This is a genomic window from Sulfurihydrogenibium sp. YO3AOP1, assembly GCF_000020325.1.
Lineage (GTDB): Bacteria > Aquificota > Aquificia > Aquificales > Hydrogenothermaceae > Sulfurihydrogenibium.
This window is the reverse complement of sequence record NC_010730.1, coordinates 1,402,476-1,517,818: the sequence shown is the minus strand read 5'-3', so window position 1 is coordinate 1,517,818 and position 115,343 is coordinate 1,402,476. Positions and strand designations below refer to the sequence as shown.

The 115,343-nt window shown below is 30.9% G+C and carries 102 protein-coding genes and 1 pseudogene (1 of these 103 only partly in view); 62 read left to right on the top strand and 41 right to left on the bottom strand.

The genetic code is table 11. From position 1 onward, the window contains the following. Window positions 1-260: 260 nt before the first annotated feature. The 7 genes from SYO3AOP1_RS07530 to SYO3AOP1_RS07500 form a co-directional block, all read right to left on the bottom strand. Window positions 261-1,124, bottom strand: coding sequence for a YicC/YloC family endoribonuclease (locus SYO3AOP1_RS07530; protein WP_012460128.1), 864 nt, complete (start codon window positions 1,122-1,124; stop codon window positions 261-263). A 12-nt stretch (window positions 1,125-1,136) separates the two neighbouring features. Beyond that, a complete protein-coding gene (locus SYO3AOP1_RS07525; RefSeq protein WP_012460127.1) occupies window positions 1,137-2,222 on the bottom strand; it encodes a VIT1/CCC1 transporter family protein in 1,086 nt (361 codons plus the stop codon). After that, window positions 2,215-3,411, bottom strand: a complete 1,197-nt coding sequence (locus SYO3AOP1_RS07520) for a glycosyltransferase N-terminal domain-containing protein (RefSeq protein WP_012460126.1) — start codon at window positions 3,409-3,411, stop codon at window positions 2,215-2,217. The genes SYO3AOP1_RS07525 and SYO3AOP1_RS07520 overlap by 8 nt, the downstream gene beginning before the upstream one ends. Window positions 3,412-3,454: 43 nt before the next feature. Continuing rightward, window positions 3,455-4,186: an iron export ABC transporter permease subunit FetB gene (fetB, locus tag SYO3AOP1_RS07515; RefSeq protein ID WP_012460125.1), complete on the bottom strand. Its 732-nt coding sequence runs from the start codon at window positions 4,184-4,186 to the stop codon at window positions 3,455-3,457. Window positions 4,187-4,198: 12 nt separating this feature from the next. Next, the gene (locus SYO3AOP1_RS07510) at window positions 4,199-5,020 is read right to left on the bottom strand and encodes an ATP-binding protein (protein WP_012460124.1); all 822 of its coding nucleotides are present in this window, start codon (window positions 5,018-5,020) and stop codon (window positions 4,199-4,201) included. Next, the gene (hemN, locus tag SYO3AOP1_RS07505) at window positions 5,017-6,405 is read right to left on the bottom strand and encodes an oxygen-independent coproporphyrinogen III oxidase (protein WP_012460123.1); all 1,389 of its coding nucleotides are present in this window, start codon (window positions 6,403-6,405) and stop codon (window positions 5,017-5,019) included. The genes SYO3AOP1_RS07510 and hemN overlap by 4 nt, the downstream gene beginning before the upstream one ends. 378 nt (window positions 6,406-6,783) lie before the next feature. After that, the gene (locus tag SYO3AOP1_RS07500; RefSeq protein WP_012460122.1) at window positions 6,784-7,773 is read right to left on the bottom strand and encodes a tetratricopeptide repeat protein; all 990 of its coding nucleotides are present in this window, start codon (window positions 7,771-7,773) and stop codon (window positions 6,784-6,786) included. A gap of 58 nt (window positions 7,774-7,831) precedes the next feature. Between SYO3AOP1_RS07500 and SYO3AOP1_RS07495 the strand changes: the two genes are divergently transcribed. Beyond that, on the top strand, window positions 7,832-11,650 hold the full coding sequence (locus tag SYO3AOP1_RS07495) for a translocation/assembly module TamB domain-containing protein (RefSeq protein ID WP_198001831.1): 3,819 nt from the start codon (window positions 7,832-7,834) through the stop codon (window positions 11,648-11,650). A 277-nt stretch (window positions 11,651-11,927) separates the two neighbouring features. Here SYO3AOP1_RS07495 and SYO3AOP1_RS07490 read toward each other — a convergent pair whose 3' ends face one another. Genes SYO3AOP1_RS07490 through SYO3AOP1_RS07480 form a run of 3 tightly spaced genes read right to left on the bottom strand, consistent with a single transcriptional unit; the run spans window position 11,928 to window position 13,682 of the window. Continuing rightward, a complete protein-coding gene (locus tag SYO3AOP1_RS07490; RefSeq protein ID WP_012460120.1) occupies window positions 11,928-12,479 on the bottom strand; it encodes a thioredoxin family protein in 552 nt (183 codons plus the stop codon). Window positions 12,480-12,481: 2 nt separating this feature from the next. After that, window positions 12,482-13,168 (bottom strand): type I 3-dehydroquinate dehydratase, encoded by a 687-nt coding sequence (gene aroD / locus SYO3AOP1_RS07485; protein WP_012460119.1) that lies wholly within the window; start codon window positions 13,166-13,168, stop codon window positions 12,482-12,484. Beyond that, window positions 13,161-13,682, bottom strand: a complete 522-nt coding sequence (locus SYO3AOP1_RS07480) for a DUF29 domain-containing protein (protein WP_012460118.1) — start codon at window positions 13,680-13,682, stop codon at window positions 13,161-13,163. The genes aroD and SYO3AOP1_RS07480 overlap by 8 nt, the downstream gene beginning before the upstream one ends. A gap of 96 nt (window positions 13,683-13,778) precedes the next feature. Here SYO3AOP1_RS07480 and der point away from each other — a divergent pair, with 96 nt between their 5' ends. From der to pyrE, 3 genes are read left to right on the top strand one after another with little or no spacing between them, the layout of a single operon-like run. Beyond that, window positions 13,779-15,116 carry a ribosome biogenesis GTPase Der gene (gene der / locus SYO3AOP1_RS07475; protein ID WP_012460117.1) on the top strand — a complete coding sequence of 446 codons (1,338 nt, stop codon included), beginning with the start codon at window positions 13,779-13,781 and terminating at the stop codon, window positions 15,114-15,116. Next, window positions 15,113-15,865: a nitrilase-related carbon-nitrogen hydrolase gene (locus SYO3AOP1_RS07470; RefSeq protein WP_012460116.1), complete on the top strand. Its 753-nt coding sequence runs from the start codon at window positions 15,113-15,115 to the stop codon at window positions 15,863-15,865. Before der ends, SYO3AOP1_RS07470 begins: the two co-directional genes overlap by 4 nt. Window positions 15,866-15,867: 2 nt before the next feature. Continuing rightward, window positions 15,868-16,419, top strand: coding sequence for an orotate phosphoribosyltransferase (gene pyrE, locus SYO3AOP1_RS07465; protein WP_012460115.1), 552 nt, complete (start codon window positions 15,868-15,870; stop codon window positions 16,417-16,419). Between the two features lie 782 nt (window positions 16,420-17,201). Here pyrE and SYO3AOP1_RS07460 read toward each other — a convergent pair. The 3 genes from SYO3AOP1_RS07460 to SYO3AOP1_RS07450 are packed head-to-tail and all read right to left on the bottom strand — an operon-like array spanning window position 17,202 to window position 19,752. Further along, window positions 17,202-18,038, bottom strand: coding sequence for a c-type cytochrome (locus SYO3AOP1_RS07460; protein ID WP_012460114.1), 837 nt, complete (start codon window positions 18,036-18,038; stop codon window positions 17,202-17,204). 2 nt (window positions 18,039-18,040) lie between these two features. Continuing rightward, on the bottom strand, window positions 18,041-19,225 hold the full coding sequence (locus SYO3AOP1_RS07455; RefSeq protein WP_012460113.1) for a cytochrome bc complex cytochrome b subunit: 1,185 nt from the start codon (window positions 19,223-19,225) through the stop codon (window positions 18,041-18,043). Window positions 19,226-19,245: 20 nt separating this feature from the next. Beyond that, a complete protein-coding gene (locus tag SYO3AOP1_RS07450; RefSeq protein WP_012460112.1) occupies window positions 19,246-19,752 on the bottom strand; it encodes a Rieske 2Fe-2S domain-containing protein in 507 nt (168 codons plus the stop codon). A gap of 360 nt (window positions 19,753-20,112) precedes the next feature. On the opposite strand from SYO3AOP1_RS07450, the gene SYO3AOP1_RS07445 reads away from it, so the two are divergent. Genes SYO3AOP1_RS07445 through SYO3AOP1_RS07410 form a run of 8 tightly spaced genes read left to right on the top strand, consistent with a single transcriptional unit; the run spans window position 20,113 to window position 27,109 of the window. Next, the gene (locus SYO3AOP1_RS07445) at window positions 20,113-20,745 is read left to right on the top strand and encodes a polyphenol oxidase family protein (protein ID WP_012460111.1); all 633 of its coding nucleotides are present in this window, start codon (window positions 20,113-20,115) and stop codon (window positions 20,743-20,745) included. Between the two features lie 2 nt (window positions 20,746-20,747). Next, the gene (gene accD, locus SYO3AOP1_RS07440; protein ID WP_012460110.1) at window positions 20,748-21,590 is read left to right on the top strand and encodes an acetyl-CoA carboxylase, carboxyltransferase subunit beta; all 843 of its coding nucleotides are present in this window, start codon (window positions 20,748-20,750) and stop codon (window positions 21,588-21,590) included. Continuing rightward, window positions 21,583-22,080 carry a molybdopterin-guanine dinucleotide biosynthesis protein B gene (gene mobB / locus SYO3AOP1_RS07435; RefSeq protein ID WP_012460109.1) on the top strand — a complete coding sequence of 166 codons (498 nt, stop codon included), beginning with the start codon at window positions 21,583-21,585 and terminating at the stop codon, window positions 22,078-22,080. Before accD ends, mobB begins: the two co-directional genes overlap by 8 nt. Then, the gene (locus tag SYO3AOP1_RS07430; RefSeq protein WP_012460108.1) at window positions 22,080-22,349 is read left to right on the top strand and encodes an acylphosphatase; all 270 of its coding nucleotides are present in this window, start codon (window positions 22,080-22,082) and stop codon (window positions 22,347-22,349) included. Before mobB ends, SYO3AOP1_RS07430 begins: the two co-directional genes overlap by 1 nt. Next, window positions 22,327-23,856 (top strand): LysM peptidoglycan-binding domain-containing protein, encoded by a 1,530-nt coding sequence (locus SYO3AOP1_RS07425; RefSeq protein WP_012460107.1) that lies wholly within the window; start codon window positions 22,327-22,329, stop codon window positions 23,854-23,856. The genes SYO3AOP1_RS07430 and SYO3AOP1_RS07425 overlap by 23 nt, the downstream gene beginning before the upstream one ends. 12 nt (window positions 23,857-23,868) lie before the next feature. After that, window positions 23,869-25,065, top strand: a complete 1,197-nt coding sequence (locus SYO3AOP1_RS07420) for an aminotransferase class I/II-fold pyridoxal phosphate-dependent enzyme (protein WP_012460106.1) — start codon at window positions 23,869-23,871, stop codon at window positions 25,063-25,065. Next, a complete protein-coding gene (locus SYO3AOP1_RS07415) occupies window positions 25,065-26,051 on the top strand; it encodes an ABC transporter permease (protein WP_012460105.1) in 987 nt (328 codons plus the stop codon). The genes SYO3AOP1_RS07420 and SYO3AOP1_RS07415 overlap by 1 nt, the downstream gene beginning before the upstream one ends. Further along, window positions 26,051-27,109 carry an ABC transporter permease gene (locus SYO3AOP1_RS07410; RefSeq protein ID WP_012460104.1) on the top strand — a complete coding sequence of 353 codons (1,059 nt, stop codon included), beginning with the start codon at window positions 26,051-26,053 and terminating at the stop codon, window positions 27,107-27,109. The genes SYO3AOP1_RS07415 and SYO3AOP1_RS07410 overlap by 1 nt, the downstream gene beginning before the upstream one ends. Before the next feature lie 307 nt (window positions 27,110-27,416). On the opposite strand, the gene SYO3AOP1_RS07405 is transcribed toward SYO3AOP1_RS07410, so the two are convergent. Continuing rightward, window positions 27,417-27,770, bottom strand: coding sequence for a hypothetical protein (locus SYO3AOP1_RS07405; protein WP_012460103.1), 354 nt, complete (start codon window positions 27,768-27,770; stop codon window positions 27,417-27,419). A gap of 311 nt (window positions 27,771-28,081) precedes the next feature. Between SYO3AOP1_RS07405 and SYO3AOP1_RS07400 the strand changes: the two genes are divergently transcribed. The 4 genes from SYO3AOP1_RS07400 to SYO3AOP1_RS07385 are packed head-to-tail and all read left to right on the top strand — an operon-like array spanning window position 28,082 to window position 35,407. After that, complete coding sequence (locus SYO3AOP1_RS07400) at window positions 28,082-30,493, top strand: DEAD/DEAH box helicase (protein WP_012460102.1); 2,412 nt, start codon at window positions 28,082-28,084, stop codon at window positions 30,491-30,493. Beyond that, on the top strand, window positions 30,490-31,596 hold the full coding sequence (hemW, locus tag SYO3AOP1_RS07395; RefSeq protein WP_012460101.1) for a radical SAM family heme chaperone HemW: 1,107 nt from the start codon (window positions 30,490-30,492) through the stop codon (window positions 31,594-31,596). Before SYO3AOP1_RS07400 ends, hemW begins: the two co-directional genes overlap by 4 nt. A 44-nt stretch (window positions 31,597-31,640) precedes the next feature. After that, complete coding sequence (locus SYO3AOP1_RS07390) at window positions 31,641-32,165, top strand: hypothetical protein (protein ID WP_012460100.1); 525 nt, start codon at window positions 31,641-31,643, stop codon at window positions 32,163-32,165. Beyond that, window positions 32,162-35,407, top strand: coding sequence for an AAA domain-containing protein (locus tag SYO3AOP1_RS07385; RefSeq protein ID WP_012460099.1), 3,246 nt, complete (start codon window positions 32,162-32,164; stop codon window positions 35,405-35,407). Before SYO3AOP1_RS07390 ends, SYO3AOP1_RS07385 begins: the two co-directional genes overlap by 4 nt. Here SYO3AOP1_RS07385 and proC read toward each other — a convergent pair. Beyond that, window positions 35,404-36,192: a pyrroline-5-carboxylate reductase gene (proC, locus tag SYO3AOP1_RS07380; protein WP_012460098.1), complete on the bottom strand. Its 789-nt coding sequence runs from the start codon at window positions 36,190-36,192 to the stop codon at window positions 35,404-35,406. The two genes, SYO3AOP1_RS07385 and proC, sit on opposite strands and share 4 nt — an antisense overlap. Then, window positions 36,185-36,802, bottom strand: coding sequence for a 3'-5' exonuclease (locus SYO3AOP1_RS07375; protein WP_012460097.1), 618 nt, complete (start codon window positions 36,800-36,802; stop codon window positions 36,185-36,187). Before SYO3AOP1_RS07375 ends, proC begins: the two co-directional genes overlap by 8 nt. A 358-nt stretch (window positions 36,803-37,160) precedes the next feature. Between SYO3AOP1_RS07375 and dnaJ the strand changes: the two genes are divergently transcribed. From dnaJ to nrdR, 7 genes are all read left to right on the top strand, one after another. Beyond that, window positions 37,161-38,300, top strand: coding sequence for a molecular chaperone DnaJ (dnaJ, locus tag SYO3AOP1_RS07370; protein ID WP_012460096.1), 1,140 nt, complete (start codon window positions 37,161-37,163; stop codon window positions 38,298-38,300). Window positions 38,301-38,322: 22 nt separating this feature from the next. Continuing rightward, window positions 38,323-38,745, top strand: a complete 423-nt coding sequence (locus tag SYO3AOP1_RS07365) for a helix-turn-helix transcriptional regulator (RefSeq protein ID WP_012460095.1) — start codon at window positions 38,323-38,325, stop codon at window positions 38,743-38,745. Next, a complete protein-coding gene (locus tag SYO3AOP1_RS07360; RefSeq protein ID WP_012460094.1) occupies window positions 38,742-39,572 on the top strand; it encodes a 50S ribosomal protein L11 methyltransferase in 831 nt (276 codons plus the stop codon). The genes SYO3AOP1_RS07365 and SYO3AOP1_RS07360 overlap by 4 nt, the downstream gene beginning before the upstream one ends. Beyond that, window positions 39,547-40,236 (top strand): deoxyribose-phosphate aldolase, encoded by a 690-nt coding sequence (gene deoC, locus SYO3AOP1_RS07355; protein WP_012460093.1) that lies wholly within the window; start codon window positions 39,547-39,549, stop codon window positions 40,234-40,236. Before SYO3AOP1_RS07360 ends, deoC begins: the two co-directional genes overlap by 26 nt. Beyond that, window positions 40,206-42,320 carry an NAD-dependent DNA ligase LigA gene (gene ligA / locus SYO3AOP1_RS07350; RefSeq protein WP_012460092.1) on the top strand — a complete coding sequence of 705 codons (2,115 nt, stop codon included), beginning with the start codon at window positions 40,206-40,208 and terminating at the stop codon, window positions 42,318-42,320. The genes deoC and ligA overlap by 31 nt, the downstream gene beginning before the upstream one ends. Window positions 42,321-42,725: 405 nt before the next feature. Then, on the top strand, window positions 42,726-44,012 hold the full coding sequence (gene hemL, locus SYO3AOP1_RS07345) for a glutamate-1-semialdehyde 2,1-aminomutase (protein WP_012460091.1): 1,287 nt from the start codon (window positions 42,726-42,728) through the stop codon (window positions 44,010-44,012). Then, the gene (gene nrdR, locus SYO3AOP1_RS07340; RefSeq protein WP_012460090.1) at window positions 44,009-44,464 is read left to right on the top strand and encodes a transcriptional regulator NrdR; all 456 of its coding nucleotides are present in this window, start codon (window positions 44,009-44,011) and stop codon (window positions 44,462-44,464) included. Before hemL ends, nrdR begins: the two co-directional genes overlap by 4 nt. A gap of 690 nt (window positions 44,465-45,154) precedes the next feature. On the opposite strand, the gene SYO3AOP1_RS07335 is transcribed toward nrdR, so the two are convergent. From SYO3AOP1_RS07335 to SYO3AOP1_RS07305, 7 genes are all read right to left on the bottom strand, one after another. Then, window positions 45,155-46,222: a hypothetical protein gene (locus tag SYO3AOP1_RS07335; RefSeq protein WP_012460089.1), complete on the bottom strand. Its 1,068-nt coding sequence runs from the start codon at window positions 46,220-46,222 to the stop codon at window positions 45,155-45,157. Window position 46,223: 1 nt separating this feature from the next. Then, window positions 46,224-47,921: a tetratricopeptide repeat protein gene (locus tag SYO3AOP1_RS07330; protein ID WP_281340654.1), complete on the bottom strand. Its 1,698-nt coding sequence runs from the start codon at window positions 47,919-47,921 to the stop codon at window positions 46,224-46,226. A 345-nt stretch (window positions 47,922-48,266) separates the two neighbouring features. Next, a complete protein-coding gene (locus tag SYO3AOP1_RS07325; RefSeq protein WP_012460087.1) occupies window positions 48,267-49,508 on the bottom strand; it encodes a hypothetical protein in 1,242 nt (413 codons plus the stop codon). After that, on the bottom strand, window positions 49,501-50,625 hold the full coding sequence (locus SYO3AOP1_RS07320) for a hypothetical protein (RefSeq protein ID WP_012460086.1): 1,125 nt from the start codon (window positions 50,623-50,625) through the stop codon (window positions 49,501-49,503). The genes SYO3AOP1_RS07325 and SYO3AOP1_RS07320 overlap by 8 nt, the downstream gene beginning before the upstream one ends. A gap of 35 nt (window positions 50,626-50,660) precedes the next feature. After that, window positions 50,661-51,746, bottom strand: a complete 1,086-nt coding sequence (locus SYO3AOP1_RS07315) for a hypothetical protein (RefSeq protein WP_012460085.1) — start codon at window positions 51,744-51,746, stop codon at window positions 50,661-50,663. A 10-nt stretch (window positions 51,747-51,756) separates the two neighbouring features. Then, window positions 51,757-53,553 carry a hypothetical protein gene (locus SYO3AOP1_RS07310; RefSeq protein ID WP_012460084.1) on the bottom strand — a complete coding sequence of 599 codons (1,797 nt, stop codon included), beginning with the start codon at window positions 53,551-53,553 and terminating at the stop codon, window positions 51,757-51,759. A gap of 75 nt (window positions 53,554-53,628) precedes the next feature. Next, entirely contained in the window at window positions 53,629-54,786 is a 1,158-nt protein-coding gene (locus SYO3AOP1_RS07305; protein ID WP_012460083.1) for a hypothetical protein, read from the bottom strand. Window positions 54,787-55,127: 341 nt separating this feature from the next. Between SYO3AOP1_RS07305 and SYO3AOP1_RS07300 the strand changes: the two genes are divergently transcribed. Then, window positions 55,128-56,366, top strand: coding sequence for an IS256 family transposase (locus tag SYO3AOP1_RS07300; RefSeq protein ID WP_012458801.1), 1,239 nt, complete (start codon window positions 55,128-55,130; stop codon window positions 56,364-56,366). Here SYO3AOP1_RS07300 and SYO3AOP1_RS07295 read toward each other — a convergent pair. The 8 genes from SYO3AOP1_RS07295 to SYO3AOP1_RS07260 all read right to left on the bottom strand — a co-directional run bounded on the left by SYO3AOP1_RS07295 (window position 56,329) and on the right by SYO3AOP1_RS07260 (window position 62,319). Further along, a complete protein-coding gene (locus SYO3AOP1_RS07295) occupies window positions 56,329-58,005 on the bottom strand; it encodes a hypothetical protein (protein WP_012460081.1) in 1,677 nt (558 codons plus the stop codon). The two genes, SYO3AOP1_RS07300 and SYO3AOP1_RS07295, sit on opposite strands and share 38 nt — an antisense overlap. Window positions 58,006-58,007: 2 nt before the next feature. Next, entirely contained in the window at window positions 58,008-58,322 is a 315-nt protein-coding gene (locus SYO3AOP1_RS07290) for a hypothetical protein (protein WP_012460080.1), read from the bottom strand. 29 nt (window positions 58,323-58,351) lie between these two features. Continuing rightward, on the bottom strand, window positions 58,352-58,771 hold the full coding sequence (locus SYO3AOP1_RS07285) for a hypothetical protein (protein ID WP_012460079.1): 420 nt from the start codon (window positions 58,769-58,771) through the stop codon (window positions 58,352-58,354). 146 nt (window positions 58,772-58,917) lie between these two features. Next, entirely contained in the window at window positions 58,918-59,145 is a 228-nt protein-coding gene (locus tag SYO3AOP1_RS07280) for a hypothetical protein (protein WP_012460078.1), read from the bottom strand. A gap of 37 nt (window positions 59,146-59,182) precedes the next feature. Then, entirely contained in the window at window positions 59,183-60,388 is a 1,206-nt protein-coding gene (locus tag SYO3AOP1_RS07275) for a serpin family protein (RefSeq protein ID WP_012460077.1), read from the bottom strand. Between the two features lie 18 nt (window positions 60,389-60,406). Beyond that, on the bottom strand, window positions 60,407-60,895 hold the full coding sequence (locus tag SYO3AOP1_RS07270) for a hypothetical protein (protein WP_012460076.1): 489 nt from the start codon (window positions 60,893-60,895) through the stop codon (window positions 60,407-60,409). Next, the gene (locus SYO3AOP1_RS07265; RefSeq protein WP_012460075.1) at window positions 60,892-62,028 is read right to left on the bottom strand and encodes a DUF2330 domain-containing protein; all 1,137 of its coding nucleotides are present in this window, start codon (window positions 62,026-62,028) and stop codon (window positions 60,892-60,894) included. The genes SYO3AOP1_RS07270 and SYO3AOP1_RS07265 overlap by 4 nt, the downstream gene beginning before the upstream one ends. Before the next feature lie 57 nt (window positions 62,029-62,085). Next, the gene (locus SYO3AOP1_RS07260) at window positions 62,086-62,319 is read right to left on the bottom strand and encodes a hypothetical protein (protein ID WP_156769260.1); all 234 of its coding nucleotides are present in this window, start codon (window positions 62,317-62,319) and stop codon (window positions 62,086-62,088) included. A gap of 218 nt (window positions 62,320-62,537) precedes the next feature. Here SYO3AOP1_RS07260 and SYO3AOP1_RS09375 point away from each other — a divergent pair, with 218 nt between their 5' ends. The 3 genes from SYO3AOP1_RS09375 (at window position 62,538) to SYO3AOP1_RS07250 (ending at window position 63,932) form a co-directional block, all read left to right on the top strand. Then, the gene (locus SYO3AOP1_RS09375) at window positions 62,538-62,681 is read left to right on the top strand and encodes a hypothetical protein (protein WP_156769259.1); all 144 of its coding nucleotides are present in this window, start codon (window positions 62,538-62,540) and stop codon (window positions 62,679-62,681) included. A 193-nt stretch (window positions 62,682-62,874) separates the two neighbouring features. Continuing rightward, window positions 62,875-63,123, top strand: coding sequence for an IS3 family transposase (locus tag SYO3AOP1_RS07255; protein WP_012460073.1), 249 nt, complete (start codon window positions 62,875-62,877; stop codon window positions 63,121-63,123). Window positions 63,124-63,170: 47 nt separating this feature from the next. Continuing rightward, a complete protein-coding gene (locus tag SYO3AOP1_RS07250; RefSeq protein WP_012460072.1) occupies window positions 63,171-63,932 on the top strand; it encodes an IS3 family transposase in 762 nt (253 codons plus the stop codon). Window positions 63,933-63,943: 11 nt separating this feature from the next. Here the strand turns inward: SYO3AOP1_RS07250 and SYO3AOP1_RS09775 are convergent, their stop codons facing one another. Next, the gene (locus SYO3AOP1_RS09775; RefSeq protein ID WP_049751907.1) at window positions 63,944-64,138 is read right to left on the bottom strand and encodes a hypothetical protein; all 195 of its coding nucleotides are present in this window, start codon (window positions 64,136-64,138) and stop codon (window positions 63,944-63,946) included. Between the two features lie 13 nt (window positions 64,139-64,151). Beyond that, complete coding sequence (locus SYO3AOP1_RS09770) at window positions 64,152-64,517, bottom strand: transposase (RefSeq protein WP_281340839.1); 366 nt, start codon at window positions 64,515-64,517, stop codon at window positions 64,152-64,154. A 165-nt stretch (window positions 64,518-64,682) separates the two neighbouring features. Here SYO3AOP1_RS09770 and SYO3AOP1_RS09290 point away from each other — a divergent pair, with 165 nt between their 5' ends. The 13 genes and pseudogenes from SYO3AOP1_RS09290 to SYO3AOP1_RS07180 all read left to right on the top strand — a co-directional run bounded on the left by SYO3AOP1_RS09290 (window position 64,683) and on the right by SYO3AOP1_RS07180 (window position 79,393). Further along, on the top strand, window positions 64,683-64,904 hold the full coding sequence (locus SYO3AOP1_RS09290; protein WP_281340646.1) for a hypothetical protein: 222 nt from the start codon (window positions 64,683-64,685) through the stop codon (window positions 64,902-64,904). Further along, a complete protein-coding gene (locus SYO3AOP1_RS07240; protein WP_012460071.1) occupies window positions 64,898-66,985 on the top strand; it encodes an acyltransferase family protein in 2,088 nt (695 codons plus the stop codon). The genes SYO3AOP1_RS09290 and SYO3AOP1_RS07240 overlap by 7 nt, the downstream gene beginning before the upstream one ends. 49 nt (window positions 66,986-67,034) lie before the next feature. After that, a pseudogene (locus SYO3AOP1_RS07235) lies at window positions 67,035-67,652 on the top strand (sugar phosphate nucleotidyltransferase); the annotation flags it as partial. Between the two features lie 233 nt (window positions 67,653-67,885). Further along, on the top strand, window positions 67,886-69,040 hold the full coding sequence (gene gmd, locus SYO3AOP1_RS07230) for a GDP-mannose 4,6-dehydratase (RefSeq protein WP_012460070.1): 1,155 nt from the start codon (window positions 67,886-67,888) through the stop codon (window positions 69,038-69,040). Between the two features lie 30 nt (window positions 69,041-69,070). Next, window positions 69,071-70,201 (top strand): GDP-L-fucose synthase, encoded by a 1,131-nt coding sequence (locus SYO3AOP1_RS07225; protein ID WP_012460069.1) that lies wholly within the window; start codon window positions 69,071-69,073, stop codon window positions 70,199-70,201. Between the two features lie 21 nt (window positions 70,202-70,222). After that, window positions 70,223-71,479, top strand: a complete 1,257-nt coding sequence (locus SYO3AOP1_RS07220; RefSeq protein ID WP_012460068.1) for a flippase — start codon at window positions 70,223-70,225, stop codon at window positions 71,477-71,479. Between the two features lie 6 nt (window positions 71,480-71,485). After that, a complete protein-coding gene (locus tag SYO3AOP1_RS07215; protein WP_012460067.1) occupies window positions 71,486-72,328 on the top strand; it encodes a glycosyltransferase family 2 protein in 843 nt (280 codons plus the stop codon). 418 nt (window positions 72,329-72,746) lie between these two features. Next, the gene (locus SYO3AOP1_RS09165; protein WP_012460066.1) at window positions 72,747-73,865 is read left to right on the top strand and encodes a glycosyltransferase family 2 protein; all 1,119 of its coding nucleotides are present in this window, start codon (window positions 72,747-72,749) and stop codon (window positions 73,863-73,865) included. A 324-nt stretch (window positions 73,866-74,189) separates the two neighbouring features. After that, window positions 74,190-74,426, top strand: a complete 237-nt coding sequence (locus SYO3AOP1_RS07205) for a hypothetical protein (RefSeq protein WP_041674591.1) — start codon at window positions 74,190-74,192, stop codon at window positions 74,424-74,426. Window positions 74,427-74,799: 373 nt separating this feature from the next. Next, on the top strand, window positions 74,800-75,933 hold the full coding sequence (locus tag SYO3AOP1_RS07195; protein WP_012460064.1) for a glycosyltransferase: 1,134 nt from the start codon (window positions 74,800-74,802) through the stop codon (window positions 75,931-75,933). Continuing rightward, window positions 75,866-76,915 carry a nucleotide-diphospho-sugar transferase gene (locus SYO3AOP1_RS07190; protein ID WP_281340641.1) on the top strand — a complete coding sequence of 350 codons (1,050 nt, stop codon included), beginning with the start codon at window positions 75,866-75,868 and terminating at the stop codon, window positions 76,913-76,915. Before SYO3AOP1_RS07195 ends, SYO3AOP1_RS07190 begins: the two co-directional genes overlap by 68 nt. Window positions 76,916-77,056: 141 nt before the next feature. After that, window positions 77,057-78,163, top strand: a complete 1,107-nt coding sequence (locus SYO3AOP1_RS07185; protein WP_012460062.1) for a glycosyltransferase family 1 protein — start codon at window positions 77,057-77,059, stop codon at window positions 78,161-78,163. 9 nt (window positions 78,164-78,172) lie between these two features. Next, window positions 78,173-79,393, top strand: coding sequence for a WcaI family glycosyltransferase (locus SYO3AOP1_RS07180; protein ID WP_012460061.1), 1,221 nt, complete (start codon window positions 78,173-78,175; stop codon window positions 79,391-79,393). Between the two features lie 17 nt (window positions 79,394-79,410). Here the strand turns inward: SYO3AOP1_RS07180 and wbaP are convergent, their stop codons facing one another. Beyond that, window positions 79,411-80,823: an undecaprenyl-phosphate galactose phosphotransferase WbaP gene (gene wbaP, locus SYO3AOP1_RS07175; protein WP_012460060.1), complete on the bottom strand. Its 1,413-nt coding sequence runs from the start codon at window positions 80,821-80,823 to the stop codon at window positions 79,411-79,413. A gap of 579 nt (window positions 80,824-81,402) precedes the next feature. Here wbaP and SYO3AOP1_RS07170 point away from each other — a divergent pair. The 4 genes from SYO3AOP1_RS07170 (at window position 81,403) to SYO3AOP1_RS07155 (ending at window position 85,590) form a co-directional block, all read left to right on the top strand. After that, window positions 81,403-82,575, top strand: a complete 1,173-nt coding sequence (locus SYO3AOP1_RS07170; protein WP_012460059.1) for a hypothetical protein — start codon at window positions 81,403-81,405, stop codon at window positions 82,573-82,575. Between the two features lie 246 nt (window positions 82,576-82,821). After that, window positions 82,822-83,946, top strand: a complete 1,125-nt coding sequence (locus SYO3AOP1_RS07165) for a DDE-type integrase/transposase/recombinase (protein ID WP_012460058.1) — start codon at window positions 82,822-82,824, stop codon at window positions 83,944-83,946. A gap of 32 nt (window positions 83,947-83,978) precedes the next feature. Continuing rightward, window positions 83,979-84,395 carry an IS200/IS605 family transposase gene (gene tnpA, locus SYO3AOP1_RS07160; protein ID WP_012460057.1) on the top strand — a complete coding sequence of 139 codons (417 nt, stop codon included), beginning with the start codon at window positions 83,979-83,981 and terminating at the stop codon, window positions 84,393-84,395. Continuing rightward, window positions 84,379-85,590: an RNA-guided endonuclease TnpB family protein gene (locus tag SYO3AOP1_RS07155; protein ID WP_012460056.1), complete on the top strand. Its 1,212-nt coding sequence runs from the start codon at window positions 84,379-84,381 to the stop codon at window positions 85,588-85,590. Before tnpA ends, SYO3AOP1_RS07155 begins: the two co-directional genes overlap by 17 nt. Here the strand turns inward: SYO3AOP1_RS07155 and rfbB are convergent. From rfbB to rfbA, 3 genes are read right to left on the bottom strand one after another with little or no spacing between them, the layout of a single operon-like run. After that, window positions 85,575-86,543 (bottom strand): dTDP-glucose 4,6-dehydratase, encoded by a 969-nt coding sequence (gene rfbB, locus SYO3AOP1_RS07150; protein ID WP_012460055.1) that lies wholly within the window; start codon window positions 86,541-86,543, stop codon window positions 85,575-85,577. The genes SYO3AOP1_RS07155 and rfbB overlap by 16 nt on opposite strands. Next, window positions 86,540-87,106, bottom strand: coding sequence for a dTDP-4-dehydrorhamnose 3,5-epimerase (gene rfbC / locus SYO3AOP1_RS07145; RefSeq protein WP_012460054.1), 567 nt, complete (start codon window positions 87,104-87,106; stop codon window positions 86,540-86,542). The genes rfbB and rfbC overlap by 4 nt, the downstream gene beginning before the upstream one ends. 3 nt (window positions 87,107-87,109) lie before the next feature. After that, the gene (gene rfbA, locus SYO3AOP1_RS07140) at window positions 87,110-87,997 is read right to left on the bottom strand and encodes a glucose-1-phosphate thymidylyltransferase RfbA (protein WP_012460053.1); all 888 of its coding nucleotides are present in this window, start codon (window positions 87,995-87,997) and stop codon (window positions 87,110-87,112) included. Window positions 87,998-88,502: 505 nt separating this feature from the next. Here rfbA and galT point away from each other — a divergent pair. Genes galT through SYO3AOP1_RS07125 form a run of 3 tightly spaced genes read left to right on the top strand, consistent with a single transcriptional unit; the run spans window position 88,503 to window position 91,522 of the window. Then, window positions 88,503-89,534 (top strand): galactose-1-phosphate uridylyltransferase, encoded by a 1,032-nt coding sequence (gene galT / locus SYO3AOP1_RS07135; RefSeq protein ID WP_012460052.1) that lies wholly within the window; start codon window positions 88,503-88,505, stop codon window positions 89,532-89,534. Further along, window positions 89,535-90,968 carry a glycogen/starch synthase gene (locus tag SYO3AOP1_RS07130; protein ID WP_012460051.1) on the top strand — a complete coding sequence of 478 codons (1,434 nt, stop codon included), beginning with the start codon at window positions 89,535-89,537 and terminating at the stop codon, window positions 90,966-90,968. It begins immediately after the preceding gene. Continuing rightward, window positions 90,965-91,522, top strand: a complete 558-nt coding sequence (locus SYO3AOP1_RS07125) for a hypothetical protein (RefSeq protein ID WP_012460050.1) — start codon at window positions 90,965-90,967, stop codon at window positions 91,520-91,522. Before SYO3AOP1_RS07130 ends, SYO3AOP1_RS07125 begins: the two co-directional genes overlap by 4 nt. A gap of 83 nt (window positions 91,523-91,605) precedes the next feature. Here SYO3AOP1_RS07125 and SYO3AOP1_RS07120 read toward each other — a convergent pair whose 3' ends face one another. Beyond that, window positions 91,606-92,592 (bottom strand): IS110 family transposase, encoded by a 987-nt coding sequence (locus SYO3AOP1_RS07120; RefSeq protein WP_012460049.1) that lies wholly within the window; start codon window positions 92,590-92,592, stop codon window positions 91,606-91,608. Between the two features lie 400 nt (window positions 92,593-92,992). Between SYO3AOP1_RS07120 and SYO3AOP1_RS07115 the strand changes: the two genes are divergently transcribed. From SYO3AOP1_RS07115 to SYO3AOP1_RS07085, 7 genes are all read left to right on the top strand, one after another. Beyond that, on the top strand, window positions 92,993-96,037 hold the full coding sequence (locus tag SYO3AOP1_RS07115) for an efflux RND transporter permease subunit (protein ID WP_012460048.1): 3,045 nt from the start codon (window positions 92,993-92,995) through the stop codon (window positions 96,035-96,037). A gap of 189 nt (window positions 96,038-96,226) precedes the next feature. Further along, window positions 96,227-97,393 carry an iron-containing alcohol dehydrogenase gene (locus SYO3AOP1_RS07110; RefSeq protein WP_012460047.1) on the top strand — a complete coding sequence of 389 codons (1,167 nt, stop codon included), beginning with the start codon at window positions 96,227-96,229 and terminating at the stop codon, window positions 97,391-97,393. After that, complete coding sequence (locus tag SYO3AOP1_RS07105) at window positions 97,390-97,944, top strand: TetR/AcrR family transcriptional regulator (protein ID WP_012460046.1); 555 nt, start codon at window positions 97,390-97,392, stop codon at window positions 97,942-97,944. The genes SYO3AOP1_RS07110 and SYO3AOP1_RS07105 overlap by 4 nt, the downstream gene beginning before the upstream one ends. Before the next feature lie 12 nt (window positions 97,945-97,956). Next, window positions 97,957-99,234, top strand: a complete 1,278-nt coding sequence (locus SYO3AOP1_RS07100) for a TolC family protein (RefSeq protein ID WP_012460045.1) — start codon at window positions 97,957-97,959, stop codon at window positions 99,232-99,234. After that, window positions 99,231-100,355, top strand: a complete 1,125-nt coding sequence (locus SYO3AOP1_RS07095) for an HlyD family secretion protein (protein WP_012460044.1) — start codon at window positions 99,231-99,233, stop codon at window positions 100,353-100,355. Before SYO3AOP1_RS07100 ends, SYO3AOP1_RS07095 begins: the two co-directional genes overlap by 4 nt. Next, a complete protein-coding gene (locus tag SYO3AOP1_RS07090) occupies window positions 100,355-101,917 on the top strand; it encodes a DHA2 family efflux MFS transporter permease subunit (protein ID WP_012460043.1) in 1,563 nt (520 codons plus the stop codon). Before SYO3AOP1_RS07095 ends, SYO3AOP1_RS07090 begins: the two co-directional genes overlap by 1 nt. A gap of 267 nt (window positions 101,918-102,184) precedes the next feature. Next, window positions 102,185-102,391: a hypothetical protein gene (locus SYO3AOP1_RS07085; RefSeq protein ID WP_012460042.1), complete on the top strand. Its 207-nt coding sequence runs from the start codon at window positions 102,185-102,187 to the stop codon at window positions 102,389-102,391. Between the two features lie 29 nt (window positions 102,392-102,420). On the opposite strand, the gene SYO3AOP1_RS07080 is transcribed toward SYO3AOP1_RS07085, so the two are convergent. The 3 genes from SYO3AOP1_RS07080 to metE form a co-directional block, all read right to left on the bottom strand. Further along, entirely contained in the window at window positions 102,421-103,179 is a 759-nt protein-coding gene (locus SYO3AOP1_RS07080) for a type III pantothenate kinase (RefSeq protein WP_012460041.1), read from the bottom strand. Then, window positions 103,176-104,411: an N-acetylmuramoyl-L-alanine amidase gene (locus SYO3AOP1_RS07075; RefSeq protein WP_012460040.1), complete on the bottom strand. Its 1,236-nt coding sequence runs from the start codon at window positions 104,409-104,411 to the stop codon at window positions 103,176-103,178. Before SYO3AOP1_RS07075 ends, SYO3AOP1_RS07080 begins: the two co-directional genes overlap by 4 nt. Before the next feature lie 80 nt (window positions 104,412-104,491). After that, the gene (gene metE / locus SYO3AOP1_RS07070; protein WP_012460039.1) at window positions 104,492-106,780 is read right to left on the bottom strand and encodes a 5-methyltetrahydropteroyltriglutamate--homocysteine S-methyltransferase; all 2,289 of its coding nucleotides are present in this window, start codon (window positions 106,778-106,780) and stop codon (window positions 104,492-104,494) included. 401 nt (window positions 106,781-107,181) lie between these two features. On the opposite strand from metE, the gene SYO3AOP1_RS07065 reads away from it, so the two are divergent. From SYO3AOP1_RS07065 to SYO3AOP1_RS07030, 8 genes are all read left to right on the top strand, one after another. After that, window positions 107,182-107,589 (top strand): transcriptional repressor, encoded by a 408-nt coding sequence (locus SYO3AOP1_RS07065; RefSeq protein ID WP_012460038.1) that lies wholly within the window; start codon window positions 107,182-107,184, stop codon window positions 107,587-107,589. 478 nt (window positions 107,590-108,067) lie between these two features. Then, window positions 108,068-110,173, top strand: coding sequence for a TonB-dependent receptor (locus SYO3AOP1_RS07060; RefSeq protein WP_012460037.1), 2,106 nt, complete (start codon window positions 108,068-108,070; stop codon window positions 110,171-110,173). Window positions 110,174-110,196: 23 nt separating this feature from the next. Further along, a complete protein-coding gene (locus tag SYO3AOP1_RS07055) occupies window positions 110,197-111,621 on the top strand; it encodes a 4Fe-4S binding protein (protein WP_012460036.1) in 1,425 nt (474 codons plus the stop codon). A 39-nt stretch (window positions 111,622-111,660) separates the two neighbouring features. Next, a complete protein-coding gene (locus SYO3AOP1_RS07050; protein ID WP_012460035.1) occupies window positions 111,661-112,104 on the top strand; it encodes a MotA/TolQ/ExbB proton channel family protein in 444 nt (147 codons plus the stop codon). A 9-nt stretch (window positions 112,105-112,113) separates the two neighbouring features. Then, window positions 112,114-112,515 carry a biopolymer transporter ExbD gene (locus tag SYO3AOP1_RS07045; protein ID WP_012460034.1) on the top strand — a complete coding sequence of 134 codons (402 nt, stop codon included), beginning with the start codon at window positions 112,114-112,116 and terminating at the stop codon, window positions 112,513-112,515. Between the two features lies 1 nt (window position 112,516). Then, entirely contained in the window at window positions 112,517-113,350 is an 834-nt protein-coding gene (locus SYO3AOP1_RS07040) for an energy transducer TonB (protein ID WP_012460033.1), read from the top strand. A 234-nt stretch (window positions 113,351-113,584) separates the two neighbouring features. Then, window positions 113,585-115,090, top strand: a complete 1,506-nt coding sequence (dnaX, locus tag SYO3AOP1_RS07035; RefSeq protein ID WP_012460032.1) for a DNA polymerase III subunit gamma/tau — start codon at window positions 113,585-113,587, stop codon at window positions 115,088-115,090. Then, window positions 115,083-115,343, top strand: the 5' portion of a protein-coding gene (locus tag SYO3AOP1_RS07030; protein WP_012460031.1) for a YbaB/EbfC family nucleoid-associated protein. The gene runs 72 nt beyond the window's last position; the window shows 261 of its 333 coding nt (coding positions 1-261); it begins with the start codon at window positions 115,083-115,085; its stop codon lies beyond the right edge, outside the window. The genes dnaX and SYO3AOP1_RS07030 overlap by 8 nt, the downstream gene beginning before the upstream one ends.

Genomic DNA, 115,343 nt, shown 5'->3' with positions numbered 1-115,343 from the left:
CCTCTTTTGATTTTTTTTGACTTGAAAAGAAAAACAGGAGATTCTTCGCTTCGCTCAGAATGACAGCATTAGGTGGCTTTGCCATTCTGAAAACTTTAGTCCGAATGGTCTCCTTATTTTAAAAAGTTGAGAAAGTAAGTAATTGAGAGTTATAAAGACGGAGTTTCTTCACCGGCTTCGGAATGACAGGCAAACAATATCCTTATTAATTTTTTTTGAAATACCCTTCTATATAGACAGTTCATTAATTACACTATTGCTTACTCAATGTTTTGAACTTGCTGCCTTATTTTTTCAAGTTCTGTTTTCATTTCTACGGTAAACTTGCTAAAATCAGGCATTTTGTTTCCAAGAGTGTTTATCTCTCTAAGCATCTCTTGACACATAAAATCAAGTTTCCTACCTATCGGCTCGTTTAGATTCAGTAGCTCTCTAAATCTTTGTATATGAGTTTTTAGTCTTACAACCTCTTCTGTTATATCAAGCTTATCAGCTAACAAAGTGGCTTCAATAAAAGCTCTTTCAGAATAGTTTTCTCCAAGAAGTTGTTTAACTTTTTGATAAACCTTTTCTTTTACGCTTTCTAAAACTTTCTCTTTTTTCTCTTCAATCTCTCTCAACATCTCTTCAATCTTATTTAATCTACTTTCTATATCTAATATTAAAGATTTTCCTTCTCTTTCTCTTTCTTCTTTCAAAGCGTTTAAAGCTTCTTTTACAGTATTTAGAATGTTTTCTTTAAGGGTATCATCAAGCTCTTCCTCTAAGTTGTTATTATTCATTATCATTCCGATTGTAACTTCATAAAGTTTATCATCTGAAAGGTTGATGCTTGCTTGTTTAGTTATCTCTCTGACTACGTTAGCATACTGAGTAAGTTTTTCAGGCTCTACGATAAATTTTGGTGTTAAAGAGTTTATATTTATATAAAGCTGAAAGCTTCCCCTTTCAAAATACTGTTGAACTAACTTTCTTATCTCAAGGTCTAAATACATCAAAACGTTTTTATCGCCTTTAATAGAGATATCGATTGATTTGTTGTTTAGGCTTTTTACTTTTATGTTTAATTCATAATCATCAAACACTTTTTTTACAAATGCAAATCCTGTCATACTATACGGCATAAAAATTCTCCTTTATATTTCAATGTTAAAAAATTGCTGTAATATTTTACCAAAGGAAAAAGAAATAGCAGCTGCTGATAAACTTGCTATTATCATTTCTAAAACTTTTTTCTTTATAGAAATTCCTGAGAATAGTGCAACAAAAACTCCAACGATAGATAAAACTAATAAAGCTAAAAAGAATGATGCTGTTAAAGCATAATAAGAATTTGAAAAGATAAAAAAAGGAGTTATTGGAAAGACTGTTCCAAGTAGGTATGCAAAACCTGTAAGCAAGCCTGACTTTATTTCGTTTTCATGAGTTTCTTTTATAAAAATGCTTGATAAATTTACTTTCTTTTCTCTTAAAACATTTATAATTTCCTTTACTACTTCTTGTGGTATGTTGTCTTCCTTTAATTTTTCTTCAAAAAGTTCATAGCTTTTTTCTATGTTTGTATTTAAAAGGATTTCGTTTCTTTCGTTAATATGCATATTGATTTGTTTTTGAGACTTAACAGAAAGATAAGCACCAATTCCCATAGACAAAGCTCCGGCAAGACCAACAACTATACCACTTATTCCAATTATCTGTGGATTTGTTGTGTATACTGCTGTCAAACCTGCGACTGCTCCTAAGATTTCTACCAATCCATCATTCATTCCAAGAATCAAATCTCTAACATTACTAAGCCCGAAGTTTTCAGCTTGATTTAAAAAATATGTCTCATGTTCTATCTCGTCTGAGATGATATTTTTAAGAGAGTTTCTTTCATACTCTGTCAAATCTGCATTTTTGTAAAAATCATAGTACTTTTTAACTGCACTATCTTCTCCAAGTTCTGCTAAATATACAAAAATAATCGGATTTATAAACTTTGATAAAAACTTTAAGAGAAATAGCTTTTTTCTATCTATCTTTTCTTTTGGCAGCTGTCCACCTCTTGAAATAATAAACTTTTGCCAAAAATTTGCGTGCTTTTCTTCAGTTTTTGCTATTTTCAATATGTTTTCTTTTAATTCTTTATCAGAAATCAGATTTGCAAGTTCTGTGTATAAAATTTTATCGTTTATCTCACCGATATAAAACTCTTGTGCTATTTTGATTAAACTATCCATTTAAAACCTCTTTTATTGATTTGATATAACAGTTATAAATATCTTTTCTTAAAACCTCTAAGTCAATGTCAATGTTATTATTTTTTAGATGTTTTAAAATTGTATTTTTAAGCTCTATTTCGTTTTCTATAATATCAACCGCATCAATGCTTTTGGCAAGTTCTACCAAGTCTTTGATTTTAAAGTAGTTTTTACCTATTATAACTTTTTTTCTGCTTAGAATTGGCTCTAAAATGTTATGTCCGCCGATGCTTGCAATCGTTCCGCCTACAAATACAGCATCGGCATATTTAAAAAATGATGCAAGCTCTCCCATTGTATCAATTATATAAACTTGGGCATCTAAACTACTATTTTTACTTCTTAAACCATAGCTTAAACCGTGATTTTTAATAAGATTAATAATCTCATTGATTCTTTCTAAATGTCTTGGTGCAAGAATAAGCATTGTTTGGTCATCTTTTATCTCTTTATAAACTTTGATTAAAATCTCTTCTTCCGGACTATGAGTACTTGCTCCAAGAATGATTTTTTTTGCTTTTTCTAAGTTTACTTCTTTATGCCTTACTTCTGATAATAATTTTAAATTTCCGCAGACATTTATTTTAGAAGGATTTACAAACTGAGATAAAAATTCCTTATCTTCTTTTGTTCTGACAATAATTTTAGAGAAGCTATTTAAAATAGGCTTAAAGTAAAATCTAAATCTTGTGATATTTCTCTTTGATTTTTCTGAAATGCTTGTGTTTATTGAAATTACCGGAATGTATTTACAAGAAGTTGTAATTAAATTAAACCAAAATTCAGCCTCTTGGATGATTAAAATCTTTGGCTTGTAGTGTTTTATAAATTTTTTTATTAAGAAAGATAAATCAAATGGAAGATATGTAATTTTTATACCGTTTAGATTTTTGACCGCAAAATCGTAAGCTCTAACTGAAAGGATTGTTATTAATAATTCATAGTCTTGGTAAGTTTTTAGATAGTTTATTATTGGCAGAGCTGTTTTTATCTCTCCAACGCTTGCACAGTGTATCCAAATTGTAGGCTTTTGTGTATCTATTTTTTTTAGTAAAAATCTCTCTTTAAGATGAAAATCGTATCCTTTCTTTTTGTAGTATAAGTATAAAACAGGTAAGACAATTATTAAAGCTAATGCATACAAAAGGCTGTAAATCAATTTAAACATCTCAAACCTTCACGTGTATATTACTAACAAAATAATATATTAATCACAATGACCATAGTATCTTTTTATAAGATAAATTTGTTGCAAAATAAGAAGTAAAAACTGCAACGCTTAGCATACTATACATAATTACAAGCTGGAAAAATACAGCCTGCAATGGATCAGCTCCGGCTAATACCATACCTGCTGTGATGCCCGGTATCCATATGATGCCAAGAGTTTTAAGATTGTTTAAGATAGGTATCATTGCTGCTTTAATAGAGTTTCTAATCTGAATTTTTTCTGCTTCTTTTAAAGATGCACCAATAGCAAGAAAAGCTTCTATTAAATCTAAATTATTTTTAACATCACTTCTAAATCTTTCTATCGTTTGAGTATAAGCATTCAAAGCATTGCCTATAATCATTCCACCGATTGGAACAATCTCATTGGCCTTTAACTGTAAAACTCCAAGCAAAACTAAGATTCCTATAATTATAAATGAAGACAGAAATATTGATAAAAACGCAATTTTGTAACCATCGTAAATTTTAACTGTTCTTTGTGCTGTAAATGTTGCAAATAATATCATAAAAAATAATATTAAAGTTAGCTCAAATGGATTAGAAAGCTTTAGAATGTATATTAAAGCATAGCCAAGTATCAAAAGCTGAAAAAAGGCCCTAATGCTGCTAATTAATACATCTTTTTCTAACCCTATCTTCTCTTTGTAGATTATGTACATTGAAATCAGTACAAGAGCATAAGAGAGAAAAAATTTATACTCAATATTCAATCTACAAACTCCTTACAGACTCTTTATAAAGTTTAATGCTGTTCTTCCGTTGTAAGTCCCATATTCTATTGCATAGGCTAATGCTTTTTCTATCAGTAGTCTTTCGTCCATGTTAATGTTGTAAATGGTGGCATAATGTTTAACTAATTTGATAAAATTTTCTTTGTCAAATTTAAAAAATCCAAGTCTTAAACCAAACCTATCCACAAGAGATAGTTTTTCTTCCAATATATCTGATTGTCTTGTGTACTGACTATCCTCTCTATCTGAAAATTTGATAGGAATTAGATTTTTCTTATTTGAAGTGACATAAAATAGCATATTTTCAGGAATTTCAAAAAGTCCACCATCAAGAATTGTTTTAAACTCTTTAAAGTCTTTCTCATCACTTTCAAACGAAAGGTCATCTATAAATAGAATAAAGTAAGCATCTTGATTTTTTATGATAGGATAAAGTTTAAATATGTTTAAAATATCTTCTTTTAATACTTGGATGATTTTTAAGCCTTTATCGGCAAACATTGGAAGCATAGCCTTTACTAAGGAAGATTTTCCTGTGCCTCTTTCTCCCCAAAGTAATACGTTATTTGCCGGCAGTCCTTTTACAAACTTTTCTGTATTTTTAACTATCTCTTGTTTTTGATAATCTATGCCTATTAGATTATCTATATTTACTTTTGCATAATATTTAACTGGCTGTAGAGCTGAGTTATAAAATAAAAACGCTGAATATTCTTTTAATAAAGAGTCTTCAATAAACGGCTCTTTAATGTAAGCTGACAGTATAAGGTCAAGCTTTTTTAGTATATCGTTAAGTATCTGCTGTTTACTCATATAGCCTTTGAAAATCTTCTTTCTTTTTTGTTTCTTAAATATACATCAAAAGTAGATGCGATATTTCTGATTAGAAGTCTTCCAATAGGCGACACGTCTATTCTGCCTGGATATAATATCAACAGTCCATCTTCCTCCATTTCTTTTAAGCTTTCTAATTCTTGTTTAAAATACTCATCAAATTTTATGTTGAATTTTTCTTCTATTTCTGATTTTATTAGTCTAAAATGACACATGAGCTTCATTATAACTTCTCTTCTAATAATATCATCTTGTGCTAGATAGACTCCTCTTTCTATTGGTAGCTGACTGTTTTCTATTGGCTCATAATATTCTCTTAAAACTTTGTAGTTTTGAACGTAAGCGTCATAAAGCATGCTTATAGAGGTAGCTCCAAATCCAAAAAGCTCAGCTTCTGCCTTTGTTGTGTATCCTTGGAAGTTTCTATGAAGAGTTCTTTCTCTTTGTGCTATTGCCAACTCATCATTCGGCTTTGCAAAGTGGTCCATACCGATGAACACATAGCCTGATTTTGTAAGCTTTTCTATTGTCATTTGGAGAATTTTTAGTTTTTCCTCCGGTGGCGGAAGAGTTTTTTCATCTATATTTCTTTGTAATCTTTTAAGCCATGGAACATATGCAAAGTTAAAAACTGCGATCCTATCCGGGTTTAATTTAATTGTTTTATCTATTGTATCTGAAAAGGTTTCAAGTGTCTGATAAGGTAGTCCATAGATTAAATCTATGTTTACACTTTCAAAGCCTGCTTCTCTGAACCATTTCATAACGTTTAAAATCATCTCTTCTGGCTGGATTCTGTTTACCGCCTGTTGTACTTTTGGATTAAAGTCTTGAATTCCAAAGCTTGCTCTGTTAAAACCTATCTTTCTCAGTAGGAAAATTCTATCTCTATCAACATGTCTTGGGTCTATTTCTATTGATATTTCTGCTTTTTCATCTATTTGAAATCTTTTTTTAATCTCATCAAAAAGTTCTACTGTCTCTTCATCTGAAAGATAGTTTGGAGTACCACCACCCCAATGAAGCTGAACAACTTTTCTATTGTTAGCATCAATAAGGGTTTTATATAGGTCCATCTCTTTATAAATATGGTCTAAATAAGGCTTAACTACTTCTTTTCTTCTTGTAATGATTACATTACAGCCACAAAAATGACAAGCATTTTCACAAAAAGGTATATGGAAATATAGAGATAATGGCGTTTTTCTTTCATTAGATTGGATTATTTTCTTTACATACTCAGCTTTATCTATATCTGGTGTAAATTCTGTAGCCGGTGGATAACTGGTATATCTTGGTGCTGGCTTATCGTATTTCTTTATCATATCAATATCGAACTCTACTTTTTGAGATAAAAATTCCATATTTATCACTCCTTTTTGATGCTAATTATTTAACATATTATAATTTAAATTTATTCTTGTCAAATTTTTATGGTGGATGTAAAGGAGTGAAAAAGTTAAGAGTTAAATATCTATGCGTATATTTAGAAATACCCTGTGTGAGAAATTCAATAAAAATATGAGATTCTTCTTTCATATGCTTGATTATCAAGTTTTCCTTGCCATCCTGAGGACTTTAGTCCGAAGGATCTCCTCTTTAAATTTTATGAAAATCGCTAATTTCTCATCCAAGTCATTTAATGTCGCCTTTACTACAGAATGTCAAAAATGACAAACAATATGACGCATGACGTGTGAAGTGTATAAAACTTTAAAAAATCATCACATCTTACATCTCGCTTATTTAGTGTATATATCCATCACAAACTTTACAATTTTCTCCTTCAATGGTAAAGATTTCATTACTTCTTTTTTTAGTTTATCAAAATCTTCTTTAAATTCTGCATACTCTAACTCTTTTACAATAAGCTCTAATTGGTCTATCAATTCTAAGGCTTCTTTATAATTTTTATTTTCTAAAAGTTCTTTAACAGCTTTCATGATAACCGGAATGTATTCTTTTTCTATTTTGAGATTGTAATCAATCTGTAGACCTTTTATAAAATTCTCTGCTGCTTCAATATTATTACCTTCCTTAGCTTTTTGCTTTCCTATCTCAAAATAGTATTTTGCCATATCAATAAAATAACTAATCTCTTCTGGAACTAAAATTATTGCCTTTTTCAAATTTTCTATTGCTTCTTGATAATTTCCAATATTTGCCAAGGCATGAGCTTTATAAACATAAGCATCCACGAAATACTTATTTTTTTCTATAGTCCTATTAAATTGTTCAATAGCTGGCTGATATTTACCGGCGTTATAAAAGATTTTACCAAGAGAGTAATAGTATCTATCATCCCCTTCTTGATGAGAAACTTTTTCAAGATATTTCATTGCTTTCTCATCATTTCCAGATATAAGCTCTATCTGTGCAAGAAGAGAATACGCTTCTTTTAGTTTTGGATTTAACTGGATTGCTTTTTCTAAATCTTTTTTGGCCTCTTCAAACTCTCCTTTTTGTATATAGACTCTACCTCTTTCAAAATAGGCATCTGCATAATCTGGTTTTAATCTAATTGCTTCTGATAGTTCAACAATTGCAACTTCCAAACTTTCTTGGTTTAGGTCATGGGTTGCAACTTTACCTCTCCAATAATGAACCTCTGGAATTTCTGGGTCTAACAAAATAGCTTCGTCTAATAAAGTAATTGCCATCTCAAAATTTTCATTTTCGTAATGATAAATAGCTTTGTTTAATAGGTGGTAAGCTTCGCTTGCAACACTCATTTTAAATACCTCTAAAATTTATGATACTATTTATTATAATGCTTTTTTAAAAATAATGATGAAAAAAGTGATAAAAATCATAAAAGATAATAAATATGTAAAGTTTGCTATAAAAGTTTTTCTAAATCTTACTTCAGTATTTATTTTTTTATCAATCATAATCTTAATTTCTTTGTATGTGATTTCTAACTATAGGTTAATTCTTAATCAGTTTGGAATTTTCATAGAAGATGATTGTAATTTATCAAAAAATCAATTTTATTGTAATTATATAAAAATAACAGACAAAAAAGAATTTGACGTTAACTTAGAAAAAGTCAGCGGAACATTTAATCTAAAAAGTTTATTCAACACAGAACCTATTTTAGATTTAAACATTGAAAACCTAAAAGGCACATACATAAATGATTTAAAAGCTCCTCCATCTAAAAAGATTGATGGAATTTTTTACACTTACCTAATCACTAACTATGTATCAGCAAACATAAAGAATGGTGAATTTTTAGTCAAGAACATAGAAGAAAATGCAGATTTAAACATAAAGAATATAAGCTTGTACAATATTGATAATGGCATTTATGTTAAAAATGATGTTTCTATAGATTATTTAAAGTCAGGAAAAACTTATAATTTCATCATAAAAAATCAATCAAATAATCCGGCTTTGACTGTGTATCCAAATAAACTAATCACAAAAAATATATCCATTACAACATCTTACTTTAAACCAGAAAATCCAAATTTATTGATAAAACAACTTATTTTAAATGATGACAAAACTTTTAAAATAGATGCAAATCTTAAAGCATCAAATCTTGTTTATGAGAGTATCAACCTTATAAATCTTAATGCTGATTTAAACATAGAAAAAAAGAAAGATGTAAAAGTTTCTTTTAATGGAAATGTTGCAAAGATATTACGCGAAAATATAAGCGTTACTAATCAAAAGTTTGATGGAGAATTAGAGTTAATTGAAAAAGATAAAACTTTCTTAAAAGGTAAGTTAAAAAGCAGCATTAATAATCTGATTGCTGATAATATGTCATTTGGAGAGTTGAATTTAGATTTAAAATTCGATTATGATAAATCTCAAAAAATTACTGGGAAATTAAGCTCAAATTTTGCAAATGGAAGCTTTGACTTTAACGAAAAAAGACTAATTTTAGACTTAAATACTTCATCAATTAAAAATGTTTTATCTCTGTTAAAACATAAAGATGAAATTCTTAGCTCTATTGACGGCTCGGCGAATTTAAAGATTGATTATCCGTTAGACTCTAAAATCTTAAAATTTGAAATAAAATCAAACAATCCAACATTTTTAGGCTTTAAATATGAATCTTTAAGCGGTAGTGGTAATGTAGACTTAAAAAATTATAGTATGTCATTTTCTGGAAACTCCTTTTCAAAGACTTCAAAATTAGATTTTAACGGAAGTGTAAATCAGTTTAATTCAGAAAATCTAAACTTTAAGGTTAGTCTATCATTTGATAATACAATTCTTGAAAATTTAATGTTTTTAAAAAATATCCCAATCAAAGGAGTAGTTAATGGTAGCGGTGTAATTTTCGGAAATTTAAAATCTTTTGAAATAAATCTAAATGGATTGGCTAAATCTTTTAGTTATGAAGAAATTAATCTAAGCAATGTCAATTACTCATTAAATTTCAAAGATAAAAATCTAACTGTAAATGGAAATTATCAAAGCAGTCTTAATTATGTTGTTAATGCTGATTTGAATAAGAATAAAACAGATATAAATCTTGTGCTTAAAGATTTTGACCTATCTCCTGTATATCCATTCTTGAAAAAGCATGTTGAAATTTTAAATAGATTTAATGTGTATAAATCTTCTGGAAATGTCGATATATCTATTGAAAATAAGCAGTGGAATGTAAAGTTAGACTTGCAAGACATAAAAGCTCAAGAAAAGGAATTTAATATACCTTTAAACATTAAACTCTCTGGAATGATTACGGAAAAATTAAAAGATTTAAAAATAACAGCCCAAGCTAATAAGTTTAACTTCAAAGACTACTTTATAGACGATTTAAATTTAGATTTAAAGCTTTTAAATGATAGGTTGAATTATTCGCTGAAAATAAATTCAAGTAATCTAAATGATAAATTCAAAAACCTTAGCCTTTTAGCAGATGGATTATATTCAATTTCAGAAAATAAGATAAACGGAAATCTATCTTCAAGCCTAAATATACCAAATGGAAAGCTAAGTTTCAGCGGAAGAATTTCTGGCGGATTAGATAAATATGACGGTAGCTTAAAAATATCCATTTTAAAAGATGGTAAAGAAACAGTCATAAATCCAAAAATAAGTGGAGATAAAGACAAATTAGTTGCAAATATTGATGGATTAAATTATGAAATAAATAAAAGAATTAAACTAAATACTGGTGATGGAATATTAATCATCAACTTTAATAAAGATGATTTTTCAAAAAGTAGTGGAATAATAGAAATAAAAGATTTTGAAATAAAAGAAAATGAACTTTCTTTAATAAAGCTAAAGGAATTAAAAGGTATTATTAAAGATATAAGTATTCAGTTTTCAAACCTATACTTTGAAGGCATCGCAAAAGGCTATATAAATAAGCTAATTTATAATCTTGACAATGAAATCTTAGATGTTTTGGTAAAAGGTGAACTTGACAAAAGATATATCTCTCAGTTTTTAAAGTACGTTATTTTAGACGGTAAAGTTAGTTTTGTTTATGGGTACAATGGAAAAATTGACAAGATTTTAGAAGATAGTGAATTAAACCTAATTGGCAATAATATGAATCTAAAAACTCCTTACATATCAAATATCGTAAGTATAGATAAGTTTAATATTAAAATGAAAGATTTGTTATATGTTGATATAAAGGGAAATACAAGGTCGTCTTTCGGAGATAGTTATATCCAAATAATTGGAAATATAAATCCTGACGCTAAAATAGGAGCTATTAAGATAATTTCTCAGGTTCTACCGGTTAAATATCAAAACATGTTTAACAGTGTTTTAAATACAAATACAGATGTAAAAATTGAAAAAGATAAAATTCTTATAAACAGCTTAAATCAAACAACAGGAAAAATAAAAATTGAGCCTGAATTCTTTACAAAAGAATCAAAAGAAGAAAAGCCTGAATTTTTGAAAAATATAAATTTAAACGTAAAAATCAATACTTTCTCTCCTATCTTTGTTGAAGGAAGCTGGGGAAAAGTTTATGCAGAAGGTAAATTAGATATCACAGGAACAGCATATAATCCAATCGTAAATGGAAATATAAGAATCAATTATGGAAAGGTTGACTTTTTAAAAGTCAAATACAACGTTGATTACATTGATTTAAAAATAATAAATAATAAAGCATATGTAAGCGGAAGATTGTCAACGCAAGTATCCGGAACTTATATTTATGTAAATCTATCAGGACCGGCTGAAAATATAAAATATGATTTCTTCTCAACCCCACCAAAATCAAAAGATGAAATACTTACTTTGCTATTAATAAAACAAACACCTGAACAGTTAGCATCAAGCGGTCTATTTAATATTCTTGGTGGTGTTGCAAAAATTTTATCACCGTTTAAAGAAGAAAGTGAAGAATCAGGACTGTTTGGAACAGGGTTTAATGTAAATGTTATTCCATCTTACAACCCTACACAGGGTATTACGTTTAACGTCTACGTACAAAAATACCTTACAAGAAAAATCTATTTAGGCTTATCAAGACCTGTTGGAAACACTTTGAATACTTTTGGTTGGTATGAAGGTGGATATAGATTCACAGAAAGAAGTTCTTTTGTAATTAAATTCTTTGAAAACAATGCAAGGTCTGGAGAAATTACGTTTACATTACCGTTTGATTTTTAAAGTTGAAATTGAGTCTGCTTACAAAAATCCGCATCAAATCCATATCGTCATTTCTGAGCGAAGCTAAGAATCTCCACCTTTTACCTCTCACTTTCTCACTTACTTACTTTCTCACCTTATTTAAAAAAAAGAAGATCCTTCGGACTTACGTCCTCAGGATGACAGAGAAAGGTTAAATGTCAAGCATTAAAGAAGGGTAACCTTATTTGTCATTCTACAGATCGGCGAAAAAATCTCTACCTTTTACTGAATTTCTTACGCGACGTAATTTAAAACCTTATTCTCTCCATTTTATAGAACATCCCATTGATGGATACTGAACCGGGTTTATTGGTTTTCCTTCTGCTAAGTTTGTAATCGCTTCTTTTAATTCTTCTTTTGTAACTTTTGATTCATCTTGCCAATTATCATCAATTCTTCCATGATATACAAGCTTATGGTCTTTATCAAATAGATAAATATCTGGTGTACACTGTGCTTTAAAAGCTTTTGCTACTTCTTGAGTTTCGTCTATTAGATAAGGAAATGGAATTCCCCATTCTTTTATCTTTTCTATCATTTTCTCCGGTGCATCTTCTGGATAATTTGGATGGATATTTGGATTTATTGCAACTGTATTTATACCAAGTTCTTTTGCGTATTTAGACAATCTTATTAACCTTGGCCATACAGCAATAGCATAGGGGCAGTGATTGCAAATAAAGACTACCAATAACCCTTTTTCACCATACAGGTCATCACTTTTATAAACATTACCGAATGTGTCTTTTAGTTCAAAATCTGGCATTCTTGTTCCAAGTGGTATATCAACTGAATACATTAAAGCCATGTTTAACCTCCTTTGAAAAATTCTATTAATTCATTTAGTTTTTTAACTTCTATTTGACCTGGTGCGAAAGATTGTCCTATATACGTATATGTTATCAAACTTCCAAACATAAATCCAGTCACTCTTGTAATTTTGCCAATCTCACCCATTGATATAGCAACAATATTTTTATCCTTATTTTTATTAGTGATACACATAACCCTTGCCACATCTTCAAAGGTATTGGCTTTAAAGGCATATTTTACTATATCTGCTCCTTGGATTTTACAATCGTCAATTAATTTTTGGATTTCATCTTCTGTCGGTGTTTTTTCAAAATCATGATAAGACATTAAAAGCAATTTACCTTTGCTTTTGGCAATTTCTTTAACTTTTTCTTTTATGTTTGTTGATGTGTACTCTATATCTATGATATCAACAAAATCAATAACAGCATTGAAGATTTTCAATCTTTCAGAATCCGGTATATCTGACCCTCCTTCTAACTTACTTCTTACGGTTGCGATGGTATAAAAATCATAATACTTAACTTTATTAGCCACTTCTTTTATGTGATTTAATTCTTTGTTTTCAAATTGGTCTATACGTAGTTCAATAATATCGATACTATTTATAATTGCATTGTTTAATGTGATTTCTAAATCTTTGTCTGTTATGGGCAGTGCAATCATTGGTGTTTTTTTAAACATTCTTTTCCTCCCATGGTTCGTATTCTAAAATCTGGTTAAAAGTATATGAACATTTTTCCGGAAAATCTTTTTCTGTTGGCTTTCTTCCGAAATATTTGTTTGCTAAATGTTTATTTTCTGGATATTTAAACCAGTTAATCAATCTTCTAACTGCACTTTTCCAAGCTAATTCAATTTCTTCTTTTGCTTTATTCTTTAATGAGGGGCTTTCTTCAAATAAGTCATAAATCTGATTTCTTGATGAAAGAATACTTCTAACCCAGCTATTTCCCATGTTTTCATTTTCTCTAAAGTTCTCCCATTTATAAAGATGCTCTAAGATAATAGCCATAAAACTAATTACACTTCTAAGTTCGCTTCTTCCCATACTCTCAAGCTCCTCTATCACATTGTCCCAGTCTACCAAATCAAACTCTTTGTTTTTAAGAAGTTCTACGTTTTCTATTATCCACTTGTAGAAATCTTTATCGTATAATGATTTTAGCTCTTCTTTACTGACAGTTTTTGTAGCCATGGCAACACCTCTTTAAAAGTTTGCTATTGTGATAAAATATATACCTTCAAAATTTTAGCACAAAATAAATAACCGTTGAAAAACACAGGAGAAATAATGTTTAGAGTCGCAATAGTAGGAATACCAAACGTCGGTAAATCTTCATTGTTTAACAGAATTATAGGACAAAGGAAAGCCATTGTAGAGGATATACCCGGTGTAACGAGAGATAGAATTGTATCTACTGCAGAATGGAGGGGTGTAAAATTCGAAGTGGTGGATACTGGCGGGTATATTACCGGCGATGAAGATAAATTCGCTCCATACATAAGAAAACAGGTTGAAAAAGAACTTGAATTATCAGATCTGTTTATTTTTGTTGTTGATGGAAAGCAAGGATTAACCCCGCTTGATAAAGAGATTGCAAACATTCTTCACAGAACCGAAAAACCTGTCATTGTAGCAGTCAATAAAATTGACGACCCGGAGAAAGAAAAATTAGCATATGAATTTTATGAACTTGGATTTGAGAATATTATTCCCATATCTGCCATTCAAAAACTTGGTTTAGCAGAGTTGTTGGATAAAGTTGTTGAGTATATTCCGGAGTATGAAAAAGAAATTCAAGAAGAGGAAGAAAAAGAAGAAAAAAGAGATTACATAAAAGTTGCTATCGTTGGAAAGCCAAACGCCGGAAAGTCCTCTTTAATAAACGCACTTTTAAATGAAGAAAGAGTTTTAGTTTCCGAGATACCCGGAACTACAAGAGATACTGTTGATATTTTGTATGAAAAGGACGGGCAAAAATTTCTGTTTTTAGATACTGCTGGAATGAGAAAAAAATCAAAAGTAGATTTTGGATTAGAATTTTTTTCTGTAGGAAGAACGATAGAGGCTATAGAAAAGGCTGATGTGGTTGTCCTTGTGATAGATGCAAATCAAGGAGCAACAGAGCAAGATACAAAGATAGCAGGATTGATCCAAAGAAGATACAAGCCGGCAGTAATTGTTATAAACAAAATTGATACTGTTGATAAAAAAACTTTAGAAAAAGTAGAAAAACAAGTTAGAGAAAGGTTATATTTTATAAGCTATGCACCAATAGTGTTTACATCTGCAAAGACAAAAGAAGGTTTAGATGAACTATTGGAAAAGATTGTCTATGTTTACAATCAAGCATGGAAAAGAGTAGGCACAGGTCAGTTAAACAGAGCTATAAAACAAATACAAAATCTAAGACAACCGCCTACATATCAAGGTAAACCTTTAAAGATCTACTATGCTACGCAGCTTGAAGGTAAACCACCTGCATTTTTACTTTTTGTTAATAAAGCCGAAGGCTTCAAAGAAAATTATGTAAAATTTTTAGAAAACAATTTAAGAAAATTACTTGGATTGGAAAATGCACCGATAAAATTAATATTCAGAGGAAAAGAAGAGGAAAAAGATAAATGATAGCCTATTCATTGCAACTTAATTTAGAGCTTGGAAATGTTGAAAGTAACATTAAAAAAGTATTTGATATTTTAAAGTCAGATAAGATTAAATCAGAATCTTTAGTTTTGCTACCCGAGATGTTTAGCTGCGGCTTTGATAATGAAAGGCTTTTGGACCATTCAAGAAAAACACCAAAAATTTATAGAGAATTACAAAAAATTTCTCATGATAAAAAACTTGTTATAGCCGGGACATTGCCCGAAAGAAAAAGAAATGATATTTACAATATGGGATTTGTAATAGATAATGGAGAGATTACAGCAAAAAGACCAAAGATAAAACTGTTTACCCCAACAGATGAACATAAATATTATAAAGCTGGTAAAAATATACATTTAGATATAACAGAGAGTTCAGCCGGTAATCTTGGATTTATGATATGCTTTGAGCTTAGATTTCCTAATATATCTTACAATCTAAGAAAGAAAGATGTTGAAATTATCCTTGTGCCTGCACAATGGGGAAAGGAAAGGGCTGAACATTTAAAAATACTATCAAGAGCGCGAGCGATAGAAACTCAGTCTTATGTAATTATATCCAATACCGTTGGCAAAATAGGAGATTTAGAATATGCAGGAAATTCTGCCATATACTCACCATGGGGAGATATTCTTGATATTGAAAGAAATGAAGAAGGTATAATTTCTGCGGAAATAGATTTGGATGAGGTGTATAAAATAAGAAGTAAAATAAAGATGGAGTTTTGAGGATGGATTACAGAAAAAGATTAGAAGAGCTGATTAGAGAAAGAGCTTTAAAAGTAGCAGATGAGCCAATTTTTAAGCTTTCTTCCGGGAAAATGAGTAATTATTACTTGGATTTAAGAACAATCACATTAGACCCGGAAGGTGGATATTTAATCGGAAATCTAATTTATGAGATGGTTAAAGATAAAAAGCCTGATGCTGTAGGTGGTTTAACTCTTGGAGCTGACCCTATTGCATACGCTACATCTTTAATTTCTTTTATAAATAAAAATCCTATCAAGCCTTTTGTGGTAAGAAAAGAGCCGAAAGGTCATGGCACTGGAAAGCAGATTGAAGGAAATATAAAACCGGGTGAAAGTGTGTTTATTCTTGAAGATGTTGTAACTACAGCCGGGTCTTCTCTTAAAGCTTGCAAAGTGGCAAAAGATTTTGGATTAAATATTCTTGGTGTGATTGCGTTAGTCGATAGAGAGGAAGGCGGAGAAGAGAATCTGAGAAAAGAAGGCTTTGAGCTAATATCGGTGTTTAAGGTTTCAGAGTTTTTGAAAAAGTAAGATATAGAGTTCTCTTATTCAGTTTGAGAGTATTCTAGGCAATTTGTAGAATTATAATATAATCTTACCGTCGGCTTACATCTAACAAAAACTGATATTTCCTATCAGCTTGTTAGACTTCGACCCTCTATACCCATTAGGGTATAGACTTACCCGCCTTGCTATTCTACCTATTGGGTAGAAATCGCAGGAGCTTGATTTCTTGCCTTTTAACAAACTTGGCACGTTTCTATTGAAACATTAGCCAAGCTTATGTATATTATACGACAAATCTAATAATTTATCAAAAGAGTGTTCCGAAATTTTTGTAAATTTGCCTTTCCTTGTCATCCTGAGGACGAAGTCCGAAGGATCTCCTCTTTTAAAAAGGTGAGAAAGTGAGTAAGTGAATAAGTGAGAGGTAAGAAAAACAGGAGATTCTTCGCTCGGCTGTAGAATGACACGAATGATGGTTTTATTATATAGCAGCGAAGTGAAGGATCTCCTTTTTAAATGTCTTTTAAAAGGAAGAGAAACAAAAAGGGGGATTCTTTGCCTGACTGCAGAATGACGGACGAAAGGTTAATTAATTTTCAGACTTAGTTAAAATTTTGAACATTCCCAGTTTTTGCAATTCAATCCCACCTTGTAAAAGGTGAAGAGTTCTCGCTGGTTATGGTAAAAATAAGATAGTTTTTGTCTGTCAATTATCTAACTTTCTCATCTTTTCACTTTTTCACTTTCAAATAAAAAAGCCCGCGTGAAGCGGGCAAGGATTAGGGAGGTAAGCCTAAGGGATTATATTAGTGAATATTTTTCCAAATTTTCTTTTTCCATGCAAAAGTTAATCCAGCCATGACTAATAAGTAGCCTAATACCCAAACACCTAATCTATTTCTTTGGTCTCTGTGTGGGTCTGCTATCTGATCAAGATAAGCTACAGTTTTTTCTGTTGCTTCTTTTGTTAAACCAAGTCTTGGCATTGATGTACCAGGAAGACCATTTTGAGGATTGTTTATAAAACTTTCTAAGTATTCTAATTCCTTAGCTCTACCCATAACAGATAAATCTGGTGGGAATTTTCCAAGATATGCTTTTAAGTTATCTTTTGGAGTTTCTGCTTCAATTTTTTGATATTTTACAGAGTGACATCTTCCGCAAGCTTCAACTACTATTTCTTTACCTGTTAAATCTTTCTTAGCAACAGAAGACAAGTAAGCAATTATATTAGCCACATCTTCGTCAGAAAGCTGAGCCATAGGTGGCATTGCAAGCTTTGGATTTTTTGTTGATTCTTGAGGATTTTTAATAAACGCAGCAAGGAATTTATGGTCTACGATTGCAGCAATGTTTGATAAATCTGGAGGAACAACGTTAAAAGACGTTATAGCAGCATTTTTATCCATTCCTGGATTTATACCATCATTTTTTACACCGTGGCAAGATGCACAGTTCGCCATAAATAACTCTTTTCCTTTTGCAGCATCGCCACCAGTTGGAGCAGATACTTTTAAATCAGAGTATACATAATCTGGTTTTTTGACTTCTCCGTGCATAACAGAATGTGCATATGGTTCTATCCCCCAGTATCCTATCAGAACTATTACAACCAGTATTGCTAATATTTTAAGTTCTTTCATAATTATCTACCTCCTGCCACTTTTTTCTTTTCTATTTTTGAAACAATAGGAAGTGCCAAGAAGAATGCGAAGTAAATTAAGCTACCAACAAATCCAAGCCAAGCATACAATCCAGTAGGAGGTAATTTTCCAAGAATTGTTAAGAAAACAAAGTCAGCGATAAATATCCAGAAAAGAACTTTATAGATTGGTCTATGCTTTCCGCTTACGATTGGAGATGTGTCAAGCCATGGTAAAAATGCTGCAATAAACATACTAAGAACAAATGCGATAAGTCCAAGGTTTTGGCTAAAGAAGAATCCTCTTAAAACTTCATAAAACGCCAAGAAATACCATTCTGGATAAATATGCATTGGAGTTTGTAAGTAGTCCGCAGGTTGAAAGTTAATTGGGTCCATTGCAAATTCATATTGATAGAAAACTAAATAGAAGAAGAAAATTAAGAAAATTGACATAACAAAGAATTCCTTAGCCATAAATACTGGCCAGAATGGGATTCCTTTTCCATGTTTTTTCTCTTCTTTTGTGTAATGTTCACCATCTTCGTTGTTTGAACCAGGTATTCTAACTGCATAAAGGTGAATTGCTGTAAATACAATAAGTAATAATGGTAAAAATACTACGTGTAATGCAAAGAATCTTGTCAATGTTGCATCTTCAACTATGTAGTTACCTCTTATCCAAATAACTAAATCTGGACCAATAAATGGGATTTTTTCAAATAATGTAGTGATTGTTTGAGCTGCCCAGTAAGACATTTGACCCCAAGGAAGAAGATAACCAGTAAATGCTGTTGCAGACATTAAAACAAAAAGAATGTATCCTGTAATCCATACTATTTCTCTTGGTGCTTTAAAAGAACCATAGTAAATTCCTCTTGCCATATGGATAAATAAAACTAAAAACATAATAGATGCACCAACGGCATGCGTATGCCTAAATAACCATCCGTACTCAACATCCATCATTATTGTTTTATTGACACTGTCAAATGCAAGGTGTGCATCTGGTTTGTAGTACATCAATACAAAAATACCACTTACTACTAATATTGCAAAAACAAGCATTACAAGTACGCCAAAACTCCATAAAAAGTTAATATTTTTTGGCACATAATACTCTGTAAGCATTACTTTTACAAGTTCTCTAACGGCTAATCTCTCATCCAACCAATCTATAAATTTCATCTTCAACCTCCTCTATGTTTTTATGTAGTTAGACCTTTTTCTTTCATTTGTTTGTATTCAGGACCTTCTTCACCTAAAACAATAGTAGTTCCTTGAATTTTAAATGGTGGAACATCTAACGGTCTTGGTGGTGGTCCAAATATGTTTTTTCCGCAAGCATCATACTCACCGCCATGACATGGGCAGTGCCAAATTTTTTTGTCTGCTTCCCAGTTTGGAATACAACCAAGGTGCGTACAAATACCCATTACGACTGTGTACTCGTCTTTTACACTTCTGTCTTTGCATTGAACCATGTCCGGAGTTTTTCTCAAAACAAATACAGGTTTTCCTCTCCACGATACAACTTTAAGTTCTCCAGGTTGCACTGTTGAAATGTCAAAGCTTACTGTTGCTTGGGCTTTTACTTCTGGAAGTGGTTCCCAAGTTTTATACATTCCATACAAAACTCCACCAACGCCTACCGCAGCCCATCCACCCATAGCATACAGTAGGAAGTCTCTACGGGACATTTTTTCATCTGCCATAACTTTACCTCCTGCTAAATTTTTAATGATAATTATCATAACCCGTTTTAAACAGTTTGTAAATACTTACTAAATTAAATTCTGATTTTTTATATTTCATTGATATCTATCAATTTTTTATAGAAGAACATTTTACCGGTATATCAGATATGAAAATTATATGTCGGGGTGAGAAACTCAATAAAAGTAGGAAATTCTTTGGCGGCTGCAGAATGACAACTTTACTTCCACTTTTCCACTTTATTTTTCACCCTGAGGACGTAAGTCCTAAGGATCTCTTTTTTAATTCAATAAAAACGACTAATTTCTCATCCAAGGTATATTTTCCAATAAACAATGTCTATGTGTTATAATTTTAAAATGAAAAAGTTCAAATTTAATAAGACAAATATATACGTAAGCGAAAAATCTGATGGAAATTTCAGAGATAGAAAAAACTTGGAAAGAGTCAAAAAAGAATTAAATCTAAAAGAAATCTTTCTGCCAAATCAAAAACATACAAACATCGTTTTAAACTACAATGAAGATTTAACTCAGCCGTCAGATGCAGTTTATACAGATAAACCAGCTGCTGCCGTTGGAGTGCTAACTGCAGATTGTATACCATTAGTTTTATTCAATGATAATGAAATATCTTTAATTCATGCAGGTTGGAGAGGATTATTAGGCGGAATTGTGGAAAATGCATACAAAAAATTTAAAGATAAATCTAATATATTTGCTTTTATTGGTCCATCTATAAGAGGATGCTGTTATGAAGTTTGTTTTGATTTTATAAATCAGTTGAACATATCAAATGATTTCTTTACAATATCTAAGGATAAATATTTTGTTGATTTAAATAAAATTCTTAAAAATAAGCTTGAAAAATTGCATGTTAATGTAGTATACGAGATTGATGAGTGTACAAAATGTGGTAAAAACTTTTTTTCTTACAGAAATGGCAATTTAGAAGAGAGAATTTTAACCTTAGCATTTATTGAAGGAGAATAGGGATGGGATTAAAAGATTTTGTAGATAAGCTTAAAAATATAAAAAAAAGCAGGATAAAGATTGAAGAAGGAGCCTGGATAAAGTGTGATAAATGTAAGAACATTTTATATATAGAGGATTTATTAAAAAACTTAAAGATATGTCCTCATTGTGGATATACTTTTAGAATGAATGCAAAAGAGAGGGTAGATTCTCTTTTAGATAAAGTTTATTCTTATGACCTTTTTCCGAAGATAAAACCTGTTGATATTATAGGATTTAAAGACACAAAAAGATACAAAGACAGGCTTAAAGAAGCACAGGAAAAAACAGGCTTAAACGATGCAATCATCATAGCTCATGGAAATATTTATGATAGAGAAGTTGTTTTAGCATCTATGGACTTTAACTTTATGGGCGGTAGTATGGGAAGTGTCGTAGGTGCTAAATTTGTTAGAGGAGTTGAGTTTGCTATAGAAAAAAGTATACCTTTTATCTCTGTTGCAGCATCCGGTGGAGCAAGAATGCAGGAAAGTATAGTCTCTTTAATGCAAATGGCAAAGACTGCAATTGCGATAGACAGATTAAATAAAGCAGGGATTTTGTATATTTCTGTTTTAACAGACCCGACAATGGGTGGTGTTTCCGCAAGCTTTGCATTTCTTGGAGATATAATAATAGCGGAACCAGAAAGTTTAATAGGATTTGCCGGTCCAAGAGTTATAGAACAAACTATTAGACAACAGCTTCCAGAAGGCTTTCAACGAGCAGAGTTTTTATTAGAAAAAGGACAGATAGATATGGTAGTGGATAGAAAAAATCTAAAAAAGACAATATATACTTTAATAAGACATACTCATGGATAGAAACGTAATAGTTATAGTAGGTGCCCATAATAGCGGTAAAACAACCTTTATTGAAAAAGTGGTATCTATACTATCTGAGGAAGGTATAAAAGTAGCATATATTAAACATGATCCAAAAGGCAAAGCTAAAACAGATACAGAAGGAAAAGACAGTTATAGAATTTATAACGCAGGAGCGACAGAGGTTATAGTAGCATCTCCAAATAAAATATCGCATTTTAAAAAAGTTCAAGACTATATATTAGAAGATTTAATAAAATCTGTAGACCCAAAGATTGATATAATAATAGTAGAAGGATTTAAAACCGCTAAAAACTTTAAAAAATTTGAAGTAATCAGAAAACAAGAGAATAGAGATTTAATGCTGAAAGACGATTTGGATTTAGTTGGAGTGATAACCGATTATTACGATTTTCCATTAAGATTTGATATTAATAATCCGAAGGAATTTATTGACTATTTAAAATCAAGTATGTTGGGGGCGAAATGATGCTTCTTCATATAATTTTTGCCGGAAGAGTCCATGGTGTTGGCTTTAGAAAGTTTGTGAAAAGGAAGGCAGATGAGTTTGGAGTAAAAGGTTTTGTTAGAAATCTACCAGATGGGACTGTTGAAGTTTTAGCAGAAGGAGATGAAGAAACATTAAAATCTTTTTTTGACGCTATTGAAAACGGACCCCCTTTAGCTGAAGTAAACGGCATTAGATATGAATTTATTGAAAAAGACGGAGGCTTTGATGAGTTTAAAATTGAGTATTAAAATAGGTTTGTTTTCTTCTATTTTTCCTTTAATTGCCTTTGCTGAAACATACACAGTTCAGAAAGGAGATACACTTGAGAAAATAGCAAGAAAATTTAACGTTAGCGTAGAAGAAATAAAAAAGGTAAATAATATAAAAGATGAAAGAAAAATAAGAGATGGAATGAAATTAGAAATACCAACAAAAGAGACTAATTCTAAGAAAGAAACTAAGAAAGAAATTAAAAAGACATCAAAAAAAGAATCTGAAAGAAATAAAGAATTAACTTATGTAGTTCAAAAGGGAGATACATTAGAAACGATAGCTAAAAAATATGGATTTACTGTTAAAGAACTTATGGATTACAACGGTATGAAGGATGAAAAAATCTTTGCAGGGGATGAGCTTAAGATACCCCCAAAAGGCGCAAAAATAGCACAAAAACAAGAACAAAAAGAACAAGAAAAAAGAGACTTGTCAAGCTGTGAAGTTTATGTTTTAAAACGTGGTGGAACATTAAAGCACGTATCTAAAAAACTTGGCGTAAATGTTAAAACCTTAGAAAAATTAAACAATATTTCGGCTGATAAGTGGCTAAAAGCTGGAGAAAAAATTTGTATCGGAGAAAAGAAGGAGGAAAAAACAGCCGAGACAACCCAAAAGAAAGCTTCAGAATGTACTTTAGTTTATAGACCCAAAAGTACAGTTTCTTTAAATGAAATTTCAAGAAAATTCAACGTACCTGTAGAAAAACTCAAAAATTGGAATAATTTATCAAAATCAACAATTCCGGCCGGTCAAGAAGTCTGCGTAGCTAAAGAAGAGGTTGAGTCTGAACAAGCAACCCAAGAAGAGAAAAAAACAAAAATTATAGTTTATAAAGTAAAAAGAGGAGATACGCTTGAAAAGATTGCAGAAAAATTTGGTGTTTCTAAAGAAGATATTATCTCATTAAACAATCTTAAAAGAGAAAAAGTTTACTATGGTCAAAGACTGAAAATACCGGCAACTGTTGCTATTAAAACAGAACAACCTGAAAAACCGAGAGAAAAAGAAAAGTCAGAAGAAACTCAAGTTAAAGTAGAGACCAAGCAACCACCTTTACCAAAACCTGTTGAACCAAAAGAAACCGAAAAAGAGACTGTAAAGTTAGAAGGTGTTAAATTATCATGGCCTGTAAAAGGTAATGTTGTAGCTAAATTTCAAAATGACGAACAGGTTAGACATCTTGGTATAGATATAGAAACAGACTGCGGTCAAAGTGTAAAAGCTGCTGCAGATGGAAGAGTTATTTATGCCGGAGATGGAATAAAAGCATTTGGAAACTTGGTAGTTATAAGACACAATAACGGATTAACAACTGTATATGGATATTTGGATGATATATCCGTTAGAGAAGGAAAGGTTGTCAATAGAGGAGATGTAATAGGTAAAGCTGGAAAGCTTAAGAATTCTGACAAATGTGGAATTTATTTTGAAGTTAGAAAAAATGTAACACCTGTAGACCCATTGAATATTTTAGAATAAAGGAGTGACAGAATGGTTGAAGAATTTCCGCGAATAAAGAGATTACCACAATACGTTTTTGCTGTAGTTAATGATTTAAAGGCAAGGTTAAGAAAAGAAGGTGAAGATATAATAGACCTTGGTATGGGAAACCCTGACCTACCACCAGCACCGCATATAATAGAAAAACTTTGTGAATCAGCCAAAAAGAAAACAACCCATAGATATTCTATGTCTCAAGGAATTCCAAGATTAAGAAAAGCTATAACAGACTTTTATAAAAAAAGATATGACGTTGATTTAGACCCGGAAAAAGAAGTTATTATGACCATTGGTTCAAAGGAAGGTTTAGCGCATCTTATGCTTGCAATGCTTGAGCCGGGCGATATAGCAATGGTGCCAAGTCCAAGATATCCTATTCATTACTACGCACCGGTAATAGCAGGGGCAAGCGTTTTAACAGTTCCGCTACCTTTTGAAGGGGATGACTCTCAAAAACAAGAGCAGTTTTTAAAAAATATTTATGAAACATATGAAGACTCTTACCCTGAAGCAAAGGTATTGATTCTAAACTTTCCAAACAATCCAACGACAATGACAGTTGATATAGAATTTTTTAAAGAAATTGTTAAATTTGCTAAAAAGAAAAAATTATGGATTGTCCATGACCTTGCATATGGAGACTTATGTTACGATGGATATAAAGCTCCAAGCATTCTTCAAGTAGAAGGCGCAAAAGATGTTGCAGTAGAAACTTACTCTTTAACAAAAGGTTTTTCAATGGCTGGTTGGAGAGTAGGATTTGTTCTTGGAAATGAAACCTTAGTATACAATCTTAAAAGAATAAAAAGTTATTTAGATTATGGAATGTTTACACCTATACAGGTTGCAAGCATCATCGCCTTGGAAGGTGATTATTCAGTTGTGGAAAAAGCAAGAGATATTTACAGCAAAAGACTCGATATTCTTGTTGATGGATTAAATAAAGCCGGCTGGAATGTACAAAAGCCGAAAGCAACCATGTTTTTATGGGCTAAAATCCCGGAAAAATTCCAACATATGGGTTCTGTTGAATTTAGTAAGTTTTTATTAACAGAAGGAAAGGTAGCCGTTGCACCGGGTATTGGCTTTGGTGAACACGGGGAAGGTTATGTTAGATTTGCTGTTGTAGAAAACGAAAAACGAATAAGACAGGCGGTTTCTAACATCAAAAAATTAATGAGAAAGTAATGTTCTTGTACATTATTAAAAGACTTTATCAAATGATTCCCATTTTGCTGGGAATCACTTTTTTATCCTTTCTTATCATTCAAATGGCACCGGGTGATTACTTAGACCAGCTTAAAATGAACCCTCAAATCTCAGAAAAAACTTTAAAACAGCTTGAAGAAACTTACGGATTAAACCAACCAATTTTAGTTCAATACTTTAAATGGCTTATAAATGCCATCAAATTTGACCTTGGATACTCTTTTAGCTACAACATGTCGGTTTTAGACTTAATCAAAGATAGGATAGGAAACACCCTATTTCTATCCATCACTTCCGGCGTTTTAGCATGGCTTTTGGCAGTTCCACTTGGAGTTTTGGCAGCGGTTAAACAAAATAGCATCATTGATAAAGTAGTTCAAGTTTTTTCTTTTACGTTTATGTCTCTACCCGGCTTCTTTTTGGCTTTTATTTTATTATTCTTCTCAGTTAAAACAGGAGTTCTGCCAACCGGTGGAGCAGTTAGCCCAAATTACGACCAAATGAGCTTGTTTGAAAAAATCTTAGATAGGCTATGGCATGTGAGCCTACCGGCTTTTGTTTTAGCTATAACATCTTTAGCCGGTCTTGTTAGACTAGTAAGAAGTGCTATGGTAGAATCTCTTCAATCTGAGTATGTAATGTTTGCAAGGTCAAAGGGACTAAAAGAAAAGGATATAATTTTAAAACATGCTTTGAGAAATGCTTTAAATCCTTTTATAACTATACTTGGATTTGAAATTGCTTCATTGCTTTCCGGTGCTGCATTGATAGAAATAATCGTAAACTGGCCTGGAATGGGAATGTTAATGCTTGACGCTGTATTATCACAGGATTTATACCTTGTGATGGGTGGTTTATACATCGGCGCAATTATGCTTATTATTGGAAACTTAATAGCCGACATTCTCCTTGCAAAGCTTGACCCAAGAATTAGAATGAGAGAAGTTGAAGGAATCTTAAAGTAATGGAGCTGCTTAAGTATATAAAGAAAAATAAATTAGCTTATTTATCCCTTTATCTGATTGGGATTTTTTACTTTTTAGCAATCTTTGCCGACTTTATAGCCCCTTATCCTTACGACATTCAGCATAGAGATACACCTTATCACCCACCTACCCAGATACATTTTTTTGACGAAAAAGGAAACTTTCATCTTAGACCTTTTGTTTATAAATACGAATTGATAGACCCAATTTCAAAAAGCTATAAAATTAACTATGATGTTAAGCATCCTATATACTTTTTTACCCATGGACATACTCATTACCTTCTTGGGTTTATTAAAACAGACTTACATCTTTTTGGAGTAAAAGAAGGAAAGATTTTTTTGCTTGGTGCTGATAATCTTGGCAGAGACATATTTTCAAGAATGCTTTATGCATCAAGGATTTCATTATCTATTGGACTTATTGGAGTTTTTCTTTCATTTTTAATAGGTGCGATAGTGGGCGGGATTGCTGGATACTTTGGCGGAAGAGTTGACAATATTCTGATGAGAATCTCAGAAATTGTAATGTCATTTCCGGGCTTTTATCTTATGCTAACGCTAAGGGCTGTATTTCCAATCACATTGTCTTCTGTGGAGGTTTTTCTTCTGATAGTTGTTATACTTTCTTTTATTGGCTGGGCTGGACTTGCAAGGGTAATTAGAGGAATGGTTTTATCTATTAGAGAGCAGGATTTTGTCTTAGCGGCAAAAAGCTATGGTGCTTCATCTTTTAGAATTATAATAAAACATATTTTACCAAATACTTACTCATATCTTTTGATTGCCGCAACCTTAGCTATTCCGGGTTATATTCTTGGAGAGAGTGCGCTGAGCTTGCTTGGTCTTGGAATTCAGGAGCCTTACGCAAGCTGGGGGAATATGCTTGCATCAGCAAGAAGCATAACAGCCATATCTCAGTATCCATGGATACTTGCCCCTGGGGTTGCTATATTTCTAACAGTACTTGCTTTTAATCTTTTAGGTGATGCTTTAAGGGATGCTTTAGACCCAAAATTAAAAAGATTGATTAAGTAGATAAAGGAGATGATTAAAAGAAGTAATCCATCTGACTAAAGTCCTCAAATTTGACCGGCAAAAGTAAAATTATATCCACATATTCATTGAGACTGTTCTAAAAAGTTTTTAACAAAGAGATTATTGTTGTCAATCTAAGCATAAGCGAAGAATCTCATTTTTGTTCTTATCTTGCTTTCGAATAACAATAAAAGAGAGACCCGTAGGACTAAAGTCTTCAAAATGGCGAGGAAAGGTAAAATTATATTTACATACTCATTCCACATCTTAAAAAAATTTCAGCACCCTCAGTTAAAAAGAAGCTATATTATTTAACGATACCGAACAATTTAGCTAAAAGCTCTAAAGAGTTTTGATTCAAAATTACAATAATAGCAATCAAAATGATGACCGCAATTCTTAAATCTTTCTTGAATTCCAGTCTTGTTATTTCAATTTCTTTCCTAACAACATCAATCTCTTTCTTAAATTCTACTTCTAACGTTTTCATTTCTTGTCTTAGCAATTCAACATCATACTTAGAAGCAAGTTCTTTTTTAAGGTTATCTGAAATAGAGGTTTTCAATTTTTCTTCAGAAGACTCTAAGGATTCATTAATAGATTTTTGTGGTATTTCAACGGTTTTTTGAGCATCTTCTTTTCCAAGTACTTTTTCAAACATTTGATATACTTCAAGTGGTATTCCATTAATTTAAATCCATCAAAATAATTATACAATAAAATACATTGCATCAGGGTGAGAAATTGGGTAAAAGTGAGAGATTCTTTGCACAGCTTCAGAAATGACAAATTTTTATTTTCCTTGTCATTCAACAGCGAAGTAAATGATCTCATTTTTATCTTTCTTTAAATAGACATAAAAAAGAGCCTTAACTTCATTCAAGTATTAAAAACTTTCTAATTTTTCATCCAAACCATCTGTTATAATATTCTTTTTTAAACTAAACAAGAAAACCATGAGACAGTAGAAAAATGAAAAAAGTCTATGAGAGATTAATACCGGCTACAAAACCAGAATACAAAGAATTTGAATTTAATTCTCAAAAAATCAACAACCTTATAAAAGAAAACAGCATAAAACTTTACAGCCATCAAGCCGAAGCTTTAGAGCAGATACTAAAAGGAAATGACATAATCGTTACTACACCTACAGCTTCAGGAAAATCTTTAATCTATACTTTATCAATCTTAGAAAAAATAGACCAAAACCCGGACACAACGGCCATTTTAATTTTTCCCCTTGTTGCCCTTGCAAGAGACCAAAAAGAAAAAATAGAAAACCTTATAAAAATGACAAAAATCAAAGCAACTGTTGAAACATACTATGGAGACACTTCAAATACTGAAAGAGCAAGAATTAGGTCAAACCCGCCAAACTTTTTAATCACAACTCCGGATATGTTAAATCAGGGAATTTTGCCAAATCATTGGAGCTGGGATAAATTTTTTACAAATTTAGAGTTTGTCGTTGTTGACGAAATTCACGCCTACAGAGGAGTGCTTGGGTCTCATGTTGCAAACATTTTTAGAAGATTAAACAGATTAGCTAATTTTTACACAGGTAAAGAGCCTTTATACATCTGCAACTCTGCAACCATTAGAAACCCAAGCCTTTTTGCAGAAAAACTTACAGGAAAGAAAAATTTTATAGAAATATCAAAATCTGGAGCACCATCTCCAAAAAAATTAATATACATCGCAGAGCCAGCTTCTAACTATCAACTTATAGAGATTATAATAGAATTTCTAAAAACAGGAACATCAACGATAGTTTTTATAGACAGCAGAAAAGATATAGAAGTTATTTATCTAAACATAAGAAAAGAGCTTATAAAAAGAAAGCTTTTTCAACTTATAAATAAAGTAAAACCTTACAGGTCTGGATACAGACAGGAAGAAAGGAGAGAAATAGAAAAAGGCTTAGCTAATGGAGATATAACAGTTGTACTTTCTACAAGTGCGTTAGAAATGGGTATAGATATTGGAGAGATTCAGTGCGTTGTTTTAAAAGGTTTTCCTGGGACGCTGGCTGCTATGTGGCAACGCTTTGGAAGAGCCGGCAGAAGAGGCCAAACAGCATACAACTACCTAATCACAAAACAAGATGCCTTAGACCAATATTATCTTAAAAATCCTGAAGATATTTTCAACAGAAACGTAGAAGAGCCAATCATCAATCCTGAAAATAAATACATTCTTAAAAAACATCTAATATTATCAGCTAAAGAACTTCCTATTCATATTCGGGATATAGAGCCATCAGAAAAAGAAGCGGTAAAAGAGCTTTTAGAAGATAAAATTCTTTATATTGATAAAGATAAAATCAAATCAAGAAAAAAAATCTCTTTTAGCATCAGGTCTGCAGGAGATAGTTATGATATAGTAGACATAAAGACCAATCGTTCTATTGGAAATCTTAATCAAGAGTATGTATTTTATGAAGCTTTTCCAAACGCAGTTTATATTCATTCCGGAGAAACTTATAAAGTTGTTAGCGTAGATAATGATGATAAGGTGGTGTATGTTGAAGAAGCAGATTTAAATTACTTTACACAACCGGTGCTGTCTTCAGAGACAGAAATACAAAGCATCGAAAAATCAAGAAAATTTAAAGATATAGAGATCTTTTATGGAAGCGTTAATGTTAGGTCTATGATAATAGGATACTCAAAAATAGAGATAGAATCTAATAAAAGAATCAACAATGTTATGTTTGATGATGAAAAAATTTTAGAAAGAAATTTTGCTACAAAAGCAGTATGGTTTACCATTCCGGATTATTATGAAAGTTTGATAAAAAAGAATACATTAGAAAACAGTCAGAAAACAGTTTTATCTTTGCTTGAAAGAAAGCTTGAAAAACCAGTCTATGAGATGGTTTTAAACATAGTTTCAAATAGTAAAACTCCATACAAAAAACTTGGAGAAATTTTAAAAGAGAATGATTCTAATTTTATAAAAAATTATTTAAAAAACCTATCCAAAACAGAGATTGAGATTTTGACGACAGAAGCTGAAAGATTACTGAACGAGAAAAATATTTTCATAGGTGCTTTACATGGAGCTGAGCATGGAATGATTGGTATTTATTCCATCTTTGCCATGAATGACAGATGGGATATTGGCGGATTGTCTACAAACTACCATCCACAGACAGAAAAAGCAAGTATATTTATTTATGATGGCTACGAAGGCGGGATAGGCTACGCAGAAGCGGGTTTTGAAAGATTGGAAGATATTTTAAAAGCAACTTACAAAAACATTAAAAACTGTAAATGTTTAAATGGTTGTCCGTCTTGTATATTATCTCCAAAGTGTGGAAACGCAAACGAACATCTTGATAAACTGGCTACAGAAAAATTTTTAGAATTAATCTTAGCATGATAAAAGGAATTTATATACACATACCATTTTGCAATATAAAATGTCCATACTGTGATTTTACATCTTTTGTTTGGCAAGAAGATAAATTGAAAGATAGGTACGTAGAAGCTCTTAAAAAAGAGCTTTTGATGTACTTAGATAATGATTTTGATATTCAAACCATCTACTTTGGAGGCGGAACACCATCAACACTAAAACCTGAAAAGATCGCTGAAATAATAGAGTTTATAAAAAATAACGTAAAGCATCAAAAAAATCTTGAGATAACGGTTGAAATAAATCCAAAAACATATGAATATAATGAGTTTAAAATCATAAAAGATGCAGGAGTAAACAGAATAAGCATTGGCAATCAATCATTTGTAGAAAAAAATCTTACAATGCTTGGCAGAGACCACAAACCGGAAGATAGCTATAAAACCATAGAAAACTGCCTTAAAGCCGGAATATCTAACATAAATCTTGATTTGATTTATGGAATTCAAAACCAAACTTTGCAAGACCTTGAAAAAGATTTAGAAATATACACATCACTACCTATAACTCACATATCAGCTTATATGTTGACTGCCTACGAAGACACACCCCTTGGAACACTTGTAGAAAAAGGACTTTATCATCTACCTGACGAAGATTTAGCATATCAAATGTTTTTAATGATAGACCAAGCTTTACATAACAAAAGCTTTGAAAGATATGAACTTTCAAACTGGGCAAAAAAAGGCTATGAATGTAAACACAATCTATTTTATTGGACAGATGTAAACTTTCTCGGCATTGGCGTTTCTGCTTGGTCTTATGTAAATAATGAAAGGTTTGGAAATACTAAGAATATAAATGAGTATTTAGAGAATGTTGAAAAAGGTATAAAACCTGTTAAGTTTAGCGAGGTTTTAGATGAAAAGAAAAAGCATGAAGAAAAAATCTTCTTAGGCTTGAGGCTTAAAGAGGGTATAGATGTAGATTTGATTAAGAATAAAGATTTTCTAAAAGAGTTAGTAGATGAAGGCTATGGAGATATAAAAGATGGAAGGTTTTATCTACTTCCAAAGGGAATAATGGTTATTAATGAAATAGTTAGGAAGGTTTTAAGTGTGTTATAATTTTTTAAAATTTAGCAAATATTTTTAAATATGCGGGGGTAAATATGTCCTTAGAAATAATATTGATTGCTGTATTAATTTTACTGTTAATTTCGATTGTTTTGAATATCTTTACCTATTTTAAGATCGAGAAAGAGAAAAACTCAATTTTAAAAGAGTTGTCAAATTATACAAATATTATAAGTCAGATTGTTTTAAATATTCAGCAAATTCAAAAAGGCTTTCAACACTTTGAAACACTTATTAATGAGAACAAGAATGAATTTAAAACAGAACTTAGCAAACTTCATAAGGATATTTTAATTAATATAGAATCAAAGCATAAAAGCATAGACGAAAAAATGATAGAAAATAAAGATAGGATGGAATACACCATTAATCTTCTTATGAAAACCGGTTCAATTTTAAAAGAATTTGAAAAAGAAATTACAGATTTAACACAGTCAAAATACGAAGAATTATTTAAAGAAGTAGAAGAAAATTATAAAAAGATTCAAGAACTTGAGAAGAAAATTGAGCATATTATTAAACTTCTTAAAGAGCCATTAACAGAGGAAGATTTAAGATGAATGATAAACAATATATCTTAGATTACATTGGATATTTAAAAGAGTTAAGCAGAAAAATCGGTGTTAGAGTTGATTTCGGAAATCTTGCTAAATCTAAACCAAGAAATAAAAATAAAAATCTTGAAAATATTTTTTTCTACTTTGATGAAAACTTAAGTTTAGGAGAAACTTATAAAGTTAATCAAGAAGCAGATGAAAAACTGTATTGGTTTTTGAGGCAAAAGCTTAAAGAGATTGACGGTTTAAATCAAGCAATATTTTTAGGTATCGGATTATTTAAATATGTAATAAAAGATAACGGAAGTTATACAAATAAAGCTTTTGGACCTATTTTTATAACTAATTTGGAAATAGAAGTAGATGATGAGGATAGGAGTATATATATTCATATTGGAGATCCATTTATAAACTATGACCTTTTTAATAACTTATCTGAAAATTTAGAAGATAATGAAAACTCTATCCAATTAGAACAAGCAGTAACTTTTATAAAAAGCATAGAAGACAAACTTGAAGAATCGCATGATTTATTTGATTTAAAAACCCTTGCAAAGGATGTTATTTTAGAAATTCCTAAAAAATTTAACCTTATGATAGACCAAAGCATTAAAATAGAAAGAGAAAATATAGGAGAAATACTTGATAAAAAAGAAAGCTTTTATTTAGATAGAAATTATTTTTTTGTCAACACCTTTCCTTCTGAACTATCAACTTACAAATCTTTAGAATTGTTAATTCAAGAAATAAATGAAGAAGGAGATTTTAAAAACAGTACATTAAAGAAACTTTTTGTATCAGCCTTTGAAGAAAAGATAAATTTAGATAAAGTTAACAATTTTAAACTTGAAGACTATGAATATTTAATTCCTTTGCAACTTTCGGAAAGTCAGAAAAATGCTATTGAAAATGCAATAAATTATGAAATTTCTTACATACAAGGACCTCCGGGAACCGGTAAAAGCCATACAATAACTGCATTAGCTTTGTTGTCCATTTTGCTTGATAAAAAAATTCTAATCGTTTCTCAGAAACCACCTGCCATTAAGGTTCTATTTGAAAAGCTAACAGAAATTTTAGAAAAAAATAACATTATTCCATTTATTTATTACTATGATGAATACAAAAGAAGAATGAAAGAAAATGTAGAAGCTGTTGAGAGATTAAATATAAAAGATGATTTAAAAGAAAGATTAAGATACTTGGGAAAAAGAGCAATAGATTACATTAGTGAGTTAAAAGAATTAGAGAAAAATTATAAAGAATATCTTGCATTGGAACATAAATATTACTCTATAAGAAAAGATTTAAATGATGAAGTCAAATTTTTTGAGGAAGGATTTTTTAATATCAAAAATTATCTCAATCACTTAAAATGGATAGAAATTGAAGAGCTAAATCTTCATAAAAATACTTTTAAAGTATTAGAAAAATATGGAAATACAAGACTTTTGCAGTTAAGAAAAGTATTTCTTTATAGATTTTTAAAAAACTATCACAAAGAGCTTGAGCTTAGGAAATTCTTAAATATTAGCCAATCTTTATTCTTAGATTCTTTGATAAAAATAATTGACGATTATAATAAAATTCAATATGCAAAAAGTAAGATTATATCATTTGGAGATATACAAAATTTAGTCAATCGGATAAATCATATAAAAAGCCAGTTAATGCAAGTTTCAAAAGAGATGGTAAATTTAAAGCTATTACTTAAGATTTATGAAAATGCTCAAAAATATAAAAATGATTTAGCCAATTTTAAGAAGGTTTTTCATTGGGCAAAAGATCGTTTATTAAAGAATGCTCAAGAAAAAGTTAATTATGAAAATATATTGGAAATTTTTAATATTTGGATTGTAGATATTCCAAACGTAGACAGAATACTGCCTATGAAGCCAAATTTATTTGATATCGTTGTAGTTGATGAATCCTCTCAGGTAAATTTAGCTCAGATAATTCCTGTATTTTATAGAGGTAAGCATATTTGTGTAGTTGGAGACCATAAACAACTAAGCCTTGAGGCTACAGGGTTAGGATTTTCTATTAGTAAAAGATTAGATAGGTATATTTGGGAAAAATTTAGACCAAATAACATGAGCTACGACCAAGCAGAAAGCAGGAATTTAACATTAACGAAATCTTCTATTTTAGATTTTTTAGTTTCTGATGGTTCTGATAAAAAATCAAATAGAGAATCTTTTAGCTACATAAGTGCAGAAGCTCAGAGCATGTTAAATGAACATTTTAGGTCAGTTTTTTCTTTGGCAAGCTTTACATCAAAGAAATTTTACGAAAACAAGATCTACATAATGACAAAAAATCCGAATTTAGAAGACAAAGCATTTAAAAGTGTCAAAGTCAATGGTAAAAGGCATTTAAAATTTAATGTTGTTGAAGAAGAAATAAATGAAGTATTTAAAATTATTGAAAGTCTAAAAACACACAGGAGATATAAAGAAGTTGTTTTACCAGATTATGTTCCAGAAAATTTTTCAATAGGGGTATTATCATTTACAAGAGACCAAGTGGATAGTTTGAGAATTAGAAGCTATGAATATGGCTTTGAAGATATACTAATAGGAACGCCGGAAGAGTTTCAGGGTCATGAGAAAGATGTAATGATTATATCACTTGCTTTAGATGAGACATGTACAAGAAGTAAAAACCATTATGAAAATAAAAATAGATTTAATGTTGCTACAAGTAGAGCAAAATATTTTACGTTTTTAGTTTATGGTGGAATTCCTGAAAACTTCCATTTGACTAAGGAATACATCATACACTTTGAAAGCATAGAAAACATAGACAGAAAAGACATTGATACAGAAAATGCTTCCTTAGATAAATCTAAATTTGACTCGGAATTAGAAGAATTTGTTTACAACTACTTAAAAGATATAGTAAACGAAATAAATAAAAATTATGATGCAGATATAAGAATATATAACCAATATGAAACCTGTGGCTATAGGCTGGACTTTGTATTATACAACAGAAAAAATAAAAAGTTTATTGCATTAGAAGTTGACGGACCATATCATTATGAAATGGCAGGTTTACAAAATATTAATTATGCTGATTGGCATATAGAAAGAGCAGAAAGGTTAAAAAGAGCTGGATGGAAAATAATCCATACACCATATTACAAATGGTATATTAACGGATGGTTAGATTCAAGTAATCCTATTATGAAGGAAGAATTAGATAGAATTAAAAGGGAGTTAAAAGAAAACCTAATTCCCTAACTCAATTCCTTACTTCTCTTTGTTGCAGATTCTACCGCAGACATTACGGCATCTTTAAAATTTTTCTTTTCAAGCTCGTGTAAGCCATAAATAGTCGTTCCCGCCGGAGAAGTCACCATATCCCTTAAAACCGCCGGATGCTGACCGGATTCTTTTAGTAATTTAGCAGAGCCTAAGACTGTTTGGGTTGCAATTTTTAAAGCCATATCATAAGATAACCCCATTTTAACCCCACCTTGAGCCAAAGCATCAATAAAATTAAACACATAAGCAGGACCACTTCCGGACAAACCTGTGATTACATCTAACAACTCTTCTTTAACCTCATAAACTTCTCCCAAAGTTTTAAGCAAGCTTAGAATATAATCTTTTTTTTCTGTATTTTTTTCAAAGCTAACACCAATCACACCTTCACCAATCAAGGCAGGAGTGTTTGGCATGATTCTAACTATCAAGGGCTTTTCAGCAAGCTTTTTTATCTTTTCTATTTTTATACCGGCTAAAACCGATATCAATATCTGATTTTCTTTAAATAAATCCTTAACCGGCTCCAAAGTGCTTTCAATGTCTTTTGGCTTTACTGCAAGAAATATTATTTCAGACAGATTTACAACCTTTCTTATATCAGCACCGGCTACATTGTATTTTTCTATAATATCTTTTACTCTGACTTGATTAATATCTGTGATGACAATTTCCGGTCCATTTATACCTGCTTTTTCAATCAGACCTTTTAAAATGGCTTCTCCCATATTTCCAACGCCAATGATTCCTATCTTAAACATACCTTCTCCTTTTTGATGGCAGTTTTAAATCTTTACCATTAGAAAGTCTTATTAAATCAATAACTTTATCAACTTTATAGTTTTGAAGATAATCAACAAACTTTTTAAAAAGCTCATAAGTAACTTCTGCATCTGCCAAAGCTCTGTGCTTCCTATGGTAAGGAATGTTAAAATGATAAGCTAAGTTAGTAAGTGATTTACTTTTTAAATCCGGAAACAATCTATTTGCAAGAACCAAAGTGCATATTACAGGATTTTGAATAAGCTTTCCTGTCAATTGAAGTGATGCTTCATTTAAAAATGATATATCAAATTTAGCATTATGGGCTATGATAATTGAGTTTTTAGTAAATTCTAAAAAATGTGGAAAAACCTGTTCTATCTTTGGTTTATCTATTACTAAAGGGTTTGTGATTCCTGTAAGCTTTGTAATATGCTCCGGAATAAATCCAATTGATGGCTTTACTAATGTATGAAATTTTTCAGTGATGACACTGCCTTCAACCTTAATTGCGGCAATTTCTATTATCTCGCTTGTTTTAGGATTTAGTCCTGTTGTTTCTAAGTCTACTACTGTAAACGTTGCTTCTTCTATAGTTAAGTTAATCATTTTAGTATCCTTTAATGCAAGATGTAAATATTATACAAAAAATATACTTTGGGTGAGAAATTGGTGGTTTTTGTAAAATTTAAAAATGAGATCCTTCGGTCTTACGGCCTCAGGATGACAGAGAAAGATTGAATGATAAGCATTAGAGAAAGGATAACTTTTTTATTATTCTGCAGCCGGCAAAGAAACTCTGTCCTTTTATCTTTCAATTATTCAACGTACTGGCAATTCATGAATTGCTCCAACATCCATCAACCTCTCACTTTTCACTATTTAATATTTCAAATATTAATCAACTTGACAATAACACACTAAACATTATATTATTATTTATCAATAATTTAAAAAGAGGTTTCCAATGGAGCAAAAAAGAGATTATTATGAAGTCTTAGGTGTAAGTAGAAATGCAACTCAAGATGAAATAAAGAAAGCTTATAGAAAATTAGCAAGAAAATATCATCCGGATTTAAACCCAAACAATCCTGAAGCAGAAGAGAAATTTAAAGAAATAAACGAAGCATATCAAGTACTTTCAGACCCTGAGAAAAGAAAGATATACGACCAGTTTGGTCATGCAGGTTTAAGTGGAGGCGGGGTAAATTATGAAGATTTTGCAGGTTTTGGTGCAAGAAGTGGCGTTAATTTAGAAGATATTTTCAGAGATTTAGATGATATTTTTGGATTCTTTGGCGGTGGTGGAAGAAGAGCTTCTTCGCAAGGTAGAAGAAAAGCTTATCAGCAAAGAGAAGATGGAGCTGATATTTATCAGACTATAACAATATCCTTAGAAGATGCTTACAACGGTACAACTATAGAGCTTGAAGTGCCACGTTATGTAATTTGTGAAGCATGCGGTGGGACTGGCGTTAAAGCCGGTTCAGATGTAAAAACATGTCCAACCTGTGGTGGAATCGGAGAAATATATCAAAGTCTTGGTGGATTTATGAGAATATCTCAAACCTGTCCAACTTGTGGCGGAACAGGAGTATTGCAAGAGCCTTGTCCGGTATGTAATGGAAGAGGACTTGTTATCAAAAAAGAAAAAGTTAAGGTTAGAGTTCCACCGGGAGTAGATAATGGTAGTAAATTAAGAATACCGGGAAAAGGACACAGTGGAAGATTTGGCGGAATTCCTGGGGATTTATGGGTAGTAGTTAATGTTAAACCACATCCTCTTTTTGAAAGAAGAGGAGATAATCTTTATCTGAATGTTAATTTAGCCGTTGCTGAAGCAATAGCAGGTACAGAGTTAGAAATACCGCTAATCAATGGTAAAACAGAAAAGGTTAAAGTACCTTCCGGAACACAGCCTGGAGATACGTTAAGAATACAAGGAAAGGGTATGCCAAGGCTTAAACAATCAGGTTATGGTGACCTGATTTTACAGTTCAATGTTATTATTCCAAAGATAGAAGAATTATCAAAAGATAGTCAAAAATGTATAGATTTTTTGGGAAAAGACCAAAAAATAAATCAACGTTTTTATCAAAAATTATAACTTTTATTAAGAGGTGGAAGCCATGAAGACAAGAAAAGAAGAGCCGTTGTTTATGATAGGAACAGTAGCAAAGATGTATAATATACATCCGCAAACACTAAGATTGTACGAGAGGGAAGGTTTGCTTGTACCGTCAAGAACAAAAGGAAAAACAAGAATGTATTCAGAAAAAGATTTAGAAAGATTGGAGTTTATTCTATTTTTAACTAGAGAGCTTGGAGTTAACCTTGCCGGCGTAGATGCGATTTTACAGATGAAAAACCAAATAGAAGAACTTCAAAAACAGATAGATTTTTTACTTAATTACTTAAAAGAAGAGATAAAAACAAGATACAGCTCAGATGTAGAAAAACAAAATGAAGCATTGGTGCATATACCAAAAGTGGAAATTGTAAAAGTCGAAGAGTATATTTATAAAAAATACAAAAAAAAGGATGAAAAATGAAAAAATTCGTTTGTGAAATACCGTCGGATTTATTTGAGGTCTTTTTAGTAGAATTAAATGGCTATGGTGTAGAGATATTAAACAAAAATGAAAAAGAAGTTTATTTTGCGATATACTCCGAAGATTCAACCTATGAAGAGATAAAATCTATGATAAACAATATTTTTGAAGATTTAGGAGCCGGAAAAATAGTATTAGAAGAAGATATAAAAGAAGAAAACTGGGAAGAAGTCTGGAAAGAAAATTTTAAACCGATTGAAATACCACCTTTTATTATCTTGCCAGAATGGGAAATATACGAAGGAAAAGATTTAATTCCTATAAGATTAAAAATTGCCATGGCTTTTGGAACAGGACTTCACCCTTCAACTCAAATAATGCTTTCTTTAATTCCTAAGTATGTTTCACAAGGAGATAAAGTAATTGACGTGGGATGTGGAACCGGAATTTTATCCATAGCAGCAGCTAAATTTGGTGCAGAGGTTGACGCAATAGATATAGAAAGAGAAGCAGTTGAAGAGTGTAAAATAAATGCTTGGGAAAATGGAGTTTCTATAAATTGCTGGCAAGGAAGTATAGAAGACATTTCAAAGACCTACGATGTAGTTTTATCAAACCTGCAAATGGAAATTTTTGATAAATATTTCAAAGACTTAAAGGATAAATTTAAAAAATACTGGCTTATTTCAGGAATTTTTAAAGATGAGAAAGAAAAGATAATAAAGATGTGCCAAAATAACAATTTAGATATAATAGAAGTACAATCAAAACCAGAAATCGGAAAACCGGATGACTTATGGTATGGATTTGTTATCAAACATAAATAAATACATAGACCAATCTGCATTAAAGCCAAACCTAACATATCAAGATATAATCAATCAATGTGAAGAAGCTTTAAAATACAATTTTGCATCATTGTGCGTAAACCCTTCCCATGTAAAAGTTTGCCGAGAAATTCTCAAAGAATCTCAAGTTAAAGTTTGCAGTGTTATCTCTTTTCCTTTTGGGCTAAGCAGTCATGAAATCAAATTAAAAGAAGCCTTAAAAGCTTTTGAAGATGGAGCAGCAGAGCTTGATATAGTTTGGAATATCTCAGCATTTAAATCAAAAGATTTTGATTATGTTTTAAGCGAGCTTAAAAATATTGTAAAAGAAACAAAGCCGGCAATAACAAAAATTATTGTAGAAACTGCATATTTAACTAATGAAGAAAAGATAAAAGCCTTAGAATTAGTTATAGAGTCGGGAGCTGACTTTATTAAAACAAGCACAGGATTCGCTCCTACCGGTGCTAATGTTGAAGACATAATTCTATGGAAAAATCTAAGTAAAGATATAATAAAAATTAAAGCTTCCGGTGGTATTAGAGATTTAGAGACAGCTATAAAATTTTTGCAAGCGGGAGCCGATAGGATAGGAACAAGCAGCGGAGCAAAAATAGTAGAGGAGGCTCAAAAATGTATACTGACGAAAGACAAAAAGAGTTAATAAAACTTACCTATGAATTTTTAAAACTGGATGCAAAAAAGTTAACAAAAGAAGAAGCTAAAAAAATAGTAGAAGATCTAAGAGAAGTTATAAGATTTCATGATTGGAGATACTACGTTTTAGCTCAGCCTGTAATTTCAGACTATGAATACGATAAACTTTTTAAACTGCTTAAAGATATTGAAGGTAAATATCCAGAATTAATAACGCCAGACTCCCCTACTCAAAGAGTTCCATCAGAGATAACGAAAGTTTTTCCACAGGTAAAACATCTTACACCAATGCTTTCTCTTGATAACTCCTACAATGAGGCAGACCTGAGAGATTTTGACAGAAGAGTTAGGGAGCTTACCGGACTTGATAAAGTTGAATATTCAGTGGAGCCAAAATTTGACGGTGCAGGAATTTCTTTAATATACGAAAAAGATTTATTTGTTAGAGGTGCAACAAGAGGAGATGGTGAAGTTGGAGAAGAGATAACAAATAACCTTAAAGTAATCAAAACCATTCCATTATCTGCTAAATTTTCTCAATATGGAATTGATAAAGTTGAAATTAGAGGTGAAGTTTTAATAAGAAAAGACCTATTTAAAAAAATGAATGAAGAAAGATTAGAGGAAGGACTACCACTTTTTGCAAATCCAAGAAACGCTGCTGCAGGTTCCATTAGACTTCAAGACCCAAGCGAAGTTGCAAAAAGAAACTTAGAAGCCTTTGTTTACCAAATAACTTATGCAGAAAAAGATGGTAAAAATTTACTTGGAACAGTTTTAAAGAAACATTCAGATAATATAAAAATGCTTCATGAACTTGGCTTTAAAACCCCTTATCCGGTCATGAAAGTTTGCATTGGAATAGAAGAAGTTATCCAGTACTGTGAAGAGTGGCAAAGAAAGAGAGATGCCTATCCTTACGAAATAGACGGAATGGTTATAAAAGTAAACGATATATCACTTTACGATAAACTTGGTTTTACATCTCACCATCCAAGATGGGCTATAGCATTTAAATTTAAAGCAAGACAGGCAACGACAAAAATAATAAACGTTGTTTTCCAGGTTGGCAGAACAGGGGCAATTACTCCGGTAGCAAAATTAGAGCCGGTGGAAATAGGTGGTGTTATTGTTTCTTCTGTTTCTCTGATAAATGAAGATTTTATTAGAGAAAAAGATATTAGAATTGGGGACACGGTTTTAGTAGAAAGGGCTGGAGATGTTATCCCTTATGTTGTAATGGTTATTAAGGAAGCAAGAACAGGAAATGAAAAACCGATAGAATTTCCAAAAACATGTCCATCTTGCGGCTCTCCAATTGTTAAACCACCGGGTGAAGCTGTATACCGTTGTGTAAATATTAACTGTCCTGCTCAAGTAATTGAAAGATTAATACATTTTGCATCTAAGGATGCAATGGACATAAAAGGTTTATCGGAAGCCACAATCAGAAAATTTTATAATTTAAAGCTTGTAAGAACAATTCCGGATATTTACAGACTTGACTATAATTTGATTAAGAATATACCCGGATTTGGTCCAAAGTCAGTAGAGAACTTGAAAAATGCTATTGAAGAAAGCAAAAAAAGACCACTTTACAGGTTGATTTACGGTCTTGGTATAAGATACGTTGGAGAAGTAACAGCTAAAACCTTAGCATCGGCTGTGAGATGTATTGATGATTTAAAGAATTTTACAATCACAGATTTAATGAAACTCCCGGATATTGGCTATAAAGTTGCTTCGGAGATTTATAATTTTTTCCACAACCAGGAAAATCTAAAGATGATAGAAGAGTTAAGGGAGCTTAGAGTAAAAACCTGTCATGAAGAAGAAGAGAAAAAAGGTAAGCTTGCAGGTTTAAACTTTGTATTTACAGGAACTTTAAAATGTTGTAGCAGAGAAAAAGCTAAAGAGATAGTAGAAAGTCTTGGAGGAAATGTTTTAGATACAGTTTCTAAAAAAGTACATTACTTAGTAGTTGGAGAAGAACCAGGAAGTAAATTACAAAAAGCTCAAAAGCTTGGAACAGTGAAGATTATAAATGAAGAAGAGTTTTTAAAGCTAATTGGTGGTGAAAACACTGAGTAGATGAAGCTGAGAGTGTTGTAAAAATTTCATCATGTTTGTTTTGTCCATCATCCTAAGGCCGTAAGGTCAAACGATCTCCTCTTTAAAAGAGCGAGAAAATGAGTAGAGGCAATTCATGAATTGCCAATACAATGAGTAAGTGAGAGGTAAAAGGACTGAGATTCTTCGCTGACGCTCAGAATGACATTATTGTATTGTTTTTGTCATCCTGAGGGCTTTAGCCCGAAGGATCTCATTTTTTAAATTTTATAAAAACCGCTAATTTCTCACCCCCCAAGATGTATTTAAATTCTATAAAAATTAATTACTATTTTCTCATTCCAAGGTATAATTTTAAGTTTAGAATCAGCATAAAATCAATCTTAAGCTATAATATTTACTAACTTTTTCCAATTGGAGGATTTGATGAACAATCAAAAATCTAAAGAACTTTTTCAAGAAGCACAAAAATACTTGGTTGGTGGTGTAAATTCTCCAGTTAGAGCTTTTAAAGCTGTTGAAGCAGACCCGATTTTCATAAAAAAAGGAAAGGGATGCAGAATTTGGGATGTTGATGACAATGAATATATAGATTATGTTTTGTCTTGGGGGCCGTTGATTTTAGGGCATGCTCACGACCAGGTTATAAACGCAATAAAACAGATTTCTAACTATGGAACAAGCTTTGGAGCACCAACTGAACTTGAAGTAGAGATGGCTAAAGCTGTAATAGATGCTGTTAAATCTGTCGAGATGGTAAGATTTGTAAACTCAGGAACAGAAGCTACGATGAGTGCAATCAGACTTGCAAGAGGCTACACAAAAAGAAAGAAAATAATAAAATTTGATGGATGTTATCATGGACATGGAGATAGTTTATTAGTTTCTGCCGGCTCAGGGGTGGCAACTCTTGGAATACCAGGAACTCCCGGAATACCGGAAGAATTAGCAAGTTTAACAATAGTTTTACCATACAATAATATAGAAGCCGTTGAAGAAGCATTTGAAAAATATGGAGACGATATTGCTTGTGTAATCATTGAACCAGTAGCTGGAAATATGGGGGTTGTAGCTCCATCTAAAGAATACCATCAAAAACTGAGAGAAATTACAAGAAAATACGGGGCTTTACTTATTTTTGATGAAGTTATGACAGGATTTAGACTCTCATATGGGGGAGCTCAGGAACTTTACGATATAGAACCGGATTTAACAACTTTTGGAAAAGTAATAGGTGGTGGGTTGCCTGTTGGTGCTTACGGTGGAAAAGGAGAAATTATGGAGTACGTAGCACCGGTTGGACCTGTATATCAAGCTGGAACACTGTCTGGAAACCCATTAGCAATGGCTGCAGGTTTAACACAGCTTCAGCTTTTAAAACAACTAAATCCATACCAAGAGCTTAATGAAAAAGGAAGATTTTTGGAAGAAGGATTTAAAAAAATCTCCCAGGAAACAGGAGTCCCGGTTGTAGTTAACAGGGTTGGATCTATGATAACCGTATTCTTCACAGATAAAGAAGTTGTAGACTTTGCGACGGCTAAAACCTCCGACACGAAAAAGTTTGCAAAATTCTTCCGTTGTATGCTTGAAAAAGGAATATACTTACCTGCATCACAATTTGAAGCCTTTTTTTTAAGCACAGCACATAGTCAAAGAGATTTAGAAGATACATTAAATAAAGCTTATGAGTGCTTTAAGCAACTATCATGAAGTGTCCTAAATGCGGAAGTCTCAATGATAAGGTTTTAGAAACAAGACAATCAAAAGAAGGCGTTGTTATAAAAAGAAGAAGAGAATGTTTAAACTGTGGATACAGATTTACAACCTACGAAAGAATTGAAGAAGAGCATATAGAAGTTATCAAGAAAAATAATACAGTAGAACCATTTAATAAAGAAAAAATTATCAGAGGAATACTGCTTGCATCCAAAAACAGACCAATTACGCAAGAGCAGATCAAGCAGATAGCAGACGACATAGAAAAATATCTTCTTGATGAAGGAAAATTAAAAGTTAGTTCTGCAGAAATTGGAGACTTAGTTAAAAACAGACTCAAAGAGTTAGACCCTGTATCTTATCTTAGATTTGTATCTGTATTTGATGGATTTGAAGACATTAAAGATTTTGAAGAATTTATAAAAAGCTTTGAAAAAAAAATTTAGATACAAAAGGTTAATTTTTAAAATTGAAATGAAAGTGCTGCAAAAATTTTTGTAAGTTTACCTTTCTCTGTCATCCTGAGACCATAAGGCTGAAGGATCTCTTTTTTGAATTATATAAAAATCATTAATTTCTCACCCCAAGATATGGAAGTTGACTAAATTATCTGTAACTATAAATAGCTCTCTTTCTTATATTCTAAAGCAATCTTAATCTCTGGTTCTTAAATTTATCTTTAGGGATTATTTTTTTAACCTTTCTATTTTATCTTCTCTTTGATTTGTTTTTACCCCTTTAATATAACTTATATTATATTGAGAAGATATTAGATTAGAGAAATGATGTGTAATTTAGATATAATGGGAGTTTCTTTATAGAACTCCATTTCTCCACACGGTTCAGATGGAACGATTCATCTCCATCGAGGAAAAAATTATCACTGCTTTCTAACCCACACGATCCAGATGGAACCCTGTTAATTTTTTAGTCAATAATTAGTTCGCAAAACCTGTTCAATTACCATTGTGTGAAATATTGTACCAACGTGAATATAATGCTTTTTGTTAAACGGTTTACCATTCATGGAATAAAATTTTTCAATTTTTTGGCTACATTTTGGGAATGCATTATATTAGAAACCCAGGAACGGTAAAAGTATATCAAAAATAAAAATATGCAAGTCTTATGATTATTTATTTTTCCCACCACTTTTCAAGTTTTTCTATTTTTCTTTTAGTTAAAGTTTCTCCTGTAATTATGGCTTCATATCCTTCCGGTATTTCATAAGACTCGTTTTTACTATTGTTAACGTTATGAGTAACTTCTACAATTCCTTCTTTCACAGAAATTTTTACAGTATTTGCACCTTCCCTTTCAATAGTAAATTCTGTTCCACGGATACCAATGACCCATTCAGGACGAGAATGACAATGGCTATGACCCCAAAGTAAGATACACATTTCAATACCGAATTTTTTTAATTTCTCTTCCGTCCATCCTTTTATTGTTTTTAAATCTTCTTTGTATCTCTCTATATAGTCCTTAACCTTTTGTAAATATTCATCCGATTTATCAACTTTTGTATAGACCTTACCTTGGATAAACTCAACTCCCTCCTCATCCGCTGACTTCTTTTTCACTATGACCTCAGAATTTGGACCTACAATGAAGTTTCCTCGCCCATCTAAAATTTTTAATTCTATTCGTCCATCAGAAGAAGTTGTTATTTTATCTCCATCATTTATTGGCATAAAAGAATGGCAAGCATCCTCTAGTTTTTTGGTTCGCAAATTCATAATCCTTACTGTACCTGAACATTCCTTTACCAAACCAGCAACATTATTATTAGATTCCATTTTTGAATATGAATCCTTAAGTGATCTTTCCTCTTCATTTAATCTTGACATAAGCCATTCATATTCCATTTTCTGATCTTTTAGCTTCTTTTGAGTCTCTTTTGCCTGCATCAAGGCCTTTTCCGCTACAGGTTTTGCCTTTTGAGCATCTTCTTTTTGTTTTTCTGTGCCCATAATCAATGTTCCTTGTATCTTTGCAAGTAATTCATTTATTTGCCATATCTCTTGTTCGTTTTGAGCTATCTTTAAATCAATTTCCTTAATTCTTTCCTCTACTTTCATTTTTTCATTTTGAAGATCAAAATATGTACTGAGCCAGAGTTTATCTCCTGAAGTAAGACTCTGGGCTGATGATAAATTAGGTAAAATTAAGAATAAAGCTAATATTGATAGCATTATTTTCATATTATTCTCCTTTTTCCATCATAAATTCCCATTTATAAATCTGATCTTTGGCTGCCCTAATATCAGGAGCATCGGGGTAGAGTTCAAGGTAAATATTCATATTCTTAATTGCTTTTTTGTAGTCTTTAATCTGGCCATAACTTAATGCCAGCGCCTTATAAAGATTAGGATAAAAAGGTGATAATTCTAAAGCTTTTTGATATTCTTCAATCGCTTTTTCAAATTTCCCTTCTTCTGTAAATGCTTCTGCTTTTATTACAGATCTTCTTGCTTCTTCTGGTAAAGCAAAAAGATGTGGATATTTAATCATAAGTTCTGCAATATGAGTTCTTATTTCTTTTGCTTCTTTCTCATCAGATATCCTTAAAAGGTTTGCATACTCTTTAATTGCCTCTTTATATTGACCTTTTGCTTCAAGAGCCTTAATGCTTTGCATCAAATTATCTTTGTAAGGCTTTAATGCGTTATAAAGAGTGTTTATTGCATTATTTCTTAAAACTGATTTGGTTATTAAATAATCTTCAGGGATATTCTTATAAACACTTACAGCTTCATTAAATTTACCAGCCTTGGCATAGGCTGTTGCAAGCAATAACTTGGAAAAATTATTATCCTTATCTGTAGAAGAAAGGATATTTATGGCTTCATCATACTTTCCTTTATCAATATAAACAGCACCAAGAGCTTCTTTTATATTATCTAAATTTAAATTAAATGAGTATGCCTTTTCTGCGTCTTTCATAGCCTGATCAAGATTACCTTTCTCTCTATAGCAAAGACTCCTCTCGGCAAAAAATACAGATACTATTTTGTCAATCATTGTTTTTCTTGTAATTGTTTTTTCAAATTCTTTATCACCTCTTTTTATGATTAATGTAACCCGAGTTCCTTCTTCACCACGCAATAGATTAATTACATCTTCAAGTTTTAATTTCTCTGTTGATTGATTATTAACTCTGATGATTTTATCTCCTATCTCTATACCAGCCATCTTTGCTGGACTGTCTTCAGATACCATTTCAACAACAGGGTAATCTCCTTCTGCTTTTTTTATCCTTATGCCGGCTTCAGTTATCGTATTATGTTTAATTGCTTTGTTTGCACTTTCTATTGCCTTATCAAATTGTCCCATAGCCATATAGGTATATATTAGCGAATAATTAGCTTCCATGTTTGATGGATTAATTTCTAATACCTTTGTAAGGGTATTTACAGCTTCTTTATAAGATTCTTTTTCATAATAGAGGTCTGCCAGTTTTAGATAAGAAACAATGGACTTTGGATCTAATTCTATAGACTTTTTAAGATTCTCTTCAGCTTCTTTATATTTCTTCTGGTCTTTATATATAAGGCCTAAAACTGCATAATAAGTAGGGGCTTTAGGGTCAAGCTCGATTGCTCTTTTTGCAGCTTCAACCGCCTTACCATATTCTTTTAATTTTCCATAGGACATCGCAAGGAAGAAAAATGGATCGGAAAGATTGGGATCTAATTTTATTGATTCATTTAAAGCTTCAACTGCTTTTTGATATTCTCCTTTCAAATAATAAGCACTGCCAAGCAATGAAAGAGCCTCACTTTTTTTAGGAACAAATCTCGAATAGAAACCTTGCCAAAGAGGTTCACTTGGATTTTCTTTTGACTCTTTTGCTGCGATCTCTAGTAAATGTATTGCTTTATCATAATCTTTTATTGCCAAATGTGCTTTTCCAGACCAAAATCCTATCATATCAACAGTCAAAGGGCATGGTTTACCTTCCGAACATAAATCAATAACTTTGTTCATATAAGAAATGGATTCTTGATATCTATCTTGCATATAATATGCTACACCTATAAGAAAAAGCGCTGCAGTATTATCACCAAGTTTTTTATATTCGTTTATCGCTTCATTTAATTGACCAGAAGAAAAATATCGCTCAGCATTTTTTGATATTTCTAAGGTTTCTGTACAACTAAATAGAGATAATGCTAATACTACAATTACAATTTTAATAATAGATTTCATTGGATAACCTCCCTTAGCTTTTTTACTAATTTTATGTCATTTTTTTATTTCTATCAAATCTTTTTTTAACTCATTTAACTTGTTTTCAATTTCCTTCTTTTCCTTCAAAAATTTTTCTTCATTCTTCAATGCCTCTTGATATTCCTGCTCTGCTTTTTGTTTTAAGTTAAGAGCCTGGGCAAGAAGATTTTCAGTTTCTGAGGGAATTTCTTGGTCTGGTTTTGTTTCAGCCTGTTTCTTTGCTTCTAATTCTTTAATCTGTTTTTCTAATTCTTCAATTTTCTTTTTCGATTCTTCTTTTTTTGCTTTAATATCTTCAAGCTCTATGTAAATTTTTTGAAGTGCTTCAAAATTCGGCATAGCCAATTTGTAAAATTTAGCCATTTTAGTGAGTTTATCGTTTAACTCAATCACTTTTTTACTATCCATCGCATCAAGCAGTTCTTTAGGAGGATTATAATTGATGTGCCTTGGAGAACCAGCATCTCCTTCAAATGCAAGTTCTGCATAAAAGCGAGCTGCCTCAAGGTCTCCTGATTGCAAAAATGTCTCTGCCATCTTGGAAAAATAAGCAGTTCTTAATAATTGCTCCTTTGCTAACTCTTGAGTTTTTGTTTCAGAGGATGATTGGGGTCTTGGGTTATCCCAATCAATTCGTGATAAAGTCTCTCTTTCTGATACTCTTGGACCAATTATAGTATAACTTCCAAACTGTCCACTTCCAATTCTAACTTGAGAAAGGATATCTTGTCCTGCCCTTCTTCTTGCCTCTTCCTCTTTTCTCGCCTGCTCTTCTGCTTCTTTCATATATCTTTGCCATGCTTCATAGGCTTTCTTTTTGGCTTCTTCTTGCTGTTTTCTTAATACCTCTTGCTGCTGACGTTGTTGATAAGAAGTATCAGGTTCTGGCATCATAAGATTCATCATACTATCGTGTATCATTTGTCCTAAGGCTCCAAACAATGGAGCCATAATTCCTTGAAACATTTGAAGTTGCATCTGCTGGGAGGGACTAAGACTGGGAGAGGGTGCATAGCTAGATGTGCCTCCCGTAGAATTACTACTTATTGGAGTACATCCACCACAGCCAACGCATCTATATCTTACTCCATTTATAATAACTTCTCTTACTTCGCCCTTAGGTATATATGTTCCATCTGACAGTTGACTTCCCTCACATACTGGTCTAGGTTCTGGAATACTTTGTGAAAAGGATGGTGAAACTAAAATTGCTATTAAGAAAAGTAATATTCCGGAGTATGTTATTTTTTTATTCATTACTCTCCTCCTTTTCTGAGAGTTTTTTAGAATAATTTTCACACTCTTTGAGTTTTTTCATGTCTTTATCTAACTGGTCTTTTAATCTTTCATATGATTTAAGTAAATCATCCGTAAGTTTATAGTCTCTGTTAACCTCTTCATCTAAAAAATCTATTTTAATGATGTGATATGATACATCGCTTATTGACTTAAGAGTACTTATTATAGGACCAGCTTTTGCTAATCTATAACCTAATTTTTTATCAAGTTTATCCAAATTATCAATCGCTCTATCGATTTCATAATCTATTAAAAAGTCTACTGTTTCTTTTAATAACTGCTTCAATTTTTCTAATTCTTCTTCTGCAGATTCGCAATTTTCTTTAATTTCTATAAAATTCTCATAGAGCATCTCTACTTTAAAAAGCTTGGTTCCCTCGTCCAATAAACCAGCATGCTTTTGTGCCTCCTTATAATAATTACTTAATTTATCAAGACTATTTAAAATCTCCTTGTATTTTGCAGGATCTTTCTCTTTCAAACGTTTTAATTTCAAAATTTTTCCATAAACCTGATGAAGATTTACTGAAATTTCTCCAAATGTCGGAATAATATCTAAAGCAAAGTCTTTCTTTTCCTCTTTAATTTCTTCTAAACGTTCGTTTTGTCTTTTACTTAATGTTTCCGCCTCTTTTAAAAGCCTTTTCAAAGCTTCCTTATCACGTGCAATCTGTTCTCTAAACTTATTACATACATCTGACATACATTGAAAATTATTTTGTTGAGCAATATCAATATAACGTTTAATAATCTCAATTTCTTCTTCTGCTTTTTGTTTATTTTTTAGATGTATATTCTTTGCCTGTTCTGCCTTTCTTGCTGTATCTTCAGCTATTTGACCAGCTTTTACATCTCCATTGGCTCTTGCAAGCAGAATAATTTCCTGAGCTTTCATAAGAATCCTGTCGCTTTCTATTATTCCTCTTTCTGCTTCTTCTTGATCTTTTTGTAAATCAATAAGTTTTTTCTTCAGTTCAGTTATGCTTACGTCACAAACATTTTGTGCCAAAACTTTTGAGGAAAATATCAAGAGAGCAACAAATATAATTTGGAATGTAAAAAGTTTTTTAATCATTTTTTAAACTCCAATTTTTCAATCTAATAGTAAAATTATTTGTTTATTTCTTCTTTCTTTCCTATTAATCCCTTTTCTAAATCATTTAATTTATTTTCGATTTCCAGCTTTTCTTTTGATAATCTCTCTTCGTTTTTCAAGGCAATTTGATAATTTCGTTCTGCTCGTTGGAGTAAAATTTTAGCTTCTTCTTCAAGAAGTTCGTAATCTTCTTTTTTCTCTGGATTCTTGGTTGTTTTAATTTTCTTTTGCAAATCTTTTAATTCATTTTTCAGCTGTTCCATTTCCTTTTGAAGTCTTTGCTTCTTGTCTTGAATTATTTTTGATTCTTCATTATTTGCTTGTATTTCAAGAATTAAATTTGATACTGATTGAGTTATTTCTTGATAACTATTATAAATAGGATCTTGGTCAATAGACATTTTTGGCTCTGGAATATTAAATTCTATATTTCCAGGACAATCAATTGAAGTCTTATCATCAAATCCTGCTTTAGCTTTATCTGTCATTATCTCTAAGTTAGTTAGTATATTTTTAGATATTTCAAAATTTCCTTTTAATGCTAATTCTGCAGCTTGAATTGAGTTATAGGCTATGCAGTTTGCTTGCTTTAAAATCTTTCTGTATTCCTCTTTTTGAGAGTGTGACATTGGTGGGGATGATATTTTCATGTAGTTTGATAGTAATTCATATTTTAAAATTTCTTCTGCTTGTTTGTGTTTTAATTCTTTTATGAATCTTTCTTTTTCTTGTTGAGCTTTTTGTTGTTCTAACTTTAGACGTTCTCGTTGCTGTCTTAATTCTTCTTCTTGCTGTTGCTGGAAATCAGGCTGTTGAGATGGAGTATAAGAGCTTGATTGTTCATCGTAGCCTACACATCTTGTTTTATTCTGCCAGTGCACATCATTTGGTAATGCACTCCTTCGAGCAATTTCGCATTCTTGATAAGTTGCAAATCTGCCAGTTCTTGATGGAGCATTACAAGCTCTTGGCTCATATCTACATAAAAAGCTATTAAATTCAGATTGGTCAATTTCCCAATAAGCATAGGATGGAATAGGTGAGAAGTATAAGAAACCTAAAAACAACAAAAAAGTATGTAAATATTTACTTTTTAACATAGTTGTCCTCCTATTCAATTTTATAAACCTTTATCGGATTACGCCATATAAGATGCCTTTCTATAGGCTTTTCTGTGCCTATTAAAAACTCATACTTAGAATCTTCAATTTCATCAAACTTGAAAGTTGATATCATATTATTTGCTTGCCTAAATACTTCTTCAACATTGTCTCGACTATATCCATAAATATCGTGCCTAAACTTTGATATTTTGACCGTAGAAGTATCCATATTTATTTCGCCCTTTATTAAAAATAGAGAAATTTCCAGGTTGTTTGACATTATGTCTGGAAAAACACCAAAATATCTAACTTCAAAATATTTGCCATCAAATTTAACAGGGAAAAAAGGAAGTCGTTTTGAATTTATATCCCACCATACCCATGTTCTTTCAAAATTCTTTTTAAGAAATTCTTGTTCAATAAAAGCAGGATTTATCATTACTATTTGATTTGATTTGTCGTATTTAAATCTTATATTTCCATACTTATAATATATAACTTCATCATAATCTTGCTTTTCTCCCATTACTTCTACCATTCTTTTCTTTATATATTCCAATTTCTCATATTTCTTTCTATTCTCCTCAATTCTAAAAGTCATATTTTTAGCTTCTACAGAATTCTTGTCTTTTACAAAATCTACATATTTAGAAAAATTCTCTGCAGCTTTATCGTAGTAACTTAGTTCCTCATAAACTAATCCCAAGTTATAATAAATATCAGCCCATTCTGGAGATAATGCTTTGGCTATTTCAAGCAATTGTGCAACATTTTTCAAGTCTTCCCTTGATGACACATTTTTTAAAGCTTCTAAAAAATAAAATTGAGGATTGTTTTCAATAGTTAAAATAGTAATTCCTAACCTTGGTGTAGATGATATATTAGAAAGATTTATAGTTGTAGTAATTTTTCTTCCTTCTCTTATGAGAGTCATTTCATAAGAACCTGCTGGTAAGCTTTTTATATATTCACTAAATTCTTTTGCCAAATCTTTATTAGTTGATTCATAAAAAGTCTTACCATTTAAAGAATAAATAATATCCCAAATTTTGCCACCTGCTTTTTCGAAAGGAAAATTAGACAAAACTTCTGTTACAATCATGTTGTATTTTGTTTCATTCTTAATATCAGGCAACTTTATATTCGGGAACTTTAATTCTGATATAGATTTTCCTTCAAGAGCTGCTTCAACAATTTCTGGACGATAGAAAACTTTTTCAAAGTCATCCATTTTATAAACTTTATCACCAATTTTAACGTTCAGATATTTTCCTGCAAAATCGCTTGCATTGTAATAACCCGCTGGTGTAAGAATTATCCACTCTCTGTTTTTAAAAATAAAAAGTTTTGCAAGTTCTTTATTGTCCGATGTTCTTACTAAGCTTATAATTTGTTTTCCTTGGTATGGAATAATTTTTGCAGTTAATTTACCATCCTTAGAATGTTGAGGTTCATTACTTATATCTATGTTTAAATTATTATCAAATTTCTTTTTTGTATAGTTCAATCCCTTGAGATAAAATAAAAAATTTTCTAAAATCTTATTATCTTTTTTTAATGTCTCTGAAGGAATTGACTCTACATAAGTACTCGTAACATCCCATATAAAGTAAATTCCGTTGTTCTCAGGTGAATAAACTATCAAGTAATCTGTAAACTTTCCTGAAACAAAAGAAAATTCATCTAAAAGCAATTTGCTACTTTCTTCTGGTAGAAAAACTTCTGGCTTTTCTAATGCATTTACAGGGGAAAAATACAAAAATATTAGAAAAATTCCTATTAAAGCTTTATATACTTTAACCATAATAAACCTCCAAAAGCTTTCTATTCTATTACGTCTGCTAAGATACATAATTATCTATTAAAAATAGATGTTTACTTACATAGTCATTAATTGATAACTATCAATAACAGGTTTAACTATTAATTCTTTAACTACACTTCCATCAGAAATACTATGAATCTTTATGCTTCCATCAGTATATCCTACAATAATAAATCCACCGTTTGTAACTAATAATGAAGTTGCTTGGTCGAAGTGAAATTTCTTCTCTTTAGTTAAACAATTATCCGTGATATTGAATATCGAAACATAAAAATGTTTTGCAAATATGTTTTTTTTGTCTTGTTCAGAATGAATAATCTCTATATCCCCGTTTTTTAGAATCACTTTATTAGCCATATTATTATGAAAAATATCACAAACTTTTTTGCCAGTATTTATATCAAATAATCTCAAATTTTGCCCTTTATCTAAATAAAGATATTTTCTATTAATGTCTATCGCTGCCCAAATAATATCCCATGATTCTCTCTCGTCTATTTGGAATTCTGTTACGGGATTTAATGTTTCTTTGTCATATAACATTACCAAAAGTTTTTCTTTACCGTGATCTGATAAATCCTTACGACTAATTCCTTTAAAGTGACCAATATATAAACCAAGATCATATAAATGTAAATCAATTTTGTTGTATAGTTCATCATCTATTGAAGAAAAATCAGGGAGTTTAACCTCGGAGCCATTTTCTAAATTAATGATACGCACACGATTACTTATACCCCCAAAACGATTACTTATATCCCCAAAAACTCCTTCTAATAAGTATATTCTATTGTTTGAAATTTTTCTTATTCTTCCATCTACCTTTATTTTAGTTAAAGTTTCAAGAGTTTCTATCTTTTTACCAAAAATACTGTATATTTCTATGGGTTCATCATACGGTTTTATAACTAATAAAGAATTTTTTATAAAGAACATATCTTCTATAAAATGATTAGTTATAATAATCGATACTTGACGCCCACTTTGTATGTCCCATATTCTTATCTTGCTTCTAATAGCATCTACCGAAGCTAAAAATCTTTCACTGTCATCAATTGCAAGAAAGTGTGCAGCCTCACTAATTTTATACCAATTTACGGGGTCTGCATATCCTGATTGTGCAAAGTCATTTGGTTCTTCTAATGCATTTACAGGTGAGAAATAAAAAAATATTAGAAAAATTCCTATTAAAACTCTACATACTTTAGCCATATTTAACCTCCAAAATCTTTCTATTCTTCCACATCAGCTAAATATACATAATAATCAGGTATAAAACCAAAATACTCCCTTTTATAAACTAAACATAAACTTGCTTTGTATGTTTTCCCTACTTTCATTTTTTCCAATATATCTTTCCTTATACCTGCTACATGATAAAAAGGTCCTGATCTTGTCATACCTTTAACTTTTAAAATATCTCCTATTGAAATTATTTTATCTGCAATAATTTCAGTTTGTATAGCTTTGCAGGGATAAATAGGACCAAATGATAGGGTAAACGGGAGTTAAAATAATGTTGTGTCTAAATAAAATTATAAGGAGGAGTAGTAATGGATAAGAAAGAATACTTTGAAAAAATATTAGACAGATCTACCGAAGAATTAGTAAAAGAACTTTTCCCAAACGGTATAACAACTCAAGAAGAAAAGATAGGTATAAGAAAGCTTTTAGAATCTGTTGTGGAACTGATTATGAATCAGGAAAGAAATTTCTTCCTTGAAAATGATGAAGACAACAAAGCAAACGGATATTATGAAAGAAGCCTAAATACTGGTTCTTTCAAGCTTAACATAAATGTCCCAAGAGATAGAAAGGGTAGATTTAGACCACAAATATTACCTGACCCTTACAAAAGAGTTAATGAAGATTACATAAACCTTCTTATGAGTTTAGTATCCAATGGATACTCAGAAAGCAAGATAGATTCTACATTAAAAAGCTTGGGCTTAAACTACTCAAAACAACATATGGATAAAATCAAAAAAGAGCTTATAGAAAGACTTAATGATTTTAAAACAAGAGAGCTTCCATCGGATGCATTTGTACTGTATATAGACGCATATCACTGTGATATAAAAGAGAAAAACAAAATCAGAAAGGCTTCTGTCTATGTAGTTCTTGGAATAGATTTACAAGGAAATAAAGATATATTTGGATTTTATACATTTTTCAGTAGTGAAAATAAAGCAGACTGGATAAAAGTATTCAATGATTTAATAGATAGAGGACTAAAAAGGGTAATGCTTATAGTAAGTGATGATTTTCCTGGGATAACAAAAGCCATAGAAACACTATTTCCTTATACAGACCATCAGCTATGTTTAGTCCATTTACAAAGAAACGTTAGAAATCAGATGGATAAAGAAGATTCACAAGTATTTAACAAAGAACTGAAAAACATAAAAGAAAACAGCTTAGATTATGAAGATGGATTAGAAAAATTAGATGATTTATGCGGTAGATTTAAGTCTAAATATCCAAGCTTTATAAAACATATTCAATCTAACAAAGAGAGATACTTATGTTTTTTAAAATATCCAGAAAATCTAAGAAAACACATATACACAACAAATCCAGTTGAAAGTGTTAATAGCATGATAGAAAAGGTAAGAATAAATTTAGGTGGATATTTTCAATCTGTGGACATTCTTGAGATAAATCTGCTTATACAAAGAGACAATTTAAAGAATGGAAAATGGAAAAAGCCTATACCTGCTTTTAAAGGAGTCTCTTATGAAATTTTACAATTGTTTAATAAAAAGTTTTCAATCCAGACACAAAATTATTGACAAGTCTCGCATAAATAGTTGCATTTTTTACATCTCGTCTTATCTCTGTTATCATTTCTTGAATTGCACCAAGAATAAATTTTCCTTGTTCTCCTTCAATTGGTTCTTCTTGAATTGTTTTTTCAATTTCTCCTATTGTAAAATAAGGGTCGTCCTTAGTAAAAGGCATTACAGGGTTTTCAATTTTTAAAGTATAAGGCATTTGAATATTAAAATCTCTTTTTAAATCATACTCAATAACCGCTCCATCGGGAATAAAGGCTTTACAATTGTCTGGTTTTTCTCTTATAAAAGTTATTTTATAATCTGGAACTCTTGAATCTATTCTTGATGATTTTTTAACAACAGCCTTAATTGAGTTTTTATCAGTGCAACCGTTAGCATTTACTTTTATTTTGATTTTGTGATCTTCAATATTTAAAGAACGTAAAACTAATATGCCTTCTTCTGTTGGGGAAAAAGAGTATTTTAATGATTTTATATCAGACTTATCTGAAGTCTCTAAAATTCCTCCCCATTCTACTGCGGTAAATCCTTTTCTTATAGGTGTTTTAATTTGAGGTTCTATTAATTTTTCTTTACTATCGTAAGTACCCTCAAAATAAAAGATTACCCTAATAAAAGTATCTGGTTTTGGGTTTATTTTAACTGCTATATTTTCATCTAAAAATTCTTCACTTAGTAATCTAATTTTATAATAAGGATATCCTTTTAGTTCACCAAGCCAATATTCTTTAAAGTCTTTTATTTCTTTTTTATTAAGTCCTAATTTGGGAAGATTTACATCAAACCATTTTTCCAAATCTGTGGTTTTAACTATCCAACCTTCTTTTGGTAAATCAACTGAATTTTCTAATGCTACTTCGTAGAAAAGATACGGATATTTATTATCTATCAACCCATTTGGATTAGCTACAACTAACCATTTATCTTTGTATTCTGGAATGGTTTTTGTAATCTGTCCTTTTGGTTTCAAAATTACTTCTACTTTTTCAGTTTTATTTGGATAAAGATAAAGAGCCGGTTTTTTTAAAATGTGTGTAGGATGTTCTTCTAAAAGAAAACTTTCTAAGCAGGTTAATAATTTCATTTCTTTATTTTTATCTCTTACTAAAGTAAAGCAAAGTGTTTTTTGCTCAGTTGGGCAACAAGAAGGATCAGTTTCTTTATGGGTAAGAAGTGATAAATATATGGAGTCTCTCTTTATATCATTAAAATAAACAAATCCTGGCTCAAACCTTAAATCTTTTATTATAACTCTATCACCAAGTTTAATTGAATTAGTTTGAACGATTTTATCATCTTCTTTTACAAGAGCTGTTATTTCAAAAAACACGCCACTTCCACCAAAATTTTCGGAAAGTATAACTATGGCAAATGGTGGCAAGAATTCGGGTTTAAATATGCCGTAATTTTCTATCTTTACACTGAGATAATTTTTCATATCCCCTTCGTTACTAGGTCTTAATGGAGTTTTATATTCTCCATTCTTCAATGTGACTGTTTGCTTTGAATACTTTAAATGATATGTGAAATTCTTAACGGTTTCTTCATTTAGATTATTAGAATCTTCTAAAGCTATAGCTGATTGTATCATAAGTAAAAAAATCCACATAATTATATATTTAAAAGCTTTCATAATTAACCCTCCTTATAAATGGTTTTAATTTTTATTCTTCTAATGTAAACATATATAACTATTTCTATCAGAAGCACTGCAATAGTACTTAATAAGAACAGAATAACGCTCCCTTCTAAAGATGAAATAATATTTATTTGTATTAATAAGTTATTAACTAATTTAATTAGAAGTATTAAAGCTGGCAAAGATAAAATAGATAAAAGGAGATAAAAAATTTTCTTTCCCTTTATTTTTGCCGAATTTATAATTGCTAATAAATAGAATGCAAAAGAAGCAAGATAAATTATCGCTGCTAATTCAGATAATCCAAACATAAAACCTCCTTGTTAAGTTATTTTAAAATTTAACTATACTCCAAAACATATTCAGTCTTATCCTTCTTTTTAAATATCTTCAGTAGTTCAAAGCCCTTGTATTTGATTAAACCATCGGGTGTACTAATATTAAGTTCTTCAACATTAAGTTCATCAGCAAATCTTTTCTCTGGACCTGTATAGCTACAGCATATTTCAGCTACTTTTATTGATTCTCCCGGTGCTAAAGTAACCTCAAGCTCATATTTTTCTTTATCGTATTTGTATTCATCAGGTTGAAGGGTTCTGCACTCACCACCTTCTTTACATATATAGATTTCTTTCTTAAATCCAATATACCAACATGACTTCTTTTCTAATTCCTCCCATCTTTTTTCAACTTCTGGCGTTGGAGCAGGCTGTTTTGGTTTTTCAATTTTTCTGTATTTAACTGCTATCGTTATTGACATCTCGGACTTGCTTACAACATAAAAACTCGTTGTCCATGAACAGGATAAAAGGAAAAGAGCAATGATAAATGTTATGGAAGTTATTAACCTTTTCAATCTTACTTACTCTCTTACTCTAATACGTTACTATATTTTTCTCTTCTACCTTATCTATCGTCACTGCATTTTTCTTCATACTTTACACAAGTCTTATATACTCCACATATTTGTTTACCAGGAAAAACCGGATCTGGCTGACAGAATCTCCTTTCCTCCCATTGTACACACACTTTTTCACATTTTTTAGTAGATTCTGACTGTTTATTTTCGTCTTCTGCCAAAGCAATACCACTCAATAATTGGAAAAAGGTAAACATAACTACTAATTTTTTCATGACTATTTACCTCCTGTATTTATTTTTAAAGATTATCCTATTCCTTATTGGGATCCATAACTCTTCCCATAAACAAAATAGACCCCGTCTCTTTATCACGAATCAAAAAGATAAAAGGATGATCTGCTTTAAATACGGGTTCTTCAATTAATGCTTTTGTGTCTAATACTACAGCAGTAGCTGCTGCAGCTTCTGTTCCCTCTTCATTCACCTCTACAAATGCTTTGTGAATAACTTTACTTATATAAAGATCATTCTTTTCACCATTAATTCCTGAAAAGTCAGCTTCAACTTCGTCAAAAGCATCTTTCATGCCCATATCAGATAAATTTTTACTCAAGTCAAATCTTTGTGTAAATTTAAATCTTGGAATATATGCTTCAACTTTCGTTTCCGTAGCATTTTTCAACCACTCTTGTAATTTCTTTTCATCCATCATATTTTCAACTGTTTTAAACTTTCCTACTTTTGGTAAGATTATAACCATTGAAATTTTATTACCTTTATAAGATATCTCCAATAATTGAAGATCATCGTTTTCGTAATAATTGAATGTGTTTTTTTGGTACATCATTTTAACCTTAGTTTTTTGCCCGTTTATTAAATAAAAATCTTCATCTCTCGTAGCCATCTTATTAAATTCTGTTTGCCACTTTCCTTTAAAATAAATAGCATTTGTAAGCACTAATCTTGTAAGGCTTGTTATATCTTTTGGATTTAATATATCTTTAATCTTTTCTTTTGTTTCTCTTGAAACCCAATCATTAATTTTTATTCGTGCACCTTCAGGATTTGTTATATAATCTGCTTCGTTAAATCCACCTTTATAATATTTTTCCATTGTATTTAAAAATTCCTGAAGATACTTATAATCCTTTTGCAACCATAAAGCATTAGCAATATTGAGTTCATAATCCTTATTAGATTTTAAATTTTCAATTAGCTTAGAGTAAGCTGGATGAAGACGATCTTGTGGAAGAGTAAAGTTTAATACATTAGCCATCTGCTTTTCCGTATTCCCCCTTGCTCCAGCATAGGTCATTGCAAGAGCAATTGATATACTAGCAGGTGAATAAAAGAGGTTCTCTTCTTTATTTTTATCTTTTAGTTTTTTATACAAATCAAAACTAAACTTGTTTATGCCCTGTGATACAACTTTTAAATCCTTGTCTGTATCTGCCATAGCTACATTACAAAAGAATATTACTAAGACCATTAAAAGTATGTTAACTAACTTTTTCATAGTTACATCCCCTAATTTTTAATTGGGTATTAATAAATAATCAAGATCCGGTTGTAATTTTAATATTATTGTTATCCATACCATAAAAGCCAATATCTCTAAAGGTATTTCATAATTTAAAAAACATTCTCTTTTTCTATGAAATATCTTGCGTTTTATAAAACCTATTTCCAAGCCCTCTTTCTCTAAGATTGTATATCTTTCTATAAAAAGTCCGAATTCTTTTCTCAAAATTATCTCTCTTCCATCTAATAACCTAATTGTAAATTGATTCCTAAATATACTCGACTTATCAGCTCTAATAATTTTTATCCAGTCATTTTCCTTCCATCCCATTTCATACCATTCTCTATAACCTCTCAGCTTATAGACCTTATTTGTTTCAAGAATAGTTATAGAATCAAAATCTATATATTTGTGTTTTATATACACAATTGGTCTATTTCCGTCAAATATCTCATAGTCATGACTAAAAAAATCTATTGGAACAATTTCATATCTTTTCATTCGGCAGCGTTTCTCTCTATATGCTCTAAAATTTCTTTATGGGCTCTAATATAATCTTTTAATTCGTCTAAAGTAAAGTAATCAAGGATATCCTTTTTACCCTCTTCGAAATCATACCCAAATAGGCTCTCCGGAATATACACAAGCTTATGTGGTGGAAGTTTTTTTAAATCGAGCCATAAATCATTGTCAAACTTGTATTCCATATAACCTCTTAACATTTGTAAATAAATTACATTATTTAAAGCAAAAAAATTCTTAGCATCTCTATATATATTTATAAGATCTTCTGGATAAACTTTAACTGATGAGCTTAGTTCTAATCTATGGGGATATATTTCTCCAAAAACTGCTCTTAATTCGTCACGATAACTACTATATTTTGGAGAAAGTTTTTTTTGCAGTGCTTCAAATTCTATTGCAAAATCTGCTCCAAATGACCCAGGCATTATAAAAATAAGCTCAATTCTACCATGACCACCTATTGTGTTTGATGTCTTTAAAGGATAATATAGCTTTTCTGATTTAAATTTCATTATAAGAGGATTTATAAATCTTTTTTCTTCTTTAAGCTCAACTACATCAAAAACAAAATATATGAAACCCCTTTTAACATAATCATTAACAATCAAATCTATATTATCGAGTTGTTTATAGATAGATTTATTGACATTTTTTTGTTTAAAGAAATTTTCTACCCAGTTTTTAAAATCTTCAGCATTATTTACTTTTACTACTGTTACATCATGAGAACCAATTTTCTTAGACAGTCTGACTTCAACGGGAGACAAATCAGAACCCCCACCTTTTGAATATTGTTTGAAATATATACGCCTTTTCTGTAGTAATCCATTAAGCTCTTCAAATGGGTTATTTTCTGCAGTGGTTACTTCTGGTTCTGATGGCAAAGGAATAAACCTTAATATTTCTACAGATTTATCTGATTTGAATTCAGTTCCAAGGATGAGAACCTCCTCGTAACCATTATGCATTATTATAGCCTTCTGGGCATCCTCACTTATTTTAGCTAAGTCAAGACTTATAGCTCCCATATCAGAAAAAGCTGTGGAGGATAAAGTTAAATAAATAATAAAGAAAAATATACTTGCAGGGATTTTGTTATGTTGAGCCATTTTACACACTCCTTTTTAGCAAGAGCTCTCCCATGGAGAGCTCTCATTCTTTAAGCATTACTCGTTGTTTTCGGTCTTTTCAATTTTGGGTTTTGGAATTGGGGGGATATACTGCGATCCGCCACCGCTTAGGTTTGAAGACCTTTCAGTATCAAATCCCTGCCCTGCTTTTACTCTTACATCTTCATCGCTTCCCGGATCTTTCGTTGCATGCCAGCTATCGCCAGATACACCATTCATTTGATCATGAGCAGAATCTGAACCATAAGACATACCTGCTACCAACAACATAAATACCATACCAAACAAACATGCTTTTAACTCTTCATAAGACACCTCCTGTGGTTTTTTTTAGTCTTCTTTCTAAATTATTATTTCTATGTTTTCCAACAAGTGGCATTTATTAAGTCTTAGGTTTTGATATACATTATTATTAAAATCTCTCCTTGAAAGGTTTGATATTTATCTGTAAGCAAAACAGATAAAAACCTTCCAAAAGGAGTTAAAATGTGTATAATCTAATTTATATAGCAATTATTCAATATTTCAACAGAATGATAGGGAATGTTCCAAGATTATTTTTTGGTAAATTAAATATGCAAAATCAAGAAAGGATAGAATGTTTGCATGAGAAGAACAACAATACTCTTTAAAGAAATATAAAAAACTACAGAAATATTCCTTAAAGAAATTAATTACGAAGATAAAAAACAAAATAATAAAAAAGGTATACCAAGAAAGTACCAAGATTCATTTATCTTTATAATGTCCTCGCAAATTGTAACCAAAAAATTGAAAAATTTTATTCCATGAATGTAAACTATTTAACAAAAGGAGGACATTAAGATGAAAAGAACCAGGAAAAATTACAGTCCAGAGTTTAAAGCTAAAGTAGTTTTAGAGCTACTTCAAGAAAACAAAACCATGAACGAAATAACAAGCAAATATGACATTCTTCCTAAAAGCCTTATAGAATGGAAAAAACAATTCTTAGAAAATGCAGCCTTAGCATTTGACAAAAGTTTAGTTGCAAAAGAATACAAACAAGAAATAGAAAACCTAAAAGAAGAAAATGAAAAATTAGTAAAAAATTAGGAAAAGTAATCGTAGAGAGAGATTGGCTACAGGGAAAGCTAAAAAGCTTGGACTTATTGATTAGAAAAACTCTAATCGATAACAGTGAAAGTGTCCAAGCTAAAACCCAAAAAAATCCTTCACTATCACTAAACAGACAGCTTGAACTACTAAGCATATCAAAAATAGCTTATTATTACACTAAAAAAGAACCATTTTCAAGTGAAAAAGACAAAATTCTATTAGATGCGATAGATAAAATCTATACAGAACATCCATATTATGGTGCCAGAAGAATGCAGAAAGCATTAGAAAGCATAGGAATAAAAGTAGGAAAGAGAAAGTTAAGTAGAATTTATAAGCTTATGGGTATAAGGGCATTATATCCACCACCAAAAACAACCATTTTAAACGAAGAAAACAAGAAATATCCATATTTATTAAACCAGACAACTGCAACACAAAAACCAAACCAAATATGGAGCGGTGATATAACCTACATTAAATTAGAGAAAGGCTATGCATACATAGAAGGCTCAATAGACTGGCATAGCAAGAAAGTATTAAGCTGGAAGCTAAGCAATACGATGGGTAGCTATTTAACAACCAGCATTTTAGAAGAGGCAATAGAGAAATACGGAAAGCCAGAAATATTCAATTCAGATCAAGGAAGCCAGTACACATTAAAAGAACACATAGAAAAATTAAAGAAAAACGGTATAAAAATATCAATGAATGCAAAGGGTAAGAGTATAGACAATATAGTAATAGAGAGATTTTGGAGGACATTGAAATATGAGAATTTATATCTAAAGGCTATAGCACTGTAAAAGGAGACTTGTCAATAATTTTGTGTCTGGATTGAAAACTTTTTATTAAACAATTGTAAAATTTCATAAGAAGCTCCTTTAAAAGCAGGTATAGACTTATTCAATTTTCCATTCTTTAAATTATCTTTCTGGATAAGCAGATTTACCTCAAGAATGTCCACAGATTGAAAATATCCACCTAAATTTATTCTTACCTTCTCTATCATGCTATTAACACTTTCAACTGGATTTGTTGTGTATATGTGTTTTCTTAGATTTTCTGGATATTTTTAAAAAACATAAGTATCTCTCTTTGTTAGATTGAATATGTTTTATAAAGCTTGGATATTTAGATTTAAATCTACTACATAAATCATCTAATTTTTCTAATCCATCTTCATAATCTAAGCTGTTTTCTTTTATGTTTTTCAGCTCTTTGTTAAATGTTTGCGAATCTTCCTTACCCATTTGACTTTTGACATTTCTTTGTAAATGGACTAAACATAGCTGATGGTCTGTAAAAGGAAATAGTGTTTCTATGGCTTTTGATATTCCAGGAAAATCATCACTTACTATAAGCATTACCCTTTTTAGTCCTCTATCTATTAAATCATTGAATACTTTTATCCAGTCTGCTTTATTTTCACTACTGAAAAATGTACAGCGGGGAGTGAATTCTTAGGTGAGTTTAGCAAAGCAGCAGAGGAAAAAGAAATAAAACATTATTTTAACTATCCAAGATATTCAAAAGAACAGGCATATGTATAGAGAATGAATAGGATATTACAAGGAAAGTTCGTGATGAACTATAAGAATTACGAATTAGAAGATATTCATGAGTTTAACGAAAAGATGTTGCAATATATACTATGGTATAACATAGAAAGACCTTATCATAGTTTAAATAAAAAATCACATATACATTACTTTTGTGATATTATAAATTCGAATAAATCAGAATTTTCCCAAACTGGTATGACTTATACATGTTAGAATTTAAAATCGAGTTAATGCTTTGGCAAAAATTTATTCCAATATTAAAACATAGCTTAAATTATAATCCTTATTTAGATGGTTTGAGAGGAGTTGCTATACTCCTTGTGGTTTTATTTCATGTTTGGCCTGACTATTTTTCGTTTGGATACGTAGGGGTTGATATATTTTTTGTTATATCCGGATTTTTAATAACTCAAATCATTTTTACTAAATTAGAAAAAAATTCTTTTTCATTTAAGGAATTTTATCGCAATAGAATCAGAAGACTTTTTCCTGCTTTAATTATTCTGCTGATAACTGCTTTAATCTTGGGCTATTTATTTTTGTATCCAGAAGAGTATAAGCAACTTGCAAGGCATATTGAATTTTCAGCATTATATAGTGTAAATTTTAAATTAATAAAAGAAAAGTCTGATTATTGGGATACAGGAGCGATTTTTGAACCTCTTCTTCATTTATGGTCATTATCCATTGAAGAGCAATTTTATATCTTTTGGCCATTTCTTATTTATTTACTTTATAGATTTAAAAAGTTTATATCTATAAACTTCTTTATCATTTTCTCTATTCTACTTGGATTTTCTGTATTTTTAAATGTAGATAAGTTTTATCATACGTTATCGAGAGCTTGGGAACTTGCTTTTGGTGGTTTCATTTTCATTTTATCTTATCAATATAAAGAATTTGTGAATAAAATTTTAGATAAAAAATGGTTTACATTTGGAGTTATTATATTTTTTATCTTTTCTATAGCTTTATCATCAAATAATAACTCTTATAACATATTTAAAACTTTTCTTATTGTTCTATCCTCAGGATTACTGATCTTGGTTTTGACTTATTCTAAGGAAAAGTTTTTCTTAGGAAATACCTTTTTAGTATCCATAGGAATTATAAGTTATTCTTTATATTTGTGGCATTATATGATAATTAGTTTTGGAGCTATACTTGGATGTGATATAAGGTCTTTTTGGGCAGGACTAACCATTATAATAGCGTCAATAATCCTTGCTTTCTTAACATATAGATTTGTTGAGTTTTATACCCGTTCTATTGAAAGCTATAAATTTGCTATCGCCTTATTTTTCACTATGATTATAATAGCTTTAATAGGTCAGTATATTTATGTAAAGGATGGATTGCCTGACAGACCTCAATTTAAATCTTCAACTTATTCTTATTTTCAGAAACAGTTAACTGAAATAACGCAAGCGAATGAAAAAGAGCTGGTATCAATTTCTAAAGTATTAGGATATATACCTTTAATTGAAATAGTTAGATCAACCTCTAATGACATTTCAAAAAGATATGTTCTCATCATTGGAGATAGCCATGCACAAGTGGCATATCCTGGATTTGCTTATTATTTAAAAAAGTATGGTTATGAAACAATTTTATTTATGAATTCTGGATGTTGTCCACTTGTAAATAACCCAGTTGTAGCTGATGTTGGTGATACTAAAGAAAGATTAATGAAATGTAAAGAGACAATTAATGCTACAAGTAAACTTATAGAAAATAAAAACATTCATATATCGAAAGTTATATTCATAACACGAGGCCCGTATTATATGTACGGTAAAGGTTTTGGAGAGGCAGAGAAGACTGCAAAAACGGTTTTTGAAAGCTTTTATGAAAATCCGGCTAACTATGATCAAAAGAGAGAGTTTACTAAAGCTTTAAATTTTACATTTAAATACTTTGATGAAAGAAACATAAAACTTTATTATGTAATTGATAATCCCGAGTTAGGCTTTTTCCTAAAAGAAAAATGTATTCCACACCCTTTTAACATATGTCCACAAAACAATTATCCACAAAACAATTGTAGAATAACTTTAGAATCTTATTTAAAACGAGCTTCTGAATACAGAAATATAGTGTATAGCTTGGCAAAAAATTATAAAAATGTTGTTGTTATTGATCCTATTAATGTTTTTTGCGACGAAAAATACTGTTATGCTATAAGAAATGGTAAACTGCTTTATAGAGATGATGATCACCTTAGCCCAGACGGAAGTTTTGAGCTGGCAAAATTTCTTATAGATAAAATAGTTAGTGAACCTACATCTCGTTAATTTTTATGAAAACAATTTAAACCTTTTAATATAACATCCATTATCCAGAAAAAACCTGCCAAAGCAGTTTTTAAAAATTGCAGATGATCAATCACTTTTCCAAAAAACCATAGATAGAGCCTTAAAAATAGTGAAAAATCCAAAAGATATATTAATCATAACAAACAAAGAGTATTTTTTTCACTTAAAAAGCCAGCTAAGAGAAATAAATCATTCTGAAAAAGATTTTCACATTATCACTGAACCAGTAGGAAGAAATACAGCACCAGCCATAGCTTTAGCAGTTAAATATCTAACAGAAAAACAAGAATTATCATTTAATGAAACTATTTTTATATCACCATCAGACCATATTATACAGCCTGTCCAGGAGTTTGTAGAGTATGTTAAAAAAGCAGATGAGCTTGCAAAAGAAGGATATATTGTAACCTTTGGAGTAAAACCTACAAAGCCGGAAACTGGTTATGGTTATATAGAAGCTGGAGAAAAGATAAAAGATGGATATAAAGTCATAAAATTTCATGAAAAACCATCCATAGAAAAAGCTACAGAATATCTGATGAAAGGAAATTTTTATTGGAACAGCGGAATGTTTACATTCAGCATTCAAACAATCCTTTTGGTTAATAACCCTAATATTAGAGATAAAAATCATGCCAGGGACTAAAAAAATTAGAGGATATTATAAAAGAATTACTAGAAGATTTAAAAAAGAAGTTGAAGCAATTGGAACTAATAAAGCAAAAGTTTAATCTTGAATTTGATAAGATTATCAATATATAATAGCAGAAAAGTTTGATTTAATCACTGTAAGCTTTGATTCTTACTTTGATAAAATATGTCTCTGCAGAAAAACGCCAGATGATTTTATATTACAATTTTATGGAGGATATGTTTAGTATGAAAAAAATTGCTCTTATTACTGGTATAACTGGACAAGATGGGTCTTATTTGGCCGAATTTTTATTATCAAAAGATTATGAAATTCATGGTATCATTAGAAGAAGTTCAACCTTTAACACACAAAGAATAGACCATATCTATGTTGACCCTCACGACCCAAACGCAAGGTTATTTTTACATTATGGCGACCTTTCTGACCCTGGAGTCCTTACTGAAATAATTTGGAAAATAAAACCAGATGAAATTTACCATCTTGGAGCTCAATCTCACGTTAAAGTGTCATTTGATATGCCTGAATACACAGGAGATATCACAGGACTTGGAACAACAAGACTCCTTGAAGCCATTAGAAGAAGCGGAGTAAAGGCAAAATTTTATCAAGCTTCTTCCTCAGAGATGTTTGGAGCTGCCCCTTCTCCTCAGAACGAAAATACAATCTTTTATCCAAGAAGTCCTTATGCAGCTGCAAAAGTTTATGCTTACTGGATGACAGTGAATTATAGAGAAGCTTATAACCTTTTTGCTTGTAATGGTATTTTGTTTAACCATGAAAGCCCAAGAAGAGGAGAAACATTCGTTACCAGAAAGATAACAAGAGCTCTAGCTAACATTATAGCTGGTAAGCAAAAAATTCTATATCTTGGGAACCTTTATGCAAAAAGAGACTGGGGCTATGCTCCTGAATATGTAAAAATGATGTGGTTAATGCTTCAACAAGACGATCCAGATGATTATGTAGTTGGAACGGGGGAAAGCCATACGGTTAAAGAATTTGTAAATTTTGCATTTAGTTATGCAGGGATAGAGCTTGAATGGAGAGGCGAAGGTATAGAAGAAAAAGGTATTGTTAAATCTGTTGAATCAAATCTTACTAATCATGTTAAACCAGGGGATATTGTGATCGAAATAGACCCAAGGTATTTTAGACCAACAGAGGTTGAATTTTTACAAGCAGATATAGCAAAAGCTAAGCAAAAACTTGGCTGGGAGCCGGTAGTAAAATTTGAGCATTTAGTTAAAATTATGGTAGACTATGACCTTCTCCAAAATGGAATAAAGCCAAAAGGAGAAGGGATAAAAATTTCCAAAGAGCTTGGTTATGGTTGGACTAATCATGAATACTCTTTCTATGAAAAACTACGTGAAAGATAGTATTATTTTTAAAAATTGAGGATATTTTGTATGGAAAAAGAAGCAAAGATATTTGTAGCTGGACATAAGGGATTAGTTGGCTCTGCTATTGTTAGAAAATTAAAAGAAAAAGGCTATACAAATATAATAACTAAGGATAAATCAGAGGTTGATTTAAGAAGACAGGAAGAGGTTGAAAGATTTTTTGAAAAAGAAAAACCAGACTATGTATTTCTTGCTGCCGCAAAAGTTGGCGGAATATTAGCAAACAACACCTATCCAGCTGAATTTATTTATGATAATTTAGCAATAGCTCTAAATGTTATTCATTCAGCATATGAATACAGAGTAAAAAAGCTTTTAAATTTAGGCTCTTCGTGTATTTATCCAAAATATGCTCCACAGCCTATGAAAGAAGAGTATTTGCTAACAGGAAGTTTAGAACCAACCAACGAAGCTTATGCCATTGCCAAAATTTCTGCTATAAAGCTTGTTAGATATTACAATCAGCAGTATGGGACTAACTTTATTTCTGTTATGCCTACAAATTTATATGGTCCAAATGACAATTTTAACCTTGAAACATCTCATGTGCTACCAGCTTTAATAAGAAAATTTCATTTAGCTAAGTTATTAGAACAAGGAGATATTGAAGGAATAAAAAAAGATTTTAGAAAATATACAATAGGCTTTGGTTTAGACAAGGAGATTGATTTTAATGATAATGATAGTATTCTAAAAGTTTTATCCAAACTTGGTATAATATCTCTTGCCTCCAAGGTTTCGCTAACCATTTGGGGGTCTGGTGAAGTTTATCGTGAGTTTTTATATGTTGATGACCTTGCTGATGCTTGTGTGTACTTGATGGAAAATATAAATGCTCTAGATATGGCTAAGCTGTGTAATGACTACTTTGTAAACGTTGGAACTGGAAAGGATATTAAGATTAAAGACCTTGCTATCTTGATTAAGGATATTGTAGGATTTAAAGGTGAGATAATACATGACTTAACTAAGCCAGATGGAACTCCAAGAAAGCTTTTAGATGTTAGTAAAATAAATCAGCTTGGTTGGAAAGCAAAAACAAGCTTGGAAGAGGGAATTCTAAAGACTTATGAGGAATATATAAGAAAATTAGAAAATGAAAAGCAAGGAAGTGAGGAGTACAAAAGTGAAATGTGAGAAGTATATAAGATAAAATCCATGAATATAAAAGAATATAAAGAAAAGCTTTTTAAATCCGATACAAGAAAAAGATTGATTGAAAATTTTTTATCTTTATCAGTACTTCAGATTGCTAACTATATATTACCTTTAATTACTTTACCTTATCTTGTTAGAGTACTGGGACCTGAAAAATTTGGACTTATTGCTTTTTCGCAAGCTTTTATTGGGTATTTTATGATACTAACTGATTATGGCTTTAATCTTTCAGCTACAAGAGATATATCTATAAATAGAGAAAATAAAGAAAAGGTTTCTGAGATATTCAGCTCTGTTATGATAATTAAACTTGCTTTAATGATAATATCTTTAATTTTAATGTCTATTATAATATTTTATTTCGAAAAGTTTAGACAAAATTGGATAGTTTATTACTTAACGTTTGGAATGGTTGTGGGACAGGTTTTGTTTCCTACCTGGTTTTTTCAAGGTATGGAAAAAATGAAATATATAACATTTTTGAATATTCTTGCAAAAGTTATATTTACTGTTGCTATATTTGTGTTTGTTAAAGAAGCATCTGATTATTTGTATGTGCCATTATTAAATAGTTTGGGTTTTATAATTGCAGGCATACTGGGTTTATGGATTGTGTTTAGGAATTTTGAGGCTGGGTTTAAGTTTGTAAGTTTGAAAGAGTTAAAGAGGCAATTAAAAGAGGGATTGTATATATTTATATCCGAAATATCAGGCAATATATATGGTCGTGGAACAATTATAATAATTGGCTTGGTATCAAATAATACAATTGTAGGCTATTATTCTGTGGCTGAGAGAGTTATGAAAGCTGTTGCTGGTTTATCTCAACCTTTTGCTCAGGCTTTATATCCATATGTAATGAGAACAAAATTTAATTCGTTTAAGACAGTTTTTAAGTATTCTTTTATCGTGTCTCTTTTTATATCTATTTTTTTATACCTCTTTTCAGAAATAATAATAGAGTTTTTTAAAATCCATAATAAAGATGCTGTTTTAACATTAAAAATTCTTTCTATGACTCTATTTTTTACTTTTTTAAATGTAATTAAACAACCTTACATATATGCCTGCAAAATGGATAAATATAATCTGCAAATGTACGTTTTTACTGGTATTAGCTTTATGCCTATTTGTATATATCTATCGCTAAAGCTAAGCTTAATAGGCACTGCTTTATCTTTATTGTATGTTGAAATTATGATATTTATAATAGGATTAATTTTAATTTATATTTGTAAAAACGAGCTGAGGAGCTAAAACCAAATGGAGATTTCAGTTTTAATTAACACTTTTAACGAGGAAAAGAATATTCGTAATTGCTTAGAAACTGTAAAGTGGGCTGATGAAATTATTATTGTAGATATGTATAGCGATGATAAAACCGTAGAAATTGCAAAAGAGTATACAGATAAAATATATTTTTTTGAAAGAGTTGGGTATGTTGAACCTGCTAGACAGTTCGCTTTAGAAAAGGCTACACATGAATGGATACTCGTGGTAGATGCTGACGAGCTTGTACCATTAAAGCTAAAAAATAAATTAATTGAAATAATGGAAAAAAATTTAGCAGATGTTGTATTTATACCTCATAATAACTATTTTTTTGGTAGACTAATGCAAGGAACTGGTTGGGGGGCTTTACAGAATTATCATCCGAGGTTTTTTAAGAAAAATTTCGTTTCCTTTTCAGAAAGAATACATGATATTTTCAGAATAAATAAAGATGCAAGAATATATTATATTGATGATCCGGAAGCAGGTTTTATTCATTTTAATTACATTGATGTAGAACATTTTTTAGATAAACTTAATAGGTATACAACAATAGAAGCAAAAAATATGTTTAATGGTATAAAGCCAGCACCAAGCCTGAGAAAATTTTTATTAAAATTATTAATAGAAATACTTAATAGATTTATAAGAAGAAAAGGATATAAAGATGGTCTTTATGGATTTTCATTAATAATTCTAATGGTAGCTTATCATACAAGCTCTTATTTAAAATACAAAATAATGAAAAAATTTAATTCAGAAAATCCACGAGAAAAAATTTTAATAGAATATAATAAAATTGCTCAAAAATTTATAGAGGAATATAAAAAATGACCTATCCAAAAGTATATATAATCTTACATAACTACAACGACTGGCCGATACTATTGAATGTTTAGAAAGAGTTTTAAGGAATGATTATCTAAATTATCAAGTTATTGTTATTGATAATAGATTAGATCCAGAAAGTAAAGAAAAGTTAAAAGAATATGAGAAATAACGTGGCAGTTAAGAGATAAAAGGTTTATATCTTAATGATGATATGGATTTGCAGGTGGATTCAAAATAGGTTTAGAAGAAGGATATAACGATCAAGATTGCGATTTTAAATGATGACAATAAACTTGCAGAAGATTCGTTAAAAGTATTGTTATATTTTTTAGAATTCATTACATAAAAAAACAAGGAACAAAAAATTGTATTATTATCAGAAGTCTGATAAAAAATAGTTTATTAAAATTTTGGAGGAAACATGATTAATCAACAAAAATTCGAACCATTGATTTCAATAATTACCTTAACCTACAATCACGAAAACTATATAGCAGAGTGTATTGAATCTGTACTTTGTCAAACTTACCAAAATTGGGAGATGATAATAGTTGATGATGCTTCTACAGATAAGACTCCCTATATAGTCGAGCAGTATGCTAAAAAGGACAGCAGAATTAAGTTTATTAGAAATGAAAAGAATAATGGTCCATTATTCTTGGATGTAAATTACAATTTAGCTCTTAAGGAGGCTAAAGGTGATTGGATAGGGTACTTAGAGGGTGATGACGTATTTACTCCAAAGTCACTTAAAATAAGAGTAAATGCTTTAAATAAACTACCTGAAGAAAAGAGAAATAATATTTCGTTAATTCATGGTCGTTATGGAAGAATATGGATGAATAGTAAAACAGTAGAACTGCCTATACCATACTACGAAGACTTCAAATATTCAAACATTGTCAACAATACTCCATCAGGTATGGCTTTGATTTGGCTACTTTCTGGGTTTAACTTTATCTTTCCAGGCACGGTTTTAGTGAGCAAAGAAAAGCTACTTAAAATTGGAGGTTTTAAACAGATACCAAGAGAAATAAGAAGTGTAGATTATTGCACATGGACTTTTTTAGCTTTAGAAGGAGAATGGTTATATATTCCTAAATTTCTTCACTTTTGGAGAAGACATTCAAATTCTATAACTATGCAGTATAGCGAAGAAATAGTTCAATACAGTATCCAAATTTCTGAGTATTTTTGGAAGAATTTCCATGAAAAAATTTTAGATAAATTGAATGGTAAGTTTACAGAATTCGAAAGATGTCTTGGTGTTTTAGTTAAGATAGAATTAGCAAGATTTGCAATTTTAAATAGAGATTTTAAAACTTCTGGGCAACTGCTAAAAGAGATAGCAAACTGTCCCTATATTGAAGATATATTCCCGGATATATTTAAGAAAAAATTAAAAGTTGTAAAGCTTGCGTATTCATTAAGAATGCCTATAGTTCTCAAAATGGCTATATTATTTAAACGGACAATAATGAATAAAAAGTATTCAGAATATAAACCTTTCTTTTTTAAAGATTTAAAAGATATTGATTAGTTATTTGGTGAATCATGTCAAATATATCAATAGACTATGTATAATGAAGAAAAATAAACAAAGCCGCAGTAATTTCAATGAATATTATGTGGTCAGATGTAGGTTTATGGGATAGTATATATGAAATACTTTCGAAAGATGAAAGTCGAAACATAAAAGTATGCAAGGTTGTAGACATATTGTAGATTTGCATACCACAAGTTTACAGACCATGGGAGGAAGCTATACGGGCTTAAAAAAGGAGAAAGAACAAAATAAAAAGAACAACTGTAGCATACCCGGGATAGTCTTTAAGTCTTCGATACATTATCACAGGAGTGAACATTGGATAGTGGTAAAAGGCACTACAAAGTGGTTATGGAAAACAATGGAGAGATAAAAGAATACTTTGTTCGTAAAAATAAAAGTATATACATTCAAAAAACAACTAAACTTAGATTAGTTAATACCCGAAAAATTCCATTAGAGCTAATAAAAGTTCAAGTTGGTGAGTATGTGGAAGAAGATGATATTATAAGATATAATGATATGCATGGAAAGTATAAGGAAAGTGAGAGGTAAAAGTTGAGAGGGAGAGACAAGATCTGAGATGTTTATAAAATTAGAGGTAATTAATTATGCAAGAATCTAAAAGATCAGAGGATATTAAAAAGCCATTGCCAAATTTTAAATTAGCCGAGGATTACTAAATTTTGCTGAGAGCTTACAGAAATTTAAAAATAAAATATGTAAATTATCCAGTATCATTTATACATATGAATGGAATTGCTGCAAAGTTTATTGAACAGACTATAAATGAATTTACAAAATCAAAATTAAAAAATAAAGAGCAGATGAACTTGTCATTTTGGCATATTAAAATATATTACCCATATATGATAATTAAAAATAAGATAAAGAAATTAATCAAATTTATAAATAGTTTATTTTAATAATGAAAATCCTAATTAATATGATAAGTCTTTTTCAAGGTGGACCAAAGACAGTAGCCTTAGGCTATTTAGAAGGAATTAGTGAATTTATCAAAGAAAATAAAGAAGCTGAATTTATCATCATCATGCCAAAAGTTGATGAAATCATAAATAAAGCTAAAAAATTAGACTTATATAATAAATGCAATATAATAACAGTTGAGTATCCAAATGTAGAGCCAAGATTTATTTACAAATTATTTTATGATCATATATACACTCCATGGATTTCACACAAATATAAAATAGACTACATATTCATGACTGCCAACTTTGCATCTTTATTTACAAGAAAAAAGCAAATAGTACTTTTCCATAATCCTCATTATGTTGAAAACATTAATCCATTTAAATCATTAAAACAAAAATTAAAACTTATTTTGGAAAAAAAATTATTTTTTTTAACATTAAAAAGTAAAGATCCAATCTATTTAGTGCAGACTAAATTTATAAAAGACAAACTATCAAAACACACTAAAAAAATATTCCTACACAAAATGATTCCTCCAGAAAATGAGTTTAGATGTGATGAGAAAAATTATAAAAAAATTAGTGAAAAATTTTTAAAATATGCCGGCTATATAAAGATGTTTCTTCCTGCAAAGTTCCATCCAAATAAGAATTTTTGGATTATTTCAGAGTTGGCTAAGTACATTAACGAGAACAATCTACCAATAAAAATATTTTTAACTTTAAAAGAAAATGAATATAAACATTTACTAAATGACAATTCAGAAAGCCTTAAAGATATAGTAGTTAACTTAGGTGAAATTAGCTATTATGAAATTAGATGCTATTATGAAAACATAGATATTGTTATTTTCCCATCAAGCAGTGAAAGCTATGGTTTTCCAATAATTGAATCTATTTTAACCGGTAAAAAAATTATCGTTCCAGATATGCCAATTTATAAAGAACTATTAAAAGATAAAGGATATTACTTTAATTTAAGAAATATTACAAGTTTATTTGAGACAATTCAAAAAATCATTCTTGAGAGAGATAATAAAATCAATTATAACTTAGACTATGAAAATTGTAAATGGAAAAATAAAATTTATGAAATTGTTAATTTATTTAAGAGTGGGGAAAAATAAGATGAATCAATTTGGAAAACCTATATTATTTGTAGTTTTTAATAGATTAGATACTACTAAAAAAGTTTTTGAGCAAATAAAAAAGGTAAAACCGATAAAATTATATGTTGCTTCTGATGGTCCAAGAAATGAAGCTGAGAAAGAAAAGGTTATGCAAGTTAGGAATTTTATTATAAATAATGTGGATTGGAGATGTGATATAAAGACAAGATTTAGAGATAAAAACTTGGGAGTTGGTTTTGGTCCAAATGACGCTATTGATTGGTTTTTTTCGCATGAAGAAGAAGGAATAATACTTGAACATGATTGTTTGCCATCGATTAGTTTTTTCCACTTTTGTAGTGAACTATTAGATAAATATAGAAATAACAAAAAAATTGCTGTTATTCAAGGCTTTAATCCATTTCCCAAAAAAGATTATCCTTATAGTTATTTTTTCTCTAAATATGATTTAAAATGGGGATGGGCTACATGGAGAGATAGGTGGCAGTATCAAGATATGTATACAAAGGATTGGCCACATATTAAGAAAACTGATTTTTTAGATATGATAACAAAAGATAATGTAGTAAAATTATTTTGGATTACTATTTTTGATCAAATTCATAGAAATCCCAACCTTACTTGGGATACCCAATTTACTTATCAACTTTTCAAAAAAAATCTGTTAACGATAACCCCTAAACAAAATCTTATTCTAAATATTGGCTATGGTAAAGACGCGATATATACAACATGGGTTCCAGCACATTTAAAGGGACTTAAATTGGAAGAATTAGATTTTCCGTTAGTCCATCCTGAGGATATTAAAATAAATGAAGAATATGATAGATTAATTGAAAAAGTACAATTTAATATAAATCATTTATCAGTTTTAAGACGTAAGTTCAGGAATTTTCTTGAGTCAAATAAATTTTTGAGAGATAATTTTCTTCCTTTGTTTTTATTTTTATATAGATCTTATAAAAAGTTTAAAGGTTAGGTTGTCAAGAATGAGAGTATTAAATTGGGAAACTTCAGATGTGATGTATTACAATATATCTTATGTAACGCTTTGTTTTAAAATTAAGATATTAATTTCTGAAATATTTAATTTGTTTAAGAGTGTAGAATGAGGATTCTATTGAACTCGCTTATACTTACAGAAAAGCATACAGGTTATTCCACAGTTATATCAAATTATGTTTATGAATTATCTAAATATCTTTCTGATAATGATATAAATTTAGAGATTTTTATACTTATTCAAAAAAGGGCATATTTAGAATTTTTTTCTAACGTTAAACTTCATGACAAAATAAAATTCATTATAGTTAAAAATTTAAATCTCCCAACCAGATTAGTATATGACCAGATGATCATAAATTACTACTTAAAAAAATATAATTGTGATATTTTACATTCACCAGCTACCTTAGGGACTGTATTTAGCATTAAACCACAAATACTTTTTTTTCATGCTTCTACCACTTTTATGCTTCCAAGGAGTATGCATGGTAGAAGTTTCTTGGCTACTTGGCTTTCAAATTTGATTATAAAATACTCAGCGTTAAATTCTAAAAAAATTTTAACAACAACCATAGTTACAGGTAGAGAGTTAGAAAGATTCTTAAAAAGAAAAATTAATTTTATCCCAATATATAACGGTCTACCATACGTAAAGAAAGATTTTAAATTAGAAAATATAAAAGATATTATAAAAAATTTAAAAAATAAAAAATTTGTGTTTTATCTTTCAAGCTTCTATAAACTAAAAAACCATGAAGTTATGATTAAGGCTGCAAAAGAAAACAAGGATATTATCTTTGTCTTAGCAGGATCCTCAATCCAAGAAGATTATTTTAAATACTGTGTAGACCTATCAAAAAATTTAGACAATGTGATAATTTTAGAATCTATTAACGAAGATGAAAAAGCTTTTCTTTATAAAAATTGTTATGCGTATGTTTGCCCTTCACTCTTTGAAGGTTTTGCTCTAACTCCCTTAGAAGCTCTTAGTTTTAACAAACCAATTATTTTGTCAGATATTGAAGTTTTACACGAAGTCTATGGAGAAAAGTTTATTTATTTTAACCCTTATGATTATAAATCCTTAAATACTGCGATAAAAAAGATTGATGATGAATATAAAAATTATTGTACAGATAATGAACTCTTAAATAAATATAGTTGGAAAAATTTTTTGCTAAGAAATTTAAAAGTATATGAAGAGATTGAAAAAGGAATTTAAGGTAATTTTATGAAAACTATAACGATAATAGGAATCAATTTTTATCCAGAAGATAGCTCTACCGGTCTTTATACAACACAAATGGCTGAATATTTATCTAAATTTTATAACGTAAATGTTATTACAGGATTTCCATACTATCCACAATGGGAGATAAAACAAGAATATAAAGATTTACCAAAATACTATTTTGAAGAAATTAAAGGTATTAAAATTTATAGGTATAAACAATATGTTCCTAAAGATCCTTCTTTCAAAAAGAGAATATTACATATGATAGATTTTACCATTGGTAGTATCAAAAATTCTTTTAAAGTTCAAAAAAGTGATTTAACTATATGCATAGTACCGTTTACATCATCTATAATCCTTGGTCTTTTGGTTAAAAAATTTAAAGGAGGAAAACTGTGGGTTCATATACAAGACTTCGAGTTTGACGCAGCTATAGAATCTGGATTATTGAGTAAAAATAGTAAATTCAAAAAAGTTTTTGCTAATTTTCTATTTTATATAGAAACTAAGCTGTTTAATAAAGCAGATATTGTAAGCACTATAAGTTATAAAATGATTGAAAAGCTCAAAAAGAAAACTTCATCGGAAACATTTCTATTACCTAATTGGGTCGATGGAAATTTTATAAATCCCGAAACTTCTAGTAAACATAGATACTTAAATTCAAGTAAGTTTAAAATTTTATACAGCGGTAATATTGGTGCAAAACAAGACTGGGAATTTTTTAAAAAATTTGCAGGCTTTTTAGAAAAAGATGATTCAATAGAAATTATTGTAGTTGGGGATGGTGCTTTTAAAGAAAGATTAATAAAAGAAACTACAAATCTAAAAAACCTTAAGATATACGATCCAGTTCCACTGCAAGAGCTTTCAGACCTACTATGTAGTGCTGATTTACATATTCTTTTTCAAAAAAGTAACGTAATAGATTCTGTAATGCCTTCAAAAATTTTAGGTATGATGGCAAGTGGAAAGCCTTCGCTCGTAACTGGAAATATTAATTCAGAATTAAACGAAATCTTTAAAAAATCTCAAGGAGAAGGATATTTTGAACCATCACAACTTCAAGAGTGTGTAAACTTTGTTTATAAGTTAAAAGAAAATCCATCCTATGCTAAGGAAACAGGATTTAAAGCGAGAGAGTTTATATTAGAGAATTATTCATATGAGAAAGTGCTTGAAAGATTTAGGTCAAAAATAGAAGAATTATTGAAATAAAATAAAATTCTTAATATTCAATAAGCCCCCTCTCTCTTTAAAACAACTTTAATAGTTTTTATTAAGATAACTATATCAAGCCATAAATTCCAATTTTTCACATACCAAACATCTAATTCAACTCTTTCATCGTAAGAAGTGTCGCTTCTTCCACTAATCTGCCATAAGCCTGTAATACCGGGCAAAACTTCATAATAATAGATTGCGTAATCTTTATAATATTTATCAATTTCTTCTTTAGTCACCGGTCTTGGACCAACTAAGGACATTTCACCTTTTAAAACATTAAATATTTGAGGCAGTTCATCTAATGAAGTTTTTCTTAAGAATCTTCCAACTTTTGTCACTCTTGGATCATTTTTTAATTTTCTAAAAGTCTCGAACTCCTCTCTTAGTTCAGGATTTTTTTCTAAAAACTCCTTTAATAACTCATCTGCATTTGTATACATTGACCTAAATTTTATTACCTTAAATTTTTTACCATTTTTTCCTATTCTTTCTTGAGTATAAAAAATAGGACCTTTACTGTCCAGCTTTATTAATACTCCAATAATTAGTATGGTAGGCAATAAGATAGGTAGCATTAAGACCGATAAAGTTAAATCAAAAAATCTTTTTATGGCTTGATTTATGCCGGATTCTAAATGATTTTCAATTTTAAGTAAAAACATCTTTTCATTAAATAAATTATAAATTTCACTATTTAACAAACCTATATCATTTAAAGCCGGGATAATAAATACATTTTTTGTATGTCTATGAATTTTATTAATCAAGTCATTAAGATTGTTTGAATTTATAGATGGCATTGCAATGATTACTGTGTCTATTTCATTAAGAATTTCTATATTAGAAATTTTTCCAAGAATTGGATATTTCTTATTGTTTATTTCAATATATCCTTCTTTATTGTCATCTAAAAAACCTTTAATCTCAAAATCAAGATGCGGGTCTTCTATTATACTTTTTGCTACACTCTTTCCTGTTTCGCCAGCGCCAATAATTAAGATAGGATTTCTGTAGAAGCTAAACAAAATTTTTTTACCAAAATGCCTAAATAAAAGGAAAAATATTATCGAGTAGAAATATAAGAAGATTATCGTCAACCTTGAGACTAAATGAGCTTGTTTTGATAGGGACAATATAAAAAATATAAAAATAATAGAAAAACTAATAGCTCGTATAATTTGTTTGATCTCATCCCAAAATGGATAGTTTTTTGTATATAATTTTTCATACCACAGGAAAAATAGAAAAATAATTGGTATCCACCAAAAACTTAGAAGATAGCTAAAAGTATAATTGTAATCAATATCTTTTAGAATACTGACGGATAAAAACTTTCTTGTTAAAAATGCTAAATACAAAGACAGATAATATGCAGATAAATCAAACACAAGTAAAAGGATTATTTTTAAAATTTTTTTCATTCAAAAACTTCTCCAAACCGCAACGTTTATAAGTAATTATCATTATCCTTAAAGTATTATTTTATCATAATGATTTTTGTTATCATAAATGAATAAATTTTGTCAATTATTATTTACACTTTAAATTTTAATCTACATTTTTTAATATAATTGACATTATATTAAAGAGATAAAACCGTATTCATAAAATAAATCATACATCGGGTAAGAAATTCAATAAAGATATGAGAATCTTCTCTCGGCTGTAAGAAGAGAATAAGTTAGAGGTTTGTATGTTGAGGCAATTCATAAATTGCCCGTACGTAAAAGGTGAGACGTGAGACATCTATTTAACTACCCATTACTCTTTACTCATCCTCAGAACTTTTGTCCGAAACATCTCTTGATGAATTTTACAAGATTTACCAATTTCTCACTTAAAGTATAGGTTTGAATATAAATAAAAACAATTAAATTATCAAAATTTAAAAAATGTCGTCTTCTGTGTTTAGGTATAATGGATATAGTGAATCAAATAACAAAAAAAATTTTTATCAAGCTTATATTTTTTTAAAACTTTTAATATAAATCGGAGGAAAAATGAAAAATAAAGAAAACTGGCTGATAATTATGTTTGCATCAGCTTATTTATCAATCTCTGTATTTACAGGAGTCTTAATTTTATTTCTTCTATATGAAATATACTTAATTGCAAAAAGACAAATAAAATTAAATGGACGTTTAAAGATACCACTTTTTATGATAATTACGCCGTCTATTTTAAGCTCGGCAATCTATGGCAAACCACACGAAATAACAGGAGCACTAAATCAGACGTTTTTTAACATTACATACTTTGCAAAAGATTTATTCACGCCATCATATGAGCTGTTTAAAAAGGTAAATTACACAATAGTTTTATTTTGCACGGTAGAAGCGATTGTTACTACTTATTACTATTTTAATGGTGTATTAAAGCCGATTTGGGGCGGAGAGTTTGAAATAGGGATTATTTTTACCTTAGGAAGCCTATCAGCTTTTACGTTATTTTTATTGGAAAATAAAAAACGATGGAAATATCTATTTTTTGTTTTATTCTTAGTTTTTACATTCTTGGTGTTTTTTTCTGGCAAGAGAAATCCAATGATTGGATTAATATTTGCGTATATATTATATTTTGTCATTATTATTAGAATTACAAATGTTAGTAAAAAATGGGTTTATGGATTAATTTCAACCTTTATAATTATTACTATTGTAGGTGTATTTTACGCATTTGAAAAATTTCCAAGGCATAAAAATATGGTTATACATTTAATTCAAGGAAAAGAGCTAACTGATCAACAATTAAACGAATTTTCAAGTTTAAGATGGGAAATTGGAAAGAAAGGAATAGAAGTTATAAAAAAAGATATTGAAAATGGAAATATTCTTCCTCTGCTAATAGGTCATGGGTATGCAGCGGGAGAAAGATTAGAGCCACCATCACCGGTTGGAAGGTCTTATGAATCAATTTTTTTAATCTCTGAACTTATAAATATTGGCTTGATAGGTTTAATTGGAATAATATTTTTAATGTATAGATTTTTTAAGTTTGCCATTACTGTAAAACTTTCTGAATTTAATCAAATCATAGGGCTACCATTCATAGTTTTTCCTGCATATTTTCTTGTAGGTGGAATATTTAGCGGTATGTGGGATGCAATTTTACCTTTGTATTTTCTCATGTTTGGAATTGCTGAAAATTATTATAGTGCCATAAAACAAGGCTAACAGATTTTCAGATTTTCAAGTCCTTTAGACTAACAAGTAAGAAATAATTACCTTGTTCTATTATATAACCCACAATCATTTATAAACCTTTTCCCAAAAAGATTTTAGATAGTTTAACACAATTATAGCAAGAAGTTCCCACATTCTATAAGGTGGGGATGAATTGCTAAAACATCTGTATAAGCTAAAAGAAATATGGGAAAATATAATATAAGAATTTAAAATTATGAAAATCGGGGGATAAAGATGAGAAAGAGATTAGGAACATCTACCTACATTCAGAGAATTAATACACTTGAAAGAAAGCTTTTAAAACAAGTAAAAGAATTAGATGATGTTATGGAAAAACATCCAGAAATAATCTTTAGATTGCAAGTAGTAGAATTTGCTTTAAAACATTCAGTGAAGGTTGCAGTTGAAGCTTTTGGTGTATCAAAATCTACCATATACAGATGGATTAAAGAGTATGAAAGCAGTAATAACAATCCTGTATCTCTTAAAAATCGTTATATATCAAAAAAAGGAATGAAATTAGAAAAATTACAAAAAATAACAGAAAAACATAAACAATTAGTTTTAGAAATAAGAAAGAAACATCCTAAGCTTGGGAAAGAAAAAATAAAGGTTTTACTTGATAAACTCTGCAAGCAGCACAATATTCCTACGATATCTGCAAGTTCAATTGGAAATATAATAAAAATGCTTAAAGAGGAAAGGAAGTTAAATCATGAGTACGCCAGGCAAAGAATCACAATCAACGGAAGAACTGGAAAGCTAATAGTGAAAGAAGATAAAAAGAAAACAAAGAAAGATAGATATAAAGACAAAAAACCAACAAAACCAGGAGAATTGGTACAAATAGATACAAAGCATGAATATGTAAATGGTAGAAAAGTTTATATATTTGTAGCCAAGGATGTAAAAACAAGAATCTCTTTTACTTTTGCATATGACAGGCTAAACAGTAAAAACGCAAAGGACTTTTTAGAGAAATTAATAAAAGCAATACCATTTGAGATAAAAGGTATACAAACAGATAATGGGAGCGAATTCTTAGGCGAGTTTAGCAAAGCATTAAAGAAAAAAGATATAAAACATTATTTTAACTATCCAAGATATCCAAAAGGACAAGCATATGTAGAGAGAATGAATAGGACATTACAGGATGAATTTATCATGTACTACGAAGATTATGAATTAAAAGATGTTTATGAGTTTAATAAAAAAATGATGGAGTATATGCTATGGTATAACATAGAAAGACCTCATCATAGTTTAAACAAAAAATCACCTATTGCATACTTTTGTGATATTATAAATTCAAGAAAATCGGAATTTTCCCAAACTGGTATGACCTATACAACATCTTGACAATTATTCAGTTTCGTATTATAATAATCCGTATGAATGCTAATAAATTTGATACAAATAAACATTCAGTATTTCTGCTATACTATCATCTAATTTTAGTTGTTAAATATAGAAGAAAGGTGATAAACAAAGACATCTCAGAGAAGCTTAAAGAGATGTTCATAGAAATAGGCAAAAATTATGGAATAACACTAATGGAATGGGAAAGTGAAGAAGATCACGTTCATTGTTTATTCAAAGCAAAACCTACAACAGAGTTATCTAAATTTATAAATGCTTATAAAAGTGCATCTTCAAGAATAATAAAAAAGCAATTTCCTGAAATTAGAAAGCATCTGTGGAAAGAGCATTTTTGGTCTAAAAGCTACTGTCTGCTTACGAGTGGTGAAGCACCTATGGAAATGATACAGAAATACATAAAGAGTCAAGGCAATGCTAAAAGCGTATAGATACCGTATATATCCAAATAAAGAACAACGAATATTTTTTGCTAAAACCTTTGGATGTGTTAGATTTGTTTGGAATAAAATGTTGGCAGAAAAAATAGAAGCTCTAAAAAATAAACAACCACTACCTACAATTACTCCCGCCAAGTATAAAGAAGAGTTTCCTTTTCTAAAGGAAGTTGACAGCTTAGCACTTGCCAACGCACAACTAAATTTAGAAAAAGCTTTCAAGAATTTTTTCAAAAACCCACAGCACTATAAATTCCCTAAATTTAAAAAGAAAAAAGACAAACAGGCATACACAACTAACAAAGTAAAGAACAATATCAAAATAGATTTCGAAAAAGGACTACTATATCTTCCGAAAATCAAAGACGGAATAAAAATAAAATTGCATAGAAAGTTCGAAGGGAAAATAAAATCTGTAACCATTACAAAAACAAAAAGCGGTAATTATTATGTGTCTATATTGGTAGAAACTGAAGATGTTAAAAATAAAGTAAAACAATCTAAAAACAAAATTTGTGGTATAGATTTAGGCTTAAAAGAATTCGCAACAATAACAGATGATACAGGGACATACAAGATAGAGCATCCTAAATATCTGTTAAAAGCTGAGAAAAAACTAAAGAGATTACAAAGAGCATTATCAAGAAAACAAAAAGGGTCTAAAAACTTTGAGAAAGCAAGAAGAAAGTTAGCAAAACAACACGAATATGTAGCAAATTTAAGAAACGATTTTCTACATAAACTATCCAAAGCCATTATTGACGAAAACCAAGTCATAGTGGTGGAGGATTTGAGTGTTAAAGGTATGCAACAAAATCCATATCTCTCCAAATCAATATCAGACAGCGGATTTGGAACATTTGTTAGATATTTAGAGTATAAAGCAGATTGGTATGGAAGAACTCTCATTATAGCTGACAGGTTCTATCCAAGCTCTAAGCTCTGTAATGTATGTGGGTATAAACATAAACAGTTGAAGCTGTCTGATAGATATTGGCAATGTCCTATATGTGGGACACATCACGATAGAGGTGTAAATGCATCTATAAACTTATACAAAGTAGGGTTGGAGCGACCCGAATTCAAGCCTGTGGAGCATGCTCTGGCGGATGACCGTATCCAGCAATGGGTACCTAAAAAGCCATCATGCTGTGAAGCAGGAAGCCACACCTTCTATAAGGTGGAGTAGTTCACCTTTCTATTAACCCAGTCTAAATTGTCCAAATACCATTTAACTGTTTTTTCTATACCTTCCTCAAAGTTTACCTTTGCCTTCCAGCCTATTTCCTTATTTATTTTATCCGTATTTAATGAATATCTATAATCATGACCTGGTCTATCTTTAACAAAAGTTATTAAATCTTCAGGTTTATTTAATATTTTTAAAATAGATTTTACAACATCTATATTTCTTTTTTCTTGACCGCTTCCAACGTTATAAATTTCTCCAACTTTACCTTTTTCTATAATTTCAAAAACTGCATCTGCACAATCAGAGACAAACAACCATTCTCTAATGTTTAATCCTTGACCATAAACTGGGATAGGTTCATTACTTAAAGCTTTTAAAATAACAACCGGTATAAGTTTTTCTGGATACTGCCACCAACCATAATTATTAGATGGTCTTACAGTGATTAATGGTAATCCATAGGTTCTAAAATAAGCTCTTCCAAGCATATCAGCTGAAGCTTTGGATACAGAATAGGGAGAGTTAGGTACAAGTGGAGTAGTTTCATAAAACTGACCTTCTTCGCCAAGCTCACCATAAACTTCATCAGTTGCTATGTTTATAAACAATTTAACGTTATTATCTCTTGTAACATCAAGTAATACCTGTGTTCCTTTTACGTTTGTATCAATAAAAGGAGTCGGGTCTAAAATGCTTCTATCTACATGACTTTCTGCTGCCCAGTGTACTACAATATTGGGCTTTTCTTTATTAAAGATATATTCAATAAATTCTTTGTTTGTAATATCTGCTTTGTAAAATGTAATTTTTTCTTCAACTTCTTTGAGTCTCTCTAAATCTCCAGCATATGTTAATTTGTCTACAACTACAACATCCAAGCCTTTTTTTACAGCCTGTCTTGTAAATTCACTTCCAATAAAACCAGCTCCACCGGTGATTAAAATTTTCATCTTTTTATCTCCTTTATATATTCTTTTAAAGTTGGAAGTTTTTTATCTTTTTCTGATAAGATAAGATTATCAATAGTTTCTAATGGCCACTTTATATTTATATCTTGGTCGTTCCATATTATTCCTCTGTCATAAGCTGGAGAATACTCGTTATGGGAAACTTTATAAATTATCTCTGCTTCTTCTGATAAGGTTAAAAATCCATGAGCAAATCCTGGCGGAATCCATAGCATAAGCTTATTTTCTTCAGATAATTCAACGGCTACCCATTTTTTAAAGTATGGACTATCCGGTCTTATATCTACTGCCACATCAAAAATTTTTCCTTTTATGCATCTTACCAATTTACCTTGCTCGTAAGGTTTTTCTTGAAAATGAAGTCCTCTGAGCACGCCTTTAACAGACTTAGAATGATTATCTTGAACAAATTCAACATTTAATCCGGCTTTTTCAAAGTCAGATTTTTTATAAAATTCTAAGAAAAATCCCCGCGCATCTTCAAAAACTTTTGACTTGACTATTTTTACCTCGGGAATTTCAGTGTCAATTATTTCAAATGGCATTACTTAGCTCCTTTCATGTTCTTTTACTAAACTTAAAAGATATTTACCGTATTCTGTCTTTTTAAGCGGTTGTGCTAATTTTAAAAGATGCTCTTTCGAAATCCATCCATTATTGTAGGCTATTTCTTCTATACAGCCTATCATTAAACCTGTTCTTTTTTCTATTGTTGCAACAAATTCTCCGGCTTCAAGAAAACTGTCATGGGTTCCTGCATCAAACCATGCAAAACCTCTACCAAGCAGCTTTACTTTTAGCTTTTTATCTTTTAAGTACATCTCATTAACAGATGTAATTTCAAGCTCCCCTCTTTCTGATGGTTTTACATTCTTTGCATAATCTACAGCTTTTTTATCGTAAAAATACATCCCTACAGCTGCATAATTAGATTTTGGTTTTTTGGGTTTTTCTTCTATTGATAAAACATTTCCTAGTTCATCAAACTCAATCACACCGAATCTTTCTGGGTCTTTTACGTAGTATCCAAACACATAAGCTCCGCCATTTTTCTCAACATCTTCTTTTGCTTCTTTTAAAACTTTTGTTAGGTCATGACCAAAAAAAACATTATCTCCAAGAAGATAAAACACATTATCGTCTTTTATAAAATCTTCTGCAAGAATCAATCCTTCTGCAAGTCCGTTTGGTTTATTTTGAATTTTATAATGAATGTTCATTCCAAGATGAGAGCCATCATTAAATAATTTTTTGAAAGAGTCTAAATCTTCCGGATTAACTATAAACATAACATCTTTAATTCCAAGAAGCATAACAAGAGACAAAGGATAATAAATCATAGGTTTGTTATAAATTGGTAAAAAATGTTTGTTTATTGAGATAGTAACAGGATATAATCTTGTCCCACTTCCACCGGCAAGTATAACTGCTTTCATTATGATAGACTCCGTTTTATGCCTTTTTTCTTATATTTTAGCATATTACTTATACTCATTGATCTCAGGGAAATTAAAAGCTATAAGATTCTTCACTTGGTTCCTGAATTATAAAAATAAAGCCTCAAGTAAATGCTAAAAATAAAACTTCCTCCAAACCGGTCACTTTGCTTGTCATTCTCAATCTGTGTAAAGAATCTAATAATTTTCTGAATTTCTCACCTGACAAAATTAACAATTTAATGAAATTTTAACACTTATGAATTATAATAATACTTTGGGGGTGAGAAATTAGTGATTTTTATAGAATTTAAAAATGAGATCCTTCGTACTTACGTCCTCAGGATGACGGGAAAAAGTTGAATGATAGGTATCAGAGAAAGGATAACCTTATTTGTCATTCTGCAGCCGGCAAAGAATCTCCTACTTTTATTGAATTTTTCACCTGACATATTTAAACACTAATGAATAATGAATTATAATAATTTTAAAAAGAGGTGAAAATATGAACGAGATAAGATATAACTTTCTTAAAGATACGTGGGTGATTATATCTGCTGACCGGGCAAGAAGACCCCATGAATACAATATTTCAATTTATGAAGAATCTACAGACCCATCTAAATGCCCATTTGAGTACGGAAATGAAGATAAAACACCACCTGAGATATTTGCAATAAGACCCGATGATTCCCCGCCAAACACACCAGGATGGAAAGTTAGAGTTTTTTCAAATAAATATCCCGCATTAAAAATAGAAAATCCACCTATCAGAGAAGGAGAATTTATTTTTGAAAAAATAGGTGGTTTTGGTGCCCATGAGGTTATTGTGGAAACTCCAGACCATTTTAAACATATACAAGATTTTGAAGATGAAGATTTTATATATATGTTCATTGCATTTAAACAAAGGGTTTCAGCTTTATATAAAGACCTTAGGATAAAATACGTTCATGTGTTTAAAAATCATGGTAAAGAAGCAGGAAAAAGTATAGTGCACAGCCATAGCCAGTTAATAGCCTTACCTATCATTCCAAAATTACAAAAAACGATGATACTTCAATCTAAAAAATACTTTTATGAAAAAGAAAGATGTTATTTATGTGATGAGATAAAAACTGAAAAAAATTTAAAAATTAGAACAATTTATGAAAATGATAGTTTTATAGCTTACTGTCCTTATGCAAGCTTATTCCCTTTTGAAATAAAAATAGCACCTAAATTTCATAGCCATGATTTTACAAACATATCAGATTTACAACTAAAAGACCTTGCGGATGTTTTAAAATTTTCAGTTAGAAAATTGAATAAAACTCTAATAAACCCATCTTTTAATCTAATCCTTTATACTTCACCACCTATAAGAAATTCTATTACCGATGAAGAAATATATAAAGGTCTTGATTTACATTTTCATTGGCATATTGAGATTTTACCGAGATTAACAACCCTTGCAGGATTCGAGCTTGGGACCGATTATTATATTAATCCAACGACGCCGGAAGATGCAGCAAAATATTTAATTGAGGTGATTTAAATGAAAGTAGTATTTGTATCAAGCGAAATATATCCTTTTGCAAAAACAGGCGGACTTGCTGATATTACAGGAGCTTTACCGAGAAAAATTGCCTCGCAAGGTGTTAAAGTATTTGGATTTATGCCGTTGTATAAAACAGTAGATATAAATAAACATGGAATTATCAAGATAGATGCTTCTGTAGATGTTAATCTAAATAACAGAGTTTATACTTTTGAAGTTTATAAAAAAATAGACGATGCCACATTTTTCTTTCTAAAAAATGATGAACTTTTTGGAAGAGATTATCTATATGGACCACCGGAAGGTGACTATCCAGACAACGATATTAGGTTCGGATCTTTTTGCTATGCTGTTATGGAGTTTATCAAAAGAGAAAATTTAAATCCGGATTTGATTCATGTAAATGATTGGCAAACAGCTTTAATACCAGTTTTAAATTATCACAAATACAATAATCATCATGTGAGAACGGTTATAACAATACATAATCTTGCATATCAAGGTATTTTTGACAAGTTTGCAATAGAAAGACTTAATCTTGGCTGGGATCTGTTTCATATGGAAGCCTTAGAGTATTATGATAAAGTGAATTTTTTAAAAGGTGGAATAGTTTTTAGCTCAGCCATAACAACAGTTAGCCCAACCTATGCAAAAGAAATTACTTTTCCAGAATATGGCTATGGACTTGATGGAGTGCTTAGGAAGTATTCAAATAAGCTATATGGAATCTTAAATGGGATAGATTATGATGTCTGGAATCCTGAGACGGATAAATATATTTATGAAAATTATTGTGTTTTTACAATTCAAAAAAAATCTATTAATAAAAAGCTGTTTTTAAAAGAAGTTGGACTTAAAGATGAAGCAAAGCCACTTTATATTTTTATCGGAAGGCTTGCACATCAAAAAGGCGTTGATTTGATTAGAGATTCAATAGAAGAAATGTCTAAAATGCCTGCAAACTTTGCTATTTTAGGAACTGGTGATAAAGGATACAATGACTTTTTTAAATCTATCGAAGGAAAATATGAAAATATTTTTATAAAGGTTGATTACAATGAGGCTTTCAGCAGGAAAATGTATGCTGCAGCCGATTTTCTTTTAATGCCATCACTGTTTGAGCCTTGTGGTCTTAATCAGATGATAGCAATGAGATATGGGACTTTGGTTGTTGCAAGAGATACAGGAGGTTTGAAAGATACAGTTAAGGATGTATCACAGCCAGACGGATATGGAATTTTATTTAAAAATCCAATAAAAGATGAATTTTTAAATGCACTTTATAGAGCTGTGGAATTATATAATAATAAGAAATTATTTGAAAGTTTACAAAAAAAAGTTATGGAGATAGATTTTTCCATCAACAACACAGCCAAAAAGTATATAAAGCTATACGAGAGCTTAAAGTATAGTAGAGAGGTTAAAATATGACAGAACTAATTAAGCTAAGCTTGACAGAGGACAATTTTTCAAGTCATATACAACATAAATCTGAAGATGTCTTTGAACCAACGTTAAAAGAGTATAAAATACCTGATTATTTTGATGTAAATAGAATTACTATTTTACCTGTTAATCCGTCAAGATTTTTTATATACTGGATGCTATCAAAAGATAACATAGAAAAATACAAAGAAAGTTATCCGGAGATAAAGCTATTTGTAGAAGATGTAGAAGTACTAAAAACAAAAGTATATAACCATTATGGTGATGTATACATTCATTATCATGCACCATTTAAGAAAGTTTATGCTATCTTGTCTATAAACGATGAATTCGTATTGAAGTCTAATGAAATCATCGCACCATCTGATGTTCTTTCTTTTGAAGATGAGGAAATCTGGTTTGATAAGTCCAATAAATTAGAGAAAAAAATCCCATCTAAATTAGATAAAAAGCAATTAGAAGAGCTTTTAAAAGTTAAAGATTTAGAGGTTGCAGGAATCAAGGAATTACTAATAGAAACTCCATCTTCTAAAAGATAGGTGGATAAAATAATTACAAAGCACAAATACGATACATAAGAGATCCTTCGGACTAAAGTCCTCAGGATGTTTTATGTTAAATGTCAAGTGCAAAAATTTTCATCAAATGGTCTTCTGCTTTTTAATACACCATATGCCTGCCTTAATAACTTATGTGCTACAGCTACTAATGCTAACTTTTTAGCCTTACCTTTACTTACTAATCTTTCGTATAATTCTCTGCAGTATTTGTTAAACCTTATTGCTGATAATGCTGCCATGTATAATATTTTCCTTGCATATGGATTTCCCATCTTTTTTATCCAGCCACTTTTCTTTACACATGCTGCACTTTCATATGGGCTTGGATTAATTCCTATAAAACTCGATATATCTTTTACACTCTTAAATCTTTCAAAATTTCCATATACTGATATTATCATTCCTATAGTCCTATCACTTATACCAGGTATGCTTTTTAAAAGTTTGTATTCCTCTTGATAATTCTTCTTAGACAATTCTTTTATCTCTTTCTCAAGTTCTTTTATGTTTTTTTCTATTTTTCTAATTAGCTCATCGTAATATTCTAAATTCTCTTTCAATTTTTTCATTGGTACATAGGTTAACGATTCTCTTTTGTTTCTTAGCATTGTAAGCTGCTGTTGTAGGTCTTCCAATATCTTTAGTTTTACTTCTATTTCTTTTTCTACATCTGATTTTGGTTTATAAAGCTCTCCATCGAAAAACGTTCTTCCATACTCTGCTATAAAGAATGAATCAGCTTTATCTGTTTTAACTCTTGTCATTTTAGCTTCCATAAATTTCTTTATTGAAAATGGATTTACTACTGCTACTTTATAACCATTTTCATACAGATAATTAGCAAGCTTTAAATGGTAAACTCCCGTATGCTCCATTATGATAAGCATATCTGACTTTTTAAACTTTTTAAGATAAGGCTTTATTTTCATTTCAAACTCAACTGGGTCAGATTTAACTTCAAAATTTTCTTTCTTGTTATCATACAAAACTGTTGCAGTGAATGAGTTTTTAGATACATCAACTCCTATGACTATTTTGTAGCCATTCATAAGAATACCTCCTTTCATAAAATACTTGACATGAAAGAAACTTCCTGATAACCTATCATCGTAGTTAAATACAGGCTTAAAAGCCTAATGTTCTGATTCAGGTTTTAGGAAGTAGAGGAAGGACAGTCTAAAACATCCTGATCGGTCTTAAAAGACCAATGACAGAAACTTGATCTGTCCTTCTTTTTTTCTCCCATGTCTATAATTATTATAAAACTTATTCTCTTATAGTTTAAAAAATTTTTGGTATATTTAATATACGATGACAAAAAGGTAAAGTTATATTTACATATACATTCTACAACTTGCAAAAATTTTAGAATAGCTTTACTAATTCCTTGACTGATTTATCAGTCATATTATATAATGAAAGCAAGATAACCAAACGTTGGAGCAAATAATGTACAGCTTTTTTATAAGAAGACCAATTACAACATGGATGTTTATGCTTGCTTTCATCATTGCCGGTTTATACAGTCTTAAATATATTCCGGTTGATAGAAATCCAAATGTAGATTTTCCGATTGTTTCAATAACTACAACGTATAAAGGAGCTTCTCCTTATGTAGTTGATACAAACGTTACAAGAAAAATAGAAGATCAGCTTGCAACTATAAGTGGTATAGAGGCTATAAATTCAGCAAGTTATACAGGGACTTCAAGAATAACAGTAATCTTTGACCTTGATAAAGATATTGATATTGCAGCTCAGGAAGTGAGGGATGCTGTAAACAGGGCGCAAAGAAGTTTTCCTGTAAACGTTGACCCACCGATTGTTAGAAAAGTAGACACCGGAATGGCTCCAACGATGGCTATCCTGCTTCATGGCTATGCTGACTATGGAACTATGGCTTATTATGCTGACAAAGTAATCAAAAGAGAGTTTGAAAGGGTTAAAGGAGTTGGTCAGGTAGACCTTGGAGGTTTTAGAGATTATGTAATGTGGGTTAGAATAGACCCGTTAAAACTTGCGGGATTTAAGTTAACACCTATGGATGTTGTTAATGCACTACAAAAAAATCATGTTGAAATTCCGGCGGGTAGAATAGACAGTCAAAATAGAGAGTATACAATAAGAGTTTATGGAAAGGGTCAATCTCCTGAAGAGATAAATAATATCATAATTAAAAATAATATAAGAATTAAAGATGTTGGAAAGGCTGAATTTACATTTGATGAAAAGAGGGGTTTAGTAAGATTTAAAGCTTTTGACTCTAAGGAAGCAGAGCCGGGTATTGCTTTGATCATTTACAGACAATCAAAAGAAAACACGGTAGAAGTCTCTAAAAGAGTCATTGAAAAAATGAATGAGCTTAATAAACAACTTCCAGCCGGTTTAAGATTGGACATAAACTATGATGCTTCTACGTTTATTGAAAGGAGTGTAAACGATGCTTTGCATGAGATAGTCATCGGAGCACTGCTGACTGCTTTTGTAGTTTTCCTATTCTTAGGAAGTTTAAAGATGACTTTTATACCATCTATGGCAATTCCAGTGTCTGTTTTAGGAGCTATAGCTGTTTTATTCTTTGCCGGTCAATCTTTAAACACATTTACACTATTAGCTTTAGCCGTTGCAGTTGGTTTAGTTATAGACGATGCGATAGTTGTAATGGAGAGTATTTATAGAAGAAATGAAGAAGGATTAACAGGTATAGAGGCAGCAGAAAAGGGGACAAGAACAGTTGTATTTGCTTTGCTTGCATCAACAGCTTCTTTGATAGCTATTTTTATACCTATCTTATTTGTTAAAAGTGTAATTGGTAAGTTTTTCTTTGGATTTGCACTTACGCTAATTGTAGCAATAGCAATTTCTTACATAGTATCTTTAAGCTTTACTCCAATGATTAGTGCAAGATTAGTTCAAGCTAAGGAGAAAAATATCTTTCAAAGAGCTTATGATAAATTTGAATCTCTTTTTGATGTTACTTTAAAATGGTCTTTAAACCATAAAGCTATTGTTTTAGCTATCTCAATAGTTACAGTTATGATTGGCTATAAACTTGCAAGCTTTGTTCCAAAAGAGTTTACACCGGTTGTAGATGAAGGGAGATTCCTAGTCAGATTTGAAACACCTACCGGTTCATCTTTTGATTTTACAGATAGAAAGGCAAAAGAGCTTGAAAAAATAGTAGAAAAAAATCCATATGTTTTAAGATATGGGGTTGCTTTTGGTGAAGGTATAGCGGGAAGACCGGAGGTTAACGGTGGAATATTCTTTATCACACTGAAAGACAGGTCCACAGGAAGACCACATCAAAAAGTAATCATGGATTGGTTTAGAAATGAGTTTAGAAAGGTTCAAGATGTAAGAGCTATAGTAGATATACCATCAGCTGTAGGACCGGCAGCAGGAAGGTCTGCAGATGTTATGTACGTCATCAAAGGTCCAGAATTGCCGGTTTTATCTCAAATAGCAAATAAATTAGAAGGACAGTTAAGACAGACGCCGGGCTATACAGACGTTGATACAGATTTAAGAATAAATAAACCGGAGGTAAAAGTATTTATAGATAGAGATAAAGCTTCAGCACTTGGCATTTCCGTTGAAGATATAGCAAATACGCTAAACTTTTTGTTTGGAAAGTTTAAAATTGGCACTTACGAAAAAGGCTCAGAAAGTTATGACATGATAGTTAAGGCTGATGAGGATTTTTTAAAAAGCTTTGAAAATCTCTCAAAGGTTTATGTTAGAGGAAAAGATGGAAGTTTAGTTCCACTTTCTAATGTAATCAAGTATGAATTGTCTCCAGGGTATAACGTTATTAACAGATATAACAGACAGTATAGCTTTACACTTTATGCTAACGTTACAGGCGGAAAGTCAGTCGGTGATGCAGTGGCAGAGGTAGAGAATTTCATAAAACAAACATTACCACCGGGATACAGCTATGAAATCGGAGGACAGACAAAAGAGTTTAAGAGAACGTTTTCTTATTTAGGACTTGCTTTAATCGTTGCAATCATAGCTGTGTATATGATTCTTGCATCATTATTTGAAAGCTTGCTACATCCATTTACAGTTTTACTAACTTTACCACTTGCAATCTCAGGAGTATTTGGATTTATTCTATTAACCGGTACATCGCTAAACGTAACATCATACTTTGGAATTATTCTGCTAATTGGCTTAGTTACAAGAGATAGTGTTTTATTCATAGAAAGAATTATCCAGCTTAAAAAAGATGGTTTAGACACTTACAACGCAATCATTCAAGCAAGGAAAGAGAGATTAAGACCAATCTTAATGACAACTTTAACAATAGTAGCATCGTTAATTCCTGTTGCACTTGGACTTACAGAAGGCTCAGAGATGCGTCAGCCGTTAGCAATAGCTGTAATCGGTGGACTAATGACAGCACTTCCACTGAGTTTATTTGTAATACCAATTTTTTATATGATTATTGATAAAATACGTCGGGTGAGAAATTTAATAAAAACATGAGATTCTTCGCTTTGCTCAGAATGACAAATAAGGTAATTGTTAACATGCTTTCGCTTTATCTGTCATCCTGAGGCCGTAAGGCCGAAGGATCTCATTTTTAAATTTTATAAAAACCCCAAGGTATTTTTTATATGATTATTGATAAAATAAGATACACAATGCAATACTTTAAAATAGGAGGTAATAAAAATGCATGACTTTGAGTTTTACAATCCGACAAAAATTATTTTTGGGAAAGGTAAAGAAAACCTTATTGGAAAAGTTTTGAAAGATTACGGCATCAAAAAAGTTTTATTTTTATATGGTCAATCATCAATCAAAAAGATAGGCTTGTATGATAGAGTGATATCAAGCTTAAATGAAAATGGCATCCAGTGGATTGAACATGGAGGAGTAAAGCCTAATCCGGTACTTAGCCATACAAGAGAAGGAATAGAAAAAGCTAAAAAAGAAAATGTAGATGCTGTTTTAGCTGTTGGCGGCGGCTCTGTACTTGATGAAGGAAAAGCCATTGCAGTGGGAGCAAAATCAGATGTAGATGTATGGGAATACTTCCATAGAGACAAAGAGATTACAGATGCACTTCCTGTGTTTGCAATTCTCACGTTGGCAGCAACAGGAAGTGAAATGAATGGATACGCTGTTATCACAAATGAAGAAACGCAAGAAAAATTATCCATAGGCTCTGAGTTAATCTATCCAAAAGTTTCTATTTTAAATCCAGAATTGACTTTCACAGTGTCTAAGGAGTATCAAGCTTACGCGGCGGTTGATGCAATAGCACACACAATAGAATGGTATTTTACTTGCACAGTCTGTCCTAATTTAGAAAATAGGCTTGTAGAAAGCATAGTGAAAACAGCTATGGAAACAACAGAGAAAATATTACAAAATCCAACAGATTATGATGCAAGGGCTGAATTTATGTGGGCAGCAACCCTTGCACTAAATGGCATTACAAGAACAGGCTATGCAGGTGGTGTTTATGTAAATCATATGATAGCCCATTCTCTTGGAGCTTTATACGACCTTCCACATGGAGCTTGTTTATCCATTGTTATTCCTGCCTGGATGTGGTGGTATAAAGACAAAAACAGAAAACAATTTGATAGATTTGCAAAAGAAGTGTTTAACCTACCGACAGCAGAGGAAGGAATAAAAGCTTTAAAAAATTGGTTTAGTAAAGTTGGAGCACCGGTTTCACTTCAAGATGAAAAAATACCATCATCAGATATAGATAAGATAGCTAACCATGTTTATAACACAACTGCAAAGCTATGGGGATTGGATAAAATCTATACAGTAGATAAAATAAAAGAGATTTTATACTTGGCATTAAGGAGTAATACTCTATGAGCACAAAGGATAAAATTATCTTAGCAGCAAAAGAGCTGTTTTCTACAAAAGGATATCACGAGACGAAAGTCTCAGATATTGTAGAAAAAGCCGGCGTCGCACAAGGAACATTTTATCTATACTTTAAAAGTAAAGAAGATTTATTTTTAGAGCTGATAAAAACTCTTCATCGCAGGCTTATGGAAGATTTAGAAAAATACTATCACAAAGAAGATAGCTTTGAAGTTAAAATAAAGAATCTTTTAGAAGATTTTATAACAGAAATCTACAACAACAAAGAAATAGCAATAATATTTTTCCATTATCTACTTGGAATTAACGAAGAGTTTAAGAATATCTACATTCAAAAAATCTCAGATTTACAAAAACTTTTAGCAAAAATCATAGAAAAAGACCTGCCAGGTCAGGACTCTTTTGTCGTTTCCAATCTTATCATTGGATACATTAGACAGCTTATTTTTAACTGTTTACTTATGAAAAATGAAAGTTTAGAGAAATTAAAGGAAAGGTTAGACCAGGGCTTAAATATAATATTCAAAGGCATAAAATAAAGAGGTTTTGTAATGAAAAAATTAATTCTCCCCGTCTTAACAGCTTGGACGTTTTCCTACGGACTCACCTTACAAGATGCTATAAATGAAGCAGTTGCAAACAATCCAGAGCTAAAATCTTATAGTCAGCAGATAGTAACTTCTGAGTATCAGTTAAAAGCAGATGAAAATCTTCAATTTCCAACTTTTTTTGCATCGGCATCAGAAAAATTTTATAACAAAACACCAATGACAAAAATTCCTAACTTTCCAATCTCCTTTAAACAGTCTAACAAAGACTTTTTTACATTCGACATAGGACTAAACCAAGCAATCTATACAGGCGGACAGGTAAAAAACAAGATCCAGATATCAAAGCACAACCTTGAAGCTACAAAGTATTACTATAAAGAGATGAAAGATGAGATTACAGCACAAGTAGTAAAAGCTTATTTAGATGTTTTTGTTGCATCGGCGTTAGTAGATGTTTATAAAAAAGAGTATCAAGCTGTTGAGTCTATCTATAAACAACAGCAAGAATTTTTTAAAGAAGGTTTGATAACAAAGGTTGACTTACTACAATCAAAGGTAAGACTTGCAGAAGTAGAAAGGTCTCTAACAGAAGCAAAAGGAAATCTGAAAATAGCACTTGCAAGACTTTCAAAGCTAACAGGAAAAAATATACAGGAAGATGAAAAATTTGAAAAACCAGTTTTAAACATAAAAGAGCTAGAAAATTATCAAGAGCTTTTAATGCAAGCATTAAATAACAGAAATATAATCTCATTCTACAAAGAAAACATAAAACAATCTCAAGCTAAGGCAGAGATAGAAAAGGCGCAGTTTTTGCCAAAGGTTTTTGTTCAAGGTGAATATCTGTACACAACACAGAGTCCATACCTTGACCCAAAAGGAAATTTTGTATTTACAGCAGGATTACAAGTAGAATTTCAAGGAGTGGAGCCATATTATAAATATCTGTCAGCAAAATCAAACACGCAAAAACTTAACTATGACCTTGAAAATATTAAAGAAAATATAAAACTTGAGATAAAAACAGCCTATGAAAATTACATCACTGCAAAACAAAACCTAAAAGTAGCAGAAGAAAGTCTTGCCTATGCAAAAGAGTACTTTGAGCTTGTAAAAGAGCAGTACGCTAACCAGCTTGCAACAAACACAGATTTATTAAATGCTGAAAGCTCATATACAAAAGCCTACGAAAGCAAAGAAATAAACTTCTACAATCTGCAAAAAGCATACGTTGACCTTATGAAGTCAGCAGGAAGATTAGAAGAGGTATTAAAATGAAGAAAAGTATAGGTCTTTTTGTTGTCTTAGTTTTAATTCTTATTTTTACAGTTTTTGCCTTCACATGGATAGAACACAGAATGAAGTATGTAATATCAGATGCTGTTTTTGTTGAGACTGATTATTTGTCTAATGTAGGATTCAACAGAGTAAGCGGGAAAATCATCCAGCTGTACAAAAAAGAAGGCGACGCAGTAAAAGCAGATGAAACAATAGCTAAAATAGATGACACAGATTACAAAATCCAACTTGAAAATATAAACTATGAGATAGAAAGTCTAAAAAAACAAAAATCACAATTAGAAAATCAGCTTTCAAGAATCATACACGAAAATGAATTAAATCAAAAAATTACAAGCTTAACCACGCAGGAGATTGAGAAAAAAATAGAGAGCCTAAGCGCACAAAAATCTCAAGCAGAAGCACAGATTGAAAAAGCTAAAAAAGATGAAGAAAGATATAGAAACCTTTTAGAAAAAGGGCTTGTCCCAAAGGCTAAGTATGAAGAGATAAACACACAGCTAAAAGTGTTATTAGACCAGAGAAAAGCAATAGAAAAATCTATCTCAGAACTTAATGTATCAAAGGCTAAATCTAAAGAGAGTGTAGAGCTTGTAAAAACACAAGGACAGGTAAGTAAAGAAATCCAAGACCAAATCTCAGCACTTGAAAATAAGATTTTAGCACTTACAAAACAAAAAGAAGATTTAGAAAATCAAATAAAATACACAGAGCTTAAATCTCCGTACAATGGCATCATTGCTAAAAAGTACGTATCCATTGGTGATATTGTAAAAGCCGGACAGCCGATTTATGCAATAGTCAAAGAAAATAGCTTTTATATAAAAGTTTTACTTGAAGAGACTAAGCTAAGCGGTGTAAAGGTTGGCAACAAAGCATACATAAAGTTGGACGCATATCCTGACAAAACCTTTGAAGGTGAGGTGGAAAGTATAGATATTTCATCTGCTGCAAAGTTTGCACTTGTTCCAAGGGATATATCAGCAGGAGAGTTTACTAAATTGGCACAAAGGATACCGGTGAAAATAAGAATAACAAAAGGGGATATAAGCCTTTTAAGAGTTGGCTTAGGCGGAGAGGTAGAGATTGAGAAAAAGTGATGGAAAATAAGCCTATCTATGAAACAATTACAAACTTAGAAAGAGGATTAATCACTTTTATAGTTATGACCGGAGCCTTTATGGCTATCTTGGATACAACCATCGTTGACATTGTCGTTCCAAAGATGATGGGACCACTTCAAACAGACCTTTACGGTATTCAGTGGGTAATAACAGCCTACATGATAGCTTCAGCTGTAATGTTAATTTTATCAGAGTGGCTTGATAAAGTCATAGGTCTTAGAAAGGTATTTATAGCCGGAATCGTGATATTTACACTTTCATCTTATATGTGTGGAGTAGCACAATCATTAGATTGGATGATATCGTCAAGAATCACGCAAGGTATCGGCGAAGCTTTGATTATGGCAACAGCACAAACGATTTTATTTTCTGTCTATCCGGAAGAAAAAAAAGGATTAGCAATGGGGATATTTGGGCTTGGTGTTAGCTTTGCACCGGCACTTGGACCAACTCTTGGGGGATACATTACAGAGTATTTAAATTGGAGATGGGTGTTTTTTATCAACCTTCCAGTAGGAATTTTAACAACTATCCTTGCAATTTTTTATCTTCCAGAAACAAGCATGATAAGAGAAAAGGCAAAGCTAAATTTTATATCCTATTTTTTCTTATCTGTTTTTACAATAGCTTTATTAATATTGCTTTCAAAAGGACAACAGCTTGGTTGGTTCATGTCTGATGCTATAGTATATCTAACGATAATTTCAGGGTTTGCATTACTGTTTTACATTCTTTCAGAACTCCTATCAAAAGAGCCATTGATAGATTTTAGAATTTTTTTAATCAAAGAATACTTTGTCGGTTTTATGGTATTTTTCTTACTTCTTGGATTTTCAATGTATCAGATTTTTTACCTTCTTCCGCTTTACTATGAAAACTTAAAAGGACTTCCAACCTTTGAGGCAGGACTTCATATACTTGCCTTTGCGTTTTTTATAGCTTTATTCTCTCCCGTTGCCGGCATTTTGTCTGATAAGTGGAATGAAAAGTATGTTTTATACATAGCAACAGTTTTATACTTGATTACATCTATCTTTATAATTCCAAAGTTAGATTACTACACACCAACAGTTAAAGCTGCAATAATGACCATTCCTCTTGGCATTTCTATGGGAATGTTTTTTGCACCGGTTACAACCTTAGCACTTAGAAAGCTTGGACCAAAAACATCCCTCGGTACAGGACTTATGCATTATGGAAGGTTTGTAGGTGGTTCATTTGGAACCGCTATAGCTACAAATGACTTATACAAGCACCAATGGGAGCATTTTGAAGGGATAAATGCAATGCAAAATTACAATTACATAAGTCAGTTTATTGATAAAATCAAAGAAAATATGGTAGCAGTTCCGGAAAACGTAGCAGAGCTAAAAGCCAAGGCTTTATTTTATGGCGTCGAATATCTTCACAGTCTAAACTTTTCATTTCAAGATACATTTTTTATTGCCGGACTATTTGGCTTACTTGGAGCTTTACCTGTTATTTATATGTGGATTTCCGGTTTGATTGGTTTTAATTCTAACAATACATATGATTAAAAATTCGAAAAAGTTTGAGATATTTCGTTGTAGCTTCAGAATGACTTTGTATCCAAATTTTTAACTACATTTATTTCCTTTAAGTTTTCAGCTTAGTATTTTCTTGCTAAATTGAGAATAGTAAATAAATAATTTTTTCCAGCTTCCTGGTCTTAAAAACTAAGACATTATAATTATAATATAAAAATATATTAAATATAATATATTGTTGAAATTTATCGTAATTAGTATTATCTTTATATCAACAAATAAAAGGAGGTATGTGCTATGGAAACTTATGTAGTATTTCTGCTCTTATTTACTTTAGGTATGTTAGCTTACGTAATTTATTTTGTCAAAAGATCAAAGGAAGAAATTAAAGAAAAAGTTGAAGAGGTATCCTGCAAAATTAACCCAGTAATTCAAAAAATTTCTGGAGAAAAATACGAATGCGAAGAAGGAGAAATTCACTTCAAAACTCAAGAAAAACAATAACCTTTATGGTGGGCTCAAAAGCCCACTTTTTAATATTTATCTAAAAAGTATATTCCTTTAATTGGTAAGTATTGTTCAAAAACATGTTGTAGATTTAAAGACTCGCTAATGATTTTTCCGTGTCCGCCAGTCAGTATTATGTTAAATTTACATTTATATTCATCTTCAATTTTACTAATAACACCTTCAACTAATGAGATGTATCCATTATATATTCCAGATTGAATGCTTGAAATAGTATTTTTACCTACAATATTTGAAGGCTTTTCAATCTTAACTTTTGGAAGTTTGGCAGTTTTTGAAAACAAGCAATTTACAGAAGATTCTAATCCAGGAAAAATAAGCCCGCCATCATATTCAGAGTTTTTATTAACCACATCAAAAGTTACTGCCGTACCAAAATCGATTGCTATTAATGGTGGATTTAAAATATTTATAGAAGCAAAAGCGTTCAAAATCCTATCCGCTCCAACTTCTGACGGGTTTTCATAATTGATTTTCAAAGGAACTTTTACATCCGTTCCTATTAATAACGGATTTACATTCAATAGTTTTTCTAAAGCCTTAGTGATTTTTTCTTCAACCTGTGGAACTACAGAAGATATATAAATTTTATTAATATTTGTTTCATCCAAATTGTAAAAGTTTAAGAAAAAAGAAAAGTTAATCAACCAGTCATCAATGGTTTTTCCGTGGTCTGTTTTAAATTTTAATGTTTCAATTTTATCTAAATCCTTTATATATCCAATCTCTGTGGTTGTATTACCAATGTCAACTGCTAATATCAACTTTCTTCTTTACCTTTACTAAAGACTAAATTTTTATATCTAAAGAAATAATCAACAGTTGCTTTGTAAAGACTTTGAGCAAACTTTTCTAAAAATTCATCATTTGCCAATAATCTTGCATCATTTTCATTTGTTATAAATGCTGTTTCTACCAAAACAGATGGAATTGATGGAGTTTTTAAAACTGCAAAGTTAGCCGATTCAATTCTTTTAAACTCAGTATCTTTCAAGTTTCTCTTTAAATAAATCTGAGCAAATTTTGCAAAGTTTAATCCTTCTGTCATTGTATGGCTTATAGCCATATCTGCTACTATTTTATTTACATTTGGATTAGCACTAACTTTTATAACATTTAATACTGTTTTATTCTCTCTTTCCTCTACGATTTTGGCAAGTTTTGAAGTAGCACCTCTTAAATTTAATGTGTATATGTAAGTTCCGGAAAGATTTGGATTTTCAGATGCGTTTGTGTGAATACTTATAAACAAATCTGCCTTTTTTTCTAAAGCGATCAATGTTCTATCATACAGGGGAATAAATCTATCATCTTCTCTTGTTAGATATACTTTAAATCTTGGGTCTTTTTCTAATAATGATTTAAGTTTTAAAGCAACTTTTAGATTGATATCCTTCTCTCTTAGACCGTTAGCCGTTGCACCAGGGTCATGTCCACCATGTCCCGGGTCTATGACTATTATTTTCTTTCTTCCTGCAAAACTTTTTGGTACTTCTATTTCTATAGAATCTGAAGAGTTGTTATCTGAAGCTTGCGTTTCTAAACTTCTTAGAATTTTATTTAAAACATCATCTGAATCTTTTTTTGAAACCGCTTTTTTAGAGTCTTTATTTTCTTTAGTAGTATTGTTATTTTCATTTATACTTTGTTTTAATACTTTCAAATCAATAACCAATCTATCTGGATTTGAAAGACTAAACACTTTAGGGTCTATGTTATCATTTATATCTAAATAGATTATGGTTTTCTTAGTAATTATATCTTTTGATATTTCTATAGATTTAACAAATTTTGGGTCAAAATTTATAGCTGAGTTTTTAAATTCACCATTTATCTTGAAAATAAGAGTATTAGATAATGGTAAATATTCATAATTTTTTACATCATCAAAAACAATTCTATAACCATAATCTTTTATTCCAGTTCTGATTTCAAATGCTTCTACATAAAAAATACATATTAATATGCTTAAAAATATATATCTTAATGTTTCCATATTAAATTTATCGGATTTTTGTATAAAAACTTAAACTAATAAAACCCGAGACCCAAAAACTGAGTCCCGGAAGTAGATGTTTACTGAGAAAGTTCTTTTCTTAATCTTTTAGCTACGTTTACCATATTTCTTAATGATGGTATTGTCTCTTCCCATCCTCTTGTTTTTAAACCACAGTCTGGATTTACCCAGATAAGGTCTTTTCTAATGTATTTTAATGACCTTCTTAAAATTTCTTCTATTTCTTCTTCTCTTGGAATTCTTGGAGAGTGTATATCGTAAACTCCTATACCAATTCCATGGTCGTAGTTAAATCTTTCAAACGCTTCTAAGATTTCTCCTTTACTTCTTGATGCTTCAATAGAGATAACATCAGCATCCATTTTGTGGATGTACTCAATAATTTCATTGAATTCTGAATAACACATATGAGTATGGATTTGGATCTCATCTTTAACCGTATCATGGCTAAGCTTAAACGCTTTTACTGCCCAGTTTAAGTAAGCTTCTTGTTTAGATTTTTTGAGCGGCAATCCTTCTCTAAATGCCGGTTCGTCTATTTGAATGATTTTTATGCCGGCTTTTTCAAGGTCTAAAACTTCTTCTCTTAAGGCTATTGCTATTTGATAAGCTACTTCTTCTTTTGGAATGTCTTTTCTGTAGAAAGACCAGTTTAGAATTGTAACAGGTCCTGTAAGCATACCTTTTACCGGTCTGTCAGTTAAGCTTTGTGCATAAACTGTTTCTTTTAATGTCATTGGATTTGGTCTTGAAACATCACCGTAAATAATAGGTGGTCTTACACATCTTGTACCATATGATTGAACCCAGCCGTTTTTAGTAAATGCAAAACCTTCCAACTTCTCGCCAAAGAATTCAACCATATCTGTTCTTTCAAACTCACCATGAACTAAAACGTCTAAGTCTAACTCTTCCTGAACTTTTATAACATACTCAATCTGTTTTTTAATAAAGTTTTCGTACTCTTCCTGGGAAATTCTTCCGGCTTTGTAGTCTGCTCTGTACTTTCTAACTTCTTGTGTTTGTGGAAAGCTTCCGATTGTTGTTGTTGGAAGTAAAGGAAGTTTTAATAATTCCATTTGCTTTTTATATCTTTCTTCAAATGGAGTTTTTCTTCCAACTTCTGCATTTCTTATTTGCGCAACTGTTTGTCTTACTGCTTCGTTATTGTATTTAGATATGATAGATTTAACATCTGTGTCTGGTAGATCAACGCCGTTTGCAAAGTGGTCTCTCAATGATTTTAGCTCTGCCAATCTTTCGTCAGCAAAAGCAAGAATATTTATAAGGTCTTGTGATAAATGTCCTTTCTCCGGCTCTAAACTAACTGGTAAATGGAATAATGGTGCTGCATTAGACAAGATAATGTTTTCTGGTTTTATATAGTTTGATAATTCTTTAATTAAGTTTGCAGTTTCTTTCAAATTTGTCTTCCATGGGTCTCTTCCGGATACAACGCCAGCAACCAATATTTTATCTGCCGGAAATCCATATTTTCTAATGTTTTCTAAGTTTTCATTGTTTACTACAAAATCAAGACCAATTCCATGAACCGGTAAGTTTACAAGCTTATCATAGCTTGAAAGGCTTTCATAATAAGTGTTAACAATTACTTTTAAGTTTTTGATTTCGTCCATTACTTTTTCATACGCTTTTAATGCTAGTCCAACTTCTTCATCAGATAAATCTAAAACAAATGCTGGCTCGTCTAACTGAACGTATTCAACGCCTTCATTTTCAAGCTCTTTTAAAACTTGGTTGTATAAAGATGTAAAAAGGTCTAAGTATCCTGCAAATTTACTGCTTTCGCTTGCTTTAACCATTTTCATTAAGATTGAGCCTTCTTGTCTTTCATAGACTTTTGAAAGGTAAACAAAAGTAAATGGTCCTACCAAAACAGGCTTAGTTTTAATTCCAAGTGCTTCTTTTACATATCTGTATGATTTAAGGGGTCTGTTTTTAACAAGCTTAATATCTCCTGCAAGCTCCGGAACTATGTAGTGATAGTTTGTATCAAACCATTTTGTCATTTCGCAGGCAATAGCTTTATCTGTTCCTCTTGCCATTGCAAAGTATCTATCAAGAGAGTCTTCTATATACTTAAATCTTTCCGGGATTACATTAAACATAGTTGCTGTATCAAGAACAAAGTCATAGAGAGAAAAATCATTAGATGGAATAATATCAACACCGTTATCAATAGCCTTTTTAACTCTACTAAGATTTATTTCTGATGCCTTTGAGATAAGCTCATCTTTTGATACTTGACCTTTCCAGTAAGCTTCTACAACTTTTTTTAACTCCCTGTTTGGTCCAATTTTTGGATAGCCGTGAATGGTTGTTTTCATAAATTTTCCTCCTGAAAAATATTAATTTTGCCATAAATTATACCTTATATTGATTCTAATTTCAAATGCAAATCATTTGCATTTTATCGTTTGGTAGTTTAAAATTAAATGACAAGTAAATAGTGAGTTGTATGAAAAATTATTTCTCACTACTTTAAACGGTATTAGTTAATATAAAGGAGAGCTATATCTTGGATGAAAAATTAGCGATTTTTATAGAATTTAAAATGAGATCCTTCGGCCTTACGGCCTCAGGATGACAAAGAACGATCCAATGGTGTCATTCTGAGCGTAAGCGAAGAATCTCTTCTCCTTTTGTCTAAAAGAGGAGAGTCTTCGACCTCGGGATGACAAAGAAGAATTGATGAAAAGTAAGCTTTATTCTAATATAAAGGAGAGTTATGGAAAAGTTAATCATACCAAAAGGATTTAAAGCAACAAAACAAAGAAAGGCAATCTTAGAAGTTTTGGAAGAATGTAAAATACCTGTTCATGCAGAGGATATTTATTTAAAGCTAAAAGAAAAAGGAATTGATATAAGTTTATCTACTATCTATCGTAATCTTGATATGCTTCAAAAACAAGGATTGGTAGTCAAAGCTTACATGATTGGAGAAGATAAAGCAAGGTTTGGTCTTTCTTCTAAGAAGAATTACTTAATTTGCCAAAAATGTAAAAAGATTGTAATTATTGATAACTGCCCGTTTGAAAAGTTTAAAGAAGAGTTGATAGAAGTTCATGGATTTGATATTTTAGACCATAGCATTGAAGTTTATGGCATCTGTCCAGAGTGTAAGAAAGAGGAATAAAAATTGTTAATATTAACATAAGATTTAACTTAGCTAACTAATTATAAGTTCTCAATTTTTTTAACTTTCAAAAGAAAATATTAACCTGTTAATTAATTCAGCAATATATATTACCTATCTTCCAATATAGAAACAAATCTTTTTATGCTATTTTTCGCTATTTATTATCATTTTTAAATTTTTCAAAATGATAAAAAATTCTAAAGTAATTTACGTGAGAGTGCTTTTAAATTTTAACGAAGAATCTCCGTTCTTTTACTCTCACTTATCACTGTACGGGCAATTCATGAATTGCCTCTACTTACTTTCTCACCTTCTTTAAATCAGGAGGTCCATCGGACTAAAGTCCTCAGGATGACGTGAGAAGGTAAATTTACAAAAATATTAGAACATTCTCATAATTCACGTTTATTTAATGTTAAATATGAGTTATAATTATGTTAAAATTTTTTAGAAAAATTAACAAAAGGAGGAAGGTGTGAGGAAATCACTTTTTGTCGCTGGAATTTTATCATTAAGTTTCTTAGCTCAAGCTGAGGAGGTTTTAAAACTTGATAAAGTCCAGTTTACAGCTACAAAGTCAGAAAGAGAAGAAAAGGAAACGCCGGCATCTACGGCTACGATTACAAAAGAAGAGTTAAAATTTGAAAGAGGATTTAATCTATCAGAAAGTTTAAGTGAAGTCTCTGGCGTTAATGCTGAAACAAAAAACGGTGGTTATGATGTTAGATTAATCATCAGGGGAGGGGGATTAAACGCTCCTTATGGTATAAGACAGATTAACATTTTATTGGACGGCGTTCCGATTACTGACCCAGACGGTATGACAAGGCTTGATTTTGTAAATCCACAACTTATTGACCAAATAGAAATAGTAAAGGGTCCAAACTCAACTTTATATGGTGCTAACGCAATTGGTGGTGTTGTAAACTTTATTACTAAACCAGTATGGACTGTCCAAGGTTTAAAGCTTAAGACTGGTTTCGGAAATTATAACACACAGCTTTACAACTTACTGTATGGGAATAATTACAAAGGAAAATTATTCTACTACGTTGACATCACAAGAAGGTCAACAGACTCATGGCGGGAATGGAACGAGTTTAAATCTACGCAAGCATCTTTTAAAATTGGATATCTCTTTGATGATAAATCTTCCATAGAAACATACTTTAACTACTCAAAAGCAGATTTACAACTTCCTAACAGTTTAACTAAACAACAATTTGATACAGACCCATCTAAGCAATATAAAGAAAATGTATGGATACATAGTGGAAGATACAGCGAGATTTATTTCTTTAATACGAAATATCAAAATCAGTTAACAGATAGCTTTACAATTAAACCAATATTTTACATTCAAAAGTGGAGTCATTACCACCCTGTAACAGGCTTCATAAACGATGGTGGTGCTAAGGTTTTTGGTACCGATTTTATAACAGAGCTTAAACATTCATTGTTTGGCATCAACTCAACGTTAATCTCTGGCTTTCAAATTCAACATGACAAATATGATGCAGATAAATATACTTATGGATATGTTATGTGTTCAACCGGACCATGTAATCCAAGACCAAATATAGATGTCATAAAATACACACTTTCCGACCAAAAAGGAAGATTAGCAGAAACAGATCATAACAAAATTCTTAAATACGGATTTTACGCCCAAGAAACGCTTATACCCACAAAAAATCTCCTAATCGACATTGGACTTAGATGGGATGCTGTTAAATTTGACCTAAATCAACAAAACTATATTGATTATAACTACTCACTAACAAATGCAAGATATATAATCTCTAACAGTAATACACAAATTAACAGAACGTTTAGATTTATAAGCCCAAAGATAGGGTTTAGCTATGCGGTAGCACCTATAACGAATATTTATGCATCTTTTAGTGCAGGATTCCAGACACCACAGTGGAGTCAGCTAACCTATAATCCAAATTTAAAAAATACAAAAGCTTACCAGTATGAGATTGGAACAAAGACAGTTAAGTCAGACGAATACAGTTTTAACACAGCGTTCTTCTTCATAGACTCGAGGGACGAGATAACACAAGTGTTAGATGGGTCAAGGACGTCTTTTGCAAATGCTGGTAAAGTTAATAAAAAAGGCGTTGAAATAGACGGAAGGTTTAAAGTATACGATGGTTTGTATATAGGCGGGTCCTATACATATAGCGATTTTATTTATAAAGAATATATAGAAGTTAAAAGGGTTGGTTCAAGCTTTCGTGCATATGATAGAAGCAATAATAGATTGGAGTATATTCCAAAGCATAAATACACGTTGTATGTTTATTACTTCCATCCATCTGGATTTAAGGCAAAGATAGACACTAACACTTGGGGTCAGTACTACACAAATGCAGCAAATACAGGAAAATACAAAGGTTATGAGTTTTTGACAAATCTGTTTTTAGGCTATGAAAAGAAAAATTTAGAGCTTGGTTTTAGTGTTTACAACTTGACAGATAAAAAATATGCAGTTGAAGTTAAAGAAGATTCATCTACTCCATATGTTCCTGGTGCCCCAAGAACTTATTTTGTCTATGGTAGTTATAAATTCTAACAACATTTTGGAGGTGTGGTGATATGCAAGAGGTAAAAGTTGAATTAAAAGATTTTAGAAAAGAGGGAAGGAATATTTTTGACATTCCTGTTGCTGGCAATCTATTAAGAAATATTAACTTTTTAAACGGTGTTAGGTTGTTTTTACTTTTTTTAGTCATCTATGCAATCGTTTATGGCTTTATTAATCCTACCAAAGAAAACTTATTTACAACCGGTCTTTTTTGGGGTCTATTTTGGCCATTTTTCATGATTATCACACTTCCAACCGTTGGAAGATTCTTTTGCACCATTTGTCCTCATGGGTTTTTAGGTAGATTCTTTACTAAGATAGGATTAAACAAAAACCTTCCGGTTAAACTGAAAAATCCTCTAATCGGTCTATTTGTACTGATTTTGGTTTATTGGTTTGTAGTATATACATTCCCATCTGTTTACAATAACCCACTTCCAACAGCTTTACTTTTCTTAGCCTTTACGATCTTAGCTATTACTGTATCGTTTGTATTTAGAAATGGTGTTTATTGTAAATATTTTTGTCCAATAGGCTCTATTTGTACATCTTTTAATAGAGTTGGCTTTACATGGCTCTCTACCAACCATGAAGACTGCTTAAAGTGTAAAAAGCCTGATTGTGCGATAGCTTGTCCGTATAAATTTAACCCATCTAAGTTTGACAGCAAAAACTCAATGGAAGAATGTATTCTCTGCATGGAATGTGCAAACGCTTGCAGCTCAGTAAGATGGGAGATTAGAAAATGGGGTCATTCTCTGTATGAAAAAATATCAAAACCTCATAGCTTTGAAGTTTGGACTTACATATTAATAATCGGCGTGATAACAATTACCATGAAGTTTCATCATGGCTTGTCAAGAACAGGACTTGCTGACTCTTTACCTTGGACAATAATCGGTAAATATTTAGACAGTATCTTTCAATTCCCAAAAGGCGTTGATATAGTTGGTTTTGTTGCTCTGTTGATGGGTATCGGGTCGGCTTTGCTCTTTAGTACAGTTGGATTTTATATAGCATCAAAAATTTTAAACACCGATTATACAAACTTATTTAACAACATAGGTTATGCTTTTGCTCCAATCATGATTGTTGGGGGATTGTCTCATGCGCTCTCATTTTTCTTCTTTGATTACTATCCACACTTTGTAAATGGAATATCCCAAGCGTTTTTCTTAAATATAACCGTAGAACCTCTTGCTTCAAGGTCAGACCCATGGCTTAGGTTCTTTACAATCTTTAACTACATAGCTGGCTTTTGGAGTTTATACTTGATTTATAGAAGAATGTCTTTGTTTGGTTTTAATCTGCATCCAAGGTTCAAGATAGCATTCCTATTTGCTTCCGCACTTCCTATATTTTATATTCTGCTAAGTGTATTTCAGCAGTACGCATTTATGGCTTATCCGCCAACTCACCATCACCATCACCATTGATGGTATAATTGATTTATAATTTTCGATAAGGAGAAATAAATGAGCATTACAGAAATAGTTTTAAAACTTGCCTTAATCGGTGGAGACCCTGTTCTTTATATCTTGCTTATCATGAGCATCATCAACTTTGCAATTATCATCGAGAGATTTATCACTTACAAGACGATAGAAAAAAACTTAACAAAGTTTGAACCGTTAGAGTTGAAAATGTCCTTAGAAAAAAGGCTTGGAATTTTGGCAACTTTTGGAAACAACGCACCGTTTATAGGCTTATTTGGAACAGTTTTAGGAATAATAAAAGCATTTCATAGTCTTGCAACCTCAACAGAGTTTGGAGTGAGAGTTGTAATGGCTGGAATATCAGAAGCATTGGTAGCAACCGCGATGGGTCTTTTTGTAGCAATTCCGGCTGTTATAGCTTATAACTACTTTGTAAGAAAGGCAAAATTTTTAATGATGGTCTACGAAGAGTCTAAAAAGTAGGAGCTGAAGATGAAACTTATTGACGAAAATGAAAAAGAAATATCTGAAATAAACATGATTCCTTTGGTAGATATAGTCTTAGTTATCTTAATCATTTTTATGGCAACTGCTACGTTTATGGTAGAAGGAAAAATTCCCCTTGACCTTCCAAAGGCAAAAACAGGAGAACCTGCAAAATCTACACAAAAAAGAATAGAAATAACAATCAAAAAAGATGGTATATATTTTGAAGGGCAAAAAGTAAGTCCAGAAGAGCTTAAACAAAAACTCCAAGCAGTAAAAACAGATGAAAATCAAGTAGTCGCTTTAAGGTCAGAAAAAGATGTAATTTTTCAAGATGTTGTAACAGTTATAGATGTTTGTAGACAGGTAGGATTAGAAAAGTACATAATAGAGACAAAAAAAGAATAGTATGAACTTTAAGAAAGAAAGACTTTTAGTTATATCCTTAGCATTATCTTTATTAATCCATGCGCTGCTTTTTAGCTCATTTTTTCTGCTTAAACCAAAGCCAAAAGAAGAAAAAGAAAAAATAATCACAGTGAGTCTTGATGAAGACTTTAAAAAAGAGTTTAAACCACCGGTAGAAGAAAAAAAGATGATACAGAAAAATGAAGCATTACCGCAAACTAAATCCTTACCAAAGGTAGAAGAAAAAAAGATAGTGCAGCAAAAAGAAACATTACCACCACCGCAACCTGCACCAAAGCCACAGCCGGAAAAACCTAAACCTATCGTCAAACCAGAATCAGAAACGCCAAAACAAGAAGCTCAAAAACCGCAAGAAAAACAAAACACTCAACAACCTATAAAACAAAATCCACCACAAACTCAACCAACTCAACAAACACAACCTACCACAGCACAGACACAAAAAACAGAACCAACGCCGATAGACTTATCAAAAGGAAGACCAGACCAATTTAAACAACCGGAAAAAAAGGAAGAAGATATAGACGGCTACCTTAAAGAATTGATAAGATATCTAAATCAGCAGGCAAGAGAGAGAGATTTATATCCACCAATTGCTAAAAGATTAAAAATAGAAGGTCAAGTAATTGTAAGGGTAACTATAAATGAAGATGGAACAATAGACGAAAACTCTATAAAAATAGTAGAATCAAGCGGATATAACGTTCTTGACAGAGGAGCCATTGAGATTTTAAAGAAATTACAACCATACAAAAAACCGCCAAAGAGAATAACAGTAGAAATCCCGATAGTATTTCAGATTATTTATATGTAGCTTATGAGACTGCTTGCAAAAATCAACATTGTTATTCTGCAGCCGTGCGAAGAATCTCCTGTTTTCTTTTCAAATCAAAAAATCAAAAGAGAAGATTCTTCGGACTTACGTCCTCAGGATTACACAGAAAGGTAAGTTTGCGAGAATTTTGGAACACTCTTTGTAGCTTATTGCAAACATCTGTTTAATGGATTATAATTTATGAAATATTTAGGATTATCTTCGAGGTAAATATTGGCTTACGAAGCTTTTTCAAGAAAATATAGACCAAAATCTTTTCAAGAAGTGATAGGTCAGGAGCATGTTGTTAAGACTTTAAAAAATGCTGTAAAGCTTGATAGAGTATCACATGCTTACATCTTTTCTGGACCAAGAGGCGTTGGAAAAACAACCATAGCAAGAATCCTTTCAAAAGTCTTAAACTGTAAAAATCCGGTAGATTATGAATCTTGCAATCAGTGTGAAAACTGTATTGAAATAGATAAAGGCTCTTTTCCGGACATGTATGAAATTGACGCAGCATCTAACAGAGGTATAGATGATATAAGAATGATTCGTGATAACGTTGGATACCAGCCAATAAAAGGAAAATACAAAGTATATATAATAGATGAAGCACATATGCTTACAAAAGAAGCATTCAACGCCCTTTTAAAAACCTTAGAAGAACCACCACCAAGAAACATTTTTATCTTAGCAACAACAGAACTTTACAAAATACCTGAAACCATAAAATCAAGATGTCAAACATTTATATTTAAGCCACCAACAAAAGAGCAGATAAAAAACTATCTTTTGAGAATATTAAACAATGAAAAAATTCCATATGAAGAAGATGCGGTAGAGTTATTAGCCCAAGAGCTTGAAGGTGGTATGAGAGATTCGGCAAGTCTTTTAGACCAAGCAGTAACTTATGCAGAAGGAAAGCTTACAAGAAAAGATGTAGAAGAAATTCTCGGAATAGTTCCATACAGCTATGTACAAAAGTTTTTAAGAAATATTAAAGACTTAAAAGTTGATGAAAACATAAAATTAATTGATACACTTGAAGACGAAGGATATGATATAAACGTATTTTGGAAACAGCTTTTAGAAGCCATTCACAAAACACTTATAGACTTAGCACTTGATAAAGAAGATGAAATTTTTTCAAAAGAAGATTTAAAATCTCTTATTTATTTAAAAACCATTTTCACAAAAACATATTCAGAGGCAAGAACATTTTTTGACCCAAAACAGATTTATCATCTAACAATTTTAAAAACGTTGTATTTAGACAGCATTAAAAGAATAGAGCAGCTTTTTGCTGAAGGCGTTCAAGTTGTCCCTAAAAAAGAACCTGAAGTATTAAAACAAGAAATCAAACCACAAGAAAAACAAGAAACTAAACAACAAGAAGAAATAAAGCCAAAAGAAGAGCAAAAACAGGATTTAAACAAAATCATTAGTCAGATTATAAAAAATGAAAAAGTCATAGCAGTAATAATTAAAAACGCAGAAATTAAAGAAGATGAAAACGCAGTTTACATAAAAGTTAAATCAAAAAGCGAAGAAGACATTTTAAGAGACAATATGAGTATTTTAACTAAATACTTCAGTAAAGAAATATTTATATCGTCTCCGGAAGAAAAAAAAAGTAAAGTTAAAGAATCTAAAAAAGACGAGGCAGTAGAAAAGGTTTTAGAGCTTTTCCCCGGTTCAAAAATAATCACTTACAAAAAGGAGGATGATAATGTTTAACTTTGGAAATTTGGCTGAGTTAATGAAACAGGCACAAAGCATAAAAGAAAACGTTGAAAAAGCAAAAGAAGAGCTTAAAAATGAAAAAATAGTCGTTGAAGTTGGCGGAGGAATGGTGAAGGTTGTATCAGATGGTCTTGGAACAGTGTTAGATTTAGAAATAGATAAATCACTTCTTAATGAAAACGAATACCCAGTCTTAAAAGATTTGCTTATCGCGGCTATAAATGAAGTATCAGAAAGGTCTAAGGAA

Coding starts and splice junctions, on each gene's coding strand:
- SYO3AOP1_RS07530 (WP_012460128.1), bottom strand. CDS start 1,124: ATGCCGTATAGTATGACAGGATTTGCATTTGTAAAAAAAGTGTTTGAT.
- SYO3AOP1_RS07525 (WP_012460127.1), bottom strand. CDS start 2,222: ATGGATAGTTTAATCAAAATAGCACAAGAGTTTTATATCGGTGAGATA.
- SYO3AOP1_RS07520 (WP_012460126.1), bottom strand. CDS start 3,411: ATGTTTAAATTGATTTACAGCCTTTTGTATGCATTAGCTTTAATAATT.
- SYO3AOP1_RS07510 (WP_012460124.1), bottom strand. CDS start 5,020: ATGAGTAAACAGCAGATACTTAACGATATACTAAAAAAGCTTGACCTT.
- hemN (WP_012460123.1), bottom strand. CDS start 6,405: ATGGAATTTTTATCTCAAAAAGTAGAGTTCGATATTGATATGATAAAG.
- SYO3AOP1_RS07500 (WP_012460122.1), bottom strand. CDS start 7,773: ATGAGTGTTGCAAGCGAAGCTTACCACCTATTAAACAAAGCTATTTAT.
- SYO3AOP1_RS07495 (WP_198001831.1), top strand. CDS start 7,832: ATGAAAAAAGTGATAAAAATCATAAAAGATAATAAATATGTAAAGTTT.
- SYO3AOP1_RS07490 (WP_012460120.1), bottom strand. CDS start 12,479: ATGGCTTTAATGTATTCAGTTGATATACCACTTGGAACAAGAATGCCA.
- aroD (WP_012460119.1), bottom strand. CDS start 13,168: ATGTTTAAAAAAACACCAATGATTGCACTGCCCATAACAGACAAAGAT.
- SYO3AOP1_RS07480 (WP_012460118.1), bottom strand. CDS start 13,682: ATGGCTACAAAAACTGTCAGTAAAGAAGAGCTAAAATCATTATACGAT.
- der (WP_012460117.1), top strand. CDS start 13,779: ATGTTTAGAGTCGCAATAGTAGGAATACCAAACGTCGGTAAATCTTCA.
- SYO3AOP1_RS07470 (WP_012460116.1), top strand. CDS start 15,113: ATGATAGCCTATTCATTGCAACTTAATTTAGAGCTTGGAAATGTTGAA.
- pyrE (WP_012460115.1), top strand. CDS start 15,868: ATGGATTACAGAAAAAGATTAGAAGAGCTGATTAGAGAAAGAGCTTTA.
- SYO3AOP1_RS07460 (WP_012460114.1), bottom strand. CDS start 18,038: ATGAAAGAACTTAAAATATTAGCAATACTGGTTGTAATAGTTCTGATA.
- SYO3AOP1_RS07455 (WP_012460113.1), bottom strand. CDS start 19,225: ATGAAATTTATAGATTGGTTGGATGAGAGATTAGCCGTTAGAGAACTT.
- SYO3AOP1_RS07450 (WP_012460112.1), bottom strand. CDS start 19,752: ATGGCAGATGAAAAAATGTCCCGTAGAGACTTCCTACTGTATGCTATG.
- SYO3AOP1_RS07445 (WP_012460111.1), top strand. CDS start 20,113: ATGAAAAAGTTCAAATTTAATAAGACAAATATATACGTAAGCGAAAAA.
- accD (WP_012460110.1), top strand. CDS start 20,748: ATGGGATTAAAAGATTTTGTAGATAAGCTTAAAAATATAAAAAAAAGC.
- mobB (WP_012460109.1), top strand. CDS start 21,583: ATGGATAGAAACGTAATAGTTATAGTAGGTGCCCATAATAGCGGTAAA.
- SYO3AOP1_RS07430 (WP_012460108.1), top strand. CDS start 22,080: ATGCTTCTTCATATAATTTTTGCCGGAAGAGTCCATGGTGTTGGCTTT.
- SYO3AOP1_RS07425 (WP_012460107.1), top strand. CDS start 22,327: ATGAGTTTAAAATTGAGTATTAAAATAGGTTTGTTTTCTTCTATTTTT.
- SYO3AOP1_RS07420 (WP_012460106.1), top strand. CDS start 23,869: ATGGTTGAAGAATTTCCGCGAATAAAGAGATTACCACAATACGTTTTT.
- SYO3AOP1_RS07415 (WP_012460105.1), top strand. CDS start 25,065: ATGTTCTTGTACATTATTAAAAGACTTTATCAAATGATTCCCATTTTG.
- SYO3AOP1_RS07410 (WP_012460104.1), top strand. CDS start 26,051: ATGGAGCTGCTTAAGTATATAAAGAAAAATAAATTAGCTTATTTATCC.
- SYO3AOP1_RS07405 (WP_012460103.1), bottom strand. CDS start 27,770: ATGTTTGAAAAAGTACTTGGAAAAGAAGATGCTCAAAAAACCGTTGAA.
- SYO3AOP1_RS07400 (WP_012460102.1), top strand. CDS start 28,082: ATGAAAAAAGTCTATGAGAGATTAATACCGGCTACAAAACCAGAATAC.
- hemW (WP_012460101.1), top strand. CDS start 30,490: ATGATAAAAGGAATTTATATACACATACCATTTTGCAATATAAAATGT.
- SYO3AOP1_RS07390 (WP_012460100.1), top strand. CDS start 31,641: ATGTCCTTAGAAATAATATTGATTGCTGTATTAATTTTACTGTTAATT.
- SYO3AOP1_RS07385 (WP_012460099.1), top strand. CDS start 32,162: ATGAATGATAAACAATATATCTTAGATTACATTGGATATTTAAAAGAG.
- proC (WP_012460098.1), bottom strand. CDS start 36,192: ATGTTTAAGATAGGAATCATTGGCGTTGGAAATATGGGAGAAGCCATT.
- SYO3AOP1_RS07375 (WP_012460097.1), bottom strand. CDS start 36,802: ATGATTAACTTAACTATAGAAGAAGCAACGTTTACAGTAGTAGACTTA.
- dnaJ (WP_012460096.1), top strand. CDS start 37,161: ATGGAGCAAAAAAGAGATTATTATGAAGTCTTAGGTGTAAGTAGAAAT.
- SYO3AOP1_RS07365 (WP_012460095.1), top strand. CDS start 38,323: ATGAAGACAAGAAAAGAAGAGCCGTTGTTTATGATAGGAACAGTAGCA.
- SYO3AOP1_RS07360 (WP_012460094.1), top strand. CDS start 38,742: ATGAAAAAATTCGTTTGTGAAATACCGTCGGATTTATTTGAGGTCTTT.
- deoC (WP_012460093.1), top strand. CDS start 39,547: ATGGATTTGTTATCAAACATAAATAAATACATAGACCAATCTGCATTA.
- ligA (WP_012460092.1), top strand. CDS start 40,206: ATGTATACTGACGAAAGACAAAAAGAGTTAATAAAACTTACCTATGAA.
- hemL (WP_012460091.1), top strand. CDS start 42,726: ATGAACAATCAAAAATCTAAAGAACTTTTTCAAGAAGCACAAAAATAC.
- nrdR (WP_012460090.1), top strand. CDS start 44,009: ATGAAGTGTCCTAAATGCGGAAGTCTCAATGATAAGGTTTTAGAAACA.
- SYO3AOP1_RS07335 (WP_012460089.1), bottom strand. CDS start 46,222: ATGAAAATAATGCTATCAATATTAGCTTTATTCTTAATTTTACCTAAT.
- SYO3AOP1_RS07325 (WP_012460087.1), bottom strand. CDS start 49,508: ATGAATAAAAAAATAACATACTCCGGAATATTACTTTTCTTAATAGCA.
- SYO3AOP1_RS07320 (WP_012460086.1), bottom strand. CDS start 50,625: ATGATTAAAAAACTTTTTACATTCCAAATTATATTTGTTGCTCTCTTG.
- SYO3AOP1_RS07315 (WP_012460085.1), bottom strand. CDS start 51,746: ATGTTAAAAAGTAAATATTTACATACTTTTTTGTTGTTTTTAGGTTTC.
- SYO3AOP1_RS07310 (WP_012460084.1), bottom strand. CDS start 53,553: ATGGTTAAAGTATATAAAGCTTTAATAGGAATTTTTCTAATATTTTTG.
- SYO3AOP1_RS07305 (WP_012460083.1), bottom strand. CDS start 54,786: ATGGCTAAAGTATGTAGAGTTTTAATAGGAATTTTTCTAATATTTTTT.
- SYO3AOP1_RS07300 (WP_012458801.1), top strand. CDS start 55,128: ATGGATAAGAAAGAATACTTTGAAAAAATATTAGACAGATCTACCGAA.
- SYO3AOP1_RS07295 (WP_012460081.1), bottom strand. CDS start 58,005: ATGAAAGCTTTTAAATATATAATTATGTGGATTTTTTTACTTATGATA.
- SYO3AOP1_RS07290 (WP_012460080.1), bottom strand. CDS start 58,322: ATGTTTGGATTATCTGAATTAGCAGCGATAATTTATCTTGCTTCTTTT.
- SYO3AOP1_RS07285 (WP_012460079.1), bottom strand. CDS start 58,771: ATGTCAATAACGATAGCAGTTAAATACAGAAAAATTGAAAAACCAAAA.
- SYO3AOP1_RS07280 (WP_012460078.1), bottom strand. CDS start 59,145: ATGAAAAAATTAGTAGTTATGTTTACCTTTTTCCAATTATTGAGTGGT.
- SYO3AOP1_RS07275 (WP_012460077.1), bottom strand. CDS start 60,388: ATGAAAAAGTTAGTTAACATACTTTTAATGGTCTTAGTAATATTCTTT.
- SYO3AOP1_RS07270 (WP_012460076.1), bottom strand. CDS start 60,895: ATGAAAAGATATGAAATTGTTCCAATAGATTTTTTTAGTCATGACTAT.
- SYO3AOP1_RS07265 (WP_012460075.1), bottom strand. CDS start 62,028: ATGGCTCAACATAACAAAATCCCTGCAAGTATATTTTTCTTTATTATT.
- SYO3AOP1_RS07260 (WP_156769260.1), bottom strand. CDS start 62,319: ATGTTGTTGGTAGCAGGTATGTCTTATGGTTCAGATTCTGCTCATGAT.
- SYO3AOP1_RS07255 (WP_012460073.1), top strand. CDS start 62,875: ATGAAAAGAACCAGGAAAAATTACAGTCCAGAGTTTAAAGCTAAAGTA.
- SYO3AOP1_RS09775 (WP_049751907.1), bottom strand. CDS start 64,138: ATGATAGAGAAGGTAAGAATAAATTTAGGTGGATATTTTCAATCTGTG.
- SYO3AOP1_RS09290 (WP_281340646.1), top strand. CDS start 64,683: ATGAATAGGATATTACAAGGAAAGTTCGTGATGAACTATAAGAATTAC.
- SYO3AOP1_RS07240 (WP_012460071.1), top strand. CDS start 64,898: ATGTTAGAATTTAAAATCGAGTTAATGCTTTGGCAAAAATTTATTCCA.
- gmd (WP_012460070.1), top strand. CDS start 67,886: ATGAAAAAAATTGCTCTTATTACTGGTATAACTGGACAAGATGGGTCT.
- SYO3AOP1_RS07225 (WP_012460069.1), top strand. CDS start 69,071: ATGGAAAAAGAAGCAAAGATATTTGTAGCTGGACATAAGGGATTAGTT.
- SYO3AOP1_RS07220 (WP_012460068.1), top strand. CDS start 70,223: ATGAATATAAAAGAATATAAAGAAAAGCTTTTTAAATCCGATACAAGA.
- SYO3AOP1_RS07215 (WP_012460067.1), top strand. CDS start 71,486: ATGGAGATTTCAGTTTTAATTAACACTTTTAACGAGGAAAAGAATATT.
- SYO3AOP1_RS09165 (WP_012460066.1), top strand. CDS start 72,747: ATGATTAATCAACAAAAATTCGAACCATTGATTTCAATAATTACCTTA.
- SYO3AOP1_RS07195 (WP_012460064.1), top strand. CDS start 74,800: ATGAAAATCCTAATTAATATGATAAGTCTTTTTCAAGGTGGACCAAAG.
- SYO3AOP1_RS07190 (WP_281340641.1), top strand. CDS start 75,866: ATGAAAATTGTAAATGGAAAAATAAAATTTATGAAATTGTTAATTTAT.
- SYO3AOP1_RS07180 (WP_012460061.1), top strand. CDS start 78,173: ATGAAAACTATAACGATAATAGGAATCAATTTTTATCCAGAAGATAGC.
- wbaP (WP_012460060.1), bottom strand. CDS start 80,823: ATGAAAAAAATTTTAAAAATAATCCTTTTACTTGTGTTTGATTTATCT.
- SYO3AOP1_RS07170 (WP_012460059.1), top strand. CDS start 81,403: ATGAAAAATAAAGAAAACTGGCTGATAATTATGTTTGCATCAGCTTAT.
- SYO3AOP1_RS07165 (WP_012460058.1), top strand. CDS start 82,822: ATGAGAAAGAGATTAGGAACATCTACCTACATTCAGAGAATTAATACA.
- tnpA (WP_012460057.1), top strand. CDS start 83,979: ATGAATGCTAATAAATTTGATACAAATAAACATTCAGTATTTCTGCTA.
- SYO3AOP1_RS07155 (WP_012460056.1), top strand. CDS start 84,379: ATGCTAAAAGCGTATAGATACCGTATATATCCAAATAAAGAACAACGA.
- rfbB (WP_012460055.1), bottom strand. CDS start 86,543: ATGAAAATTTTAATCACCGGTGGAGCTGGTTTTATTGGAAGTGAATTT.
- rfbC (WP_012460054.1), bottom strand. CDS start 87,106: ATGCCATTTGAAATAATTGACACTGAAATTCCCGAGGTAAAAATAGTC.
- rfbA (WP_012460053.1), bottom strand. CDS start 87,997: ATGAAAGCAGTTATACTTGCCGGTGGAAGTGGGACAAGATTATATCCT.
- galT (WP_012460052.1), top strand. CDS start 88,503: ATGAACGAGATAAGATATAACTTTCTTAAAGATACGTGGGTGATTATA.
- SYO3AOP1_RS07130 (WP_012460051.1), top strand. CDS start 89,535: ATGAAAGTAGTATTTGTATCAAGCGAAATATATCCTTTTGCAAAAACA.
- SYO3AOP1_RS07125 (WP_012460050.1), top strand. CDS start 90,965: ATGACAGAACTAATTAAGCTAAGCTTGACAGAGGACAATTTTTCAAGT.
- SYO3AOP1_RS07120 (WP_012460049.1), bottom strand. CDS start 92,592: ATGAATGGCTACAAAATAGTCATAGGAGTTGATGTATCTAAAAACTCA.
- SYO3AOP1_RS07115 (WP_012460048.1), top strand. CDS start 92,993: ATGTACAGCTTTTTTATAAGAAGACCAATTACAACATGGATGTTTATG.
- SYO3AOP1_RS07110 (WP_012460047.1), top strand. CDS start 96,227: ATGCATGACTTTGAGTTTTACAATCCGACAAAAATTATTTTTGGGAAA.
- SYO3AOP1_RS07105 (WP_012460046.1), top strand. CDS start 97,390: ATGAGCACAAAGGATAAAATTATCTTAGCAGCAAAAGAGCTGTTTTCT.
- SYO3AOP1_RS07100 (WP_012460045.1), top strand. CDS start 97,957: ATGAAAAAATTAATTCTCCCCGTCTTAACAGCTTGGACGTTTTCCTAC.
- SYO3AOP1_RS07095 (WP_012460044.1), top strand. CDS start 99,231: ATGAAGAAAAGTATAGGTCTTTTTGTTGTCTTAGTTTTAATTCTTATT.
- SYO3AOP1_RS07090 (WP_012460043.1), top strand. CDS start 100,355: ATGGAAAATAAGCCTATCTATGAAACAATTACAAACTTAGAAAGAGGA.
- SYO3AOP1_RS07085 (WP_012460042.1), top strand. CDS start 102,185: ATGGAAACTTATGTAGTATTTCTGCTCTTATTTACTTTAGGTATGTTA.
- SYO3AOP1_RS07075 (WP_012460040.1), bottom strand. CDS start 104,411: ATGGAAACATTAAGATATATATTTTTAAGCATATTAATATGTATTTTT.
- metE (WP_012460039.1), bottom strand. CDS start 106,780: ATGAAAACAACCATTCACGGCTATCCAAAAATTGGACCAAACAGGGAG.
- SYO3AOP1_RS07065 (WP_012460038.1), top strand. CDS start 107,182: ATGGAAAAGTTAATCATACCAAAAGGATTTAAAGCAACAAAACAAAGA.
- SYO3AOP1_RS07055 (WP_012460036.1), top strand. CDS start 110,197: ATGCAAGAGGTAAAAGTTGAATTAAAAGATTTTAGAAAAGAGGGAAGG.
- SYO3AOP1_RS07050 (WP_012460035.1), top strand. CDS start 111,661: ATGAGCATTACAGAAATAGTTTTAAAACTTGCCTTAATCGGTGGAGAC.
- SYO3AOP1_RS07045 (WP_012460034.1), top strand. CDS start 112,114: ATGAAACTTATTGACGAAAATGAAAAAGAAATATCTGAAATAAACATG.
- SYO3AOP1_RS07040 (WP_012460033.1), top strand. CDS start 112,517: ATGAACTTTAAGAAAGAAAGACTTTTAGTTATATCCTTAGCATTATCT.